The organism is Bradyrhizobium sp. UFLA05-112 (genome assembly GCF_053572325.1).
Window position 1 is genome coordinate 56,462 of the sequence record NZ_JBANBK010000002.1, and the last position, 112,072, is coordinate 168,533.

The window sequence follows — 112,072 nt, forward strand, 5'->3', positions numbered from 1 at the left end:
ACGGCCCATCGATTGAATCTCTGCTGTCTCGGAGTACTGGATCGCCCGATCAAGTCGGGCGATGACAGTTGAGCACGGGGCGCGTCGCCCAAAAACTCATGCGGCCTCCGGCAGGGGAGCTACCGGAGGCCGCGTAGAACATCGCGTTGTGCCTAGGTTCACAACGAGATGTGGGAGCTCTTGAAGAAACTCTTAGAAGGGCAGCAGCACGTCCATCACTTGCTGGCCGTAGCGCGGCTGTTGCACGTCCATGATCTGGCCGCGGCCGCCATAGGCGATACGGGCCTGGGCGATCTTGGTGGAATCGATGGTGTTGTCGCTCTGGATGTCTTCGGGGCGGACGATGCCGGCGACCACGAGCTCGCGGATCTCGTAGTTGACGCGGATCTCCTGCTTGCCTTCGACCACGAGGTTGCCGTTCGGCAGCACCTGGGTGACGACGGCGGCGACGTTGGTCTGCAACGCTTCCTGGCGCTGCACCGAGCCCTTGCCATCGCTGGAGGCGGTGGAGTCGGCGGTGAGGATGCGGCCGGGCAGCACCTTCTGCGCCTGCACGCCGAGCGTCTTCGAGCCGATGAAGTCCGTGATGCCGGAGTCCTCGGAGTTGGTGCGGCTGCGCTGGGTCTCGTTGGAGAGGTTGGCCTTGTCGGTGATGTTCACGGTCACCGTCAGGAGGTCGCCGACCTGATGGGCGCGCTGGTCCTTGAAGAAGGCGCGGCTGCCGTTGCGCCACAGCGAGTTCGGATTGTAGGAGGCGACTTCCGGTTTCGGCATCGGCATCTGCACCGGCTTGTAGCCGGGCTGCGTCGTCGGATTGTCGATCGCGGACAGTTTCGGCTGCTCGCCGATCTGCGACAGACGGTCGATCGAGGAGCACCCGCTCGCAAAGGCGAAGGTTGCGAGCAGCGCGCCGGAGAGGGCGATACGACGAAGACGGGCCGCGGAACTGAACTTGGACATGACTTACTCTGACTTGGCTTGTGCTTGCGCGATCTGGGTTGGCGAAACCGGGGCCTGGATCAGGCTTTGGGCGAGGGCGGCCGCTGAGGGCGTCTCCTCGCGCTTGAGCGATGAGGTCTGCTCGACCGCGGGCGCGGCAGGCGCGGACTGGCTCGCGCCCTGCACCGTGACCTGGCCGCGGCCGGTGACGATGCCCTGGAGCGTGCGCTTGGACTGCATATTGAGGACGGATACGGTATCGCCCTCAGAGCCGCTGTCGACCGCCTTGCCGCGGGTGGTGAGGTAGAGGCCCGGCACCTGGTAGATGATGGTGACGTTCTGGTCGCGCTGCACGAGGTCGGGCTTTGCGATGTCGGCGACGCGGATCGGGGTGCCCGCCCGCATCGGATGACGGAGCTGCATGCCGACCGCGCGCTCGCGCGAGGCGGCTTCCCCCTGGACGTCCGCCCGCGGGCGGCGCTCCAGCACGACGTCGGACGACTTCAGCATCTCGGTGCGGTCGATGTCGCGGCTCAGCACCGCAACCTCCACGGTCTCGATCGCGGTGCCGGTGAGGCGCAGCTTGGTCGGCGCGAGGCTGTTCTCGTTGTTGATCTCGAAGGTCAGGTCGAAGCGGCCGCTGCGCGCGTCGTAGCGTGTGGCGGTCGCCTGGAGCGCGCCGGTGTTGGAGGCGTCCAGCCGCACGTCGGAGATGCCGCGATCGAATGTGACCGTGATGTTGGCGGCGTCGCCAAGGCCGAAGCGGCGCTCGAGCGCGGAGGCGACCGCGAGCTCGAGGTCCTTGTTGGCAAGCGTGCGCGCGAGCCGTGTGACCGTGACCTCCTTGAGGTCGCCGGTCATCACGCCGATCACCTGCTTGGCACGCAACACGCTCAGGACGTTGGCGACCGGCAGCGCGCCGGTGGTGCCGAGATCAGGCGAACGATAGACCGGGATCTGTGCGGCGGAGCCCGCATTGTCGATGAGATCGCCGACCCGCACCACGTCGGAGGTGACGGTGATGCTGGCGCGCAGCGTCGGCGGCGCGATGCCGTCGTCGGCGGCCCATGCCGGCGCTGACAGCGCGAGCAGGGCGGCGAGGGTGGTGATGGTCTTGCGCATCATCGTCATTCCCTAGCGGAACAGCGCCGTGGTGGATTGCATCATCTGGTCGGCGGCGCTGATCACCTTGGCGTTCATCTCGTAGGCGCGCTGGGCGGCGATCAGGTCGCTCATCTCCGAGACGACGTCGACATTGGCCTGTTCGAGGCTGCCCTGCGTGATCGTGCCGTAGCCTTCCGAGCTCGCGGTGCCGTCCTGCGGCGCACCGGAGGAAGGCGTCTCGGTGAACTGGTTGTTGCCGACCGGCTGGAGGCCCGCCTTGTTGATGAAGCGCGTCAGCGCGAGCTGGCCGATGATGGACGAGGTCGACGAGCCCGGCAGCGTCACCGAGACCTGGCCCTGCACGTTGACGGTGAGGCCCGAAGCGTTGTTCGGGATCGTGATGGTCGGCTGCACCGGATTGCCCTGCGCGGTGACGATGCGGCCCTGGTTGTCCATCTGGAAGGTGCCGTCGCGGGTGTACTGGTAGGTCCCGTCAGGCATCAGAATCTTGAAGAAGCCTTCGCCCGAGACCGCCAGATCGAGGTCGTTGCCGGTCTGCGACAGCGTGCCTTGCGTCATGCTGCGCGGCGTGCCGACCGTCTTGACGCCGCCGCCGATATCGACGCCGACCGGCAGGATGGTGCCCTGGTCGGACGACTGCGCGCCGACGCGGCGGATGTGCTCGTAGATCAGATCCTGGAACGCCGCGGTCTGCTTCTTGAAGCCGGTGGTGCGCAGGTTCGCGATGTTGTTGGAGATGACCTGCACGTTGAGTTCCTGTGCCGCCATTCCGGTCGCAGCGGTGTGAAGCGCTTGCATGTCAATCGTCTCCTGATGGCGTTACGCTGGAACGTCGGCGAGCTTCTCGATCGCCGATTTGTGCATGTCACTTTGCTGCTGCAGCAGGTTGGCGACCTGGGTGTACATCCGCATCACCTCGACCATCCGGCTCATCTCGCCGACCGCGTTCACGTTCGACTTCTCGATGTAGCCCTGGCGCACGGTGGACTTGGTGTCGGCCTGCTGGTTCGCGGAACCCTGGGCGTAGAGATTGGCGCCCTGTTTGGCGAGCCTCTGCGGATCGTCGAAGGCGACCATGCGGATCTTGCCGCGGATGGAGTCGACGCGGGCGGTGCCCTCGAGCACCGTCACCGTGCCGTCGGGCGCGACGTTGATGTCGTGGTCGGTCGGCTGGAAGGTGATCGGGCCGGCATTGCCGAGCACGAGATTGCCGTCCGAGGTGACGAGCTGGCCCTGGTTGTTGAGCGAGAACTTGCCGTCGCGGGTGTAGCGCTCGCCGCCGGCGGTCTGCACCGCGAAATAGGAATTGCCGTCGACCGCGAGGTCGAGCGGGTTCTTGGTTTCCTCCATCGGGCCCTGGCCGACATCGCGGAAGGTGCCGCGGTCCTGCACATAGGAGACCCGGCGGTCGGAGCCGACGAAATTGTCCTCACGCGCGCCGGAGTTGAGGAATTCCTCAAACAGCGTGCGATCGGCCTTGAAGCCGTTGGTGTTGGCATTGGCGACGTTGTTGGCGATGACATCCATCTGCCGCTCCAACGTCATCTGCCGCGATAAACCGACCAGAAGCGCGTTCTGCATCGGATGGTTCTCCCCTGTGGAGGTCCTGCTTCGCCGCTCTCCCAAGCGTCTTGGCCGACCCGTCGATGAGACCTTCGGGCTCTCCCAAACCGTCCGGTCTCGGCCTTTCCTCAGCGAAAGCCGTGCCAACGCAGAAAATCACGCATTCGCAGGCGCTTAGGTGTTCTGGAGGGGCGAGCGAGGGGCGGCAGAAAGGTTCTGTTGACCATGTTTGCCCGGCAGATTTTTCCTAGCGCAGGGGCAATCGAAAGGTTCTGTTAACCATGATTACCGTACCGTTTGCAGCTATGAGGAGCGCGTTGCGCGCTGGGGCAGTTGTATCGCGTCACTGGCCGACCAGAAGGCTTCGCTTTCTCAGATCCTTGATAGTGAGCGAGCGCGGCGACCATGGCAGAGAACGAAGCGGAAGGCGGCGCAGCCACTGACGGCACCGAGGCGGCCCCGCCGAAGAACAAGCTCAAGTTCATCATCATCGCGGTCGCAGCGCTCGCCATTCTCGGCGGCGGCGCGGCAACCTGGTTCTTCCTCTTCCGTCATGGCGACGACGAGCACCATGCCGAGGCCGCGCCGCCACCGAAACCGCCGGCCTTCGTCGACGTGCCCGACATGATGGTCAACCTCGCCGGCGCGCCAGGAGAGCGCGTGCAATATCTGCGGCTGAAGATCGTGCTCGAATTGAAGGAAGAGAAGCAGATCGAGGCGATCAAGCCGACGATGCCGCGCGTCACCGACATCTTCCAGACCTATGTCCGGGAGCTGCGCCCCTCCGACCTCAATGGCTCCGCCGGCATCTTCCGCCTCAAGGAGGAGCTGACCAAGCGCGTCAACGCGGCGGTCGCGCCGATCCAGGTCAGCGCGGTGCTGTTCAAGGAAGTCGTGGTCCAGTGACGGTGCAGGGAAGGTAACGGGCTAGCGTCATGGCCGGCAACGAGCAAATGGACCAGGATGCGATTGCCGCCCAATGGGAGGCCTCGCTCGATTCCGAGGATCCCGCGGAGGCCGCGAAGGCTGCTGCCGAGAATGAACTATCCGAGACCATGGCCCTGCAATGGGCGGCCATGGTCGAGGACGGCAGCCGCGATCTCGGCAACGGCAAGAATTCAGGCGAGAGGGTGCTTTCGCAGGAGGAGATCGACAATCTCCTCGGCTTCACCGTCGGCGACGTCACGCTCGACGACCATTCCGGCATTCGCGCGATCATCGATTCAGCGATGGTCTCCTACGAGCGTCTGCCGATGCTCGAAATCGTCTTCGACCGCCTGGTGCGATTGCTGACGACTTCCTTGCGCAATTTCACCTCCGACAACGTCGAAGTCTCGCTCGACCGCATCACCTCGGTGCGTTTCGGCGACTACATGAACTCGATCCCGCTGCCGGCCGTCCTCTCGGTGTTCAAGGCCGAGGAGTGGGAAAACTTCGGCATGGCGGTGGTCGACTCCAGCCTGATCTATTCGATGATCGATGTGCTGCTCGGCGGTCGGCGCGGCGCGAGCCAGCTCCGCATCGAAGGCCGGCCCTACACCACGATCGAGACCGAGCTGGTCAAGCGGCTGGTCGAGGTGGTGCTGGCCGACGCCGAACAGGCATTCCGGCCGCTGTCGCCGGTGACCTTCACGATCGACCGGCTCGAGACCAATCCGCGTTTCGCCGCGATCAGCCGTCCTGCAAACGCCGCGATCCTGGTGCGACTGCGCATCGACATGGAAGATCGTGGCGGCAACATCGAACTACTGCTGCCTTACGCGACCATCGAGCCGATCCGGGGCGTCCTGCTCCAGATGTTCATGGGCGAAAAGTTCGGCCGCGACACGATCTGGGAAGGTCATTTCGCCACCGAGATCGTCCAGGCCGAGATCGCGGTCGATGCCGTGCTCTATGAGGCCGACATTCCGCTCAAGCAGCTCATGCGGCTCAAGGTCGGCGACACGCTGCCGCTGGACATGCGCGCGGATGCCAACGTGACCGTGCGCTGCGGCAGCGTCACACTGACCGAAGGACGGATGGGACGCGTCGGCGATCGCGTCGCGATCCGCGTGACGAAACCTCTGCGCAAGCCAGGTACGACACTTGCGATGTTCGAGAAGGTCGACGAGCAGAACAAGATGATGGAGGCACCATGAACCACTCCTTAGGCATGGCGATCGAGATGCTGGTCGCGATCCTCCTGATGCTGACGATCGGCTACTGCATCCTGCTCAACAAGCGGCTGACGCGGCTGAAGGCGGACGAGCATTCGCTGAAAGCCGTCATCGCCGAGCTGATCACCGCGACCGAGATCGCCGAGCGCGCGATCGGGGGGCTGAAGCTCGCTGTCCGCGACGTCAACGAAAATCTCGGCAGCCAGCTCGCCGCCGCAACGCAGATGTCCGACCAGCTCTATCGCCAGCTCGGCGAGGCCGACAACGTGGTGCGGCGCCTCTCCAAGATCGCCATCGCCGCGCGCCCCGTGACGAATCCGGAAGCTGCCGCAGCCCCCGTCGTCAAGCCCTCGGCGGCGAAGGCGGTGGCGGCGGCTGCCGAAGCATTCTCCGAGCGCAGAAGGTCCAACGGGATTGCCGCATAAAGTCGATGCATGAAATCCTTTCGTAACATCCGCGTCATTCCCGTCGTTCTGGTCGCAGTCGCCGCCCTCGCCATGCTGAAGGTCGCGGGCCTCGTGATCAACGGCGGCTACGTGTTCGACTACCAGCCGAACACGACCAGAAAATCCTGGGCGCAGGAAAACCTCAACTTCCCGACCGGCCGCGAAGACCCCGACATCACCGGCTCGACGCACGGCGCGCCGAAGGAGGCTTCCAAGGAAGATGCGCCGAAACCGGCCGCGCCCGAGACCAAGCCCGAAGGCCAGGTGATCAAGCCGGAAGAATCCCGCGAGCAGACTTCGCCCGCCGAGCGCGCGATTCTGGAGCGCTTGCAGAACCGTCGCCAGGAGCTCGAAGCACGCCAGCGCGAGATCGACATTCGCGAGAGCCTGCTCAAGGCGGCCGAGAAGCGCATCGAGTCCAAGGTCGAGGAGATGAAGGCGGTGGAAGCCCGCATCTCCACCACCGCAGCCGAGCAGAAGGCGGCGGAAGCTCAGCGTCTCAAGGGCCTCGTCACCATGTACGAGGGCATGAAGCCCAAGGACGCCGCGCGGGTGTTCGATCGCCTGGAGATGGGCGTGCTGATCGAGATCGCGACGCAGATCGCGCCGCGCAAGATGTCGGACATCATGGGATTGATGCAGCCCGAGGCCGCCGAGCGGCTGACGGTCGAGATGGCCCGCCGCGCCGGTGGCGGCGGAGACCGCTCTGCCGATGCCGCCGATCTGCCCAAGATTGAGGGCCGCCCGACGCAAAAGCCGAATTGAAACGGAGGATTTCCCGCTCCACCGCGATGGGGCTGGGGGCTGAAGTATCGCGGTGGAGCGGAGCCGGCAAACCTCAATACGCAAGCGAAGCCCCGGCGAGGACAATCTGCGTGTGTGATTCGGGCGTGTTGGCGGCCAATTCGAGGCGTTGTTGGTGCGCGCACAACACTTCGCTCGGCGCACCACTCCCCTCCGTGATGCGTTTTCCGCAATGCAGCATCGGTTACTGCGAGAACGGATTGCGAGAATGGATTAAGACGCCATTAGCTTATGCGGATCATGCTTCTCAGCATGAGAGTTGCAATGGCCGCACTTGTTGCTCTCCTCGCGCTTCATTACGTGGACGAGCAACTATTCGGCGCCCGGTACACCCGAGGCGTAACGGCGATGCTGTCTCAGATCATGAGGTCGTTCGGCTAGGGCGCGTTCAGACTGTTTGTCTAGTTCGCGACGCGCTGGTCTACCCTGCGATCTCCGATCCCGGCAGTCGTCGCGTCGAACCACTTCCCGGCGGGAAGCGGCGTGCCGCATCGTTGCCTGATCAGATCGGCCTTCGTGACACGCGTCACCAGATTCAGAGTGCTATGGCAACAGGAGCACTCGTAAACCTTCAGAGCATATCCTTTGGCGACTGGAACGAGAGCTATGAGTGCTCTTGCCCTGCTGCATATGATGCAATTGGCTTCCCCGCGCATCGATCGAGCCCCCGCCTGATCAATCGAAATCGGATCGTCACGACGCTATCTCGTTCTGATTCGCTCATCGGTTGCAACATCTCAATGGTTGAGCGGGTGCGCCCGGCAAACCTCACCGCGCAGACCGTCCTCACGCATGAAGCGAGTGACGAAGAGCCTGCCTCGCGTTGCAGATGCAGTCAGACGGCGCTTCTCGTTCTGAACGTGCGATGAGTTGACGCGCGCAAAATGTGAGCTGGACGACAGTCGCGCAGCGCACACTGGAACTAGGGTGGGGCCATTCGCTAATCAGTGGCGTGGAGGGAGCGATGAACTACTGCTCATCCATAGCAGACCGCGCAATCGAGGCCATCAATCGTCTGCTGATCGTGGCGATGACGTCCGCCTGGACATCGACCTTGAGTCATCAGCATGCATTGCCGCCCGCTGAGGAAGATGACAGTGACGATGACGCTTGTTCGCGGCAGCACAGCGCCTCGCCGTCGGATTGGAACGGCAGGCAACACTGAAAGAGCCTTGCGGCACAGCCGCAGTTCGCGATCAACACGCGACGTTGTGAGGCGTTGATGACTCCGATGTGGTGGCGTGTTTGGTCGGGTCAGCGATTTCCGATCCGAGCGCGCCAACGTGCTTCAAAAGTGTCGTAGTCCACGGCCCATGCTTGCGAGTCCAGCGGATTGCTCGGGCTTGCCGCGACCGAGCCCGTCACGTTCGCGGCCAAAGCTGGTTGTGCCGAATTCCGCTTTGGCCACTCCAGCTCCGATTTAGAAAGCATAGGCTTGCCCTCGTACCAGCATTTCCGTTCATCGATGATGCGATAGGACCACCAGCGACCCTGCGTCGACGAGGGTATCGAGCTGCTGCATTGTTGCTTCGCCATTGCATCGGGTGTCCCGGCTGGCAAAAGCCAGGTCGCGAAGGCGGCAAGGGCGACCGGTCGGAGCCGGTTCGTCATTGGTCTGCAAAGGAACCGCTTCGCTGCTGTAAACGGCTTACAGCAACGACGAGCTCGGGACGTTCCAGAACTTCGATCAGTCTATCGAGAACACGCTCGGTGCTCTGAGGTCGCGGTTGAAGGTATTCTTCGAGGATCGATTGCGCTTCGCTGATCGCATGAAGTGCCAATTGTTGATCGGTCATCACTTCTTACCCATCCACAGATCCGCCGGTAACAGAGGCAGAAAAGATCAAGTCACTTTTGGGGAATATTCACGTTTTCCTCAGGTCTTTGATCAACTTTTGTTTCAATCGGAACCTCAAGCCATAGAAGCCCACAGGTCGAAAATCTTCATACCATCAACTCGTGGTGATAGGCGGGCTGAGCGCTCGCTTCATGAACAGAGACCGAATTCAAAGGGGCGGCGGCGTCGTGCGCAGGCGCAAGCGATTCAACTGCTTGGGCTCCCAGAAGTCCCGGGCGTGCTATGTTTGTATCGACCAACGACGGGGTAGGGGGCAGTTCCGCGAACGCAAGAGCGCCCGAGCCTTTGGCCTCGGTAAGCTCGTTCCTGAAATGAAATACGTCTTCAGCGCCGAGCGCTGTGAGAGGATGTGAGCCGAGGAGCGCGGGTGTGGCAGCGGACCATTCAGAATGATCGGCGGCGGACTGAATGGGCGCGATGCCTTGCTCGCTCCTTGCGCTGAAGGCCAGATTGGCAGCGAACGAAAAAACAAAATGGTCGCTGCTGGCGAGATGGTTGGCACCGAACCCGCTGATGCCTTCAGGCTTCGCTTCAGCCTGGCTGATGTCGTCCCCGCTCTTGCCGGTCGTCGTCGGGCTGCTGGAACTGCCGGCGGCCACGTCGATTTGGCCGGTATCGTTCGTTGAGTCCGGACTGGCTGCCGGTGGCTGGCTGGCGTCGCTTCCGCCCCCTGTGCCGTCTTGTTTCGATGTCCCATCGCTTGGTGGCGGATCCGTTTGCGTTGCGGCAGCCGGGCTGTCGAGGTCCCGGAAGCCTGCGCCGTGGATGGTAATCGTCACAACCTGCGGCGTGCCGTCGATCGTGGTTATCGTGAAGGTATCGGTCAGCGTGTCGCAGGCCCTGAGAGCCCGGACCGCGCAGTTGTCTTCGTCGAGTGCGTAGGTCCAAACGCCCGCAGCCGTCATCGTGAAGGTGCCATAGCCGTGCGTGCTGCACTTGGGCGCGCAAACCGCCGTGAACAGGTTGGGCGGATTGTCGACATCAGTGTCGGTGAGCGTGCCGGTGGCCGTCGGTGCCTCCGGCGTCTTGCAGATCGGCTCGGTCACCGAGCCCGTCGTGGTGCCGTGGATGATGGCAGGGTCGTTGGCGCCCTGGATGGTGATCGTCACCACCTGCGGCGTGCCGTCGATCGTGGTCACCGTGAAGGTGTCGGTGAGCTTGTCGCAGACATTGAGCGCCTGCACCGCACTGTTGCTGTTGTCGAGCGTGTAGGTCCAGACGCCCGCTGCCGTCATTGTGAAGGTGCCGTAGCCGCCAGCGCTGACCTTGGGTGAGCACACCGCGGTGAACGTGTTGGGCGGATTGTCGACATCGGTGTCGGTCAGCGTGCCGGTCGCCGTCGGCATACCCGGCTTGCAGCCAGCCGCCTCGATCACGCACCCGGCTGTCTTGCCGGAGATGATGGCGGGATCGTTGGCGCCATGGATGGTGATCGTCACCACTTGTGGTGTGCCGTCGATCGTGGTCACGGTGAATTTGTCGGTCAATGTGTCGCCGACATTGAGCGCCTGAACTTTGCAGTTGCTGTTGTCGAGCGTGTAGGTCCAGACGCCGGCCGCCGTCATAGTGAAGGTGCCGTAGCTGCCCGCTTCGGGACAACCGACCGGCACGAAAGTGTTGGGCGTATTGTCGACGTCGGTGTCGGTCAGCGTACCGGTCGCGGTCGGAATTCCCGGCTTGCAGCCGGCCGCCTCGGTCACTGAGCCGGTCGCGTCGCCCGAGACGATCGCGGCATCGTTGGCGCCGTGGATGGTGATCGTCACGACCTGCGGCGTACCATCGATCGTGTTCACGATGAACGTGTCGGTCAAGGTGTCGCCGACATTGAGCGCCTGCACCTTGCTGTTGGTATTGTCGACTGTGTAGGTCCAGACGCCCGACGCGGTCACGCTGAACGTGCCGTAGCCCGCCGTGCTGGTCTTGGAATTCACGACCGTGAAGGTGTTTGGGGTATTGTCGACGTCTTTATCGGTCAGTGTGCCGGTCGCGGATGCGCCGGGCGCCGCGTTGGCAACGCCGCCCGCTTCGGTTGACGAGCCGGTGGTGACACCGGAAATGATGGCGGCGTCATTGACGCCATCGATGCTGATTGTGAAGTTCTGAGCAGTGGTAAGGTTGCCGTCCGACACCGTAATGACGAAATCGTCAGTCGTCGGCGTCGTCAGCGCGTTGATCGCGTCACTGTTCGGTACGAAGGTATAAGCGCCGCTGGCGCTGTTCACATAAAGCGTGCCATAGGTGCTGGCTTTCGATACATCATACGTCACTCCGCCCACGACCGTGTCGCCGGCGGTGCCGCCGCTGATACCGAAAATCAGTGGCGCGCCGCTGGTGCTGCTGGCGCTGAACGTGCCGCTGGTCGCAGTGAAGGTGTCAAACACCACCGTATCGAGTTCGACCAGTCCTGACTGAATATTGAACGTCGGCGGCGAATGAACAACGATGGGATTATCGGGAACGACGACGGTGCTAGGCAGCACGATCGGAAGCGAATGTAGCTGCGCAGGAGCGTCGGACTCTATGAAATTGATCGGCTCCAGCGGCAGCGTCTCCGGGAAGGGAGTCGTGCCGGATCCCTTTGGCCCGACCTCCTTCGAGAGATTGGCCCACACGTCATGCTCCGCCGCCTGGAGTTCCTCCATGCGAGCCGGGGTATTGACGACCTGGTTGACGCTGACCGAAGACCCGACCTTGTTGAGCACGACCGTCTCGCCGGGATCCTCGACGATGATGTGTCGCGGAACCGCCTCCTTGGTCACGAGCTCGAACGCGCCGTGCTCGACGTCCTTGTACGTGATGCTGTCATTGTCCAGGAACGTGATATTCGCGTCTGCGGCCTCGGCACCCTTCAACATCGAGAACATCAATGTTCCGAGCGCCAGCATTCCGAACCCGCCCGTATGGATCCGGCCGCGAATGCTCCCAACGGGAGTATCGAGCGTCAGGGCACCGCTCTTTGCCGACCGCCCGGCAACGAAAGCAAAGGTGCCTTTGGATATCGTGAACACGGCCGAGCACGAGTTGCGGTCGAGATCGCAGACGAATTCGCTCAGCTCCATGCGCGCGCCGCTGGAGAGGTTGAAAAAGGTGTCGTCAATGAAGCGGATGCCGATCTGCCCGTCGGCGGCCGTCTCGATCACATCACCGGGGCGGAGTGGATCGCCAACCATGACTTGGGTGGCGATGCCGCTCGCACGCCTCAAGATGCCGCAACCGATCGCCGTGTGAACGGTGCCGATTATCTTCGGAGACGCGACCACGGAGGTCACGTCTCCGGCCTCTACGCCGGACGCAACTAACATAGCCTTCGACCTCGTCAGCCGAGAACTCAGGCTCAGCGCGCCTTTTTTCTTTCGTTCTGGTCTGCCCTCGCCACGAGATCAACCAATCATGGCGCCGGCAGCCCAGGGCTTGCCCGCCGAAATCCTGATCGAGATCACCCAAGTCGATTCAAGAAAGAGACGCGTTCAGCGCGTGGTCGAACCCGGCCCCTTCCATCGAAGCGATTTGCTTTTCCAAATGAGAGTTAGTGTAATTTTTCTGCGGTATTCCGGATCTGTGGAACAAAATTAAGCCGGCGGGATGGATTTAACAACCATTAAATTATATTATATACCGCTCGACTAGGTTTGTTCGGAAAAACCGCATGGGCTGGGGCGGAGATCTTCTCAATGAAGGGGGAGGTCATGCGTGTATATTCGATACTCGGATTGGTGACCGCTTTCATTCTGACGCTCGCCGGCCTTTTGCCAGATGCTGCGCGCGCGCAAGTCGATTCCGCCAAGCCCGTTCTTCAGAACTTTTCCTCGAAGCCAATTGGCAAGATCGTAACCGCCACGGGCTCCGTCACGATCGAACACGCGAATGCGGTCGTTGTTCAGGCCAACGTGCCCCCCCAACCCAATCAGACGAAAGTCGGCGATCTCGTCTATCTGGGGGACGTGCTGCGGACAGGGGATGACGGTCGAGTTGGCATCAACTTTACCGATGGCAGCTCGTTCAATCTGTCGAGCAACGCGCACATGACCTTGGACGAATACGTCTACGACCCAAACGGAAAGTCCAATTCGACTTTCTTCAGCCTCGCAAAAGGCACGTTCACCTTCGTTGCCGGCAAGGTCGCGAAAACTGGTGACATGAAGATCGACACCCCGGTCGCCACAATGGGCATCAGAGGCACCACGCCCCATGTCGAGATCTCCGACAACGGGTCGGTGAAATTCTCTACCCTCATCGAAGAGGGCAAGAGCAAGATGACAAAGAAATCCGCCGGTTCCACTGGGCCATCTGAACAGAAAGCCGACCGCAAGCTCAACTTGAACATCTGCCGACGGTGCTAGAAGCCTTTCACCAGGGACAGAAATTTCCCTAATTCGTGATCGGGGATACTGATATGAAGCCGAGTGCGACCGGAGCCATCACCGGCGTCGTGGCGTCTGGTCTCATCTTGCTATTGCTGGAGCTGCCGGCGGTGGCGCAGGCGCCGAAGCAGGAGGGGAGCTATCTCAAGACGATTGAGCTGTGCAACAGCGTCGCGCGCGCATCGCTCGAAGCACGAATTGATGGTTGCACCGCGTTCATCGATGCGCACCGAAACGCGACGAAGGCCTTGGCCATCGCCTATAACAATCGTGGCAACGCTTATGCCGAAACGGGACGCTATGATCGCGCCATCCACGATTTCGATCAATCGATCGAGCTCAACCCGGGCTACACCAAGGCCTTCAACAACCGCGGTGTGGCCCATCTGATGAAAGGCGAATACGACCTCGCGATCGAGTCTCTGGATGAGGCCATCAAGCTCAATCCTGGCTACGGCGAGGCCTTCGCGAACCGTGCAGAGGCTAACCTTCGAAAGAACGCGTACGATCGCGCGGCGCGAGACTACGACGAGGCCATCCGTTTGCGGCCAGATCTGGCGGGCGCGTGGAGCGGACGCTGTTGGGCCCGGACCATGCTGGGCACTCTGCAGGCTGCGCTCGAAGACTGTAACAAGGCGCTTCAATCGGGATCGGGCAATGCGGCCACATACGATTCGCGTGCTCTGGTCTTCCTGAAGATGGGCCAGCTCGCTGCAGCCATGGATGACTATAACTCAGCGCTGCGGCTCGAGCCGAAGCTGGCGAGCGCGCTTTATGGGCGCGGCCTCGCCCGGCTCAGGCAAAGCGACAAGGCAGGCGGTGATGCCGATATCGTGGCGGCAGAGACAATTCAGCCCGGGATCGCCGACGACTTCGCGCGCTACGGCGTGCAGTAGAAGCGGCATTCGCAAACTGGACTGCGACCGTCGAGGTATCAAAATCCGGTATTCAAGTGGGTTCGATGGTGCTTAGATTTCACCTGCGTCATGACGTGACGGGCGCTGGCTTACGGACTCCGCTCGTTGCTTTGGAATAGGTTTGCCCTTAAGGCCCGCCTCCAACTCTTGAAGCCTTCCGTTCTTCCCCATACTCGGGGGCGGGTCTTTGTTTTTCAGAAGACTGTGGGCCGCACCGCTGGCCAAGAAGTCCGTTGCCATGCCACGCTGCGCAGTCGAATACGACGGCAACGTAGCGGTACTCTCCTCGTGATGTTCTGTCTCGCACACGCCGCGCTGTGGGCGCGTGAAGCAAGTGCCCAGTGTTCAGCGCGCGACGTCCTGCAAAGTCAAAATCATCGGCCAGGACGGCAAGGCGGACGCGCAAATATCCGTGCGATCCCGCTTGCTGTTCGTGCGACCGACAGGAGCCGAGAACGCAGCATTCCTTCCGCCCTAAGAATAAGAATATCGTCTGCTGAGACCAGGGCTCCCCTGGCGGCCGAGGAATGACGGGCGTCACTGGGCCAGACCCCTCACGGACCGCCGGGTTGCCGGCGGATCTCTTCCAGCAGGCGGCGCATCGCCTCGACCTCCTTGCCGAAGCCTGCCCAATCACCGGTTTTCAACCGCTCCATTGCCTGATCGTAGTGGGTGAGCGCCTCCTGCGCGCGTGCCGCCACGGCTCCTTCGCTGGGCAACTCCGCGGTCCCACCCGGTGCCGTCGTTGTGGGCCCGCTGTTCGCGAAGAGCGCCCACAAGGCTTCCTCGAGCGTTTCCTTCATGACGACGTGCTCGCCATAGGCGGCAATCACCCGTTTCAGTTCCGGCAAATGACCCTGCTCGGCTCGCAGATATAGCGGCGACACGTAAAGGATCGAGTTCTCGATGGGGATCACGAGCAGGTTTCCCCGGATCACTCGCGAGCCCATCTGGTTCCACAGCGAGATCTGCTGGGAGATCTCCGTGTTCTGATGAATGCGTGCCTCGATCTGAAACGGTCCGTAGACCAGCTTCTCCTTGGGAAATTCGTACACGATCAGCTTGCCATAGCCGGGCTCGTCGCAGCGTGCGGCGAGCCATGCGATCATGTTGTCGCGGCGGCTCGGTACCATCGGGATCATCAGAAAGAACTCGGCTTGCGCTTCGCCAGGCAGTCGCATGATGATGTAGTAGGGCGCCATCGCGGTCGTGCCGTCCAGTGAAGAGACGCCATCGCCGGCCGGCTGGCGCGGGAATTGCCAGAGGTCCTCGCGGTTGTAGAAAACATCGGCAGATTCCATGTGATAGGTTTGGAAAAGCCGGGCCTGGATCAGGAAGAGGTCCTCGGGATAGCGAATGTGCCTTTGCAGATCGGGCGGCATCGCCGTGAACGGCTTGAAGAGAGCCGGGAAGATTCGACGATAGGTCGCGGCTATCGCGTCTGCCTGGTCCATCAGATAGAAGTCGACGGTACCGTTATAGGCATCGATGATCACCTTCACCGAATTTCTGATGTAGTTGAGATTGTTGGAGCCGGACGCGCGCTGCGCATAGGGAAAATATTCGCTGGTCGTGTAGGCGTCCTGAATCCAGAACATCCGGCCCTCGCTGACGACAAGGTAGGGATCGCGATCCAGAATCAGGAACGGCGCAATCGTGCTCACCCGCTCCTGGATGTTGCGCCGGATCATGATCCGGCTGCCGTCGCCGACGTAGTCTGAAAGAAACAGGTTCACGTCGTTGAAATAGTGGGCGAAGATCAGTCGCCGCACCATGCTCGACAACGGGACGCCGCCGGCACCGTCATAGGATGCGTAGACGTTGTCCTTTCCCTTGGGATAGTCGAACTCCGGCACGGTTGCCTTGACGATGACGTAGTCCTCGGTCTGCTGCCCGTAGTAGATGCGCGGCTCGCGAATCTCGGGTCCTCCCTGCGCAACTGGAGGAACATCGTGCAGGTAGAGGAGCGGAAGCCCTTCGCTGCTCTTCTGCGTGACCGGACTGAGCACCGCACCATTGCCGTGGGTGAACAGGATGTGGCGGTTGACCCAGGTCTGCGCGTTGGGCGGCAGCAGCTCGGAATTCAGCTCGCGCGCCGAGAGGATCACGCTCTGGTAGGTGCCGCCGAGCCAGTAGCGGTCGACATCGAGATTGCGCAGCTTGTAGTAGGTGCGGATCTCCTGAAGTTGCGCGTAAGTGTCGGCCAAGGGTTGCCAATCCCACAGCCTTATATTCTCGATCGTGGCCTTGTTGGCTTCGAGCGTGCCGAAGGTCAGGGTCTGCTCCGCAGGGAATGGCTTGGGCGAGATCCGATTGAGATTGTAGGCCTCCCGGGTCAGCGCGATGTTGCGAGCGATGTAGGGACGCTCCCAGTCCAGCTCGTTGGGCCTGACGTAGAAGCGCTGAAAAACTGCGGGGATGATCCCGGAGAGCAGGAAAGCGGCGCCGAACAGCAGCGCAATTGTGGCGGTGGGGAGGCGGTAGGTGCGGACCCACAGGTTCGCCCATGCGGCCAAGGCAGCGACGATCGACAGCGCGATCAGGATCCACAGGACCGGCAATTCGACGTTGACGTCGGTATAGCCTGCGCCGACCACCACGCCGTTGTCGCCGAACAGCAGGTGGTAGCGGTCGAGGCCGTAGGACCACGCCTTCATGCCGAAGAAAAGCCCAAGCAGTGCCGAACCGTGGGAGATCGCCGCCGGCGACATTCGTTGGGCCCGGTCCTCGATGTCGCCATGCACCCAATAGACGAATCCGGCGAACAGTGCGCTCATGATGAGCGTCAGCATTGCCCAGTTCTTGATGGCTACGAACGCGGGCAGGGAGAACAGGTAGAAACCGATATCCTTGCCGTACAGGGGATCGTTGCTACCGTAGGGCACCTGATAGATGAAGCGGAGCAGCGTGCCCCAGTTGCCGACCTCGCCCCAGGCGACAAGCAAGGCAAAGAGGCCGCTGCTGGCGGCGATCACGCCGCGCCACGGCAGCCGCTCGCGCAGGAATTCAAGCGGATCAGGCTGAGCCGCGGCGGCCGCAAGTGTTGGAACAAAGGCCGCAGGCAATCGGGTTCGCCGCCCGCCAAGACCAAGCGCAATCCGCGCGTTCAGCCACAAGATGGTGGCAGTCGCGGCGAAAACGACAATGAAGCCAGCGGTTTTGGCGCCGATCGTGATCCAGAATATCTGCGTGTAGCCGACCGAGGCGAACCACATCCAGTCGACCAGGACGTCGCTCACGAGAGCGAGCAGGATCAGACCCATGACGATGGCGATGGCCGCGATAGTGAACCCTGCCGCAGCACTGCGCCGCGGCGCCTTCTGGCCGGGTCCGGCGATCCCGATCGTCATGTTCGCACTATAGCAGAATGGCGGCCGGGGCGGCGCTCTCCGGACGTGAGACCGATGGCGCGAATTACCCCTACGCTGGAAGGCCCGGGCTGGCTGCTTCGGGAACGGTGGTGCGGCGCAGCGAGCGCAAGTCAAATCAATCCGACAGCATTAACAAGTCCTTAATTGGCGAAACCTTAAAGTCGGGGGCACAGGCCGGCCCCCATCGCCGGCGTGAATCGTCGGACTGGATGAAATGCCGCCAATGGCGCGACAGGCTGCCGCTGGATTTTGGTCGCGAGCCCGGGCCTTGGTGTTGACCTCGGCGCCGGCTGCGCGCCGTCGTGTCCGCGCGCTGTCCGCACTGGCCGCCTGCTTGTTGGTGGGCCTGGCTTCGCCCGCGCGCGCCCAGCCGGTGCGGGGTGAGGCGACCTTCTCCGCCGGCGGGGGCTTTGCGCGCCTTGTCATCAAGCTCGGCGAGGATGTTTCCTCCGAGGTGACGACCGCGGGCTCGATCCTCATCATCCGCTTCGAGCGACCGGTCGATATACCGGTCGATCGCATTCCGGAAGGCGCTCCCGACTACGTCAACTCCGCGCGGCGCGATCCCGACGGCGCAGCGATCCGGCTGTCGCTGGCGCGCCGCGTCACCGTCAACACCATGAACGCCGGCGAGCGGACCTTCGTCGACCTTCTGCCCGAGGGCTGGAAGGGCGCGCCGCCGAGCCTGCCGATGGACGTGGTGAAGGAACTTTCCGATCGTGCGCGCGCCGCCGAGCGCGCGCTGCGTGCCCAGCGTGTGGCCGCCGAGACCAAGAAGCGCCCGCCGATCCGCGTCCGCGCCTCGGTTCAGCCGACCTTCGTGCGCTTCGTCTTCGAGATGCCCGACGGCGTCGCCGTCTCCTCGGTGCTCAACGAGCAGAAGCTGACGCTCGCCTTCAACGCCAATCTCAACTTCGATCTTGCAGACGCGGTCGTGGCGGCCCCCCCGAACGTGGCCTCGATCAAGCAGAAGGCCGACATCGACCAGACCAATATCGAGATCGCGCTGATCGGCGAGGCCGACGTGCACTCTTTCCGCGACGACAAGAACTATGTCGCCGACGTCGCCTTCCAGCCGGACAAGAACAAGTCCGCGACGACGGCCGAGCAGGTTCTGGCGCCGGCAAAGCCGGCCGCGCCCCCTGGATCGCACGCGGCGGCCGAGAAGGAGATGCCGCGCGAGATCAAGCCTCCGACCTCCGAGACCATCGCGCGCGAGGCCAAGATCGACGTGAAGCCGGAGACCGCGGGCGCGCCGCCGGCTGCCGAGGTGCCGAAGCTTGCACCGGCCGCGTCCGAGCCCGTCGCAGCTGAAATTGCGCATCCGGCCGAGGCACCGAAACCTGCGCCTCCGGCCGCCGAAGCCGCAGCGCCGGCTGCTGCGCCAAAACCCGTGGCCCCGGTGGCCGCCGAAGCGCCGAAGGAGCCGGTCAAGGAGGCGCCGAAGGACGTGGCGAAAGCCGCACCGGTCGGGGCGCCGGCTCCGGCCGTCTCGCAAGAGACCGCGCCAAGCGTCGATGCCCGCCGCGACAGCGACGGCCTGCGCGTGACGTTCCCGCTCTCCGTCGCAACGCCCGCCGCCGCCTTCCGCCGCGGCGACACCGTCTGGCTGGTATTCGATACGCAGAAAGCCATCGACGTCGAGCCGATCCGGGCCAAGGGTGGTGCGATGATCGGCGAGGTCAGCCGCACGCCGCTCGACAAGGGCCAGGCGATCCGCATCCGCCTCAACCGGCCGCTGGTCTATTCGCTGTCGAGCGAGGAGAACGGCAAGGAGACCAACTGGCTCCTGACGCTCGCCGACAAGATCCAGGCGACCCCGCTGCCGTTGATGATGATGCGCAACATCACGGACCCCGCGCTCGCCAATATCGCGATCCCCTTCGCCAATCCGGGCATGCTGCACAAGCTGACCGATCCCGACGCCGGCGACACGCTCTACGTCGTCACCACGCCGCGGCCGGTTCGCGGCTTCATCAAGCGGCAGGACCTGGTCGACCTCTCGCTGCTCGAATCCGCGCACGGCATCGCCATTCGTCCGAACTCCGACGAGGTCGGCGTCGAGGTCGGCTCCGACAAGGTGATCCTCGGCAAGAAGGGCGGGCTGACGCTCTCGCCGGTCGACGTCTCCGCCGAGCGCGCGCCGACCGCGGTGCGGCCGGTCTTCAACATCGAGGAATGGCGCAAGGGCCAGTCCGAGCTGTTCATGAACAGGCAGAGCGCGCTGGTCAACGCGATCGCGGCGGCCGAGCCGGCGCAACGCTCGATCCCACGGCTTGATCTTGCGCATTTCTACATGTCGCGCGGCATGTATCACGAGGCCAAGGCGATGACCGACGTCATGCTGGCCGATCCCCTCAACAAGGAGGAATCCTCGGCGCTGATCATGCACGCGATCGCGAGCATCCTGATCGGCCGTCCCGGGCAGGGGCTGAAGGATCTCGCCAATCCCGTGATCGGCAATAGCCACGATTCGCAGCTCTGGAAGGCGCTCGCCTATGCACGCCAGGGCAAGTGGGCCGATGCACGCGAGAAGTTCAAGAACGTCGAGTTCGCCATAGCCTCGCTGCCGCTCGACGTTCAGCGCATCGTGACGATGGATGCGATGCGGGCTTCGCTCGAGGTGAAGGACTATGCCGGCGCCTCCAAGCGGCGCAGCGAGCTCGAGGTCGTCGGCGTGCCGCCGGAGATGGCGCCGTCCTTCGCGGTGCTGCGCGGCCGGCTCGCCGAAGCGCTCGGTCACGACAAGGACGCGCTCGACGACTACAAGTTCGCGGTCGACTCGGACGACCGGCCGGCCGCCGCCGAGGCCAAGCAGCTCGAGGTCGCGCTGCGGCAGAAGCGCGACGAGATCACCAAGGACGACGCGCTGCGTGAGCTCGAGACGCTGGCGATGACCTGGCGCGGCGATGCCATCGAGGTGAGGACGCTCCAGTTGCTGGCCCGGATGTATGCCGACATGGGCCGCTACCGGGATGCGCTCGCCGCGGCGCGCACCGCGACCAAGCTGCAGCCGAATGCGGAAGCTTCGCGGCAGGCCCAAGATCTCGCGCAGGAGCTGTTCGCGCAGATATTCCTGAGCTCGAAAGGCGACGATCTTCCACCGATCGAGGCGCTCGGGATGTTCTACGAGTTCCGCGAGTTGACGCCGATCGGCCGGCGCGGGGACGAGCTGATCCGCAAGTTGGCCGATCGCCTGGCGTCCATCGACCTGCTCGACCAGGCCGCCGAACTCCTGCAATACCAGGTCGACCATCGCCTCGAAGGCGCTGCGCGCGCGCAGGTTGCGGCCCGCCTTGCCATGGTCTATCTCGCCAACCGCAAGCCCGACATGGCGATCTCGGCGCTGCGCGCGAGCCGCATCAGTGACCTCTCCGGCGAATTGCGCCAGCAGCGTCTCTTGCTCGAGGCGCGCGCGCAGAGCGACGTCGGCCGCCACGACCTCGCGCTCGACATCGTCTCCAACGTCGCCGGTCGCGAGGCCATCCGCCTGCGCTCCGACATCTTCTGGGCGGCGCGGCGCTGGCGCGAATCCGCCGAGCAGATCGAGCTCTACTACGGCGAGCGTTTTCGCGACTTCAAGCCGCTCAACGCGGTCGAGAAGAGTGACGTGATCCGCGCGGCCGTCGGTTACGCGCTCGCCGACGATGCGATCGGGCTGTCGCGCTTCCGCGAGAAATACGCGCCCTTGATGAGCGAGAGCTCGGACCGACTTGCCTTCGATATCGCGAGCAAGCCGGCGGCTGCCTCCAGCGCCGAATTCGCTGAGATCGCAAAGCTCGCTGCCAGCGTCGACACGCTCGACGGCTTCCTGCGCGAGATGAAGCAGCGCTTCCCCGACGCCACCGCTCGCGCGCCCATGCCGCCGCAGGCCAAGGACGAGACCGATCACACCGGCTCGCTGCCCTCGATCCCGCCCGTGAGGCAGATCAAGATGGCCCGCTAGACCGTTTGCCAAGGCCTCTCGACAGCCGTCCGCCAACGCGGCAATTTGCCGTCGTGCGCCGATGCCGGGAGAAGCGTGGACATGAGCAAGCCCGTCAAGACCGAAGCCGAATTGATCGCCATGGCGAAAGCCGAATTGAAGGTCCATGCCGATTGTTCGGAGGGCATGAAGATCATCGTTCTCCGCGATGGCAACAGCTGGGAGTTCCGCGACGAATCCGACCAGTCCACCATCGACAAGCCCGGCTACCCCGAATGCGTCGCCATGCTGGTGCAGATCGGCGATCACCTCAGCAAGCAGTATGACGTCAAGGGGTAGGCGACCTCGGTGTGAGGCGTCACCCCCCGTAACTCTGCACCAGGCTTCCTGCGACCAGCGACCAGCCGTCCACCAGCACGAAGAAGATCAGCTTGAACGGCAGTGACACCACCGCTGGCGGCAGCATCATCATGCCCATCGACATCAGGACGGAGGCGACGACGAGGTCGATGATCAGGAAGGGCAGGAACAGGAGGAAGCCGATCTCGAAGGCGCGCTTCAGTTCCGAGATCATGAACGAGGGAATGAGGATGCGGAGTGCGAGCTCGTCCGGGGTTGCCGGCGGCGGCTCGCCGGAGAGGTCCATGAAGAGTTTGAGGTCCTTCTCGCGCACGTTCTTCTGCATGAAGCCGCGCAGGGGAACTGAGGCGCGCTGGAGCGCGTCCTCGACGCCGATCTGGTTGGCGACCAGCGGCTTGATGCCGTCGTCGTAGGATTTCTGCAGGACCGGTCCCATCACGAAGAAGGTGAGGAACATCGCGAGCGCGATGATCACCGAGTTCGGCGGCGCCGTCGCGGTGCCCATGGCGGTGCGAAGCAGCGACAGCACGACCACGATGCGCGTGAACGACGTCATCATGATCAGGATCGACGGTGCGATCGACAATACCGTGAGCAGCGCGATGAGCTGAATTGCGCGCTCGGTGACGCCCCCGCCGCCCTGGCCGCCGAGATTGATGCTGATGTCCTGCGCATGCGCAGGCGCCGCCAGGAGAGCGGCGCCGATCAGGACAGGAAGGAAAAAAACTCTACGCGGGAAAGCCGAACGTCTCACGAAGGCGGCTTCGGACGGCCGAGCAGGGAGGCCATCTCGTCTTCGAGATTTTCAAAGCTCGTCTTCGCGGGCGCCGCCGGGGCAGGTGTCTCGTTGCGCGACGGGCGCGCCGCGGGTGCGGGCGGCTCGGGCGCAACGGGAGGCGCGACCGTCTCGCCGGTGGGCCGGCGCAGTGCTGCCTCGAGCCGCTGCGCCATCTCGGCGAGATTCTGCTCGGCGCTCGAGGGGGCGGCCGGCGGCGAGGGGGCCGGCGGGGCGGGAGGCGCCGGGGGAGGCGGTGGCGGCGCAGAGGCGCGCTCGGCACGCACCGGCGGGACCTTCGCCGGTTCGCTCTGGCGCGGCGGACGCGGCATCATCGGCTCGCTGCGCGGGACGCGCGGCGGCATCGGCTCGGGCCTGACCTGCGGCTCGCGCTCGGGGCGCGGCGCGAGCGGCTCGGCGGTGAAGCCAGCGAGTGAATCGCTACGGCGCTCGGCGAGCGCAGGCGCGGGCCGGCGCACTTCGTCGGCGAAGGAGGGGCGTGCGGGCCGCGGCGGCGGCTCGGGCATTTGCGGCTCGGGCTGGTCGAGCAATTCGGGGCGCGGCGAGGGCTCATCCCAAGCGGCAGGTTCGGGCATCGGGGCGAGGCGCGGCGGCTCGGCACCCCCAGACCGTTGCGGCAGCTGATCGCGGCTCGAGGCGGCACGCACGATGTTGGGCTCGACGACGATGTCGGTCGGGCCGCCGATCATCAGGAGATGTTCGACATTGTCGCGCCGGACCAGCACCAGGCGGCGGCGCCCGTCGACGGCGGCGGCATCGATCACGGCAAGCCGGGGCATCCGGCCGCGCTGGGTGTTGGCGCCCAGCCGGTTCGTCGCGAATCGACGAACCAGCCACGCGGCCAAGCCGATGAGCGCCAGCACGACGATGAACGCTAAGATAAAGGTCAAAGGGCCTTGCATGCTTGTCCCCGGCAAATGGCGCTTGTCTCATGCGGCCAATGGTCGAAATCCATCCCGACCGCAAGCCCGCGACGCCCCAGAAGTTCGATCCCTTAACACCTTACGGCAGGTTCTGCCGTCCCCAGTTCTTAATAACCCATGAATCGCCCGATCCAAAACGACTTCTTGGGAATTGTTCCGGAGCCAAGCGGTTGGGTTAACGAGTGTTTTGGAGCGTAGAATCACGGGGGCGAAACCTTGGCGTCTCAACGAGGGACATCTGCCGCTAACGTCTTAACCGGCCGTTAACCATACACGCGGCAAATTCTGCCTAGCCCCGGGGGCCTGATCCCGGGGCAAGGAGCCGCAAGCCATGTCCATCAACGACCTCCCGGTGCTCTCGGCGCTTCGCACCAAGATGCAGTGGCACCAGGAACGCCAGCGCGTCCTGTCCGAGAACGTCTCCAATTCCGACACGCCCAACTTCCGGCCGCGCGACCTGGTCGAGCCCAAATTCGACAAGACCGGCGCGGTCGCCGGCTCGATGGGGCCGCTCGCGATGGCCCGCACCACCGCCTCGCACATGACTCCGTCCGGCGCGCCGTCGAGCTTCGACCAGAACAAGAATGCGGGCTTCGAGACACGCCCTGCGGGCAATGCCGTCAATCTCGAGGAGGAGATGATGAAGTCCGCCTCGAACCAGATGGATTACGCGGCCGCGACCTCGCTCTACTCCAAGAGCCTGCACCTGCTGAAGACCGCGATCGGCAAGGGCTAGAGCATGATCCGGAAAAGTGTGCAGCGGTTTTCCCTCGCGACAAACGCGGAACGCGTTTGCGCGGAGATCATGCTCAAACAAAGAGCCTAGCGGAGGCGCATCATGGCGAATGACAGCAGCGACTTCGCCCGTTCGATGGCGATTGCGACCTCCGGCCTGCGCGCACAGGCCGGACGCATGCGGGTGATCTCGGAGAACATCGCCAACGCGGACTCCACCGCCCAGAGCGCCGGTGGCGATCCCTACCGGCGCAAGGTGCCGACCTTCTCCTCCGCGCTCGACCGCTCGCTGGACGCGCAGGTCGTCACCCTCGGCAAGATCAAGCCCGACCAGTCCAACTTCCGCGTCAAATACGAGCCGAACAATCCGGCCGCCGACGCGAGCGGCAACGTCAAATATCCGAACGTGAACTCGGTGGTCGAAATGACCGACATGCGCGACGCGCAGCGGTCCTACGAGGCCAATCTCAACATCATCAGTGCAACGCGCCGAATGATCCAGCGCACGCTCGACATCCTCAAGGCCTGAACAGGAGGCTCACCGCCATGGCTTCACCGACGATTGCCGCCAATGCCTATGCTAATCTCGCGCGCGTGCTCGAAAACAGCGCCGCCGGCAAGGGATCGGAGGCGAGCGGCCCGTCCTTCGCCGCGCTGCTCAAGGACTCCATCGGCAGCGTCATGGAATCCGGCCGCAAATCCGATGCGCAGACGGTGGCCATGGCGAGCGGCAAGGCCAACGTGATGGACGTGGTGACCGCGGTCGCCGAAACCGACGTCGCCGTATCGACGCTGGTATCGGTGCGCGACCGGGTGATCCAGTCCTACGAAGACATCATGAAGATGGCGATCTGATTGCTCGCAATGACGGGGACAGGACGCCACTTTCCTCGCGATAGCGGCGGGGATGCGGCTTTGAATAGAGGGCGTGTGCAATGACCGGACCTGAAACGCTCGACGTGGCGCGGGATGCGATCTGGACGATCGTGATCGTGTCGTCGCCGCTGATGGTGGTGGGGCTCGTGGTTGGCGTGGTGGTGTCGCTGTTCCAGGCGCTGACGCAGATTCAGGAGCAGACTCTGATCTACGTGCCGAAAATCCTCGCGATCTTCGCGACCATGCTGCTGGCATTACCCTTCATGGCCGACGCGCTCCATTCCCACATGCTGCGGATCTCGTCGCGAATCATCGGCGGCTGAGGCAGTATGCGTGAACCATGCGCATCGACGTCTCGCTGCTGCCGGCGCTTGCCGCGGCCTTCATGCTCGCCTTCGCCCGGGTCGGTGCGATGGTGATGCTGCTGCCGGGGCTGGGCGAGACCAACATTCCGACGCGTATCAAACTGTCGATCGCGCTGCTGCTCACGCTGATCATCCTGCCGCTGCACCGCAACGCCTACCATGTCGACATGGGCTCGATCGCCTCGCTCCTGGTGCTGATGCTGCATGAGATCGCGATCGGCATCGTGCTGGGGGCGACCGCGCGCGTGACGCTCGCCGCCCTCCAGGTCGCCGGCGCCGTGATCGCGCAGCAGATGGGGCTCGGTTTCGTTACCTCGGTCGATCCGACACAGGGCCAGCAGGGCGTGCTGGTCGGCAATTTCCTGACCATGCTGGGCGTGACGCTGCTGTTCGCGACAGACAGCCATCACCTCGTCATCGCCGCGCTCAACGACAGCTATGCGATCTTCGCGCCGGGCGAGACGATGGCGAGCGGCGACGTTGCCTCGCTCGCGACGCGCGCTTTCGCCGCCGCCTTCCGCCTGGGCTTGCAGCTTTCCGGGCCGTTCCTGGTGTTCGGCCTCGTCTTCAATATCGGGCTTGGCGTGCTGGCGCGGCTGATGCCGCAGATGCAGGTCTATTTCGTCGGCGTGCCGCTCTCGATCTTCGCCGGGTTCCTCGTGCTCGCCGTGGTGCTCACGGCGCTGATGGGGACCTTCCTCGACTATTTCATCGGTGTCATGCACCAGATGATGCCGCTCAAGTAAGAGGGATCAATGGCGGACGACAACGATCCCGAGAGTCAAACAGAAGACCCGACGCAAAAGCGCCTCGAGGAGGCGCTCGAACGCGGCGACGTCGCCAAGAGCCAGGAGATCAACACCTGGTTCATGATCGCGGGCGGCACGCTCGTGGTCTCGACCTTCTCGGGCTCGGTCGGCAGCGGGCTGGTGACGCCGATGCGCAACCTGCTGGCCAATTCCTGGATGATCAAAACCGACGGCGGGAACCTGCTCGCGCTGATGCAGCAGATCGAAGTCGCGGTGGTCGCCGCGATCGGCGTGCCATTGCTGATGCTGGTGCTGGCGGCGATCGCCGGCAACATGCTCCAGCACCGCCTGGTGTGGTCGGCCGAATCCCTGAAACCCAAATTCAGCAAGCTTTCGCCAGCAGCCGGCCTCAAGCGCATTTTCGGCAAGCAGGCGGCGGCGAACTTCCTCAAAGGCATCGGCAAGCTGGTCGCGCTGGGCGCGGTCATGACCATGGTCCTGTGGCCGGAGCGGCATCGGGTGGAATCGATGGTCAAGCTCGACCCGTCCGCCATGCTGGGCGCCACCACCAGCATGACCATCCATCTGCTCGGCGCAGTGGTCGCGGCGCTCGCGATCATCGCCATCGCCGACTATTTCTTCCAATATCGCAGCTGGTTCCAGCGCCAGAAGATGTCGCTCCAGGAGATCAAGGAGGAGTTCAAGCAGTCCGAAGGCGACCCGCACGTCAAGGGCAAGATCAGGCAGCTCCGGCAGCAGCGCGCCAAGAAGCGCATGATGGCGGCGGTTCCAAAGGCCTCCGTGATCATCACCAACCCGACCCACTATTCGGTGGCGCTATCCTACGAGCGCGGCATGCAGGCGCCGATCGTCGTCGCCAAGGGCGTCGATAATCTCGCCTTCAAGATCAGGGAGGTCGCCCGCCAGCACGACATTCCGATCGTCGAGAACGTGCCGCTGGCGCGCGCGCTCTATGCCACCGTTGAGATCGACCAGGAAATCCCGGTCGAGCACTACCATGCTGTTGCCGAGGTCATCGGCTACGTCATGCGGCTGAAGCGCGGATTCGGCGCCGGACGGAAATAGAGCACCCGAAAAGTACCGGAAATGGCTGTAAACTGGGAATCAGCGTACGTTTCGCCCCTGCCGCCCTTGCGCCTGCGGGTCCGATTCAGGCAGGGAGGGTCCGTTGCGCGCGGTTCGCGCGTTCTTTTCCTGTCGACAGGCTGCGATGACCTGGGATGACCGCTGAGACCGACCACAACCTGCCACGCGAGTCTGTTGCGGTGCATGAGCCGCCGCAACGCTCGGGCAGCATCGCGCTGGTGTTCCTCGTAGCGGCGACGCTCGTGGCGGTCGCCGTCGGGCTCATGACACTCGGCCGGACGCAGGCGCAGCCCTATATCCTCGGTATCCTCGCCGTGCTGGCGATGGTCGGTCTGTTCAACCTGTTCGCCTTTGCCGCCGGCATCGTTCGTTTCGCCGACCGCAATCTCGACGATCCCATCATTGCCCGCATCTCCGATCATGCCTTTGACGGGCTCGCGGTGACCGATCCGCGCGGCCATGTCGTCTATTCCAATGCGGCCTACCTGACCATGACCGGCGCCTCCGGCCCGCAGGACGTGCGGCCCGTCGAGCGCGTATTCATCGGCAATCCAGATGTGTCGGAGGCCGTGTTTCGCCTGCTGAAGGCCGCGCGCGAAGGCAAGCGGCAGCAGGAGGAGGTGCGCATCTCCGGCCATGACGGCAGCCAGGGGCGCTGGCTGCGGATGCGGGTGCGCCCGCTCGGCACGGGCAAGCGCGAGGCCAGATATGCGGTGTGGTCGATCGCCGACATCACCCGCGACCGCGAGCGCCAGGAGGACGTGTTCCAGGAGCTCCAGCACGCGATCGAATATCTCGATCATGCGCCGTGCGGCTTCTTCTCGGTCAATCCGGCCGGTGAGCTCGCTTACGTCAACGCGACGCTCGCCAACTGGCTCGACTATGATCTCGCCGAGATCGGCTCGGGCGGCCTCAAACTCACCGACATCGTCTCCGGCGATGGCGCCTCACTGCTGACCTCCATCGTGGCGGTGCCGGGCGAAGTGAAGACGGAAGTCTTCGACATCGACCTGCGCATGCGCACCGGCAGGACCATGCCGGTGCGGCTCTATCACAAGCTGGCCTTCGGAGCCGACGGCACGCCGGGCCCGTCGCGCACCCTCGTGATCAGCCGTGCCCGCGACGAGCGCAGCGATCCCGACCGCGCCGCCGAGGTGCGCTTCATGCGCTTCTTCGACCACACGCCGATGGCGATCGCCACCGTTGATCGCGGCGGCAATGTGGTGCGGGCGAATGCGCGTTACGCCAAGCTGGCGCAGGGCCTCGGCCTCGACAGCGCCAGCAGATCGATCTTCCGCGCGATCAATTCGCGCGACCGGAACCTGCTGATCGCGGCAATCAACCAAGCCGCCGAAGGGAAGGGCGACATCGCGCCGGTCGAGGTGGCGCTGGAGGGAACGAAGGAGCGCTGGGGGCAGTTCTTCGTTACTCCGGTCGACGAGGGCGAGAACGACGCCGAGGCCGCGATCGTGCACATGCTCGAGACCACCGAGCGGCGTGCGCTGGAGAACCAGATCAACCAGTCGCAGAAGATGGAGACGGTCGGCCAGCTCGCCGGCGGCATCGCCCACGACTTCAACAACGTGCTGTCCGCCATCATGATGGCGAACGACTTCCTGTTGAACGCGCACAAGCCGACCGATCCGTCGTTCCAGGACATCATGCAGATCAAGCAGAACGCCACGCGGGCTGCGACCCTGGTGCGGCAGCTGCTCGCGTTCTCCCGCCGGCAGACGCTGCGGCCGCAGGTGCTCGATCTCGGCGATGCGCTCTCCGATCTCACCATGCTGCTCCGCAGATTGATCGGCGAGAAGGTGAAGCTCGATCTCGTCCACGGCCGCGACCTCTGGCCGGTCAAGGTCGACGTCTCCCAATTCGAACAGGTCATCGTCAATCTCGCCGTGAACGCGCGCGATGCGATGCCCGACGGCGGCAAGCTGATCATCCGCACTGCCAACGTCGCCACGGACGAAGCGGGCAAGCTCGCCTATAAGGGCATGCCGGCGGCGGACTATGTGCGGATTGAGGTCGCCGACACCGGCACCGGCATCCCCGCCGACATCCGTGACAAGATCTTTGAGCCGTTCTTCTCGACCAAGGAAGTCGGCAAGGGCACTGGCCTCGGGCTGTCCACGGTCTACGGCATCGTCAAGCAGACCGGCGGCTTCATCTACGTGGATTCCGAGCCGGGCAAGGGCACTTCGTTCCACATTTTCCTGCCGCGGCATCATGTCGAACCCGAAGTGCAGGTCGAGACGCCGGTGACCGGAACGGCCGCCGTCGCCCAGACGAACGGCGCGGCCAAGGAAGCGCCCGCGGCCGAAGCAAAGCCGCGCACCGATCTCACGGGGCAGGGCACCATCCTGCTCGTCGAGGACGAGGAGGGCCTGCGCGCACTCAACGCGCGCGGCCTGCGCTCGCGCGGCTACACGGTGGTCGAGGCCGAGAACGGCGTCGAGGCCATGGAGGTGCTGGACGAGCAGAGCGGCGCGATCGATCTCGTCGTCTCCGACGTCGTGATGCCGGAGATGGATGGTCCGACGCTGCTGAAGGCGATGCGGGAGAAGAACCCCGACATCAAGTTCATCTTCGTCTCCGGCTATGCCGAGGATGCCTTCGAGAAGAGCCTGCCCGAAGGCCAGCAGTTCGACTTCCTGCCAAAACCGTTCACGCTGAGCCAGCTCGTCGCCGCCGTGAAGGAGACGATGAAGGCTGTGTGAGGGCGTCCCGTCAGGTTGGGACAGACGGACCGCAATCCCCCCCGTCGTCCTGGCGAACGCCAGGACCCATACCGCGTGATCTATCGATAGAACTCCGGGGCGAGTACCGTCCGCCTGACCAAACCCTGGGGTAATGGGTCCTGGCTTTCGCCAGGACGACCTCAGGGAGGCGAGGTGCTTCCAAAAGCCGTCATTTGCGAAATTAGGATTGGCATCGGTGCCTGCTCGCAAATGATAGGTAATTCCGCACCGGCCCGCGACTGAGGGCCGCAGCCGAAGGTTTCGAAACCGGCTTCACTTTTCGGTTCCACTGACCATCTTAATGGCACTTCCCCATGCCGGGGATTTGGGAAACGCACATGAATTTCTCGTTACGTAGCCGGCGTCTCGTGAAGACGATGGCCGTCGTGCTGGCGCTGGCGCTGCCGACCGCGCTCGCGATCACCTCCGCCGATGCCCGCGTCGGTGGCGGCTTCTCGTCGGGCTCGCGCGGTTCGCGGACCTTCTCCGCGCCGCCGTCGACCTCGACCGCCCCGGGCACGGCCACACCCTTCAACCGCACCTATAGTCAGCCGGGCGCGAACTCGACCGCGCCGATGGGCGGCGGCATGTTCAACCGCCCGGGCGGCAGCATGCTGCGCGGGCTCGCCGCCGGCTTCATCGGCGCCGGCCTGTTCGGCCTGTTGTTCGGCGGCGGCCTGTTCGGTGGGCTGGGCGGCCTGTCGTCGATCCTCGGCCTGATCATCCAGATCGTGCTGGTGGTGTTCCTGGTGCGGATGGCGATGTCCTGGTGGCAGCGTCGTCACGCGTCGCAGGCGGCCTATGCCGGCGCCGGCGCGGGCAGCGGACCGCAGCCGAGCTATCGCAGTGGACTTGGTTTCGGGCTCGGCGCCAATAACGCGCCGCTCGAGATCCAGCCGGCCGACTATGAGGCCTTCGAGCGCCTGCTCGGGGATATCCAGACCGCATGGTCGAACGAGGATGTCGCCAAACTGCATACGCTCGCGACGCCGGAGATGGTCGCCTATTTCGAGAAGGATCTGGCTGAGAACCGCGCCCGCAACGTCGTCAACAAGGTCTCCAACGTGAGACTGCTGCAGGGCGACCTGTCGGAAGCATGGCGCGAGGACGTGACCGACTATGCCACCGTCGCAATGCGCTTCGCGCTGACTGACAAGACGGTCGATCGCAACACCGGCGCGATCGTCGCCGGCAGCGAGCAGCCGAGCGAAGTCACTGAGGTCTGGACCTTCGCGCGCCGGCCCGGCAGCAACTGGGAACTGTCGGCAATCCAGCAGACCAACTGATCGCCAGCCAATGAGGAACAAGGGCGTCGTGCCGCGGCACGGCGCCTTTTTTGTTTGGGTGCTTCACGTCGGGGCGGCGGAATAATGCGGCACGCCTCGGGTTCAAGTCAGGCGGCGGCCAAAATACAATCATAACTGGAGGAAGCGATGACCCGTTTCGTGAGACCGACGACATTCCCCAGCCTCGCGTTTGCCGTGGCTGCGGCAACCTTGCTTGCGGCGCCGTCTGCGCTGGCGCAATCGGCCGACATAACCTTCTTCGTCACCTCCAGCGGTCCCGGCAAGGGCGCTGATCTCGGCGGCCTCGATGGCGCCGACGCGCAATGCCAGAAGCTCGCGCAGGCCGCCGGCGCCAGCACCAAGACCTGGCACGCGTATCTCTCGACACAGGCTGCCGACGGCAAGCCGGCGGTCAACGCGCGTGACCGCATCGGCAAGGGGCCGTGGCAGAATGCGAAGGGCGTCGTGATCGCCAAGGACGTTGCTGATCTGCACAGCCCCGCCAATAATCTCACCAAGCAGACCGCGCTGAGCGAGAAAGGCGAGGGGATCAATGGTGTTGGTGACCAGCCGAACCGGCATGATGTCCTCACGGGATCGCAACCCGACGGCACCGCGTTCGCCGGTGCAGACGATCGCACCTGCAAGAACTGGACGTCGAGCACGCAAGGTGCCGCGATGGTTGGCCATCTCGACCGCCGTGGCCTGCGCGACGACGAGCCCTCGAAATCCTGGAACAGCTCGCATCCCTCGCGAGGACCGGAAGGCGGCTGTTCGCAGGCCGACCTGAAGAGCACCGGCGGCGACGGGCTGCTCTACTGCTTCGCGGTGAACTGACCGAAGGTCATTCCGGAGCGATGCGAAGCATCGAACCCGAATGCGCAATTGCGCATTGTGGGATCTCGAGATTCCGGGTTCGGTCCTTTCGAACCGACCCGGAATGACGGAGTTTGGGTCGCGTGCTACGTTCGCATCGGAATTGTCACGGGACCTCCTCATGAAATACGAGCTCTATTACTGGCCCGAGATCCAGGGCCGCGGCGAATATGTGCGGCTGGCGCTGGAGGAGGCGAAAGCGGCCTATGTCGACGTCGCGCGGGGCCCTCGCGGCACTGCTGCGATGATGAAGATGATGAAGGCGCATAGCGGCATGCCGCCCTTTGCGCCGCCGTTCCTCAAAGCCGGCAAGCTCGTCATCGGCCAGACCGCCAACATCCTGCTTTATTTGGGCGGCCGCCATGGCCTCGCGCCAAAGACCGAGGCCGGCAAATTGTGGGTTCATCAGCTCCAGCTCACGATCGCCGACTTCGTGCTGGAGATTCACGACACCCATCATCCGCTCGGGCCGTCGCTCTACTACGAGGACGCGCGGCCGGCTGCGAAGAAGCGTACGGCCGGGTTCTGGAAGGAGCGCGTGCCGAAATATCTCGGCTATTTCGAGGAGCTGCTCGATGCCAATGGCGGCGTCTACGTCACCGGCCGCAGACTGACCTATGTCGATCTCTCGCTGTTCCAGATCGTCGACGGCCTGCGCTACGCGTTTCCAAAGCGCATGCGCGCCTTCGAGGAGGAGATCCCCGGCCTCGTCGCTCTGCGCGAGCGCGTCGCGGTGCGGCCGAACATCAAGGCCTATCTCGCCAGCGAGCGCCGGATAGCCTTCAACGAGCAGGGCATCTTCCGCCGCTACAGGGAGCTCGACGCGTAAGCTACCAGACGCCCGGCAGCAGCCGAGGGCGCACGCGCAGCGCATAGTCGGCATAGCCCGGCAGGCCCTCGGTCAAGGTGCGCTCCTCGATGCGGATGCGGATCGCAAACAAGACGAGGAACAGCGGCGCCATCGCGACGCCCCACCATGAGCCGACCAGCAGCGGCACGCCAAGGAAGAACAGCACCATGCCGCTGTACATGGGATGTCGCACATAGGCGTAGGGTCCGGTCGAAACCACGTGCTGCGCGCGCTTCGTTTGCAGCTTCACCACGGGTGCGGCGAACGAGTTCTCGCGAAACACCCATAGCGTGAAGGCGGTTGAGGCGAGGTACAGCGCGAAGCCGAGCACCTGCAAGGCAAGCGGCATTTCGGAGACGCGATAGCGCCGTTCCAGCCCCATCGCGACCAGCCAGATCAACATGACCACGATGAATACGGCCATGAAGGCCTTGTCGGCGGCCGGCTGATCCTTCTGGATGACGGGTCCAAGACGTTCGGCGAGCAGCGCCGGGTCGAGCCGGTATAGCCACCAGCCGCAGAGCGGGCCGAGCAGGGCGGAGGTGATCAGCATCACCCATGCACCCGGCCAATCGAGCGTGCCGGCGCCGGCAAACAGCAGCGCGCCCATCGCGATGACGACGATCGAGTTCTGCAAGAGCAGTCTTGCGATCATGCGCGTTTCCCTGCAATTCGCACATGATGCTATCGCCGCTATCTGGCAAAGATGCGGCCTGAAGGGATCGAGAGCCGGGGTCAGGCGTACTGATCGATCCGCGTGCCCTGGCCCGGCGGCAGCGGCGGAGCCGGCGGCGGCTGATAACTGGAATCGGAATCGTTGGTCTTGGTCTGGTCGTCCTGTTGCTTGGTCGTGTCGTAGTTCGGCACCACGATCGCGATCGACGGCGGCGCAACGCTGGAAACACTCATCACGCAAATCCTCACAGATTGAAACACGCGAACATGACCCGCGGGAGCCGAAGCTTCCGTGAAGCAGATCGTTAAAATGCGAGGGATTTTTGGGAGCGGAAGGCTGAGGACGGTGGCTTTTGTCACCGCAATTGAGAGTGCCTCAGCAAGAGCACCGCTCTCTCCACGTCATTGCGAGCCGACGTTCGCGCGTAGCGCGGCGCGATGACAGGAAGCAATCCAGATCTTTCCGCCGGAGATAGTCTGGATTGATTCGCTGCGCTCGGCAATGGCGGAGTATGTGACAGGCGGCTTCGCGACAGGTATTCATCGCGCCCGCGGTCACCAGCGCGAAGCGCCCCGTCTATTCGTCCTTCGGCCGCGTGATCGCGATCGCGGCTTCGCTTTTGGTGCGCGTGCACTCCATGTTCAGCCGCTTGTAGCGCATCGATACCTTGTCGCCGCGCAAGATGCCCATGCGCTTCAGGCAGCGCGACGCACCGGTCGCGGTGTCGTCCTTCGGCAGCGTGAAGATGATCGCCGCCGCCGAGGCGATCAGATCATAGAACTGCGGCGTCGGCCGACGATCGCCCTTGGCATAGAGCTCGTTGGAATAGGTCTGCCCCTGCGCGCGACAGCCGAGCGACAATTCCTTCGCCGCCGGGTGGGTGAGATAGATGATGTTGGCCGCCTTGAAGTTGACCTTCAGCCCGTCAATGCCACTGCCGAGCTGTTTCGCAATATCGTCGCACTGGTCCGCACGCGCAGGCGAGGCGAGAGCGACAAGGCCGGTGATTGCGGCGGCGGCCAGAATCGCGCCGCGAACGTCGAATTTGAAAATCATGATGAAAAGCCCCTTCGGCGCTATAAAAGCGTCGCAGCGCGCGAAGCGCAAGGGTCGCGTTGGCGGTTGTGCGGGCCCAAGGCTCCGGTTCTTCAGAACCCGTAGATCGCCACGCCCACCGCAAAGGCAACCAACATCAACATGTTGAACAGCGTCGGTGCGCTGACGAGCAGCGTGGCGAGAGCAAGGCGCTGATTGCGGAGCGCGCAGGCGATGGCGCAGGCGGCCATCAGCGGGAAGGCGATGAACTGGGCCGGGGTCTGGAAGGCGCTGATGCCGGCGAAATCGAAGCCGTGCAGCACCACCGAAGGCATGTCGTGCAGCCAGGTCGTCACGATGATGGCGGCAAGCGCGAGAATTGCGCCACGCAGCCGTCCCATGGCCGCGCAGGCGAGCGCCATTAGCGCCAGCACGGGATGCGTGGCGATGTGCGCCTTGATCAGGAAACCGCCGAGACCCGGGCCCGGGATCTCCGACATGTCGCCAAACAGCGTCGAGACGTTGGATAGCCCGTCAAAAGCCTCCAGCACCGCGACGGCGAGAAGGACCAGCAAAAGACCGAACGGGCGGCGTGTCGGCAGGGTCGGGACCGGCACGGTGTCAGGTGTGATCGCAGGGGCAGGCATTCGTCATTTCGATTGCTGGAGGGCGTCCGAGAACCTTCCCTTTGTAGGAAAAGGGCTTAGAAGGGTTCAAACCTTGGCGCCTTCGTCGTGCCCAGCCGATCTAACCCGAGACCAGACCATGAACGCTCCCACTGCCTTTCCCGACCAGTCCCAGCCCGTTCCGCCCTACAAGCACACCCCGCTGTTTCCGCTGGGCAAGGACGAGACGCCCTACAAGAAGGTTTCGAGTGAAGGCGTGCGGGTCGAGAAGGTCCTGGGCAAGGACATGCTGGTGGTGTCGCGCGAGGCGCTGCGGGCTCTGTCGGAGGCGGCTTTCGGCGAGATCAACCACTATCTGCGGCCGGGGCATTTGAAGCAGCTCCGCGCGATCCTGGAAGACGGCGAGGCCAGCCCGAACGATAAGTTCGTCGCGCTCGACTTCCTGAAGAACGCAAATATCGCGGCCGGCGGCGTGCTGCCGATGTGCCAGGACACCGGCACCGCGATCATCATGGGCAAGAAGGGCTGCAACGTCATCACCGACGGCGAGGACGAGGCGGCGCTGTCGGAAGGCGCGCGCGACGCGTACCTCCGCCGCAACCTTCGCTACTCGCAGGTCGCGCCGCTGTCGATGTACGAGGAGAAGAACACCGCCAACAACATGCCGGCGCAGTGCGAGATCTACGCCGAGGGCGACGACGCCTACAAATTCATGTTCATGGCGAAGGGCGGCGGCAGCGCCAACAAGAGTTTCCTGTTCCAGGCAACGCCCTCGGTCCTCACCAAGGACCGGCTGCTCGCCTTCCTCAAGGAGAAGGTGCTGACGCTGGGCACGGCCGCGTGCCCGCCCTACCACCTCGCGATCGTGATCGGCGGCACCTCCGCCGAGCTCTGCATGAAGACGGTGAAGCTCGCCTCCGCGCGCTATCTCGATGCGCTGCCGACCCACGGCTCGCCTGATGGCAACGCCTTCCGCGACGTCGAGATGGAGCAGGAAATCCACAAGATGACGCAGTCGCTCGGCGTCGGCGCGCAGTTCGGCGGCAAGTATTTCTGTCACGACGTGCGCGTGATCCGCATGCCGCGCCACGGCGCCTCGCTCCCGATCGGGCTTGGCGTGTCGTGCTCGGCCGACCGCCAGGTGCTAGGCAAGATCACCAAGGACGGCGTCTATCTCGAGGAGCTCGAGCACAATCCCGCGCAGTATCTGCCGCAGGTCGAACAGACGCTCGGCGGCGAGGTCGTGAAGATCGACCTCAACCAGCCCATGAAGGATATCCTGGCGACGTTCGCGAAATATCCGATCAAGACGCGGGTCTCGATGACCGGCACCATGATCGTCGCGCGCGACTCCGCGCACGCCAAGTTGCGCGAGCGGCTGGAAAAGGGCGAGCCGTTGCCGGATTACTTCAAGAACCATCCGGTCTATTACGCCGGCCCCGCGAAAACGCCCGAGGGCTACGCCTCTGGCGCGTTCGGTCCGACCACGGCGGGCCGGATGGATTCCTTCGTCGACCAGTTCCAGGCTGCCGGTGGCTCGATGGTGATGGTCGCCAAAGGCAACCGCGCGCCGGCCGTGCGCGAGGCCTGCAAGAAGTATGGCGGCTTCTATCTCGGCTCGATCGGCGGTGCGGCGGCGAACCTTGCCGAGCACTGCATCAAGAAGGTCGAGGTGCTCGAATATCCCGAACTCGGCATGGAGGCGATCTGGCGCATCGAAGTGGTCGATTTCCCGGCGTTCATCATCATCGACGACAAGGGCAACGACTTCTTCAAGGAGTTGAACCTCGGCTAGTGCGCATCCGCGTAAGAGTTCACAAGGAATCCTGATCAAGTCGCCACGCGTGCGGCCGCGCCGTCGGCCGGACGCGCGGCTTCGATTCGTTCGGCCAGACCATTTCTGCCCGAACCAACCAAGGCTATTCATCTCGTGTCATTCCCGACCACAAGTCCGCCGCTCGCTCGCGCTCTCGCCGAGCGCAACTACGACCGGCCGACCCCTGTTCAGATCGCCGTGCTTGCGGACGAAGCTGTTGACCGCGACCTGCTCGTTTCGGCGCAGACCGGCTCGGGCAAGACCATCGCTTACGGGCTCGCCATCGCAAGCAATCTGCTCGGCAGCCTGGAGCGCTTCGAGCGGGCTGCCGCACCGCTTGCCTTGATCGTCGCGCCTACGCGTGAGCTCGCCTTGCAGGTTCAGCGTGAGCTCGCATGGCTCTATGAACATGCGGATGGGCGCGTCGTCTCCTGCGTTGGCGGTATGGATCCGCGCCGCGAACAGCGCGAGCTTGCCGCCGGCGCTCACATAGTGGTCGGGACGCCCGGCCGATTGAGTGATCATTTGCGGCGCGGCCATCTCGACATCTCGGAATTGAAGACCGTCGTTCTCGACGAGGCCGACGAGATGCTCAATCTCGGTTTTCGCGAGGATATGGAATTCATCCTGGAGACGACGCCGGATACGCGCCGCACGTTGTTGTTCTCGGCGACCTTTCCACGCGGCATCGTTGCGCTGGCAAAGCAGTATCAGCAACGGGCGTTTCGGATCGAGGTCGCCGGCGACCAAGGCGGTCACGCCGATATCGAGTACCGCGCCATCCGCATCGCTCCTGGTGATGTCGAGCACGCGGTCGTCAACGTCTTGCGTTTCTGGGAGTCGCCGAGCGCACTTGTGTTTTGCAACACCAGAGACGCCGTCAGGCATTTGCAGGCGGCGCTGCTCGAGCGCGGTTTTTCCGTGGTCGCGCTCTCCGGCGAGTTGACGCAGAACGAGCGAACCCAGGCTCTGCAGGCGTTGCGGGATGGACGTTCCCGCGTCTGCGTGGCGACCGACGTGGCGGCGCGCGGCATCGACCTGCCGAGCCTCGACCTCGTCATTCACGCGGATCTGCCGAACGATGCGGAGGTCCTGCAGCATCGCTCGGGCCGCACCGGCCGTGCGGGCCGGAAGGGTGTCAGCGTCCTGCTGGTGCCGCCCGCACGAAGACGGCGTGCGGAACTGCTGCTGAATCTGTCGGGCACGGACGCCGTCTGGGGCACGGCGCCGCAGGCGGATGATATCCGCAAGCTTGATCACGAACGCATGCTGAAGGATGCCGTGTTCACCGAGGAGGCGACTTCCGACGACCTGATGCTGGCGCGGGTCTTGCTTGCCGAGCGGTCGCCTGAGGATATCGCTGCGGCGCTTGCGCGTCTTTACCGCGCGCGGCTTCCTGCGCCCGAAGACATTCTCGATCCCGGTGAGGCTAGCGGCCGGCCGCGCGACGGGCGCGGTCGAGAAAACGCGAGAATCTCGCGCGGCGATGACCGTCCTGCCGCGTCCCGGTCGAAGACGGGAAAATCATCGTCGCGGCACGGCATGGCGGAGGCCAGCGTATGGTTTCGCGCCGCCATCGGACGAAGAAAGAATGCGGAGGCGCGCTGGCTCTTGCCGATGATCTGCCGTCGCGGCGGCATCGACAAGCGCGACATCGGCGCCATCCGGATCATGGACACTACCACCGAGTTCGAGATTTCCCAGCGGGTCGCGGAATCCTTCGCCGTCAAGATCCGGCGTCCCGACAAGGAAGACAGCATACGCATCGAGCCGATGGCAGATGCTCCTCAAGGCCAGGTGTCCTCGGACAAGCGCACGCACGCGCCCCGGCGCGAGACCGACGACATCGAACACAGCGCTCGTCGCCGCGACGATTCCCGTGACCCGGCAACGCGCAAGCCACGCGCCGAGGGCGGATCGAAATTCGGCAGCGAGGCTGAATTCGGCAAGAAGAAACGCCGGAGCAAGCCCGGCCACGCCGGCCAACCGCACCAGGCAAGTGCATGGCCTGCGAAGGGTGCTCGTGGAAAGAAGACAAGGAAGGACCGTCGCGGCTGAGGCGTTGCCGAACAGAGGGCGAGCGCGCTTGCGCGCTACGCCGGTTGTTTGTCATCTGCACTGCTCCCCGTTGCTGTTGTTGCGACGGACAGAGCCGTCGCAACAAAGAGGCCGGAGAGCACGCAGGGGTGAGGGGGACGGCTAGGCCCGCGTGCCGGTGAAGGGAAAGCTGCCCATCGGGCCGATGCTGGCTTCGCCTGAGATGCTGTCGCCGGAAACCGTGCCGGAAAAAGCGAGCGTCAGTGGCATCGGATTGGTGATCGAGATCTTCCAGGCGACATCGTCGCCGTTGACGCTTCCGTCGAAGATTTCGCCGGACTCGCCTTCGGCGCCCTGCGTGCCCGTCAGCGCGCTGCCTGCGCTCTTCAGCGTGAGGGTCGTGTTGCGGTCGCCCATCGGGGTGCTCAAGACGATATTCCAGTTTCCGTCGACGGCCATTCCTGTCTCCCTAACCTCTCCCGGCGAACCGCGATGATCCGCGGTCTGTCCAGCGCCGAGCGTATAGCCCAACTCAAAGCGGCTGCCTAACGCTCTCTTCGCCGCAGTCAGGCGCGGGCAGCGGCGCGCAAGCGGCCGGTGATGACGATGCGGAAGATGACGTATTGGATGGCGAATGCCGCGATCTTGGCGCCCATGGCGACGACCGAGACGTAGAAGCCCCACAATTTGAGGTCGCCGGTCGCGGCGACTGCGATGGTGCCGGCGCCGAGCGCAAACATCAGCGCGGCCCAGGCATAGCCTGCCGCGGTGACATATTCCGGAATGACGTCGGTCACGCGTGCCGGCATATAGCGCAGCATCCAGCCGCGCTTGAGCATGATCGCGCCGATCGCAAAATGCGCGATCGAGGGTTTTGCCAGCACGAAGCGCGGATCCTGGGTGAGGATGGTGACAGTGCCGAGCACGATGACGAGCGCGAGCGATGCGTAGGTCATGTAGCCGAGCGAGTTGCCCTTGAAGCGGGCGTAGATCACCTGCGCGATCGCCCCTGCAACCGCCACAGACGTCGCGAGGATGATGTTGTCGGTGACGAGATAGATGACGAGGAAGACGATGGTCGAGAGGAAATCGGAAGCGAGGCGGGCGAATACGTCCTTCATCGTCGGTCCTGTCGGTTAGGAAAAGGGCAGTGCGCTGGCGGGTGTACCGTATTTGATCTTACGATACTCGGGATACCATTTCGTGAAATACATCGCGCTGTTACGGGCGGCAAACGCCACTGCGAGGCCCGACCAGATCGGCAGGCCCGGCACGTAGAGCAGCACGACGTTGGAGGCCATCATCAACAGCGCCGCCGCGGTCCATGCGGCGGTAATGATGTAGTTGGCGCGCAGGAAGCCTGGCATCGCCGCCGTCTCGGCGGGGACCTCTTCGAGGGCGTATTGCAGCGTGAACGGATGGCGAGCCAGCATCGAGCCGAGCGAGATCACGAAGATGCCGGCATCGACCGACAACTTCACCGCGAGCGTGCTCAGCCAGGGATTGAGCAGCGCGAGATAGATACCGATGCCGGCGAACAGGATCGCCGATCCGGCGGCGAGGATCTTCACCGAGCGGCGGCACGCAACGTCGATTGCGATGGTGGCAAGGCAGATCGCGGAGGCGGTGAACACGCTGACCTTTGCCGATGTCAGGAACATCAGAAAGCCAAAGGCGCCGTAGGGAGCGAGGATCAGGAAGATTGTCATGAGCCGCCTCGATCAGGGCTTATCTTTACACTGTAAAGATGAATACGTCAGGCCGGGAGCGAGGTCAAGCAAAATCTTTACAGTGTCAAAATGACGTGAATGACCTGTAAAAAATGAATTGTTGCAATGGCTTGTGCCGACGCTTCGTCGGCAAGGTCGCTCCAGGGTAGCCGAGACAGGACCGTCAAGGCACACGTGATCAACAGGCTGATGGTGATGACGATCCCGCCGACGCGGCCGATCTGAAACCGCAGCGAGTTCGGCGTGGCGGACATGCCGATCGGGTGCAGCAGCCGCGACACCAAGAGTGCGCCCATCAGGAGGTGAATGCGCAGTGCGGATGCGCCGGACATTTCAATCATGGCGACCATCAGTGTGATGATCGGCACATATTCCATGAAGTTGCCGTGGGCGCGGATCGCGCTGCGCAAGCTCGTGTTGCCGCCATCGCTGAAGGCGGCCTTGTTGCTCCGCCGCAGCCAGATCACCTGAAGCGCGAGGACGGCGTAGAGCAGGGCGAGGACCGCGAGATAGAACGCAGTGATGGCTGGCATGTGCATGTGAGGCTCCCTGCTGAAGCACAAACGATCGTCATTCCGGGGCGCGCCATCTGACGCGAGCGCGGAATCCATCGTGCCGCGTCACGCGCGCCCGGGCACGTCGCGGAGCCTGTCATCGGGCCGCGCGTCGCGCGGACCCGTGGCTCTGCCCCGAAGTGACAGCGGATGGGCTCTACGCCGCTCCCACCCAGTTGCCATGAAAACCGTCGGGCACCCGGTGGCCGAGCTGCACGAGCGCGATGGGGCCTGCCTCGACATCGGCGGCGCTGAACACGGCGAGATCGCTGCGGTTCTCGCGGGCGCGCCAGACCACGGCGAGCAGCCAGCCATCGCCTTCAGCGGCATCTCTGGCACGCTCGACGAACACCGGTTCGGAGATGCTGTCGCCGGCCGGCAGCAAGTAATGGCCGAGGCGTTTTCCGGCGCCGTCGACATGCACGATGCCGGACAGCGCGGTGAACATCGGCAGTCTTGGATTGGCGCAGGCGTACCAGCCGTGGTTGGTTTTCAATCCTGCGCGACGATCATCGATGCGCGGGAATTCGCCGGTGAGATCGTCGAGATAGGTCTGCTGGAAGCGGTCGGTATTGCCGTTGAGCTCGAAGGTCCAGCGGCAATGGCGCGCGAATGATTTGTCGGGATTGGTTGGCCTGCCGTCGGGATGCGGAAACAGCGGCGCCTCCTCGAACTGCATAACGTCGGCGACGATGCGGTTGCCGTCCTCCCAGGCGTTCATGACGTGGAAGACGTAGCAGGCTTCAGTGCGGAACCAGACGATGTCCTCAGGTTTGCCGCTGCGCTTCATCACGCCGACATAGGCGCCTTTCTCCGGCTCCCAGGCGTAGGGCGGCCGGCCCTTCATCGCGCGCTCCATGCTGCCGGTGATGGGCAGGATCGGAAACAGCACGTGGTTCTCGGTGACGATGAAGTCGTGCACCATGCTGGCATAAGGCGCCTCGAAACGCGTAAAGCGCGTCGCCTTGCCGCCTGCGTCGATCGCGCCGTAGGAGAGGGTGGGCGTGAGCGGGCCGCTCGCATTGTAGCCGAAGAACACCATTTCTCCGGTTGAGGGATCGATCTTCGGATGCGCAGTGAAGGGGCCGGCGACGCGGCCCTGGTAGTTGCAGTAGCCGCGCGTGGCGAGCGTGCCGGGCTCGATCTCGGTCGGCAGATGACCTTCTTCGAGCGCGAGCAGCTTGCCGGCGTGGAAGATGACGTTGGTGTTGGCGACGCCGCCGTCGGTCAGGTGCGCAGGCGCGTCCGGCAGCTTGCGGCCGAAGCCGCCGAACAGTGCCCGGCCGGCATCGTGTTCGGCCTGCCATTTCGGGGTGCGGACCCAGCGGTTGCGGTAGCTCGCGCGGCCGTTTTCGAGATGGAAGGCGTGCAGCATGCCGTCGCCGACGAACCAGTGCGCGCCGGGTGCGTCGAACTGGGGATTAGGGCCGTTGCGATAAAGCGTCCCGTTCAATTCGCGCGGTAACTCGCCGACAATTTTTGGGAATGGCGCGTCGGCTTCGAACGGGATTGGCGCGCGATTGGCCGGCACCTGGCTGAACACATCCTGCTGCAAGGCGTATCCTCCGTATCTTTACATCGTAAAGATACGCTAGTGCCACTTCGAGCTTCGGTCAAGCGAAATCTTTACACTGTCAAAATGACGTCATATAACGCCAGTCATGGCCAAGACCGAAACCATCCGCCGCGCTCGCCCCAGAAAATCGCCGTCATCCGCCGCGAAGGAGCGGCCGCGCCGGGTCGCGAGCGCGAAGGCCGAGACGCCCTATCATCATGGTGCGCTGCGCGAGGCGTTGCTGAAGGCTGCGGAAAGAGTGCTGGAACGCGACGGGCTCGCCGGGCTGACGCTGCGCGCGGTGGCGCGCGAGTCGGGCGTGTCGCATGCCGCGCCGACCCATCATTTCGGGGATCTCACCGGTCTCGTCAGCGAGCTCGCCGCGGTCGGCTTCCGCCAATTCAATGCGGCGATGGCTTTGGCCTGCGATGCCGCCAGGACGCCGCTGGAGCAGGCACTGGCGCGGCCCAAGGCCTATGTCGCCTATGCGCAGGCCCATCCCGGCATGTACGGCATCATGTTTCGCACCGAACGGCTCGATTATTCCAGGCCCTCGCTGCATGAGGCCGCACATGCCTCGTTCGCGGGGCTCGCCAACGCCATCGGCGCGATGCGGCAAGAGCGGATCAGCGGCGATACGCTGACACTCGACCAGGCCGCAGCCATCGCGCGTGCCTGGTCGATGGTGCACGGCTTCACCATGCTGCTGCTCGACGGCCGCCTCGAGGACATTCTGGGACGGTTGCCGAAGGGTACGACGGCCGAGCAGCTTCTGGAGGCGATCCTGAAGTCGGCGGCGCAGGGGAAGCTGCCGCCGTCCTGATCGGAGGGGACCGCAACCCTTGCCATCGTCGTGCGTTGACGCGCCATGACGAGAACATCGCGGGCTCCCTGGAAACGCGCCAACCCGCGCAAACGCGCGGGCAAGGCGGCGAAGCACCTTACGCCCACGCAAGAATCGGCGGCGAAGGCCCGTGCCCGGCGCGCCGGCCGCCGTTATCCCAACCTCGTAGACAACATGCGCATGGCAGCAAAGAAGACCTCCAAGAAGAAGTCTCCCAGGTCCTCGAAGACATCGGCCAAAAAGACGCGTAAGCACACGACGCGCAAGCGCGCTTCAGCCGAACGCGAGAAGGATCCGCGCGGCGGTTTGACGGCCGCGGGCCGCAAGGCCTTCGCAGGCAAGGAAGGCGCGCATTTGCGGCCCGGCGTCAACAAGCCGGAAGCGGAGATGACGCCGCAGGACATGCGGCGCAAGGGAAGCTGGGCCGTACGCTTCTACGGCCGCAAGAAGCTGCCGCCGCTTGTGGATGCCAAGGGCCATCCGACCCGGCACGCGCTCTCGGCCCATGCCTGGGGCGAGCCAGTGCCAGAAACCGTCGCGGCAGCACGGCGCATCGCGGCCAAGGGCGAGCGCCTGCTGGCTCGCTATCGCCGCGCGAAGAAGGCTTAGCGCCGCGCGAGTTCGATCGCGCGGCCGCTGGTGCCGATCACCTTCACCTCGTCCTTGCCGCAGGTGAAGTCGCGCGCATATTGGTCGGCCGCCTGGCGCGCCAGCTCGTTGGCGTTCGCATTGGCCTTCACGTCGACACAGGCGACATGGCAGACCGGCCCCGGCGGCAGCCGCGTCACCGCGAGCATCGCCTTGGTGTTCGGCCGTCCTTCCTTGTTGAGATCGGTGCCGTCGGCGATGCGCCAGCGCTGGATGATGGCGAATGGTTTTGTGCCCTCGGCGCGCCATTCTACCGTGTGTTCGGTGGAGTTGAACGGCTGGAACCACACCTGCGCCGCCGGCTCTTTGGCGGCAAGTGCGCGGTTGAGGCATGTGTATAAGAGACAGGTGTAGGTACTGCCGAAGGATTGGGCGCCGGCCTGATCAAGCGCGACGCTGGCGAGCAGCGCAATCAGGCAGCCAAGTGTGACATGCTTCATGACGAAGCCCTCATGCCGCGGAACTCACCTCATTCAGACGTGTTCATTGTGGGGAAGGTTCAAACCGGGCCTCGAGACACCTGACATGGCCGCGGAATCGTTCTAGAAGAGCGCCTTCGCCTCGTCCCGCGTTGTCACTTATTTCGATCATGCCAGCCATCTTGTCGAACAAACCCTATCGCGTCGGCCGCTCCAAGACCGGACTTGGCCTCTTCGCCACCAAACCGATCAAGAAGGGTACCCGGATCATCCGTTATTTCGGACCGATCCTGGACTCGCGGATTCCTGAGCATGACGACATCGAGAACAAATACCTGTTCGAGCTCAACAACCGCTGGACCATCGATGGCTCGGTGCGCAAGAACGTCGCCCGGTACATCAACCATTCGTGCCGGCCGAACGCAGAATCCGACGTGCGCCCGCGCAAGCGCAAGGTCTTCATCCGCGCCATCAAGAACATCGAGGCTGGCGACGAGATCAACTACGACTACGGCACCGACTATTTCAAAGCCTATCTCAAGCCGATCGGCTGCAAGTGCGCCTCCTGCGAGAAGAAGCGCAAGAAGCTCCGCGCCGAGGCGCGGGCCGAACGGGCCAAGGTGAAGGCGCGCGCCGAGCGCAAGGCACAGAAGGCGGGCGCGAAAAAGAAGAAGCTCAACGGCAAGCACGCCAACGGCAAGGCCAACGGGCGCGCGCGGGCCTAAGGCGCCTTCGCGAGCGCAATCGTACTCCAACGGACGCCTGCGCTCCGGTTCGCCGCTTGGACCGAATCCGATCGCACGTTGAGCACCGAGCGCAGACCGTAAGGTCCTGCGAGCTCGATCGTCTCCTCAGGAGATACCTCAAACATTCGCCGCCCCGGCGGTATCGGGCCGTGGCGCAGCTTCATGATGACGAGGCCGCCGGTCGCAGTCAGGGACGCAACGTTCGGCATGGCGCGCCCGCGCTGGTTTTCGTCGAGATGCATCCAGACCGCGGTGAGCATGACCAGGTCGAAGGTCTCGTTGCGACTCCGCAAGTCCGAGAGATCGGGCAGGCTGTCGTTCACCCATTCGATGGCAGGCCGGGAGTGCCGCGCAATGGCACCTACCCGCAATGCATCAGTCGGTTCGACAGCGACGACGCGATGGCCCATTTCGGCAAACCAGGCCGCATCGCGTCCGCTGCCGGAGCCGATATCGGCCACCCGAGACGGGGTCTTGGGTAGGAGATGCAGCACCGCGCGATGCACATCGGCAGGCGGGATGGTCTCATATCGCGCGAAGAGTTCAGATGTCTCCTGCGCATAGCCTTCCGTGCCGCTGACTGGCTCTGACATTTATACGCCATCCCTCGAATCCAAGCGATTGTTGGCATCGCGGGCGAAGCGAAGCAATGCGGATCACGACATTCCGGGTCTGGCGCTGACGCGCTAGCCCGGAATGACTAGCTTGAGCGAGGTCAGGCCACGACCGCGCTGCCACTCTTGCGCAGTCCAACATACTGCAACTCCGCGAACACGCCGGTCGCGATCGCCTGGGCCACGACCATGAGTTCGCCGGCGAGGTTCGGTGACACCGCGCCGGAGAACAGCAGCGCGATGCTCGCAGCCGTCCAGGCGGCGTTGCCGACCACGACGAGGGTGACGAGGGCTTTCGGCACTGAGCTGCGCGAAGCGAGCCATCCGACAAACGCGGCATAGACGATCAGGAACAGGCCGGTTTCCCGCAGCAGTGCCTCGGGCAGATTGAAGAGCGAGGCGACGGCGCTCGCGTCGAAGGTCAGGCCGACTGCTGAGATGCCGCTGAAGATTGCGTCAGCGAAGAGGGCACGGCGCAGGAAGCTGGATGCATGGATCATGGTCGTTCTCCTTCTATGGGCTTCGGGGTGAAGATCAGCGCAGGCCGCGCCAGAAGGCGCGAATGATGCGTGCGAGGCGGAACGGGCAGAGGCTTTTTCCGACGCTGTGCTCGAAGGCCAGCACCTGTGCGATGACGAAGTCGCCGGTCGAGTGCACCAGCGGTTCTGGCATGTTGAGGCTGCGCGCGAGCAGGCGGGTGGCAAACTTCACCGCCCAGGGCAGCAGGGTGTCGGCAACGGTCCGGTAGAGAAGCAGCGCGATCATGGTCATCTCCTGCTGCTGGAGAAGATGAGCCATGGCCCTGCCCAATTCGATTACCTCGGGGGTAAGAAGGACGCCTGTTCTGGACAGTTCTCTATGTGCGACATTGTCGCGCAGGACGTGGTTCGTCGCCTCAGGCTAATTGGGATGCGTTCGCGCTTAAGATTACTAGCTTGAGGGCATGGCGATGAGGGTGAGGGCGCCTATCGTCGTTTGCCATGCCGCCGGCGACTTACGCGTCCGGAGGCGCGATGCCTACGCCTGCGTCCTCGCCGGCTACGGCGTCTGTTCTTGCGCGATTCCCGCGATTCTACGGATATCGGCGATCTATTTATCTTATTGCGGCATAATCTAATTGAATTGCTCGTGACATAAATTTAAGGCGATGCTTGCTGCGGAGCCAAAAAAGAACTTGGCGGATGCTGACTCAGAATCCGACCGGCTCAAACAATCATGATAATGGCGCGGAAATTGCTGATGTCTCGTGCGGGCGAGTGGTCGCGAACATGAGACAGAGGGCGTTGAGAGAGCGGTCGAACGAACACCGCGGGGAAGCATGGACGGCGATTGGCGGCTGCAGGCATCCTTGAGCGACACGAGCGATGACCTCGTATGCGTACGAAATCGTGCCGCTGCGTTTCTCGAGGAATTTTCGACTTCCGATTCCAAGGAGAAGGAGCATTGGCTTCTACATTGGATGACGGTTGGTGATCAGTATCGCGCATCGGCCGAACTCGCAGTCAAGGACAACCTGCCGGATACGGCCAGTGAATTCTGGCTTTGCGCCCTGACTGCGTTTGAAGTGGCGAGACAACTGGCTTGTCCGGAGAATTCATCGGGTGTCGTACTTGCGGACAGGATCGAGGGGAGTTTCAGAAGCCTCGAATCTTGTGCGCCTGATCGGGTGCAACGAGTAGAGATCGAGTTTTTCGAGCGAGTGCTTCTTGCGGGGTATTTTCTGCCGGCGGCGCGCCGCGAACGACCCGCACCTGCGGTCATTTTCATTAGCGACGAGGAGTCTTCGGCCGAATCGATTGCGAGCCGGCTATTGCCTGCAGTCAACGATCGCAATATGTCGGTTCTCGTTGTGAGCGGAGACGATGCTTCAAAACATCGTCTGTTTAAGCCCGAAGCCTTCTTGGCGAGTTGGCTGAATCATTTGGAATGCCGAGCGGATGTTGATGCCGGCCGAATTGCTGTCAGCGGCGAGAGAATGGCCGCCGGCTATGCGGCGCGCATCGCCGTATGCGACCGCAGGATAGTGGCCGCCGTGTGCGACGGCGGCCTTTGGGCCTCGCTCCGACATCGAGCGAGCGTGGGCTGGATGACGGGAATTTGGGATCCGGCCTGCGATCGCACGCGAGCGTCAAGTCTCGAGTTGGTCCGCCGAATGCGGTGCCCGGTCTTGATCGTTGCCGGCGGCCGAGCGCTGTTCGACCAGCAGAACGCTCTTGAACTGCAGGCCGACTGCAAGCTCGCTGGATTGGACTGTTCCGTTGCAATATCTCAAGCCTCCACCGAGGTTGAAAATTTCGTTGCAAAGGACGACGTCGTTCTCGACTGGCTCGGGGAGAAGCTCCGGTCACGCGGTAGCTTGAGTCAATAAACTAACCTGCAGCAGCCGCTCATCGAAAGGCTGCCTGCTCTGCAGCTCCAAAGCTGGCCCTCCAAAGCTGGTCAATGCGTTGATCCCATGATCACGAGATATCTATGGCCAGCAATCGCGACGCCAACCGCGCATTCTTCGCAATCCTCGTCAGCGCGGCGTTCAGGTCCGCCAAGGATTTCTCGTCGAACTCGTTGAACATTGTCGAGTTTAGAGCCAGCTTCCTCTTGGCGAGCTTTGCAATTTCAGCTTTTGCCTTGGCGGTAAGAGACATCAACACATAACGTGCGTCGTCCGCACGAGGTGCCCGCGACAGGAGTCCGTCCTTCTCGAGACTCTTCGTCTGGTTGGTGACGAATGCCGGATGAATCCGCAACTTGTTCGCGACCTCGATTCCTGCGACGCCCTGTCCCTCATCCAACTCTTCGATGGCCATCAAAATCAGCCATTGCGGTTCCGTGATGCCGAGGAGTTCGGCCCAGCTCTTATGGATTTCCTCCAATTGAGAGTGGATCTCGACCACATTCCAAATGAAATCGTTGATTGCTCGGTCGAGGTTTTTCTCGATCATTTTTGAGTTCCGGCGAGGTTGAAGGCACCAGGGGCCTTTCGGCTACTCTACGGTTATCTCTAATGATTTTGTTCTCAGATATTCGTTATCCACGGAGGCAATCTGCTCAATTTTTGCCACCACATGACAGCAAGCATCGGCTCAAAAACAGGCTTGCAAATATCAATTGATTAAAATAATCATCTTGAGTGTTTAGGAGCAGTTCGAACTCTTTCAACGAAGGGTTCTGATACACCACTCGCTAAACCTCCAAGGAAACCCTCGGGATGCCCCCCGAGGGTTTTTTGTTGCCTTTTCCCGCTGAAATTGCCCAAGAACCCGACAGATTCGGTGGTGTTGCGCTCATACAACAGGTCGCGGCGAACGATCGCTTGATGAAAACAATCAATTGAGATGATTGTTTTGTTAAACTATATCGAATTTAGCGACGGAGGGGGGCACCTCAAAGTCGTTTCCGCAGCCGGAACCTGGATGCGGACTTGGGGAATTGAGGGGCCGGAGGTCGCGTCTTTGGATCGCGTCCAAGTCGCCCAACACCAACTTGGAGGTAAGCAAATGAAATTGACGAAGAGCCTTATGCTCGGCTCGGCGGCGGCTCTGATCGCCGTTGGCGGAGCACAGGCAGCCGATCTTCCCGTGAAGGCCAAGGCGGTCGAATACGTGAAGATCTGCTCGCTGTACGGCGCAGGCTTCTACTACATGCCGGGCACCGACACCTGCATCAAGTTCGGCGGCTATGTTCGTGCCGACACGTCGGTTGGCGCGGGCGACTATTCCTTCCAGCAGGGCGCGAACCAGGGTTCGAACAACCGTCTGACCAACTACTGGTTCAGCCGCGCTCGTATGGACCTCACCGTCGATACCCGCACGGCGACCGAGTACGGCGTTGTGCGCACCTACGCGGACATGGTCTTCACCTGGACGAGCAATGCCGTGACCGGCAGCAACCCGTCGGCGCAAGGGACCTTTGACGGTTCCGCTTCGCTCGGCCTCTACCATGCGTTCATCCAGTTCGCCGGCTTCACCTTCGGCCGCACGGTCTCGATCTTCGACACTCCGTGGCAGAGCTATCCGGCTGGCGGTCCCGATACCATTCCGGGCGGCAGCAACAACGTCACCGGCGTGAACCAGGTTGCCTATACGGCTGACTTCGGTCAGGGCATCACCGGCTCGGTGGCCTTGCAGGATATGACGACGGCGGCAGGTGGCCAGTCGAACCTCTGGAACGTCTCGTCGGGTACCGCCGCTCAGTTCGTGACGGGCGTCTACGGTGCCAACGATTGGGGTGGCACGCGTTCTCCCGACATCGTCGGTGCGATCCGTGTCGACCAGGCCTGGGGTCTGGCCCAGATCTCGGTTGCCGCGCATGACATCCATTCCGCTTACTACGGCACCACGGAAGTCTCCGGTCACCCGGCTGACAAGTGGGGCTGGGCGGTTCAGGGTGCCTTGTCGATCAAGAACATCCCGACCGGACCCGGCGACAGCATCAACCTGCAGGCCGTCTACACGGATGGTGCGAGCCGCTACAACTTCCAGAGCCTGTTCCCGCAGAGCTTCTTCATGTTCAGCGGCACCGGCCTGGCCGGCGCCTACCAGAGCACTGGTTTCGCTGGCATTGCTGATGGCGTCTTCGGCACCGGCACCGGCATCGATACCGTCAAGACCTGGGGCTTCCGCGGTGGCTACACCCACAACTGGAGCCCGACCTGGGCGAGCGGCATCTACGGTGGCTATGGCCAGCTGAGGTACGGCGATACGGGCAAGGCCCTGATCTGCACCAACTTCGCTGCGATCGCCGTGGCCGGTTCGACCTGTAATCCGGACTTCAACTTCGCGGTTATCGGTGTCAACACCGTGTGGACCCCGGTCAAGAACCTGGCGTTCACCGCGGACGTGAACTGGACGCATCTGGACCAGAAGTATACCGGCGCGATCAACAGCCCGGGCATCACTTCCGCTGCCAAGCCGGCAGCCGTGTATGAGCTGAAGGACCAGAACTCGGTCAGCATGCTCCTCCGCGCCCAGCGCAACTTCTAAGATCGATCTCTCGACCGATCAGAGAACCCCGGCGGGCAACCGCCGGGGTTTTTCTTTTGGACAAAGCGCCAGGTGAGCCCTTGCAAATCAGGTAGCGGTCCGAACGGCGGTCTGACCCAGGGATGTGCTCGCGAAATTCGATTACCCCGGAGGTAATGGAAGGGCCGAAATCCGCATGCTACGTTTTTGACCATGAACGCACATGCAGCAGCGGCGCGAGCCGAGAGCGCCCAGCCCGTCCATATTGGCGATCACTTGCGCGAATGGCGGCAGCGCCGCCGCATGAGCCAGCTCGATCTCGCGGGCGAAGCGGAGATCTCGGCGCGCCATTTGAGCTTCGTCGAGACCGGCCGCGCCACGCCCTCGCGCGAGATGGTGTTGAAGCTTGCCGAGCGGCTCGATGTTCCCTTGCGCGAACGCAACGTGCTCCTGGTTTCGGCCGGGTACGCGCCGGCCTTTCCGCAGCGTGCGCTGGAGGATCCGGCCTTGAAGTCAGCCCGCCAGGCGATCGACCTCGTTCTCAAAGCGCATGAGCCCAACCCGGCACTCGCCTATGACCGGCACTGGAATCTGGTCTCCGCGAATCGCATGGTGGCACCGCTGCTCGATGGCATCCCGCAGCGGCTGCTCGGCCAGCCCTTCAACGTGCTGCGACTCGCCTTCCATCCCGAGGCGCTGGCGCCGCGCACCGTTAATCTCGCCGAATGGTGCGGGCATCTGCTCGAGCGGCTGCACCGGCAATGCGAGGCGACCGCCGATCCTGAATTGATCAAGCTCTACAATGATCTGAAGAGCTATCCGATTCCCGCGCGCTCGGCGCCGCTCTCGCACGACAATGTCGCGATTCCCTTCAAGCTGCGGCATGAGGGCGAGATACTAAGTTTCTTTTCTACCACCATGGTGTTCGGCACGCCCGTCGACATCACGCTGTCGGAATTGGCGCTGGAGACGTTCTTTCCGGCGGATGAGCGCACGGCGGAGCGGCTGAAGCAGATGGCGGCAAAGATGGGCTAGCGCCCTTGCCTGGGGGCTCGTTCGGCTTATCTTCCGGCGGAACCAAAGGTCCGCCCGAAGGAGATTGCCATGAGCTCACCCAATACGAGCACGCTCAAGCCGCTTCAGATCGACATCGTCTCCGACGTGGTGTGCCCCTGGTGCTATATCGGCAAGCGCCGAATCGAGAATGCGCTCGCGCTGGTGCCGGACGTGCCGGTCGAGCTCAACTTCCGGCCGTTCTTCCTCAATCCCTGGGTGCCGCGCGAGGGCATCAGCCGCGAGGCCTATCTGACCAAGAAGTTCGGCTCGGTCGAGGCCTATAAGGGAATCGCCGGTCGGGTCGTCGCGGCCGCGGGCGAGGAGGGGCTGACCTATCGGCCTGATCTCGTGCAGCGCCAGCCCAACACCATCGACTGCCACCGCCTGATCCACTGGGCGGAAGCTTCCGGCAAGGCACCCGAGATGAAGCAGCGGTTGATGGAGCTCTATTTCCGTGACGGCGGCGATCTCACCGATGTGAACGTGCTCGTGCAGGCGGCGGCCGATGTCGGGCTCAATGGTGACGACGTGCGACGGCGGCTTGCCACCGACGAGGACGTCGCCCTGATCTCGGCCCAGGCGCAGGACGCCGCCGAGAAGGGCATCTCTGGCGTGCCGACCTATGTCTTCGCGCAGAAATACGCCGTCTCTGGCGCGCAGGACCCGAACCTGCTCGCCCGCGCCATCCGCCAGGTGTCGGAGGAGATCAACGCGCAGGCGGCGGAGTAGGTACTCTACTTGCGGAGCAGCCGAAGCGTTTGCCGCGCGGTGTCCAGCGCGGCATTGCGCGCGACGAGCGTCGCGTGGATCAGCGCCACCACCGGATCGTTCCTCCACAACGGAATCAGCATATCGCCAATGGCAAAGCGGCTGCGCCAGATCGGATTGATCATGGGGTGATCGGCGCTGGCGGTGGAATCGGCGCTCGCGACCGCAGGATCGGCGCAGAGGTGGCGGGTCAGCTCGAGCGTGAGCTGTACACCCGGCGAATATTTCGCAAAGCGCTCATCGATGCCGAGCTTGAAGAAGAAGGCGCGATCCTGATGGCGCAGCACGATGCCGGCGGCAACCGGCGCTCTTCCAGCGCGCAGGCTGATGACCTCGCATTGACCGGTTTCGGCGAGCGCGAGCGCGGCGCGTCGAATGAACGTGGCATCGCCTGGGTGCTGGATCAGCGCGGTGCCGCGCCTGGCTTTCCAGCCGCTCGCCTCGAGCTGCAAGAACGTTTCGAGCGCTGCTTTCACAGCGTCAGGCGTGCGCGAGACGTCGAACATGACCGGACCATGCTCTTCCAGCCGGTGCTGCTGGCGCCGAAGCTCCTTGAGCTTCTTGGCCCCAAGCGCTTCGCGCAGCAGCGTATCGCCATCCTGGGTCGCATCGAGACTGGCGCGCATATACGAGCTCAGCACGCGCGGCTTCAAACCGTCGCGGGTCAAGATTGCAGTTAGTGATCTCATCGCCGCGCCATCGAGCGCGACGTCGCGCAGGATCAACGCGTGGGCGCCGGCATCGCGTGCCTGATCGAGCAGGCGCGCTGCGGCTTCGCTCGCGGTGTCACGATCAAGCAGCGGGCTGCAGAGCGTGCCGTAGGGATGCGCGCTCACCAGCGCGGGCAGGGGGATTTTCCAGGCGCGCCATAGCGAGACGACCGGCATCAGCCCGATCAGGTGTGCCGATGCGTTGAGCGCGCACAGCGCCATTGCGCCGGTGCGGCCGCGGGCCGTCGCGCTGACGGCGAGCGTCCAGGGCGGCAGGTAATAGCCGTTCGGTTCGATCGCCTGCGCGCTGAGCGCCTGCCATTGAGCCAAATCAACTGACGCAACGGGGACGAGCGGTACGGTGTCGGAGAGGTTGCGGGCACGCGGAGCCGTGGCATCGCTTGCCGATGCGCCCTTGATCGCAGCTCGATGCGCGATATCGACCACGTCTAGTCGTTCCCCGTTCACGCCGGCCGGGCCGAAACCCGAACCGCGTCAGCTCATGCTTAGCGCAAAGATTGGAAGATACCGTTGGCGCAAGCCGTCAATTCGAGCGGTAGCGTTAACGTCCCGTTGACCATCCGGAGGCAAGACCGCCGGATGGTCACTGGTCGGCCGGCACAAAATGGTCGCGTGCGCTTGCGCTTTCGCCGCTGGCCTTGTCCGTGATCGTGATCTCGATCTCCACCTCCGCCCGCGGCAGGTGGGCGGGATCGACCTGCACCGACATCCTGACTTCGCGGGTCTGGTCCTGTCCGACCTCGACGACGGGCTTGCCATCCAACTTCGCGTCAATGCCGATGATCCGGATCGCCGCCCCCGGCAGGCCGGAGACGTCAACCGTAAATGATCGCGCCGGGCCCTTGTTGAGCAGGCGGACCGTATAGTCGTTGCGAATCCCGCCGTCCGAGAGCTGCACGAACAGGGGATTGCGCTCGTGCAGCACGTTGACGTCCATCGTGCCGCGCGTTGCGAGCGTATAGAGCATGATGCCGCCGACGATGGCGATCGCCGCCGCATAGGTCAGCGTGCGCGGCCGGACGATGCGATAGATCGGTGCCTTGCCTTCGTGCCGGCGCTCCATGTTGATGTCGGTATCATAGCCGATCAGCCCGGTGGGACGGCCGATCTCCTTCATGATGTTGTCGCAGGCGTCGATGCACAGGCCGCACTGGATGCAGCCGAGCTGGATGCCGTTGCGGATGTCGACGCCGGTCGGACACACATTGATGCATTGGTGGCAATCGACGCAGTCGCCGGCGACATCGCCGAGAGCGCGCGCGGCTTCAGCCTTCTTCACCGACATGCGCGGCTCGCCGCGGTCGCGGCGATAGGTGACGTTGAGCGCCCATTCGTCGGTCAGCGCCGCCTGGATCCGCGGCCACGGGCACATGTAGATGCAGGTCTGCTCGCGGGCGTGGCCGGCGAACACGTACGTGGTGGCGGTGAGAATGCCGATCCAGAGATAGGCGATGAAGGGCGCCTGGAAGGTGGCGAGATCTTTCACCAGCGTCGGCGCATCGGCGAAATAAAGCACCCAGGCGCCGCCGGTCCACCAGGCGATCATGATCCAGAGGAAGTGCTTGAGCGCCACTTTGCGGATGTGATCGAACGTCCAGTAGCGCTTGTCGCCCTGCATGCGCTCGCGCCGGTCGCCCTCGACCCAGCGCTCGATGGCGTAGAACAGGTCGGTCCACACGGTCTGCGGGCACAGATAGCCGCACCAGAGGCGTCCCGCCACCGCGTTCATCAGGAACAGCGCCATGGCTGCGATGATCAACAGGCCCGTGAAGTAGTAAACCTCCTGCGGCCACAGCTCGATGAAGAAGAAGTAGAAGCGGCGATGAGGCAGGTCGACGAGCACCGCCTGGCTGGGCAGGCCGGGGCCGCGGTGCCAGCGCACGAACGGGAGCAGGTAGTAGATGCCGAGCGTGACGCAGAGAATTATCCATTTGATGCGGCGGAACCTGCCGTGAACCGACTGCGGATAGACCTTTCTGCGCCTCTCGTAGAGCGGCCCTTCGATGAGGGTGTCGTCGGTCATGATGCGCTCCTCGTCGTCGCGCGGGCAGCGATCCCCATGCTGGAGCGCAGAACGGGCGGTACAGCGCCTCCAGCACGGACCGGACCTCAGGGCTCGCGAGGCTGTAATATATCGTCCGGTCGTCGCGCCGGGTCTTGACCAAAGTCAATGCGCGCATCCTGCCGAGGTGCTGGGAGCGGGTGGCGCAGGGCAAGGCCTGACCGGCGCCATCATCAACCAATGACGCAAAAACGAAAAAGGACCGGACGACGGCGTCGTCCGGTCCTTTCCGATTTCATGTATTGGAACTAGTAGCGATCCTCGCCGACACCTACGCTGACGCCGGGCGCGCGAATATCGACGCCCGCACGCGGTCTGTCGTAGTCGCGATAGGTGCGACGCTCGTAATAGCGATCGCGCGGCATATAGTTGTAGGAATCGCGATCGCGGATGATCACCCGCGCGCCGCCGTGGGTGCGATAGCAGCGACCGGTATCGTCACAGACGAGGCGCACCTGCTGCACGAGATCGGGATTGGTGTATTCGCTGGTCGTGTAGATGTCGGCAGCCTTCGCGGCTCCCGTCGCGGCCAGGGCGCCGACGCCTGCCAGCAGCGCAATCATCGTTGTCCTCATCAGTCCTCTCCGTGGCAACTGCCCTCGGGGTGACAAGAATGGGCGCGCGCATTCGTTCCGGTTGCTTTTGCGCGTTTTTCCCGGAACACGACTGATTTCCAGGGAACATGATCTCTTCGCGCGGAAGACGAACCGTTCCCTAGATCGGCTCGTAGGTTTCGGACCCGCAGATGTCGTCAACCTCGGCGCGCCGGCGGTCGACGACCCTGCCGCCGCTGATGGTCACGACATAGGTCTGGCTACCTAGCCCGGTGCCGGTCGCCGACGTGAGCTGCGCGCGGACGCAGGACGTCCAGCCTAGCCCGCGAACCTCGTGATGGGGTGGGGCGACCTGCACCTCGCGCGGATATGACGCCGCCATGAAGACGACGTCGAGCTGCTCGCGAACGATTTTCCTGACGTCGGGTGGCGGTTCGGGAGGCGGCTGCTCGGCATCCCTCATGCGCATGAACTCGGGCACCGGCGCGCGGCTGTCGGCAAAGCCGCACGCGCCGAGCGCAAGCGCGCCGGCGAGCAATGCCGCATGAGCAACAAACCGTAACATCCGAGAAGATCCCCTGCGCCCCGAAAGATGGGTATGAAGACGGCCGATCGAAGTCCCCCTCGATCAACAATTGCTGAGCGGGCCGAAGAACTGACTGGGATTTGCCAATAAGGCAATGCAGGCTACGCTGAGACGCCAGATGGGAGGGATTGACGCATGAGGATTCTTGTCGTCGCGGTGACCGCGCTCGCATTCGTTGCCGCGCCTGCGCAGGCCCAGATGGGCGGCCGGCGCCACGGCAATGACGGTCCCAAGACCGAGAAGAAGGCTCCCGAGGTCGACGAGAAGGCCTACAAGGCTGCGCTGGAGCGCATTCCCGATCCCAAGGAGAAATACGACCCGTGGGGTGGGGCGCGTCCGACCGAGCCCGCCAAGAAGCCGAAATAGCGCCGGGCAAACCGCATGATCCGCCTGCGTCATCTGGCCGGCCCGTTCACGGTCCTGATGCTTGGGCTGGGTCCGGCCTCCGGCTGGGAGTTTTGGGGCGGCGACGCCGGCGGTCAAAAATATTCAGCGCTGAAAGAGATCACGCCTGACAATGTCGGCAATCTCGTTCGCGCCTTCGAATATCACACCGGCGATCTCGTGACACGTCCGAGCGAGGTGATGAAGCGGACGAAGTTCGAGGCGACGCCGCTGTTCGTCGAGGACAGCCTGATCTTCTGCTCGCCCTTCAACGAGGTGATCGCGCTCGATCCCGGCACGGGCGCCGAGAAGTGGCGCTACGATCCGAAGATCAGCACCGATTATCGCCCCGCAAACCGCTTCGTCTGCCGCGGCGTCACCTATTGGGTGGACGAGCAGGCGCCGGCGAACGCCGCCTGCCGCGCCCGCATCTTCATGGGCACCAACGATGTGCGACTGATCGCACTCGATGCGAGGACCGGAATTCCCTGTGCCGGTTTCGGCGACAAGGGCGAGGTCAGGATCGACGTCGGCATGAAGCTGGAATGGCCTGGCGAATTCCAGATCACCTCGCCGCCAGCGGTCGGCCACGGCGTCGTCGTGGTTGGCTCTGCGATCGGCGACAACCGGCGCGTCAATGCGCCGGCGGGCACGGTGCGCGCGTTCGACGCACGCAGCGGCCAGCCGCGTTGGAGCTTTGAGCCTCTGAAGCATGACGGCATCGAGGCCGGTCACGCCAATGTCTGGGCGCCGATGTCGGTGGACGATGCGCGCGGACTGGTGGTGCTGCCGACCTCCTCGCCGTCACCGGATTTCTGGGGCGGCAAGCGCCCCGGCAACAATGAGCATGCCAATTCGGTGGTCGCCCTGCGCGTCGAGACCGGCGAGCTCGCATGGTCGTTCCAGACCGTGCATCACGATCTCTGGGATTACGATCTGCCGGCGCAGCCAACGCTCGCGCGCATCGACACCGGCGCGGGTCAGCGCGACGTCGTGATCCAGCCGACCAAGCACGGCTTCGTCTTCGTGCTCGACCGCGATAGCGGCAAGCCGGTATGGCCGGTCGAGGAGCGCAGCGTTCCGCAAAGCGCGGCCGAAGGCGAAAAACTCTCGCCGACGCAGCCGTTTCCGACCCATGTCCCGGCGCTGACGCAGCAGACCATTTCGGCCGACGATACCTTCTCTCTGATCCCCGGCATGGGCTCTGCCTGCAAAGGGCAGTTCGCGGCGGCGCGCAACGAAGGCCTGTTCACGCCGCCCTCGACACAGGGCACGCTGGAGTTTCCCTTCACCGGCGGCGGCGTGAACTGGGGCAGCGCGGCATTCGATCCCGTCAACCAGATCCTCTATGCCAACACCAGCCGGGTTGCGCATCTCATCAAGCTGATCCCGCGCGCGGACGCGACCGGCTTCAATCCGCCGCCTGGCCATGATTTCGGTCAGCAGCAGGGCGCGCCGTTTGCGATGTCGCGGTCGGTTGTGATGTCGCCAATGGGGCTGATCTGCGTCAAGCCGCCATGGGGCGAGATGGTCGCCGTCGACCTCAAGGCCGGCAAGATCCTCTGGCGCACCACCGTCGGCACCACCGAGGATCTCGCGCCACTCGGCCTGCCGTTTGCGTGGGGCACGCCGCTCGTCAACGGCGTTGCGATCACTGCGGGCGGTCTCGTCTTCACCGGCGCGATGGACGCATACTTGCGCGCCTTCGATGCAAGGAGCGGACGCGAGCTGTGGCAGGGCCGGCTGCCCGTGCCCGGCGTTGCCAATCCCATGACCTATCTCTGGAAGGGCGAGCAATATGTCGCGATCGGCGCCGGCGGCCATTCGGAAGGCGGCACGTCGATCGGCGACAGCGTGGTCGCGTTCCGCCTGGCGCGGCAAGGGGAGTCGCCCTCGCTGGTGTCGCGCACGCTCGATCGTCCCGGGGGCCGGTTCTGGGCCGCGGTCGTCGTGCTGGTGCTCGTGATGATCGCGCTCGTCATCGCCGGCTTTCGCTGGCGCATGAGTCGCCGCAGGACGGTCTAGTCCCAGGCGCGAAAGACGGGTTTTGCGAACCGCGGTTCACAGCCTCGCGCGTTACTGTTCGAAGGTGAGACCGAGGCGTTTGTCGTTGCGCCACACGGTGCGGCACTTGCGCACGAACTGATCGCTGGAGATCGACAGGGTAAACGACGGCGGCAGCAAAATGCGGCCGTCGAGGTCGATTGCAGCGCCTCCGCTCGACAAATTCCGCACCGTGCACGCAACGCCGCGGCATTCAAAGGTGATCGTCGCACCCTTGAAAACCCGATGCCGCTGCGCTGCACGCTTCTCAATCATATCCGTTAATCCAAACTGAGAGAGCGTAAATTACGGCATAGAAATTACATCGAACTAAATTCAATGTACGTCGTACTTGCCGGGCGCTTCATACTTCGTTTACGACAATGCGCGGCGGGCGCGTGTGTTGTGCACGCGCTGCCCACAGCCTCGCAAGGAGGCTGATCAATTGTGGCGACACTCGCCAATGGAGATATTGATGAAGACCACGATTTCGATTTTGTTCGCTGCCGCCGTCGCGCTGTCATCGGCACCCGCCCATGCCACCAAGCTCGATCTGTCGACCATGAGCTGCAAGCAATTCCTCGAGAGCGGCGACGACACCATCAAGCTCGTCCTGACCTGGATGGACGGCTGGTATAAGGGCGACGAGGACAACGCGATCATCGACACAGACGTGTTCGTCGACAATGCCAAGAAGTTCGGCACCTATTGCGGCAACAACCCGACGGTCAGCATCGTCACCGCGGCCGACGAAGTGCTGGGCAAGTAATTAAAGCACGATCCGGAGCCGAAGAGCCGCGTTAGCGCAAAGTGCGAAGCGGTTTTCCCTCGCGACAAAACGCGGAACGCGTTTGCGCGGAGATTATGCTCAAACAATAACCTGAAGCGCGGTGAGGATTCATCCCAATCCCATCGCGCTTAGCCCGGCAGCATCGCGAACGCGCTCGAGACCATCGCCACCGGCTTGTTGTCGGTGGCGGACAAGAGCGTGACGCGACCGAAGCTCATGGTGCGTCCGAGCCGCACCACCTTCGCATCCGCCAGGACGTCCGACGATGAGACCGCGCGCATGAAGTGCGTGGTCTGGTCGACGGTCGTCATCGGACGGTAGCCGCGATTGGCGGCGAGGATGGCGATCACCATGGAGGTGTCGGCGAGCGCCATCAGGGCCTGGCCGCAGACCACGCCGCCGCTGCGGCAAAGCCGCTCCGAGAAGGCCATGCGCAGCACCGCGCCTGGCTGCCAATCCGAATCGTTCGGTGGCGGCTCATGGTCGATGCGCTCGACCGACAGGCCGAGATCCTGGACCCATGGCGCGAACACGTCGCCCAGCACGCGCCTGGCCTCCTCGATGCCGAATTCGGTCGTTGGCTGCGCTGGCATGATTCCGTTCCCCTTGTTGCCCGATGTTTCGGCCATTGTGCCCGCTATGGCACGGCAAAGTCACCTCGTTCGGGGGCTTCTGCCTTGGCTTGAAAATGCCCGACTTCGCCCCCTATGATGCCGCGCTTGGGAACAGGGTGGACGATGTTGCGGCGGTTTGTCTTGGTATTTTGCTTGGGCCTGGTCGGCCTGGCGCTAGGCGGGTGCACCAAGTGCGGCCCGATCTGGGACGATTGGCTGCAATCGCCAAAATCCTGCAAATCGGACCGTTTCTAGCGGTTCGCGCGGCATGCTGCGTTACGGCCGACGACGCGCCGGTTCGACCATCGATGATCAATGGAGTGACGTGATGAAGGTTTTCCGTATGGCGGCGCTGCTAGCGGTGCTCGCCGGGCCGGCCTACGCGCAGAATGCGATGCCCCACATCAATATGATGCAGGATACGCCGAGCAAGACCGACGAAGAGAAGGCGGTCGATGCCGAGCGCGACCAGCGTTACAAGGAGACGCTGAGGAAGATTCCGGACGCCAAGGCCGCCAACGATCCCTGGGGTGGGATGCGCGCCGATGCCCCCAAGGCCGCCGCGCCAAAGACCTCTGCTGCGGCCAAGAAGACCAAGACCGCTCCGACCGCCAACTGACCGCCCCGGTCGGCCGGACTCCTCTTCGTTCCCCGATCTCCTATATTCGAGGGGGGCGTAGGGCTGAAGGAGTAGCGGCATGGTGTTTCGTCCGCGGGATCTTGCCGACCGGATGGCGCGCCGGCGCAAGGCGGGCGACGGCTATTTGCGAGAGACCTTCACATTGCCGCGCGAGGCGGCGAGGGCGAAGGCGCAGGCCTTCTTCGCCCGCTATCCCAAGGCCGGGTATATGAGTGAGGTCGAAAGCTGGCGCGAACTGCCTGGCGGCGACATCGAGTTCACGATGCGCCGCCTGCCCAGCGCCGACTAAAGCGAGTGGCCCGGCTTGCCGCAAGTTTTAGTCTTTTTCGGAAACCCCGTTCAAAGCTTTGCCATTTAGGATCTCCCACTTCCAGGGGAGAGCGATGGCCCGGCACCGCAAAGATCTCGGCGCCCGCAGACATGTGCGGGTTGATCTCTACAGGCCCGGATTTCTGATTCCGGCACCCGATGCGCCATGGATTGAATGCACGATCGTCGAGGTCTCCGACGACGGCGTATCGATCGATGTCGGTGCGCTGCCGGTGCCGAAAGTGTTCGGCCTGTCGTTCACGACCGGCGGCGAGGTGATCCGAATCTGCATCCTGACGTGGCGCAATGGCGAGCGCGTCGGGGCGCGCTTCGTTCGTGCCAGGGATCTGCGGCGGAAGCGCCAGCGTGAGGCGGCCAGGGGAACGGCCGGGAAACCGGAGGGCCGGCCGGACACGGCTAGAGCATGATCCGGAAAAGTGTGGAGCGGTTTTCCGAAAAGATCATGCTCAAACAACAGCCTAAAGCGCGATGACGATCCATCCTAATCTCATCGCGCTTTGGTGTAGTCTAATCAAAGGATTCCGCGACGATACGAATCCGGAAAACCGGTTGCTTGGTCTCGTCCAGGAGCTCCATGTGCCATTCGGAGTTCTCCTGCAGTTTGCGGGCGATGCCGGCGGCCATGTCGGCGCAGACATGGGTCATTTCCTTCCAAGCTGCATCGCGATCGGGAAATTCGCTGGCCTGCTCCGATGAGCCCGAATAGCGCCCGTTCCGGATCCGGAAAAAATAGAGCGGCATGGCTGGCACCGATCGCGTAATGGCCGAGCCCCGAGGCCACGAGGCGCGCAGTGCAATCCCAAACCGCAGGCAGATCAACTCCGGAACTTTACGGGATTCATGAGCAGCAAAGCCGTGCGGGCAATGTGCAGGCGGCGCCCCCCACAGGGGTGCGGCCCAGTCTTGCTGACAGTTTCGCGACTGGCTCAGGCGGTCTTGCGATCGATGGCCTTCAGTTCCCGGTCGATACGCAGTTGCACGCGACGAATGGCAAGGAGATCGATCTTGGTCTCGGTCTTGCCGCTCTTGACCGTCTCACCGATGCGGAATTGCCACTGCCAGACGCCTTGTATCGCCGTCTTGGCCACGGTGAACTCGATGCCCCTGTGATTCATGGCCGACCTCCACGATTCACCCATGGTTAACGTAACAGGTTGGACGTCATAATATTCCGCCGTCCGTCAAATTTGCCGCTAAGTCGTGGATAATGCAACGAAATCCTTGACCTCTGTGGTGCGAAACAAACGAAGACGCGTGAAGGCCGCTTTCCACATATGGTGCAGCGCAAATTTCACCGGTGCTGAAAGGAACCAGTCGGCTGACCGCGCATTGGCTCGGCAAGGAAATTCATCCAGAGCCATTCGGCTCAAACCCGGCACCTTCGGATTCCATGAAGCTGATCGTCGAGCTCCTCAGGCGGGTCTGGCAGCGCGGCCGGCCCGAGACAAGCGGGTACAACCTGCACGCAAGCGAGGGCGACGACCGTTCGAGCATGGCCGATTTCGTCCGCATCCTTCAGATGCACGACCGGGAGGGCGGCCGGAGCAACTATCCGAGTTGATGGGGTGCTCCCGGGCAGGAACTTTGTTCATGGCCGGAGAACCACGGGTTCCGTGCCCGACATGTCCGCGAACGACGTGTTGGGCGAATGCGCAACGCGTTGCGGCTGCCTTGCGACAGGCCGCGCGGTCCGGGGAAAACCGACACGAGTGAGGACAGATCCCGATACGACCTTGCAATGTTTGTTCGCACATGGCAACGCCAGGTTTCATTATATGGTAGTTGCTAACTTGACCTTCTAAGAAACTGGACCTCGTAAAAGAGGATAGCGTGGGCTGGCTTCGTAATCTCGTGTTGCGCTGGGGTGCGCGAAATTTTTCTCTGGTCTGTCCGCATTGCAGGCAGCCGGCATCGCCTACGGTCTTCAGGCGCGGGCGCTATAGCCTCGGCGAGGAGACGCTCACTTGCGAGCGGTGCGGCGAGACGAGCGTGATCACCTTCTGGCGCTTTGAGGGACTATCAAACCAGCCGCCTGGCTGCGGCGGCGAATCATCCGCCGCCGGACCGCCGCTGGCACCTGGGTCGCGTCGCGCGGTGAGATGAAGCCGCGGCACGTGCCTTGCTTCGCCTCGTTGCGGGTCGAAAGGCAAAGGCGCCTCATTGGCTCGCCTCCTGGCTGATCTCCTGCGCCGCGATCCTGCCGGTCGTCCTCCCCGCCGCCCCTGCGATCGATTCCTTTTCGCTGCGGCTACGCGCAAATCCCGGGAATTGCGGGATAGAAAAAAAGCCCCGCCAGGGAGAGCCGGGCGGGGCAGAAGGTTATTGGAGGCTGAGGTGCTGGGCTGCAACACCGTAGCCAAGCAAGGTTACCCCGCGCAGCTTACAGGGAGCTTACAGGCGGGAGCGGGCGATTGGCGGTTCAAGGCCAGATTGCGGATAGGTCGTGTCGCCATCTCGAGGACGAATCCCGTCCCAATTCCGACACCCACTCGCAGAAATTACGACACAGCAATTGAGGAGACTCAGCGTTGCTCGGCGATGCCATGGGGGAACGTGGCCCGCCGATCAGGGGTGGCATATGGATAACGTAGAGCGATCATTCGCCGCTGCGACGGCGACGGGGTTTGTTGTGCTGGTTGTGGGGCTCATTCTGTTGGCCGTGCTGTAGGCCGGTACGCGCGGGGAGAGGAAGCGGCGTTGCTCGCCTCATGGGCCAAAACCGCGGACGGCGACGATGAGGAAGGCCGCGGGTGACCGTTGGCGATATTGCGGCGGCCGTGCCCTTTGCCAGCCGCTTCAGTCCCGGCCTTGGGAGCATGAGTCAGGCAATAGCGGCAATCTTGAAGATGACCTAAGGCGCGTCCCCTGATCACAAGCGGTTCCGGACGTTGTCAAAATCAACCTCGACGACAACCGGAATCAGAAGGGGCTGGCTACTTTGCATGGGGTTGTTTTCATGGATTCTGGTGAGACCCCGAAACCGCCGCGTCGCCCGTGCCAGCGGACTGGCGGCCTCAATCCGATGGACTGCAACCAATTGCTCCCTATACGAATTGGCCTACCCCATTCAGACTAGGCGTTTCGAGGCATGAACGCCTTGAGGCAGTCTGCGAACAAATTCTGACATTCACAAATTCAACTTGGGACACCGGGGGTTAAGTACGGACAGCACCTGAAGCTCAAAAAGAACATATTGCGAACATGGAACAAACAGTGTACGGTAATTTTATCGCCGGCCCGCTTCGCCAACCGTTTGTCCCTCTCGCGAATCCCCGCCATAAGGAGCACGACCAGATGTCCGCCACTGCCCTGCGTATCGTCGAAGGATCTTCCATGGACAAGAGTAAAGCCCTGGCTGCCGCGCTCTCTCAGATCGAGCGCCAGTTCGGCAAGGGTTCGGTGATGAAGCTCGGCAAGAGCGACCGTTCGATGGACATCGAGGCGGTGTCTTCCGGCTCGCTCGGGCTCGATATCGCGCTCGGCATCGGCGGCCTGCCCAAGGGGCGCATCGTCGAGATCTACGGGCCGGAATCCTCGGGCAAGACCACGCTGGCGCTGCACACGGTGGCGGAAGCGCAGAAGAAGGGCGGCATCTGCGCCTTCATCGACGCCGAGCACGCGCTCGATCCGGTCTATGCGCGCAAGCTTGGGGTCAACATCGACGATCTCCTGATCTCGCAGCCGGACACCGGCGAGCAGGCGCTGGAAATCTGCGACACGCTGGTGCGTTCGGGCGCGGTGGACGTGATGGTGATCGACTCGGTCGCTGCGCTCGTGCCGAAGGCCGAGCTCGAAGGCGAGATGGGGGAATCGCTGCCCGGTCTCCAGGCGCGGTTGATGAGCCAGGCGCTGCGCAAGCTGACGGCCTCCATCAACAAGTCCAACACCATGGTGATCTTCATCAACCAGATCCGCATGAAGATCGGTGTGATGTACGGCTCGCCGGAAACCACGACCGGCGGCAACGCGCTGAAGTTCTACGCCTCGGTCCGTCTCGACATCCGCCGCATCGGCGCGATCAAGGAGCGTGACGAGGTCGTCGGCAACACCACGCGCGTGAAGGTGGTGAAGAACAAGCTGGCGCCGCCCTTCAAGCAGGTCGAGTTCGACATCATGTACGGCGAGGGCGTGTCGAAGATGGGCGAGATCCTCGATCTCGGCGTCAAGGCCGGCATCGTCGAGAAATCTGGTGCCTGGTTCTCCTATGACAGCCAGCGCCTCGGCCAGGGCCGCGAGAACTCCAAGGCGTTCTTGAAGGCCAACCCCGATGTCACCGCCAAGATCGAAACCGCGATCCGCCAGAACTCCGGCCTGATCGCCGAGCAGATTTTGGCCGGCAATCCCGAGCGCGACGCCGACGGCGAGGAGCCGACGGAGGAGTAGGACTTAGCCGAATAGAGTTTCGCGAGGAGCGGGCGCTGAGGACGTTGAGTTGCCGACGTCATCAGTGCCCGTTTCGTTTTTGCGTGATAGAAGGGATACCGGATCAGTTGTCGAGACCGGGATCGCCGTGAGTTGGAATCAGTCCGAGGTCATTGCTGCTCGCCAAATCATCATTGAGACGGCGAAAGGTATACTTTCCGGAAGCGTGTTCCCGGTGGAAGGAGCCAGGACGATTGCGAGGCGTCGCTTCAAGGCTCGCCTCGAAGACGATCCTGATATTTTACCCTTTGTCGGAATTGCTTCCGAGACCGAATCTTTGCCGCTCGGACGCGAAAGGGCGCACTGGCAGGTACGCGCGCTCGCTGATCTGCAGGGCAGAATCGATGAATCCCAGGCTTGGGCGCTCACAATTGCGACCGCTCATTGTCAGAGCCTTCTGGCGCGATCGGCAAGTCTGATGCGTTGGCCCGACGGCTAGGATGGGTTGGACAAAGCCCATCCTACGAATCCCTCACTCCGCCGCTTGCGCGTAATCGCTCACCGGCGGGCACGAGCACACGAGGTTGCGATCGCCATAGACATTGTCGACGCGGCCCACCGGGCACCAGTATTTGTCGGTGCGCGAGGTGCCGGCCGGGAAACAGCCCTCGGCGCGGGTGTAGGCGCGGGTCCAGTTGTCATCCGCGATGTCGTGCACGGTATGCGGGGCGTGGCGCAGCGGTGATGCCTCGATCTTGAAGCGGCCGGCCTCGACCTCAGCAATTTCTTTCCGGATCGCGATCATCGCGTCGCAGAAGCGATCGAGCTCGGCTTTCGATTCCGACTCGGTCGGCTCGATCATCAGCGTGCCCGGGACCGGGAAGCTCATGGTCGGGGCGTGGAAACCGTGGTCGATCAGCCGCTTTGCAATGTCGTCGACGGTGACGCCGCTGGTCGTCTTCAGCGGTCGCGGATCGATGATGCATTCGTGCGCGACGCGGCCCTTCGCGTTCTTGTAGAGCACCGGGAAATGCGCATCCAAACGCGCCGCAACATAATTGGCGTTGAGGATCGCGATCTCGGTCGCACGCTTCAAGCCTTCGCCGCCCATCATCAGGATGTAGATGTAGGAGATAGTCAGGATCGACGCCGAACCGAAAGGTGCAGCAGAAACCGGGCCGACCGTCGCATTCGGATTGGTTGAGGGATGGCCGGGCAGGAACGGCGCGAGATGCGCCTTCACGCCGATCGGACCCATGCCCGGGCCGCCGCCGCCATGCGGAATACAGAAGGTCTTGTGCAAATTGAGATGGCTGACGTCGGCGCCGTAGTCGCCGGGCCGCGACAGGCCGACCTGGGCGTTCAGGTTCGCGCCATCGAGATAGACCTGGCCGCCATGGCCATGCACGATGTCGCAGATCTCGCGGATGTGCTCCTCGAACACGCCATGGGTCGAGGGATAGGTGATCATCATGGCGGCCAGGTCGTCCGAATGCTTCTCGGCCTTGGCGCGGAGATCGTTGACGTCGACGTCGCCGTTCTTCTCGCAGGCGACGACCACCACCTCCATGCCGACCATCGCGGCCGAGGCCGGATTGGTGCCGTGGGCGGAGGAGGGGATCAGGCACACTTTACGATGGGCGTCGCCGCGCGCGGCATGATACCCACGGATGGCCAAAAGCCCGGCATATTCGCCCTGCGCGCCCGAATTCGGCTGCAGCGAGATCGCGTCATAGCCGGTGATGTCGCACAGCCATTTTTCCAGCCGGGCGAACAGTGCGTGATAGCCCTTTGCCTGCTCGCTTGGCGCGAACGGATGCAGGCTGCCGAACTCCGGCCAGGTCAGCGGTGTCATCTCGGTGGTCGCGTTCAGCTTCATCGTGCACGAGCCCAGCGGAATCATCGCGCGGTCGAGCGCGAGGTCGCGGTCACTGAGCTTGCGCATGTAGCGCAGCATCTCGGTTTCCGAGCGGTGCGCATGGAACACCGGATGGGTGAGGAAGGGCGTCGTCCGCCTCAATGCGTCAGGCAGCACCTCGCGCGTGGTCGCGTCGATCTCGGCATAAGAAAGCTTGCCGCCGAACGCACGCCAGACCGCCTCAACGGTCGCCGGCGTCGTGGTCTCGTCGAGCGCGATGCGCAAGGCACCATCACCGAGGCCGAGATTGATATTCTCGGCCGTCGCGCGCGCGACGATCTCGTCGCGCTTCGCGCCGGCGTCTACGCTGACCGTATCGAAGAAGTTTTCGGAGCGTGGCGCAAAGCCGAGCTTGCGCAGGCCCGCGGCCAGCACGGCGGCGCGGCGATGGACAGTGCGAGCGATCTGCGAGAGGCCTTCGGGGCCGTGGTAAACGGCGTACATCGAGGCGATCACGGCGAGCAGCACCTGCGCGGTGCAGATGTTGGAGGTCGCCTTCTCACGGCGGATATGCTGCTCGCGGGTCTGGAGCGCAAGGCGATAGGCGGGCGCGCCGCGCGAGTCCACGGAGAGGCCGACGATGCGGCCGGGCAGCGAGCGCTTCAGCGCATCGCGCACCGCCATGTAGGCTGCGTGCGGTCCGCCATACCCCATCGGCACGCCAAAGCGCTGCGCCGAGCCGATCGCAATGTCGGCGCCGAGTTCGCCGGGCGAAGCGAGCAGCGTCAACGCCAGCAGATCGGCGGCAACGATCGCAAGCGCGCCCTTGGCGCGCAGCGCCGCAATGGCCGGCCGCAGGTCGCGCACCGCGCCCGAGCTGCCCGGATATTGCAGCAGCGCACCGAGCACGTTCGCCTTGTCAAGATCCGTGAGGGGATCGCCGACGATCAGGTTCCAGCCCAGGGGTTCGGCGCGGGTGCGCATCACCGCGAGCGTCTGCGGATGCACGTCCTTGTCGACGAAGAAGGCTTGCGCCTTCACCTGCGAGTGCCGCTCCGCGAGCGCCATGGCCTCGGCCGCAGCCGTCGCCTCATCGAGCAGCGAGGCGTTGGCAACATCGAGCCCGGTGAGGTCGCAGATCATGGTCTGGAAGTTGAACAGCGCTTCCAGCCGGCCCTGGCTGATCTCGGGCTGATAGGGCGTGTAGGCCGTGTACCAGGCGGGGTTTTCGAGGATGTTTCGCTGGATCACCGCCGGCAAAATGGTGCCGGAATAGCCGTGGCCGATCAGCGAGGTGAAGACCTGGTTCTGGGCTGCGAGCTCGCCCATATGCGCGATCGCTTCCGTCTCGCTCAAGGGCTTGCCGAGATCGAGGGGAGCTGCCTGTCGGATCGAGGCCGGCAGCGTCTCCGCCATCAGGGCGTCCACGCTTTTCGCGCCGACGGTGTCCAGCATCGCCGCGACATCGCGCGCGGAGGGGCCGATATGGCGGCGAACGAAAGAGGCGGTGGTGTCGCCGTCGGATTTGCGGTGCGCGGTCATCATGGGTCCTCGCTAGGAGTTGCTGTCATGCCCCGCGAAGGCGGGGCATCCAGTAAACGCAACCGTTCGAGCTAGAGCTGATAGGCCGCGGCGTACTGGATCGTCCGCCCCAGTGCGCAGTGCGCACAAGGCGGACGATGACACGAAGTATGGGGTGACTACTCGCTTCATCTCACGCCGTGTGCGCCTTGTAGGCGGCCTCGTCCATGAGGCCGCCGAGCTCGCTCTTGTCGGCAATCTTGATCTTGAAGAACCAGGCCTTGCCTGCAGCGTCCGAATTGACCAGCGCCGGCTCATCGACGATCGCCTGGTTGACCTCGAGCACTTCGCCCGAGATCGGCGCATAGACGTCGGACGCGGCCTTCACGGACTCGACCACGGCCGCAGCTTCCGTCTTCTTCAGCGCGCGGCCGACCTTGGGCAGCTCGACGAACACGACGTCGCCGAGCTGCTGCTGGGCGTAATCGGTGATGCCGACGGTTGCGACATCGCCATCGATATCAAGCCATTCATGGTCGGAGGTGTACAGCGTCGTGGTCATTCTCGGTCCTCAGCGTTTGTAGGTGTTTTTCATGAATGGCATGGCGGAGACGGTGAGCGGCAGGCGCTGGCCGCGCACTTCGGCAAAGAGCTTTGCGCCGAGCGCGCTCTTCGCGGTGGGCACATAGCCCATCGCCACCGGTGCATTCAGGCTCGGGCCAAAACCGCCGGAGGTGACCGTGCCGATCGCTTCGGCCGACGTCGCGTCCGCAAACAACAGCGCGCCCTCGCGCACCGGTGCGCGGCCTTCAGCGCGCAACCCGACGCGGCGCCGCGGCGCGCCCTGATCGAAATGGGCGAGGATCTTCTCTGCGCCCGGAAAACCGCCGGCGCGGGCGCCGCCCGCGCGGCGACTCTTCTGCACCGACCATTCCAGCGCGGCCTCGACCGGCGTGGTCGTGGTGTCGATGTCGTGGCCGTAAAGGCAAAGCCCGGCCTCGAGCCGCAGGCTGTCACGGGCGCCGAGGCCAATCGGCAGTACGTCGGAATTTGCGAGCAGCGCCTTTGCCAGGCGTTCGGCATCGCCTGCTGGAACCGAGATTTCGAACCCGTCCTCGCCGGTATAGCCCGAACGCGACACGAAACACCCGATGCCATCGACCTTGCGCGGGCCCGCGTCCATGAATTTCATGGAAGGCGCCTCCGCACAAAGTTTCGCCAGCACGGCTTCGGCCTTCGGGCCCTGGAGCGCGATCAGCGCGCGGTCGTTCAGCGACTCGATGATGCAGTCGTCGGAGAGGTGCGCGCGAAGATGCGCCTCGTCGTCGGCCTTGCAGGCGGCATTGACGACCAGGAACAGGTGATCGCCGAAATTGGCGACCATCAGATCATCGAGGATGCCGCCGTCCGGATTGGTGAACTGGGCATAGCGCTGTCGCCCCGGCGCAAGCGCCATGATGTCCTGGAGCACCAGCCGTTCCAGCGCACGGGCAGCATCCTCGACCTTGCCGGACTTCGGCCGGAGCGCGATCTGGCCCATATGGGACACGTCGAACAGGCCGGCGGAGCCGCGGGTATGCAGGTGCTCTTTCAGCACGCCAGCGGGGTACTGCACGGGCATTTCATAGCCCGCGAATGGCACCATCTTGCCGTCAAGGGACACATGCAAGGCGTAAAGGGGGGTACGTCTGAGGGAGTTTTGGTCGTCGCGTGCAAGCATCACAGGGGCCCTCGCGGTTCCCGGGGAGGATTCCCCGCGGAAACCAGTCGAAGCCCCATCTGTCGCTGTGCCTGAGAGTATTATCCCGTCGGCGGGTGCCACCCGGGCTTCAATGCCCGTCGGCGCCTCTTTCCAGATGCTGTCAAAGCCACGCGGTCCTTTTGCCTGAGAGTTTCCGGGGCGGTTGCTCCTTCGGCGCCGGCACCAAAGCCGGTCTCTCCCGACGTGGCCGTACGATACAGGTAGGTACAGAACACGGGCCAGCCAAGCCTGTCAACGCGCCTGCAACAGCTATCAACGAGGATTGCGCGCCTGCGGCAACCCTCTGATCTCTCTGCACAGTTTCTGGACAGGGCAGCTCACCTTGTCTAAAAGCGCTATCGCCCGCAGATATCAGCCTTAATTTCAGGTTTGGGCGGGACCACACCCGATTGGATGAACATGAGCGGCGTCAACGAGATCAGGTCGACCTTTCTGAACTTCTTTGCCAAGAACGGCCACGAGATCGTGCCGTCCTCGCCATTGGTGCCGCGCAACGACCCGACGCTGATGTTCACCAATGCCGGCATGGTGCAGTTCAAGAACGTCTTCACCGGCGTCGAGAAGCGCCCCTACCAGCGCGCCACCACCTCGCAGAAATGCGTGCGCGCCGGCGGCAAGCACAACGACCTCGACAATGTCGGCTACACCGCGCGCCATCTCACCTTCTTCGAGATGCTCGGCAACTTCTCCTTCGGCGACTACTTCAAGGAGCGTGCGATCGAGCTCGCCTGGAATCTGATCACCAAGGATTTCGGCCTGAAGAAGGACAAGCTGCTCGTCACCGTCTATCACACCGACGACGAGGCGGCCGGTCTCTGGAAGAAGATCGCGGGCTTCTCCGACGATCGCATCATCCGCATCCCGACCTCGGACAATTTCTGGGCGATGGGCGATACCGGCCCGTGCGGCCCGTGCTCGGAGATCTTCATCGATCGCGGCGAGCACATCTGGGGCGGACCTCCGGGCAGCCCGGAGGAGGATGGCGATCGCTTCCTCGAATTCTGGAATCTCGTGTTCATGCAGTTCGAGCAGGTGACGAAGGAGGAGCGCCAGCCATTGCCGCGCCCCTCGATCGACACCGGCATGGGGCTGGAGCGCATGGCGTGCATCCTGCAGGGCGTCGACAGCGTTTTTGAGACCGATCTCTTCCGTCAGCTGATCGATGCGACCGCGTCCGCGCTCGGCAGCGGACCGAATGAGCAGACCGTTGCCTCGTTCCGGGTGATCGCCGATCATTTGCGCTCCTCGGCCTTCCTCGTCTCCGACGGCGTGCTGCCCTCGAACGAGGGCCGCGGCTACGTGCTGCGCCGGATCATGCGCCGCGCGATGCGCCATGCGCAGCTCCTGGGCGCGAAGGAGCCACTGATGCATCGCCTCGTCTGGGCGCTGGTCCGTGAGATGGGCCAGGCCTATCCGGAGCTGGTGCGCGCCGAAAAGCTGATCGAGGAAACGCTGCGGCTGGAAGAGACCCGCTTCCGCAAGACGCTGGTCCGCGGCCTTGCCATTCTCGATGAGAAGAGCGCGTCCTTGAAGAAGGGCGACATGTTCGACGGCGACGTCGCCTTCACGCTCTACGACACTTACGGCTTCCCGCTGGATCTTACGCAGGACGCGCTCAAGTCGCGCGGCATCGGCGTCGATCAGGCTGCGTTCACCGACGCGATGGAGCGGCAGAAGGCCAAGGCGCGCGAGTCCTGGAAGGGCTCGGGCGAGGCGGCTTCCGAAGCGATCTGGTTCCCGCTGCGCGAAAAGCTCGGGGCCACCGAATTCCTCGGCTACGAGACCGAGAGCGCCGAAGGCGTTGTTTCTGCATTGGTGAAGGACGGCCAGGAAGTTGCCAGCCTCAAGGCTGGTGAGACCGGCGCGCTGGTGCTGAACCAGACGCCGTTCTATGCGGAGTCCGGCGGCCAGGTCGGCGACACCGGCGTACTGAGCGGTGAGGGCGGCCTCAAGTTCCGTGTTACCGACACGCAGAAGAAGCTCGGCGATTTCTTCGTGCACGTCGGCGCGGTGGAGAGCGGCGAGCTGAAGGTCGGCACTGCGCTCCAGCTCGAGGTGGATCACGGGCGCCGTTCTTCGATCCGCGCCCATCACTCCGCGACGCATCTGATCCACGAAGCACTGCGCCAGGTGCTCGGCGATCACATCGCCCAGCGCGGCTCGCTGGTCGCGCCCGATCGTCTGCGCTTCGACTTCGTGCATCCGAAGCCGATCACGCCGGAGGAGCTCGCTCGCGTCGAGGACATCGCCAACGACGTGGTGCTGGAGAATGACGAGGTCACCACCCGCGTCATGGGCGTGGACGAGGCCCGCGAAGCCGGTGCGCGTGCGCTGTTCGGCGAGAAATATGGCGACGAGGTCCGCGTCGTCTCGATGGGCAAGACCGCGCGCGAGCATGGCGCCAACGCACTCGGCTGGTCGGTCGAGCTTTGCGGCGGCACCCATGTCAAGCGCACCGGCGATATCGGCCTGATCACGCTGACGAGCGAAAGCGCCGTCGCCTCCGGCGTCCGCCGCATCGAGGCGCTGACCGGACGCCATGCGCGCAAGCATGCCAACGACACCATGGCGCTGGCGAAGACCGCGGCCGCCGAGCTGCGCACCTCGCTCGAGGACGTGCCGGCGCGCATCACCGCGCTGATGGACGAGCGCAAGAAGCTCGAGCGCGAATTGTCCGACGCCCGCAAGAAGCTTGCGATGGGCGGCGGTGCATCGTCCGGCAACGGCGCTGCCGCGGGCGTACGCGAGGTCGGCGACGTCAAGTTGATGGCGCGTGCGGTCGAAGGCATCGAGATGAAGGATCTCAAGAGCCTTGCCGACGACGGCAAGAAACAGATCGGCTCCGGCGTGGTCGCGATCGTCGGCGTCACCGAGGACGGCAAGGCCGGCGTCGTGGTTGGCGTCACCGCCGACCTGACTTCGCGTTTCAACGCCGTCAATCTGGTGCGCGTCGCCTCCGAAGCGCTCGGCGGCAAGGGGGGCGGCGGCCGGCCTGACATGGCGCAGGCTGGCGGGCCCGACGGCGCCAATGCGGCGGCGGCGCTCTCGGCGATCGAAAAAGCCATGGTCGGCGCGTAAACACCGTGCGCCTCGTTCCGCGAGGACGTGGGCTTCGCGATCCCAATTTGAGGGATCGCCTCTACGAACTCCTGGAGCACGATCCGCTGGCCTATTCCGCCGGGTCGCGTTTCATCCAGGTGATCATTGCCGTCATCGTGCTCGACGTCGTGGCAATGACGCTTGCCTCGGTGCCGGAACTGGACGCGCAATTCGACCCGCTGTTCTCGGCGATCACCATCCTTTCCGTGATCGTGTTCGCGCTGGAATATGCGGCGCGGTTATGGACGGTCGCCGGCCATACGCAGCGCAAGGGGTCGGCGCTTGCCGATCGGTTCTCCTACGTCTTCTCCGCGCTCGGCATCATCGATCTCATGGCGTTCCTTCCCGCAGCGATCGTGCTGGCCACCGGCCGGCACGCGACGCTGGCTGCGCTCGGCGTGCTGCCGTTCTTCAAGTTGATCCGCTATTCGCCGGCGATGCGCTCGCTGTTTGCCGCCGTCCATGCCGAACGGCGCGCGCTGATTGGATGCATCGTCATCCTGATCGGCGTGGTGCTCACCTTCGCCTCACTGCTCTACGCCATCGAGCGCGAGGTGCAGCCCGAAAAGCTCGGCACCATCCCTCAGGCGATGTGGTGGGCGATCGTGACGCTCGGCACGGTCGGCTATGGCGACGTCGTGCCCGTGACGGCGCTCGGCAAATTCGTCTCCGTGTTCGCCATCATCAGCGGCTTTGCCATGATCGCGCTGCCGGTCGCGATCATATCGAGCGCGTTTGCGGAGGAGGTGAAACGGCGCGACTTCGTCGTCACCTGGGGCATGCTCGCGCGCGTGCCGCTGTTCTCGCCCCTGACGGCATCGGAGATCGCCGACATCATGCGGCTGCTTCGCGCCCGCACGATCGAGCAGGGCGAGATTCTGGTCCGGCGCGGCGACGCCGCCTCGTCGATGTATTTCATCACCGCCGGTGAGGTCGAGATCGAGCTTCCCAACCAGCATGTGCGGCTCGCCGACGGCACGTTCTTCGGCGAGATCGCGCTGCTGCACAAGACCAAGCGCAGCGGCACGGTGACCGCGACACGCAAGACGCGGCTTCTCGTGCTCGACGCCCAGCATTTCCACGCCCTGATCGAGCGCATGCCGACGCTCGCGGCGCATGTGCACAAGACGGCTAAGGCGCGGCTCGAAGAGGCCGGCGACCTCGCGGCGACCGAGCTCGCGCAGGCGGAGCGCGAGGGCACCGACCGCTGAGCGATCAGCCCTTGCGCAGGAAGACGTAGTCGGCGGAGTAGGGCGCGCTTCTGAACTCGCCGGCCTTCTCGCATGCCCCCTCGAGCTTGCCGCCATGGGTGTTGATGCGCTGGACGGTGGTGACGGGCGTCAGAACCCCGCTGCCGCGGCGCGAGGCGACCTCGAGCTTCAGCCAGGGGATATCGCCTGCGGTTGCGCCCGGTGCGTTGCCGATGGCCTTGCCGACCACGGCGCTGCCGTCGGCGTGCTCCCAATTGGGACCTGCATAGTGCCGGCCGATCGTCTTGCCCTCGGACAGCAGCGTCGCGATCGGCTCGCGGAACGCCCAGGCCAGCTTGCCGTCGGTCCCTGTCTTGCACTCATAGACCTGCGCGCCCTCGGCGTGGACGCTGAGCACGACGCTCTCGCCGGAGGCAGCGATCGTGTCGGGGAGCGCATCGGCGGCGAACGCAGACGTGCTGGCCAGCGCGAAGACAGAAAAGGCAAGACTCTTGAATGTCGGCATGATGCTTCCTCGAACAAAGGTCTCGTCATTGCGAGGAGCTCTTGCGACGAAGCAATCCAGCGTCTCTCCGCGGAGACAGTCTGGATTGCTTCCGCCTTCGCTCGCAACGACGGTTGAGGTGAGACGCGGGCTTACGCCGCCAGCGCCTTCGCGAGGTTCTCGGCGACCTTGTCGAGGAAGCCGGTGGTGGAGAGCCAGCGCTGGTCGGCACCGACGAGAAGGGCGAGGTCCTTGGTCATGTAGCCGTCTTCGACGGTGTCGACGCAGACCTTCTCGAGCGTGGTCGCGAACTTCGCCAGCTCCGGATTGTTGTCGAGCTTGGCGCGGTGGGCGAGGCCACGGGTCCAGGCGAAGATCGACGCGATCGAGTTGGTCGAGGTCTCCTTGCCCTTCTGGTGCTCGCGGTAGTGGCGGGTCACCGTGCCGTGGGCGGCTTCGGCTTCGACCGTCTTGCCGTCGGGCGTGAGCAGGACCGAGGTCATCAGGCCGAGCGAGCCATAGCCCTGCGCGACCGTGTCGGACTGCACGTCGCCGTCGTAGTTCTTACAGGCCCAGACATAGCCGCCGGACCACTTCAGCGCCGAGGCCACCATGTCGTCGATCAGGCGATGCTCGTAGGTCAGGCCCTTGGCGTCGAATTCCTTCTTGAACTCGCGGTCGAAGACCTCCTGGAAGATGTCCTTGAAGCGGCCGTCATAGACCTTCAGAATCGTGTTCTTGGTCGACAGATAGACCGGGTAGTTGCGCATCAGGCCGTAGTTGAACGAGGCGCGGGCGAAGTCGATGATGGAGTCGTCGAGATTGTACATCTCCATGGCGACGCCGGCGCCGGGGGCCTTGAAGACCTCCTTCTCGATCACGGTGCCGTCCTCGCCGACGAACTTCAGCGACAGCGTGCCCTTGCCCGGGAACTTGATGTCAGTGGCGCGGTACTGGTCGCCATAGGCATGGCGGCCGATGATGATCGGCTTGGTCCAGCCGGGAACGAGGCGCGGCACGTTCTTGCAGATGATCGGCTCGCGGAAGATCACGCCGCCGAGGATGTTACGGATGGTGCCGTTCGGCGACTTCCACATCTGCTTGAGGTTGAACTCCTTCACCCGGGCTTCGTCCGGGGTGATGGTGGCGCACTTGACGCCGACGCCGACCTTCTTGATCGCCTCGGCAGCGTCGATCGTCACCTGATCGCTGGTCTGGTCGCGGTACTCCATCCCCAGGTCAAAGTAGAGGAGCTGCATATCGAGGAACGGGTTGATCAGCTTGTCCTTGATGTACTGCCAGATGATCCGGGTCATCTCGTCGCCATCGAGTTCGACGACGGGGTTGGACACCTTGATTTTTGCCATGATCGGGGAAGCCTCTTGGGAACGGCGCTTTGGCGCGCCAACGGGAATATCCGCCGCCTCTTAGCACCGGGAAGTGGCGGGCGAAAGCCAAGGGATTATGCACTTTTAGCTCATCCAGCTTCCGCAGATGGGGAGCCGCAGCGGCGCCGCGGCCGGGGGCGGAGCTGAAGTTTCGGACAAGATTCAAAAGCCGATTCTAACCCCGTTATTTCCCTTGAGAATTTTGTCAGGACAGGCAAACGACGGGGTAACGGAGCCGGCCCGATAGGCCTGCTTGAATCAATTCTTTGGAGCGCCTGCGTAAGGCCTTGAGGACCAGCGTGAAAGCAAAACGAGATGTCGGGGACTGACAAGAGCAAGACGGGCCTCGCCCTCGATGGTCCCATCGTGATCCTGGTCGAGCCGCAGCTCGGCGAGAACATCGGGATGGCAGCCCGTGCTATGGGCAACTTCGCCCTGAGCCGCTTACGCATCGTCAACCCGCGTGATGGCTGGCCCAACATCGCCGCCCAGCGCGCCGCGGCCGGTGCCGACCACATCCTGGAGCGGGTCGAGCTGTTCGATACCGTCGAGCAGGCGGTCGCCGATCTCGACCTGTTGTTCGCCACCTCCGCCCGGGCCCATGACCAGGCCAAGCCGGTGGTCGGCCCGGAAGCGGCGACGACCGAGATCGCCGGCCATATCGCCACCGGCGGAAGGGCCGGCATCCTCTTTGGCCGCGAGCGCTGGGGGCTGACCAACGAGGAGGTCGCGCTCGCCAACCGGGTGGTCACCTTCCCGGTCAACCCGGGCTTTGCCTCGCTGAACCTTGCGCAGGCGGTGCTGCTGGTCGGCTACGAATGGTTCAAACGAGCCACGGAGGGCGCGCTGCCGCACGGCATGCCGGAGCGCTCGGAGCGCGCCTCGCAACACCAGATCCAGGCCTTCTTCGACAACCTCGTGCGCGAGCTCGACCGCGTCGAATTCCTGCGCCCGGCCGAGAAGCGCGACACCATGCTGGTCAATTTGCGCAACATCTTCACCCGCATGGAGCCGACCAAGCAGGACATGCACACCCTGCACGGCGTGGTGATGGCGATCGCGGAAGGGCGCAAGGGGCCAGCCAAGGGCGGCGTGCTCGACGGCGAGCAGGCAACGCGGCTGCGCGCGCTGCTGGCCGAACACGGCCAGGGTGGGGCGCCCGACAGCGGCAGCACAGTGCGCGGCCTCGCGCGCCTGCTCCGCCGCAACCCGACCGATGCCGAGCGACTGCTCTGGCAGGCCCTGACCCGAGACCGCCGCTTCGCCGGCCAGTTCAAGCGCCAAACGCCGGTCGGCCGGCAGATCCCGGATTTCGTCTCGTTTCAGCACCGCATTGCGATCGAGCTGGTCAATCCGAAAGAGACTGAGACTATCGTTGCCGATCGCGCGGCGCGGCGGGCGTGGCTGGAGGAGCGCGACTATCGGGTGATCGAGATCAGGGCTGCGGATGTGGAGCGCGACCTGGAGGCCGACTTGGTGCGTTTGGCGGCGCTGCTGCGCGACAAATCGGAAAATCCGTAGGGTTTGGCAAAGCCTCGGCCATCGCTCGAAGAGCGAGGGCAGAGGCGTGCCCACCCAACAGCGTCGGTGCCCAATCCATTGGCACGCTTCGTGCAACCCAGCGCGATACGAAATGACGTTGCGTCTCCGCTTCCCGGAAGGGAGCAGAATGACGCGACCCAATCATTGGCCAAGGGAGACCCCGACATGAAGCGTTCCGACCTCACCGAAAAACTGCTCGACATCAAGCGCGAGAAGGGCTGGAGCTGGAAATACATCTGCGAGAAGATCGGCGGCTATTCCGAGGTGTTGATCGTCGGCGCGATCATGGGCCAGATGAAGCTCACCAAGCCGCAGGCGGCGAACGCCGGCGAGCTGTTCGGGCTGTCGAAGGCGGAGACTGCGATGCTCAACGAGGTGCCCATGCGCGGCACCGGCACGCCGATGCCGCCGACCGATCCCTTGATCTACCGCTTCTACGAGATGGTGATGGTCAACGGCCCGGCGTGGAAGGCGCTGATCGAGGAGGAGTTCGGCGATGGCATCATGTCGGCGATCGACTTCGACATGGCGATCGAGCGCGTCGCCAACCCCAAGGGCGACCGCGTCAAGATCACCATGAGCGGCAAATTCCTGCCTTACAAATATTACGGCGCGAGCGGCAACGTGCCGGAGTATGGCTTCAAGGAGGGGTGATACGGCGGTTAATGCCGGGTGAAGCGGCAAGTCGATGTTTGCCACCTCAGGTTCGCTTTATCGCAACCGGGGGTAGTTAAGAACGAACTCGTCACTTCAACTGCAGGAATTCGCCATGACGTTGCGTACGCCCCTTGTTTCGGCAGGCCTTGGTCTGCTTGTTATGATCGTTCCCGCTTCTGCCCAGTCACCGGGCCAGCGGGTCATCATCGAACAGTCCGGTGGCTCCCAACGTCAGGAAGGCTCGGTGCGCGTGCAGAGCACGATCAACTTCTTCGTCGCCGGGCCGAGCGGCGATACCGATGACGCGCAGAAGCTGCGCGACCGCGCGCGCCGCACAGTCTATGAAATGGCGGCGCGCGAGTGCGATCTCCTCCGCGAGGTTCTCGCCAAGGACTGCCGACTGGAGACGGTGAACAGCAACATCAACCGACAGTTCGGGCAGCAGCAGCAAGAAGGCTTCAGCGTGAGTGGTTCGATGAGCCTTCAAATCACGCTGAAATAGTTGCCGGAGGCGGGGACCTATTTCCCCGCCTTCACCTCAATCGCGGCCACCGCTGCGAGCTCATTCATCTTGGTGCGAATCGCCTGCTCGGTGAGGGCGACGCCTTTGGCTGAGAAATCGCCCAATACCTTGCGCAGGACGTCACCGTCGCCGGCTTCCTCGAAATCGGCTGCAACCACCTCCTTGGCATAGGCCGTGGCTGCATCGCCCGTGATCCCGAGCTTCTCGGCCGCCCACAGGCCGAGCATCCGGTTGCGGCGGGCCTCGGCCTTGAATCTCTGCTCCTCGTCGAGGGCGAATTTCTTCTCAAATCCTTCCTCGCGCTTGTCGAAAGTGGTCATGCTTTTCCGTTCCAATTCCCTTACCTGAATCCGGCCGTGACGCCGCGTTGCGGTGACACCAGCCGATGCCTAGATAAGGGGCACGAATCGGCAGACCAATGAGCCGTTAAGCCGCAGGCAAGACGGTATAAGTTGATGCCGGGAGAGCCGGATCGATTGTGCTGGGACCGCCAATCGGATAGGTTGCCTAAGGTTTGGTTCCTGTTCTGTTTCTATGGGTTCCGGACCGTTCACGGCAGCTCCGCTGTGGGTCGTAATCCTTGTCAACCGGAGCACACCAAATTCATGGATTTTAACAAAACACGGTACATCCCAATGAGCCGTCGGCGTCGTATTTATGAAGGCAAGGCAAAGGTTCTTTACGAAGGCCCCGAGCCCGGGACCCTGATCCAGCACTTCAAGGACGACGCCACCGCGTTCAATGCGAAGAAGCATCAGGTGATCGAGGGCAAGGGCGTCCTCAACAACCGGATCTCGGAGTACCTGTTTCAGCACCTCAACGACATCGGGGTGCCGACCCATTTCATCCGCCGTCTCAACATGCGCGAGCAGTTGATCCGCGAGGTCGAGATCGTGCCACTCGAGGTGGTGGTGCGGAACGTTGCCGCGGGCTCGCTCTCGCAGCGGCTCGGCATCGAGGAGGGCACGCAGCTGCCACGCTCGATCATCGAATTCTACTACAAGAACGACCAGCTCAACGACCCCATGGTGTCGGAAGAGCACATCACCGCCTTCGGCTGGGCGACGCCGCAGGAGATCGACGACATCATGGCGCTCGCCATCCGCGTCAACGACTTCCTCACCGGCCTCTTCCTCGGTATCGGAATCCGCCTCGTCGACTTCAAGATGGAATGCGGCCGCCTGTTCGAGAACGAGATGATGCGGATCATCGTCGCCGACGAGATCTCACCGGACTCCTGCCGTCTGTGGGACATCAAGTCGAACGAGAAGCTCGACAAGGACCGCTTCCGGCGCGACCTCGGTGGCCTGCTCGAGGCTTATACCGAAGTTGCGAAGCGCCTCGGCATCCTCATGGAGAACGAGCGTCCGGCGGGTTCGGGCCCGGTGCTGGTGAAGAGCTAAAGAGGGATTATCGACGTGAAGGCACGTGTCACCGTTACCCTGAAGACGGGCATTCTGGATCCGCAGGGCAAAGCCATCGAAGGCGCGCTGAAATCGCTCGGCGTCGATGGCGTGGCCAGCGTCCGTCAGGGCAAGGTGTTCGACATCGAGCTCGCCAGCGCGGACAAGGCCAAGGCCGAAGCCGCGCTGAAGGAGGCCGCTGACAAGCTTTTGGCGAACACGGTGATCGAGAATTATCGCGTCGAGATTGTGTAGCGTTCACAGCCATCCGACGCGGCGGAAGCGCCAATAGAGCGCGATGCACGAAATCAGCATCAGGCCGAGTACGGCAAAATAACCGTACTCCCACTCCAACTCCGGCATGTGCTTGAAGTTCATGCCGTAGATTCCTGCGACCGCCGTTGGGATGGCGATGATCGCGAGCCATGAAGCAAGCCTCTTGGAGACCACGGTCTCCTGAGCCTGGCCGACCAGCAGACTCGCTTCGAAGGCGAAGGCCAGCACCTCGCGCATGGAATCGATGCGCTCCTGGATATTCCGGACGTGGTCGGTGACGTCCCGGAACAGAGGCTGCATGGTCTGACGCACCATCGACAGCTCGTCATGCTCGAGCCGACGGCAGACTTCGACCAGCGGGCCGATCGCATTGCGCAGCCGCAACAGATCGCGGCGCAGCATGTAGAGCCGCTCGATCTGCGCCTTGGTGATCACGTTGGAGAGCACGTGGTCCTCGATCTCCTCGACCTCCTCATGGATGCTTTCGAGCACGGGGGAGTAGTTGTCGACGATGAAATCGAGGATGGCATAGAGGATGTAGTCCTCGCCCCGGGCCAGCGCCCGCGGACAGCTTTCGCAGCGCGCGCGCACCGCGGTGTAGGACGTCGAGGCGCCGTGGCGTACCGTCACGAGATAGCCGTCGCCGACGAAGATGTGCGTCTCGCCGAAGGCTATCCGGCCGTCGATCAGTTGCGCTGTACGCGCGACGATGAACAGGGCTTCGCCATATTGCTCGATCTTCGGCCGCTGATGGGCGTTGTTGGCATCTTCGATTGCGAGCTCGTGCAGATCGAATTGCTTCTGCACCGCGGCGAGCAGCGCCATGTCGGGCTCGTGCAACCCGATCCAGACGACGTGCCCGGGCTTTGCCCGCCAGCTCGAGGCTTCGCTGATCGCGATGTTGGCCACGCGCCGGCCGTCGACATAGGCGCCGGCAGCAACGACGCCCTCGGTGGAGACCGGTTCGGCTGGGGATGTAGGCGACGACGGGACGTTCATGGCTTCAATCCCCGGCAAAATCGTTGGCCAAAGGGCGGGTTATGGCCTGTGCACAAAGCCGTCAGGTGAGGCTAGCACTGGTAAAATCCGCGTCAAATGGTTATGTCTCCTCACGATTTGGCCGCCGGCCAGCCCGATTCCATTCCTCGCTTCGGAACTCAAAGCCATGAAAGCCGCCATCCTCGTCTTTCCCGGAATCAACCGCGAGCGCGACATGGCGCGTGCGCTGAAGCTGATCTCGGGACACGAGCCGGCGATGGTCTGGCACGCTGAGATGTCGCTCCCCGTTGGGACCGATCTCGTCGTGGTGCCCGGTGGCTTCTCCTATGGCGATTACCTGCGCTGTGGCGCCATCGCCGCGCGCGCGCCGGTGATGGACGCGGTGCGCGACTATGCGGCGAAGGGCGGGCTCGTGCTCGGCGTCTGCAACGGTTTCCAGATCCTCTGCGAGTCCGGCCTGTTGCCGGGCGTGCTGATGCGCAATGCGCGGCTGAAGTTCATCTGTCACGACGTGCATCTGCGCGTCGAACGCTCCGACACGCCGTTCACCCGCGGCTACAATGCCGGCCAGGTGATCCGCGTGCCGGTCGCCCATGGCGAGGGCAATTACGAGGCGGATGAAGAGACCATCAAGCGGCTCGAAGGCGAGGGGCGGGTGCTCTACCGCTACTGCTCGGCCGAAGGCGTGGTCGACGAGGCCCACAACATCAACGGCGCAGCGCATTCCATTGCCGGCATCGTCAACGACAAGGGCAACGTGCTCGGCATGATGCCGCATCCGGAAAACCACGTCGAAGACATCATGGGCTGCACCGACGGCCGTGGCCTGTTCGCCGGCCTCGCGGCGCATCTCGACCTCGCGGCATGAACCTCGTCACGCGACATCGCGGCTGACCGAGGGTTGTTCGATGACGTGGCGCTGCTTTCGAGCTACGCGCCCGATGGAGGCGTCGCCTTCCGCTTCACCCGCTTGATCGTGCCGGAAAAGGTGAACAGCCGACGCTCGCCGGCCATCATCTCGCCGCGCAGGAAGATCAGCGAGCCGCCGGCGCGGGTGACCTCGCCGGTGCATTCGATCAGCTCGCCCTCGTGGCCGGCATCGAGGAATTCGCAGCCAAAATTGACGGTCACGCCCCGGCCGTCCAACGCATGGCGGCCGATCGCGAACAGGCAATAATCGGCGAACGCCATGAAGCATCCGCCGTGGACGTTTTGGGACCCGTTGAGGTGCTTTTTCTCCACCCGGAAGGCGCAGCGGACGCGGCCGTCCTCCTCGAAGCGGTGCCAGAAGGGGCCGATATGGTTCTCAAAACTGTCGCGAATCCAGGTCTGCCAGCCCTTGAATTCCCCCTCGGTCGCGACGTGCAGGTCGGGGCGGGGGGAAGAAGTCGTCTTGGTCAGCTCGTGCAAGGAATGGGGCCTTCAAATGAGAGGTTTTTGCCCTTAAATCCGATCCGTCCGTGCTGTGCAATTCCTGTTCCCGCGGGCCCCTTCTGCAAAACTATGGACAGTGGGAAAATGCGCCTTAAAGGGCTTTTCGCGAGGCCCGGATGTTCCTAAGAACGGCCAGACCCCGCCGAAAGCGCCGAATCCATGCTCAAGAACGAACCGAAGATCACCCCCGAACTCGTAGCCGCCCACGGGCTCAAGCCCGATGAGTATGAGCGCATCCTGAAGCTGATCGGGCGGGAGCCGACCTTCACCGAGCTCGGCATCTTCTCGGCGATGTGGAACGAGCACTGCTCGTACAAATCCTCGCGCATCCATCTCCGCGGCCTGCCGACGAAAGCACCGTGGGTGATCCAGGGCCCCGGCGAGAACGCCGGCGTGATCGACATCGGCGACGGGCAGGCGGTTGTCTTCAAGATGGAGAGCCACAACCACCCGAGCTACATCGAGCCCTATCAGGGAGCAACCACCGGCGTCGGCGGCATCTTGCGCGACGTCTTCACCATGGGCGCGCGCCCCATTGCCTGCCTGAACGCGCTGAGCTTTGGCGCACCCGAGCATCCCAGGACGCGGCATCTCGTCTCCGGCGTGGTCGCCGGTGTCGGCGGCTACGGCAATTCCTTCGGCGTGCCGACGGTCGGTGGGCAGGTGCGCTTCCACACCCGCTATGACGGCAACATCCTCGTCAACGCCATGGCGGTCGGCCTCGCCGACGCCGACAAGATCTTCTATGCGGCCGCCTCCGGCGTGAACATGCCGATCGTCTATCTCGGCTCCAAGACGGGCCGCGACGGCATTCACGGCGCCTCGATGGCGTCGGCCGAGTTCGATGACAAGTCCGAGGAGAAGCGCCCCACCGTTCAGGTCGGCGATCCCTTCGCCGAGAAGCTGCTGCTCGAGGCCTGCCTCGAGATCATGGAGAAGGGCTGTGTCATCGCGATCCAGGACATGGGTGCGGCGGGGCTCACATGCTCGGCAGTCGAGATGGGCGCCAAGGGCGACCTCGGCGTCGATCTCGATCTCGACGCGGTGCCGACGCGCGAGACCGGCATGAGCGCCTACGAAATGATGCTCTCGGAGAGCCAGGAGCGCATGCTCATGGTGCTCAAGCCCGAGAAGGAGAAAGAGGCCGAGGCGATCTTCAAGAAGTGGGGGCTGGATTTCGCCGTGGTCGGCTACACCACGCCCAGCAAGCGCTTTGTGGTCAAGCATGGCGGCGATGTCATGGCCGACCTGCCGATCAAGGAGCTCGGCGACGAGGCGCCGGTCTATGACCGCCCGCATGTCGCCTCAAGCGCGCTGCCGGTCGTGCATGCCCGCGAGGTCGCGGCGCCGATGGGCATTGGTGCTGCGGTCGAAAAGCTGATCGGCACGCCCGAGCTGTGCAGCAAGCGCTGGGTCTGGGAGCAGTACGACCACGTCATTCTGGGCAATACGGTGCAGCGCCCCGGCGGCGATGCTGCCGTCGTGCGCGTGGAGGACGGGCCGAAGGGCCTCGCGATGACGGTGGACGTCACGCCGCGCTATTGCGAGGCTGATCCATTCGAAGGTGGCAAGCAGGCGGTGGCCGAAGCCTGGCGCAACATTACCGCGGTCGGCGGCAAGCCGCTCGCGATCACCGACAATCTCAACTTCGGCAATCCGGAGCGACCCGAGATCATGGGCCAGTTCGTCGGCTGCCTGAAGGGCATTTCGGAAGCCTGCCGCGCGCTGGATTTCCCGGTCGTGTCCGGCAACGTCTCGCTCTACAACGAGACCAACGGCCGCGCGATCCTGCCGACGCCCTCGATCGGCGGCGTTGGCGTGCTCGATGATTTCACCAAATCCGCTTCGCTCGCCTTCAAGGCCGAGGGCGAGGCGATCCTCCTGATCGGCGAGACCCATGGCTGGCTCGGCCAGTCGGTTTATCTGCGCGACATCTGCGGTCGCGAGGAGGGCGCGCCGCCGCCGGTCGATCTCGCTGCCGAGAAGCGCAATGGCGACGTCGTACGCGGCATGATCCATGCGGGCACTGCGACGGCGGCACATGACCTCTCCGACGGCGGCCTCTTGATCGCGCTGGCCGAGATGGCGATGGCCAGCGGCATCGGCGCGCGTCTTTTGGCTGCGCCGGCCGCACTCGTGCCGCACGCCTATTGGTTCGGCGAGGACCAGGCGCGCTACATCGTGACCGTGCCTGAGACGCAGGCCGGCCTCGTGCTTGCAAAGATGCGCGGCTGCGAGGTGCCCTGCGTGCGCATCGGCACCACCGGCGGCGACGCGATCGCAATTGTCGGCGAGGCGCCAGTCAAGATCGACACTCTGCGCACCGCATTCGAGCGCTGGTTGCCGGAGTATATGGGCGCGAAGGTGGTGTAAGTCCCACAGTCTCTCGTCATTGCGAGGAGCGAAGCGACGAAGCAATCCAGGCTCGCGCCGCGGAGACAGTCTGGATTGCTTCGCTGCGCGCTCGCAATGACGAAATGAGAGAGCTGGGCTCACAACACCCGCGTCGCGCCGGGAATCTTTCGTAGCGCTGCGGTGGCCGCCCAGCTCAGGATCGCCGTGAGCACGAACGCAATCGTCGCCTTGACGATCGCCGGCACGCTGACGTCGAACAGGTAATACTGGATCCACAGCACGATCGGATAGTGCACCAGGAAAATGCCGTAGGCTTCGCCCTGCATGCGATCGAGCAACGTCGGTCCCGGTGCTTTCGAGTGCAGGAAGAAGGCGAGGATCGTCAGCAGGATTGCGGCCGAGAACAGCACGAAGAACGAGCCGTAGATTGCATGATACCACCACGGCAGATGAGGCGGATTGCCCAGGATCTCGCGCTTGACGAAAATCATGCACCACATGCCCGCGTAGGGGAGCAGTGTAACGAACAGCCAGCTCCATCGGCTTTTCGGTAACTGGCCCTCCGGGCCCAGCACGCCGGTGGCCATGCCGGCACAGCCGACGCCCGCGCCGATGAAGAAATAGGAGGCATAGAGCAGCACACGGCTCGCCTGCACCGAGAACGGCCCGAACTCGAACCAGTGATTGACGCCGTAATAGATCAGCATCGGGATGTAGGCGATCTCGGTGACGATCCAGAGCAGCAGCCAGAACCGCCACGGCTCCTTGAAGCCTTGCTGCGAAATCCGGTTGATCGGAAACACCAGCGTGGACGAGACCCGGTAGAGCAGGCACGCCGTGACATCGAAGGCGAGCAGCACCCAGACGAACCAGATTGGACCGCTTGGCCATGGCCCGACGGTCACCGTCTTCCACCAGAACGCCGAGAAGGTGAGATCAGAGCCGCCCTGCAATGCCAGCGCGTAATAGGCGAGCGGGATCAGCGTCAGCGCGCAGACGGCGAAGGGAAGGCCGAGCCGCAGCAGGCGGTCGCGGATGAAGGCCAGCGGTGCCTTGTGGCCGAGGCCGGGCCATACGAACAGGCCTGACAGGAAAAAGAACATCGCCATGAAGAACGAGTCATTGGCGAGCACGATCAGATCGAACCCGATCCACTCGGTCGGATCGGTGTGACCGAAATAGGTATAGGGGATGACGGCATGATGCAGCAGCACCACCAGAGTCAGGAACGTACGCGCCCGATCGAGCGACAGGTTTCGTGCTTTGCTCTTGGGAGCTGCGCTGACCTCAGCGCCAGCCGTCGCCGTAGGTGAGATCGTTGTCATGTTCGCCCCGGTTGCATCCTTCCCTGGGTGCGGATGTTGCCGCTGGGACGGGAATTCAGCAAGTTCTGTTTAGCCTGACTCTGCTTCGTCTCGCCGCCGTACCAGTGGCGGAGGAACCGGTCCCATCCCCTGCACGTTAGAGTTCACGAAATCTTTAATTACCCGTCCGCTTTGGCGGCGCGGACCTCGCGGAGCAGGCGATGACCATCCTGAAATGGGCGCTGATCTTCCTGTTGATCTCGATCGTGGCGGGCGTGCTCGGCTTCACCGGCGTTTCGGCCGCCTCCGCCGATATCGCGCGCTTCCTGTTCTACGTCTTCGTCGTGATCTTCCTGGTGCTCCTGGTGTTGGGGCTCACGATCTTCAGGGCGTAGCTACCTAAGTCATTCCGGGGCGATGCGAAGCATCGAACTGTGGTGCGCAATTGCGCACCTGAGAATCTCGAGATTCCGGGCTCGGTCCTGCGGACCGCCCCGGAATGACAGCATCCAAAAATTACCCCACTTCCTCGATCTTCACCTTGTCAGGATAGAAGGCGAGATGGCCGGAGATCTCCGTCATGGCGGGGAACGGCGTCTCGTAGGTCCAGATCGCATTGTCCAGCGTCGTGCCGTCAGCCTTGACGCTGAAATAGCTTGCGTCGCCCTTGTAGGGACAATGAGTGACGCGGTCGGTCCGTTCGAGCACGGCCATGTTGGCGTCCTCCCGCGGTACGTATTGGACGGCCGGATACCGGGCCTCCTTCAGCGTCAGCGCCTTCGTGGTGTCGGCGATAACGACGTCGCCCGCCGTCACGCGGACGCGCCTGGGGTTGTGAGTGATGGTGATGGGGTGGTCGGGGCCCGGAAGCTTCATGATATCACGCCTTTTTGGTCGATTGGCCACGCGCGGCACTTTGTCGTGCCTTTATCCCGCTCGAAGGCGGAATATAGTCGTTGAAAGCGTGACCTAGAAGGCCGTTCACGCTAAGTTTGGGCCTGCCGGTCCCGGGGACCCCGGCAAGTGAGTCGAAGGCCTGAATTCGAAGGCGGTAGAAGGAGCGAGAGCAGAATGCCAATGGACGCCCACGATATCGAGGCGATGATCAAGGCAGCGATCCCCGATGCCGAGGTGACGATCCGGGACCTCGCCGGTGACGGCGACCATTATGCCGCGACCGTGATCTCGGAATCCTTCCGTGGAAAGTCCCGCGTTCAGCAGCACCAGATTGTCTATCAGTCGCTGCGCGGCCAGATGGGAGGTGTGCTTCACGCGCTGGCCCTGCAGACCGGCGTGCCCGGAAGCTGATGGCGAATTGATCTTTTGGCGGCGGGGTAGGCCATGGCTGCGGACAATTCACGCGGCGCGATGTTTCGTGTCATCGTGCCGGACCAGCCGGGCCGCGTGACCTATGTCGAACTGTTCTTCGATCTCGTCTTCGTCTACGCCGTCACGCAGATTTCGCACACGCTGCTCGGCCGTTTCACGCCGCTCGGCGCCGTCCAGGTCACGCTGCTGTTCCTCGCGGTGTGGTGGGTCTGGGTCTACACTGCCTGGGTCACCAACTGGCTGAACCCCGAACTGACGCCGGTCCGCGTCCTGCTCTTCCTGATGATGCTGGGCGGCCTCGTGCTCTCGACCTCGATCCCGACGGCGTTCGAGGGGCGGGGGCTGTGGTTTGCGATTGCCTATGCGGCCATGCAGGTTGGGCGGACGGCCTTCTGGCTGTTCGTGACGCCGCCGCACCGGATCCTGGTGCGGCACAATGCGATCCGCATCCTGCTCTGGCTCTCGGTCTCTGCCGTGCTGTGGATCGCCGGTGGGTTTGCGGAGGGCGAGACTCGGCTATGGTTCTGGCTCGCGGCCGTGGTCTTCGAATACATCTCGCCAGCCGCACGCTTCTGGGTGCCGAAGCTGGGATTTTCGTCGGTCGAGGCCTGGGCGGTCGAGGGCGGCCATATGGCCGAACGCTGCGCCGGCTTCATCATCATCGCGCTGGGTGAAGCGGTCGTCGTCAACGGCGCGACCTTTGCCGAACTGAGCTGGACCGGGGAGAACATCTTCGCCTTCCTGGCGGCGCTCCTCGGCAGCATCGCGATGTGGTGGATCTATTTCCACAAGGGCGCGGAAGCGGGCTCCGAGCTGATCTCGAAATCCGCCGAGTCCGGTCGGCTGGCGCGGCTCGCCTACACCTACCTGCACATGCCAATCATTGCCGGCATCATCCTGACCGCCGTGTCTGATGAGCTCGTGCTGAAGCATCCGACCGGACATTCCGATCTCAGGACGGTATTGAGCACGGTCGGTGGTCCCCTGGTGTTCTTGGTCGGCACCATCCTGTTCAAGCACGCCATCCGCGGCTTCCTTCAACTTTCGCACGGCGTCGGCATTCTCATGCTTCTGGCGTTGGGCTGGTTCGGCGGCGAATTGTCTCCACTCTGGCTCTCGATCGCGACGACGGCGATCCTGATCGTGGTGGCGGTGTGGGAGTCGGTGTCGTTGGGGTCGAAGTCCGAAGGGGCTGATTGAACCGCCGGTGCCGATCGGACTATCGGTCGGGACCGCCGGCTGTCGTGACCTACGGCTTCGTTCACGAGGACCGGCGCTGGCGTATCGACAATATCCGCACCACCAAGTTGGTCGGTGTGGGACATGTTGACGCGGTCGTTGAGGGACTCCTGAGCCAGCGCTCTCATTGGAGAAGCCTACTCCACGGCCTCCATTGCATGCACCGAGAACATCTTGGCGGCGTCCGTCCACGTCTCCCGCACCCGCCAGCCGGCGCCGCGCGCGAGCGCTGCAAACCGTTCGATGCTGTATTTGTAGCTGTTCTCGGTGTGGATGCTCTCGCCCGGTCGGAACGAGAAGCTGGTGCCCAGCATGCGCACGGTCTGGCTCTTCCTGCTGATCAGGTGCATCTCGATGCGGTGCTGCTCGCGATTGTAGATCGCGCGATGCGTAAAGGCGGAGAGATCGAAATTGCCGCCAAGCTCGCGGTTGATGCGCACGAGCACATTAAGGTTGAAGCGGGCGGTGACACCGGCGGCGTCGTTGTAGGCGTCGTGGAGCACCCGCTCGTCCTTTTCGAGGTCCGCACCGATGATCATCAGCGCGCCCTGGCCCAGGATCCGGCGCGCGCTCTTCAAGAACGCCTGGGCTTCGTGCGGCTCGAAGTTGCCGATGGTCGAGCCGGGAAAGAAGCCGACCTTCGGCAGGTTGGCAACCGCGGGCGGCAGCTCAAACGGCGTGGTGAAGTCTGCGGCGACCGGATGGATGCCGAGCGAGGGGAAATCCCGCCGCAAGCCGTTCGCCTGCCCCTGAAGGAAGTCGCCGGAGATATCGACGGGCACGTAGGCGGCGAACCTGCAATGCTTCAGGAGCAGGCGGACCTTGGTGGTCGCGCCGGCGCCGAACTCGACCAGCGCCGCATGCTCCGGCATGATTTTCGCGATCTCGCTGCCACGCTCGCGCAGGATCGAGAGCTCGGTGCGCGTCGGGTAATATTCCGGCAGGCGCGTGATCGCCTCGAACAGCTCCGAACCGGTCGCGTCGTAGAAATATTTCGGAGACAGCTTTTTCGGCTGCTGCGACAGATCTCCGATGGCGTCGCGGGCAAAGGCGGTGGTCTGTTCGTCAGGAAGATGGGCTTCGGCCAAAGCGCTGGCGTGCACATTCATGATACTCTCCTGAACGCGCTGTCCGGCGCGCGGTTGTCGTCGGATGAGAACTAAAGCCCGATGAGATCGCGCTTTAGGTCGTTGTTTGAGCATGATCTCTTCGGAAAACCGCTTCACACTTTTCCGGATCATGCTCTAGTCGTAGTCGGCGAGGCGTAATCCCGTGAATTGCCAACGGTGGTGCGGGTAGAAGAAGTTGCGATAGGTGATACGGCTGTGCCCGCCCGGAGTTGCAAGCGAGGAGCCGCGCAGCACCAGCTGATTGACCATGAACTTGCCGTTGTACTCGCCGAGCGCGCCTTCCACGGCGCGGTAACCGGGATAGGGCGAATATGAGCTGCGGGTCCATTGCCAGACGATGCCGAAGGCATCGTTGAGCTGGCCGGCGCGGGCCGCGACCTCCCATTCCATCTCGGTCGGCAGGTGCTTTCCGGCCCAGCGCGCGAACGCATCCGCCTCGTAATAGCTGACATGACAGACTGGGGCATCGGGATCGACCGGCTTAAGGCCGGCGAGCGTCATCATGTGCCAGCGACCGTCGATCTCGCGCCAGTGGCCCGGCGCCTGCCAGCCCTCGCTGCTGACCGCGGCAAAGCCGTCCATCAGCCAGAGCGGCGCGGTTCGGTAACCGCCGTCGCGTATGAAGGCGAGCCATTCGGCATTGGTGACGAGATTGCGCGCGATCCTGACGGGACCCACCAGCGCGCGATGCGCCGGCTTCTCATTATCGAAATGAAAGCTGTCGTCGGCATGTCCGATGCTGTGAATGCCTTCGTTCAGGGATAGCCATTCCGCACCCGTCTTGTTCGGGGCCGGGAAGCGCCAATCACGATCGTAAGCGGGGAGAACTGGATTCTGCGCAAAGGCGTGCAGGATATCCGTGAACATCAACTCCTGGTGTTGCTGCTCATGATTGAGGCCGACTTCGACCAGCGGGCTGATGGCGCGAAGCTTGGCCTCGTCCGCCTCGCGGAAGAATCTTACGACGGCGGCATCGACGTAGGTTCGATAGGCGGTGACCTGATCGGCGCTTGGCCGCGTGATGTCGCCGCGGCGATGCCGAGCGTGGCGTGGACCGGCGCTGACGTAATAGGAATTGAACAGGAATGCGAAGTCGGGATGGAAGGGCTTATAACCCGGACAGTGCTCGCCAAGCAGAAACTGCTCGAAGAACCAGGTCGTATGCGCGCGGTGCCATTTCGCGGGGCTCGCATCCGGCATGGACTGGATCTGCTGGTCTTCCGCGCTGAGCGGGGCGGCGCGGCGCTCAGTCTCGTTACGGACCGCCACAAAGGCATCCACCAGCGCTTCGTCCAAGCTGCCGGATTCGGAGAAAGGTGACGCTGGGAGCGGGCTGGCCGTCGCGGAGGCTTGTTTCGTCACGATTTTCTCCGGGTGGACAAGAGAACGTTGCAGACGTAGCTCGGTTCCAAGAGACAGGTTCGTCCTAGATAGGGCCTCCGTTACGGGATAAAAGTCCTCCTCGGTGATGATATTAGAGCCATCAGGCTATGGCCCCGCCGGCCCCGAATATGGGCGGACCGGCCGCATGGCAGGGCTTCGTCGCCGCCATTTTACTTTGGATGTCCAATAGTTTGCGCTACATATACAGGCAGGTATCGGGTTAGATGGCTGAGCCGCCCGAAGCGATGAGGGCTCCGCCCCGGAAGGACATGGATATGAGCATCGAGGAATTCATCGACAGCGAAGTGAAGTCGAACGACGTGGTTCTGTTCATGAAGGGCACGCCGCAATTTCCGCAGTGCGGTTTCTCCGGCCAGGTCGTGCAGATCCTCGACCATCTCGGCGTCGGCTATAAGGGCCTGAACGTTCTCGAATCCGCCGAGTTGCGCAACGGCATCAAGGTCTATTCGAACTGGCCGACCATCCCCCAGCTCTATGTGAAGGGCGAGTTTGTCGGCGGCTGTGACATCGTACGCGAGATGTTCCAGGCTGGCGAATTGCAGCAGCTCTTCTCCGACAAGGGCGTTGCCGTCAACGCAGCGGCCTGATCCTTGGCGATGCTGACGCGCCGGATCGGTGGCGCGCAGCTCGAGATCATTGTCGCCGACATCACCACGCTCGGCGTTGACGCCATCGTCAACGCTGCCAACACATCGCTCCTCGGCGGAGGCGGCGTCGATGGTGCGATCCACCGGGCCGCCGGCCCGGACCTTGTCGCCGAGTGCCGCATGCTCCATGGCTGCAAGACGGGTGATGCCAAGATCACGCGGGGCTACCGGCTGAAGGCCGCGCATGTGATCCACACCGTCGGTCCGGTATGGAATGGCGGCACTCTCGGTGAAGACGATCTGCTCGCCTCCTGCTATCGCCGTTCGATGGAGCTCTGCCGCAAGCACGAGCTTGCTTCCGTGGCATTCCCGGCGATTTCGACCGGCATCTACCGTTTCCCGGCGGACCGTGCCGCGCAGATTGCAGTTGCGACCACGGTCGAAGCTCTGGCCACGACTCCTTCGGTCACTCAGGTCATCTTCTGCTGTTTCTCCGAGCCCAGTGCTGTCTTGCATCGTGAGGCGCTGCTCGCGCACGGCGCCGGCGACTGACGATGAGGCTGGGCCGTCGTTCCGCCGAAGCACGTCTGGCCCTCGTGCGTTGGCTGTTTGTCTGCGCTGGCCTGTTGGCATTCGCCGCGGTTGCAGCGGCGGAAGACCTGCTCGCCGGACGTGAGCTCGATCCGCAGAAGCTTGCGCGCATCAGCGACTATCTTCGCAATGAGGTTACGGCCGGCAAGATTCCCGGCGCGATCCTGCTGATCCAGCAGCACGGCAGGCCCGTGCTCTACGAGAGATCTGGTCTGCGCAACGTCAAGACGGCAGCGCCGATGACGGACGATACCATCTTCCGCCTCTATTCGATGTCGAAGCCGGTGACCTCGGTCGCGGCGATGATGCTGCTCGACGACGGCAGGCTTGGCCTCGACGATGCTCTCGCGAGATACATTCCGGCCTTCGCCGACGTGAAGATTGGCGTCGCGCGGCCGGACGGTCGCTTGCGGCTCGAGTCGCCGGCGCGACCGATCACCATCCGCGACCTCCTGCGTCACACCTCCGGCATCACCTACGGCTTCTACGGCGATAATCCCGTGCGCAGGCTCTATGCGCAGGCCGGCCTGTTTGACGGCGATCCCGACAATGCGGAATTCGTCGCGCGGCTGGCGCGATTGCCGCTGGCCGAGCAGCCGGCGACGCTGTGGGACTACGGCCATTCGACTGACGTGCTCGGTCGAGTGATCGAGATCGTCTCGGGACAGTCGCTCTATCAGTTCGAGAAGGAGCGGCTGCTCGATCCGCTGGGGATGAGCGATACCGCTTTTTTCGTCGCCGACGATGCGAAGCGACAATTGATCGCAGAGCCGTTGCCAAGCGACTGGTTCGACCGTCCCGTCGCCGGCATTAGGGAGGCGACCGCACCGCATCGCTGGGAATCCGGCGGTGCGGGCGTGGTGGGCACCATCGGCGACTATGCGCGCTTTGCGCAGATGCTGCTCAATGGCGGCGAGCTCGACGGAAGGCGCTATCTCAGGCACGAGACGGTCGCGCTGATGACCTCGGACCAGATCGGCGACGGGACCGGCATCGAGAAGGATCCCGAATTCTATTTTCCGGGCCCTGACAGCGGTTTTGGCCTGGGATTTGCTGTTCGCACGGAAGCGAACGCGCCGCTGCCGGCCGGCGAATATCGCTGGGACGGTGTCGGCGGCACCTTCTTCTTCATCGATCCCGCGGACGACATGTTTGTGATCTGCATGATGCAGTCGCCGGCGCAGCGCGGGACGATCCAGACCGAATTGAAGCGGCTGGTCTACGAGGCGATGGAGCGCTGATCACGCCCCGCGCACGATCTCGCGCACATGGCCGATCGTCTCCTCGATCATCGCAGCCGTCACGTCGAGATGCGTGCAGGCGCGGATACGGCCATCCATCATCGCAAGCGTCACGCCGCGCGAGCGCAAGGCACCGACCATCCTGTCGCCGGGGACGCCGGTGCCGTCGGGCTTGAAGAACACGAGATTGGTCTCGGGCTCCTGCACCTCGATGCCTGCGATCTGCGACAGCCCACGCGCCAGCGAGCGTGCATTGGCGTGGTCATCCGCAAGGCGATCGACGTGGTGGTCTAGCGCATAGATGCAGGCGGCCGCGCAGACGCCGGACTGCCGCATCGAGCCGCCGAGGCGCTGCTTCCACTGCCAGACCGCGTCGATGAAGTCGCGCGAGCCGGCCAGCACGCCGCCGATCGGTGCGCCGAGGCCCTTCGAGAAATCGATCCAGGCCGAATCCCAGCCTGCCGCCATGTCACGCGCTGAGATTCCGGCGGCGACGGTAGCGTTGAGCAGGCGCGCCCCGTCCATGTGGGTGGCAAGACCATTCTGCTTCGCGATCGCGACGATCTCGTCGAGCGCCGCTTTCTTCCAGATCGTGCCGCCGCCGATATTGGCCGTCTGCTCGACGCTGACCACCCTCTGCGTCGGCTGGTAGCGCGTGCGCGGATGCAGCGCCTTGCGGAGGGTGTCTGGGGTGAACTGTCCGTCGGGACCCTGGAGCTGCGTGATCTGGAAGCCGCCGAGCGCGGCATGTGCGCCGCCTTCGCGCGCGATGATATGTGCGGTTTCATGCGCGAGGATCTCATCGCCAGGACGGCAGTGCACCAGCGTCGCGGTGACGTTGCACATCGTGCCCGAGGGCATGAATACTGCAGCTTCCTTGCCGAGCAGGTCTGCGACGCGCTCGCAGAGCGCATTGGTGGTCGGGTCGTCGCCGACCTGCTCGTCGCCGACCTCCGCGCGCGCCATCGCCTCGCGCATCGCGGGCGTCGGCCGCGTCTGCGTGTCCGAGAGCAGGTTGATGCGCACCGGCGGCGCCTTGGGATCGACGGGGGGAGGAGTATAGAGCATGCGACGCCTCTTGGATTGGGACGGCCCTTGCCGGGTCTCTTAAGCAAAAAGGCCCCGGTTTTGCCGGGGCCTTTCGAACTTCGTTATCAGCGCGAATAGAATTCGACGACCAGATGCGGCTCCATCTGCACCGGGAACGGCACGTCGGAGAGGCCGGGGATGCGCGCGTATTTCGCGGTCATCTTGCCGTGGTCGACTTCGAGATAGTCGGGAACGTCACGCTCCGGGAGCTGGCTCGCTTCGAGAACGTGGGCCAGCTGCTTGGAAGCTTCCTTGACCTCGATCACGTCGCCGACCTTGAGCTGGTAGCTCGAGATGTTGACCTTGCGGCCGTTCACCTTGATGTGCCCGTGGTTGATGAACTGACGTGCTGCGAAGATCGTGGAGACGAACTTGGCGCGGTACACGACCGCGTCGAGACGGCGCTCCAGGAGGCCGATCAGGTTCTCACCGGTGTCGCCCTTCAGACGGCTCGCCTCGACATAGATGCCGTGGAACTGGCGCTCAGAGATGTTGGCGTAATAACCCTTGAGCTTCTGCTTGGCGCGGAGCTGCACGCCGAAGTCGGAGAGCTTGCCCTTGCGGCGCTGGCCGTGCTGGCCGGGGCCGTATTCCCTGCGGTTCACGGGGCTCTTCGGGCGGCCCCAGATGTTCTGGCCCATACGGCGATCGATCTTGTACTTCGCCTCACTGCGCTTAGTCATCGCGTCCTCTTGATAGAGTTAGGTTGGTTTGAGGAAACGCGCCCTCCTGTGTGACCGGGAAACCCGGCACCGACAGGCCCCATCCCCAAAGCTTCAAGGGACAAGGCCACGGGTCGCGAAACGCTTCGCGGGCCGAAACCGGCCCGCGAGCAGGCGGCTTTTAGGAGAAATCGGGCCGTCCTGTCAATCTTTTACGTTGCCACAGCGCGGATCGGCTTGGGTTCGGCGGCCTGGCGGCTGCCACGCAATTCGGCAGCGATTTCAGTGTTCAGGACCTGTTCCAGCCGGGTCAGGACCCGCGCGATCGGGGCGGCATCGGTAATCCGGTGATCCCAGCGAAGGACGACATTGATGGTCTGGTCCGGCTCGGCCACCCCATAGCTCAGGATGAACGGCCCTGGCGTGATGGCGTGGAGCTCGCCCCCGCCATAGGCCGCGACCGAGGTGACCGAATAGCTGCCAAAAAAGCTGGCGCGCTGGCGGCCGAAATTGAGCCCGATCAGCCAGGCCAGCCGGCGCAGCGGCAGCGGCAGGCGCATCGCCAGCATCATCTTGCGAACCATCGGCACGTCCTGGAGCGGGGCTTCCTTGGCATGCCGGATCAGGACGTCGATCTCGGCCAGCGGCAGATCGTCCGGGCCGGCAATCCGCTGCGCCACCACGCATTCCTCGCCGTCCACGAGGCGAGCGACCGCCACCATCGCCACGCTTTTGGGCAGCTCATAGAAGGTCGGCCACGGCCATTTGGCATAGAGCGTGCGCAGGATCGGTTCATCCCTGGCGACGAGCGCAAAGGCCTTGACGAAGATCGCGGCCCAGCCGGCCGGCACCTTTGCGCTCGCGCGCGCGTCGAGCACGGGGCGGATCTGGAGCGGCCGCGACAGCGAGACGAAGGGCACGCCCATCGAGGCGTGCATGAGGTCGAAGACCATGCGCCGCAGCAGCGAGATTTTCCTGGGTGTACCGCGCATCGTCCTCGGGTTTCCGCGGGCTCAAATCGGTGTGGCGAGTCGATGGTCCGCCCGCTGCCCTGATCTAGCATGAACCAGCCGGGGCGGAGCCAGCGGCTTCATGCACCATGCTCTTCTCAGCCTCAGAAGAAGACCCGCGAATTTCGGTAAAATCATGTCATTTCAATGCTTTAAATAGCTAATTTGATGTGACCTGCTACCGACCTTGAGAATCGCGCGAAGGACGACCTACCGCTTGATACCCTCGAACGCCGCCATGATGCCGCGCTGGAACAGCGACCAGTCGAAGCCGAGCGCAATGGCGCGGTAGCCGCGGTCGATCAGGCGGTTGGCCTGCTCGGCGGTGCGCGCCGCCCCGCCGATCGGCACGCCGCTTTTGAGAATACCGGCCTCGGCCCGGGCGATCAGCTCCAGCAGTTCCGGGTCCTCCATCTGGCCACGCTTGTTGATGGAGGTGGCGAGATCGCCAGGACCGATCACCGCAATGTCGATCCCGGGGGTCGCCATAATCTCGTCGATGCGATTAACCGCCTCGACATGCTCGATGGTGATCATGCAGAGCATCTCGTCGTCGGCTGAAGCCATGTAGTCGGGCATCGATTGGCCCCAGCGGAACGGAGCATGGAAGGGGCCCCAGAGACGATCGCCGCGCGGCGGATAGCGAACGCTGCGCACCGCTTTCTCAGCTTCCGCGCGACTCGTGATCATCGGGAAATTGATGCCGAAGGCGCCGATGTCCATAGGGGCCTTGGCAAGCCAGGGCTCGTTGGCGGCGATGCGCACCAGCGGCGTGCATGGCGTGCCGGTCGTGGCGGCGATCATCGCATGCGCTTCGGTCAACCCGATTGGCCCGTGCTCGAGATCGACGATGATCCAGTCGAGCGAGCGCGCCATGATCTGTACGGTCTGCACGCTCGGAATGGTCGCGATCGCTCCGAAGGCGGGTCGCCCTTCGCGCCAGAGCTGGCGGAGGTGGTTGAGCGGCGTTGATGTGGCTGACATGGCCAGAACCTGCGGGATAGAGCGGCGCAACCTAGCAGCGTGCCAGCGACGCGAAAAGTCAGGCCGGGACGCGCCCGCCGAAGAACGGCGTGAGCGAAGGGCCGAGGCCGTGCGGTCGGCGGGACGTGAAGATCATTTCCGCACCGGTCTGCACGATCTCCGCGGCGCGCGGACCGAGCAGGTCCGAGACGCGGCGCGCGATTGCGGGGGCCGGGTCGATCCAGTCGACCGGCCAGGGCGCAAGTTTCGTCAGCCGGTCGAGCAGCAGCGGATAATGCGTGCAGGCGAGCACAATCGTGTCGGTGCGTGAGGTCGCATCGTCGGGATCGCCGACAAAGCAGGGTTTCAGTTCAGCGAGGATATCGCCGTCGCTGATTGCATGGCCTCCGAGCGCAGCTTCCGCGAGCGAGGCGAGCTCGGGCGAACCGACCAGCGTCACCTCGCAGCCTTGCGCGAAATCACGGATCAAGGCGCGGGTGTATTCCCGTTTCACGGTGCCCTTGGTGCCGAGCACGGAGACGCGCCGGGTTTTCGATTGCGCGCAGGCCGGCTTGATCGCCGGCACCGTGCCGACGAAGGGTACGGAATAGGCCTCGCGCAAATGCGACAGCACGAGCGTGGAAGCGGTGTTGCAGGCGATCACGACGAGCTCGGGATCGTGCGTGCCGATCAGCTCGCCCATCAGCGGCACCACGCGAGCGATGATCTCATCTTCGCTGTGATGGCCGTACGGAAAGAAGGCGTCGTCGGCGACATAGACGTAATGCGCATCGGGGCGCGCCGCGACGACCTCGCGCAACACGGTGAGCCCGCCGAGGCCGGAATCGAACACCAATATGGTTGGGAAGTCTGCCACGCGGTTACCCTAGCCTTGCCATGGTTACCATTCGGTTTTTGGGGCGCTTTTGCGGCGGACGCGGGTGCGACCCAATTTTGAACGATTCAAATCGCCTCGATTGGGCTCGCCCGCTATCAGATCGCAGCCATGCTGCACCGCAGTTGGGGACATCCGCATTTATTCCGGGGAGCCGACATGATCAGAAACACCAATGCCGGCTGGGGCAGTATCTCCCGCTGGTTTCACTGGATCCTCGCGGTCGCGATCATCGGCATGATCGGCTTCGGCTGGTGGGTCAACCATGTCCCGGCGAGGCCCGACCGCTTCTTCTACCGCTCGATCCACGCCGACATCGGCTATGTGGTCCTGCTGCTCACCGTCATTCGCCTGGCCTGGCGCATAGGCAACCCGACACCGGCGCTGCCGGATGACAGCCGCCCCTGGCAGAAGTTCGCCGCGCGCATCAGTCACGCCGCGCTCTATCTCGTCGTCATCCTGGTCGCGATGCTCGGCTGGGCGCATTCCGGCGCGCATGCGCCCGTCTACTCCAGCTTCTTCGGCCTGTTTCACGTGCCGCAGTTCACCTCTCCCGACCGCGAGGCAGCGCGCGCCTATGAAGACCGCCACATCCTCTTTGCCTATGTGCTGCTGGCTCTGATCGTGGTTCACGTCGCCGCCTCCGCCTGGCACCACTACATCCGCCGCGACCGCGTCGCGGTGCGGATGCTGACGGAGGAAGCGAAGGCGGGGTAGGGGGCGCAAAGTCGCCCGGTCGGCCTTGTTCGTGCGCCTGCGCATCACCGGGACCTACGCCTCGTTCTCGTGGCGTATTTCGCCCGAGCTTTGCTCTTGGGGGCAGAGACGGCATGCTCATGCGCGACTCATGCAGGAATTCAAGATTTCGGTAAAACATAATATCTTTGCCTTTGGGGCTTGAGAGCGTTTCGTCCTGATCGGTGGTCTGACAGGTTCGCGCTTGCCTCAACCAACGGTCGAGTGCATGCTCAGGTCTCCGGAATGCTGAGGATCAGGGTCCCTCGAGGTGGGCTATGATATTTCCGCAAGATCCAGATATTGTGATCGAAAAGGACGTTCACGGCGTCATCAGGGAGCTTCGCCACTTGCAGGCACCCGCGAAGGGTGAGCCCGGTGAACCCGCCAAGCAGGCTGCGCTCGACTATCTGACGTGGGCATCTCAGCGTGAACGACCGTTGTTGCCGCTCAGTCGGGAAGATTTGGCCTATCTCAGCCATACGATCGGCGCTGACGAGACTTCACGATCCAGCGAGTCGCGATTCGCCTGGGCAGAACCGCGTGAGTTGCGCCGGAATGACCACCTCGAGACGACAATCGTCTGGGTCCGGCAAACAACTCCCGTGAAGAATTCTGACCTTGTCGTCGATATTCAAGGCAGCAGCATTCGTCTCGTCGTCAATGATGGCCCCGACGATCAACCACAAATCACGAGCGCGCGCCTGACGACACTCGGAAATGCCGAATTGTCGATCGACGTGGAGAGTGTCGAGAAGCTGATTGGCAAGTTGAAGCCGACATGGGCCGATGCGTTGGATCCGGATGTGGCTCTCAAGCTGTTCGGTTCCGCGCTGGGCCTCGATGGCTCGGCCGGCGCGGTCATCGATGCACGGCTCGTCGCTTATGAGCGGCATGGACGGAAAACCGCCGGGGGCGACGTCAGCTTGGGTCTTGCTGCCAGTGCCACGGTTTTCCTGCCCGTGGGCAGTGGTGACTCCATTGCGCATCGCGTGCTGGTCGACGTCGTGAGCGGCCAGGCCGTTCGCAAAGCGCCGATCGCCTCGGCGTGCCTCGGATCTGTTTTCTCGATCGATCCGGACAGCAAGGAGGGCAACTTCAAGGCCCGCCATGACAGCGGCGACAATCTGCTCGATCCGGAACGCGACTCCGTCACATTGCTGGATCTCAACTACGCGAGCGGCGGACGTCGCGCCCTCACCGGGCCGCGCGTTTCGGTGCTCGATCCATCTGCGCTCGGCAAGTACTACGACCCTCCGACTCAGAGACCTCCCTTCGAGTTTTCGGCCCGAACCAACAATTTTGCTGCAGTCAGCGCCTACTATCATTGCGACTCGATGATGCGGCTGGTCGAGGGGTTCGGCTTCAGTCTTCAAGACCATTTTGGGAAGGTGGCATTGCCTTTGACGGTCGAACATCGTGCCAAGATGCTGTCGGGCCCCGGAGCTCGTGACGGCCGCGGCATCAACGCCTATGTGACACCTTTCCGCGCTGACGCGCTGTTGCCGCAGTTGGACGTCAGGATGTTGTTTGGGCTTGCAGATTTTGCGGACACCTGGAAGAACCCACTGGGACTTGCCGCCGACGCGCGTTTCGTCTGGCACGAGTTCTGCCATGTTCTGATCCTGGCCGCGACCGACTCGACCGAATTCGACTTCGCACACAGTGCCGGCGATGCGCTCGGCGCGATCATGTCTGATCCGGCATCGAAGCTTGGAGCCCCCTGGCGCGGGGTGACGTTTCCCTTCGTCCAGTTGCCGCTGCGACGTCACGATCGCAAGGTTACCGACGGATGGGGGTGGAGCGGCACGCTCTATGAGAAACCCGATCCCACCTATCCGCCGCGGGACCCGGCCGGCTACAATTCCGAGCAGATCCTGTCCAGCACCTTGTTCGGCCTGTACCTTGCCGTCGGCGGTGACGCGGTGCGCCCCAACGCGGCTGATGAGCTGGAGCCGGATGTGGGCGCGCGCAAAGCGGCCGCGAACTACATCGCCTATCTCATCATACGTGCGATCGCTTCACTTGCTCCCGTCAGCACACAGCCGACCCGCGAGGCGAGTCAATTCGCCACCGCCTTGATGGATGCCGACGTCGGTACGTCCTACATCGATTACAACGGATCGCGTCGACTGGGCGGCATGCTGCACAAGGTCGTGCGATGGGCTTTCGAACAGCAAGGTCTGTACCAGGCGTCATTGACGGGGCGACACGACGGTCCGGGCAGTGCGCCGTCGATTGACATCTACATCGATAGCCCCCGCGGGGGAGGATATGAGTACCATTACGAGTGGCAGGCCGCCAAAGACGCTGTCTGGATCCGCTACGCGGCGGATGACGGGACGGACGATCAGGATCCGCCGCGCGCAGGGCAAACAAATTATGTTTACGTCAAGCTTCACAATCGCGGCGACCAGCCGGCGGCCGGGACTTCGGTGGTGGTTTTCACGGCGCTCGACGACGACGTCGCGACATGGGAGACCGCGGGCCAGTGGCAGCAGCTTGGAAACGAAATCACGGGAAGCGTGCCCGCTGGTGGCGAGGCGACGTTCGGGCCTTTCCCATGGACACCGCAGTCGGGCTCCCGAAATGGTCTGCTCGTCCGTTCGACGGCGGCAGGTGACCGCAGCAATATCGATCCCGGGTCCAATCTTGCATGCGCTGCCGGTCCGGTGAACTTGGCCGATCTTGTTCGGGCCGACAACAATCTCGGCTACCGCGAGTGGATAATCCAGTAGAAACTTCGGCCAGGCTCGCCGTTCTCGCCGCGATACGCGATCATGGTCCCGGAGCAGGAGGGAAACCAGGCAGCGTGTCGCTCGTTCCCGACGCGATCGAAGCGTTCCATTCGTCACGGGCTTTCCCGATCAGATCCTGGATGTCATCGCAATAATTGTCGATCAGGTCGATGCACGCGGAGGCAATATATTTGCCTGCAGCGCTGTCGCTCGCATAGTGCACGCCCGCTCGCTCGCGGTTGAGTGCAACCCGCGCGGCCAGCCAGTCGAGCTGATACTGATAATCGGGCGCTATCTTTGCAAGGAGCCCCGACAACAGCCAACTTTGCAGCGAATGGCCGCTTGGAAACGAGGCGTGCGCAGGCGGACCAAACGACGGCAAGAGGCCCGGGCAGACGTATGATGGCCTCGGGCGCAGGTATCGCTTCTTGTAATAGGCCGCCACGATCTGCCCGATCCGTACCGCGAGATTCATGACCACCAGGGTCAGGAGATGCTGATGTCCGTTGACGGCCATCAGGCTCACCCAGTAACCGGGCGCGTTATCATGCTGCGCCACGATCTCGCCCATGTAGCGTTCGCGGTCGGTCTGCATGAGCAGCTGAAGCTGGGTAATTTCCGCCTTGACGAAGGCTTCGAAAGTCGTCGCGTTCGACGGCTGCCAACCGAGGAGGTCCGCGGGCAGGGCGATAGACTTCCAGTTGGTCGCATCGACGAACTCGGTCAGGTAGAGCAACGACAGGACATCCGGGTCCCACGGTCCAACTCTGTTCTGCCAGGCTTCTTTGGGCAGCAAATCTTCCGGAAAGCTCGGATCGACGTTAGGCCCAAGGTCGAATTGCAGGGTCAGGGGTCGGAAGCCGAGTTCGGGCGGCGTGGCGCCGAACGCCATGCCCATCCCCATACCCATGCCCATGCCCATACCCATTCCCATACCCATGCCCATTCCCATTCCCATACCCATTCCCATGTCGTCCTCCTCCAGGGTTGTTCTGCCGAATACGTTGACCGTCGCTGGGAAGCGATCAAGCACCAGGACGCGCTTCGTCAGGCGCGCTAGCGGGGCAATCCGGCCTTGATGAATCGCTCGGCCATCAGTGCGCGCCGCTCCGGCTGCTTGATCGGGTACCAACTAATAAACTTCTCCACCGAAAACGCTGGGTCGATGTTGAGGAGCCTGGCGCCGACCTCACGTGCCTGATCGAGCGACCCCGCTGCGACAAGACTCGCCACAAGAAGTCGCAAATTTGCGACAAATTGCGGGGCTGCCGCCATGACCTTCGTGCCCCAGTGCACGGCCTCGTCAAAAGTCTCATTGGTGTAATGCGCGTTGGTGAGCGCCGATTGATAGAAATAGGCATACGGGTCCAGCGGCGACAGCGATATTCCGTAGGAAGCGCGTGCGACCGCACGCGGTCCATCGCCAAGATAGCAATATGTCGAGGCGCTCAGCGACCAGGCGATCGCCGAATTGGGCGTTCCGCCGATGGCGCGATCGAAGGCATCGAGAGCGCGATCGTAGGAGCCGAACAGAAAGGAATGGACGTGCCCGAATATCGCGAGTGCCAATGGGTCCGACGGTTCGAACTCGAGCGCGCGTGACGCGAGGCGCAAGGCCTCGCGGGAATCGGCTTTGAAATCCGTGGTATGCCCTTCGCCAATGTGCAGGATGTACCACTTGGCCATCAGGGCGTAGGCGGTCGCATATTCCGGATCATGCTCCAGGGCCTTCTCGAACAGCATTCGTGCCGCAAGCATTTCGTCGTGACCGAGACGATACAAACGATACATGCCCTGGAGAACAAGGTCGTAGGCGTTCATACTCTGCGGTGCCTTGCGCTCGGCACGCTTAAGCTCCGAGATATGAATGTGCGGAAGCAGAGCGTAGGCGATGCCCGTCGCAATCGTCTCCTGCACGTCGAACAACTGGGTGATCGACGACTCATATTGGTTTGTCCACAGTACGGAGCGCGTGTCGACATCGATGAGCTGGGCTCGCATTCGCAGCAACTCGCCGTGCCTTCTGAGCGTGCCCGTGACGAGATACCTCACGCCCAGTCGGCTGCAGATGGCGGCCGGATCGGCGGTCGGATCCGTAAAGCCGAGCGTGGACGTGCTCGAGACGACGAACAGCTCGCGAATTCCCGCCAGCGAGGCAACGATGTCATGGGTGATGCCCTGTGCGAGATAAGCATCCTCTGCATCAAGACCGAGCATGTGCAACGGCAGGACCGCTACTGACGGCTTGTGCCCATGGGAAATCGAGACTGTCGGAGCCCGCAATTCTCGATGCGCGATCTTGAACGCGCGGATGCGCCGCTCGATGTTCTTGAGAGTCAGGAATCCGAGATCCGCGGCCTGGTATTCCAGCTGCTCCTTGACCTGATCATGGATGGTCCCCGAAATGACAACGCCGCCGGGGGCGGCGAATTCTTGGAGGCGGGCCGCGATGTTGACCCCGTCGCCGTAAATGTCATCGCTTTCGGCGATGATATCCCCGAAATTTGCGGACATGCGCAACTGCAGATCTTCGGTGGGGTCAAGTGACGTTGCGGCCAGATCGCGTTGCGTGTCGAGCGCAAAGCCGACCGCGTTGACCGGACTTCCAAATTCAAGAAGCAAGCCGTCACCGGTGCTCTTGATGACCTCCCCACCATGCTCTGCAACGCGAGGCTCGATGACGTCGGCTCGCATCGACATCCATCGTCGATGGGTACCGGCCTCGTCCCTTCCCATGAGGCGGGAATAGCCGACAACGTCGATGAAGACCGTGGCAGCGATACGTCTCTTTGGCCGGCCCTTGTCCGAGCCGTCTTCATTGAACGTGTTGTCGACTCTGATCATCACAGGCGCAACAACTTTCATACAGGCCCCGATCGCGTAGCGAGGCTCAAGGACTGTAGCAAAAAGCGGTTGGAAGGGAAATGCTGTGGGCATGCACGGCTCGGTTGACCTGTGCCGGCCGTGCCGCTCGTTCAATCGCTTGCCCGCGGAGGGAGCGCAGGAGGCATCATGACACTACCCATGTCATTGGCATCTTGATCGGCGCCGGCAGCGTCGTGCCACAATCGTATATTCGGGCCAGACAATAGACGAACCGGTTCAAATCGGGACCGGTGCCGTCAGGTGCGAATCGTAGGGTGCGGCGGCCTTGCCGCCGCTCACCTGAGTCACGCGATCCGGTTCGTGGTCGTCGCTCGCTCCGCCTTGAGCTGTTCCTGCAAGCGCGAGATGTTTTCGAGCAGGCGCTGGCTGGCGAGGACCAGGAAGTAATAGCCGAATTGCGGGTCCTGGAAGTAGATCTCGAGCAGTCGTTCATAAGTGATGGTCAGCACCTGGCCGTCCTCGATGCACTCCACCGTTCCGGTGCGCTGGTTGTTCGGCGTCAGGAAGCCGAGCTCACCCATGAGGCGGCCAGGCGGGATCTCGATGTTGATCTCCTTGACCAGAAACTTTCCAGTCACTGTCAGGAACATCTCGTTGGCGGGGTCGTGGATCTTGAAGAGGGTGTCGCCATGGCGGTATTTGCGCTCGGTCATGAAAGGCTTCAGCCATTCCATCGACATGTCGCCCTGCGTCGCGTGGCGCGCCTTCTTCACGAGCTTGAGCATCTGGCGGAGGCGAACGCCGTTGATCGGGACCAAGAGAAGATACAGCAGAAAGGTCGAGGTATTGCCCGACAGCAAGCCGTAGATAGCGAACAACGCGCAGCCGATCATGTTGGCGACCCGCAGCGGCACCATGGTCTGCATCAGAAGCGTCGCGACGAAGAAGACCGCGCCGACGACGGCGAACAGATTGGCCAACGTGATGTTGGCCAGGAAGATTTCCAGCAGGCGGTTGAACAGGGCGTCGTAGGTGATGTTATTGGGATCGAGGCCCATTTGCATCAGGATCTTCGCGACCCTGAGATTGTCCGCGGCCGTATCGAGAATGCGGTTCAAAATCGACGAGATATCTGCGCTGGACGCCATCATATTTCCTCACGCCTCAAGCCGACGGTGCTTTTAGGATACGGACAATCGAAATCGATCGTTTGAGTAAGGTGACCGGCGGATTCGATGCAAGCGGCCAATTCTAGCCCGCGCGCCGGTTTCGGCAATCGTCCCCTCGTCGGACCCGAAAAGTCGGTCTGACGGGGAGGGGAGGAACGGACCCCATTCGAGGCCGTTAGCACCGAAAGCAATGTCCGGTGAGCCGTCATGTCCGATTCTTGCGACTATTTTCGTGAGCACGCGATTGCGGCCACCCGCAAGGCGCGTGCCTTGCCGGCGGGACCGGCAAAGCGCAAGCAGCGAACCGTCGCGCGCGTCTATCATCTCCTGTCCAGGGAGGCGGCGTTCGCGCCCAATATCCATCATCTGGATGAGTTTCGCGCGGGGCGGCGCCTGGAGCGGCAGATCACGGGGACCGGTTGACCGCCGGGAAGCTCGTGATGCCCGACCGACGCGCAGATTCGCGCACGTGACCACCATCTCTGGGAAGAAGCCGGGCGGCCGGAGGGCCGCGCCGGCCAGTTCTGGCATCGCACTGAGCGCGCGAGGCCGACGATGGTCCGGAGGAAATGACCGGACCGAGGCCTGCCAACTTGCCTGCGCGGCCGTCTTACAACTGGAGTAGTCGTCAGCGCCGTGTGCTGCAATTCTGTGCAGCGGTTGGATGACGGCCTGGCGAATGCGACAGCAAATTTTGCAGTCTGGAAATCCCCGTCCCGACCATTATGCTCGTTGCGCGGCTGGCTGCTGCATCGCCGCACCGCGAGGGGGATGGCATGCGCACAACATCGGTCGGCGTCGTTCGCATTGCCACCAAAGGGCCGGGCGACGTTGCAGGCCTTTTGGAAATGATCGGGCAGGGCGAGATCGATCCGAAGGCGATCCTCGCGATCCTGGGCAAGACCGAGGGCAATGGCGGCGTCAACGACTTTACGCGCGAATATGCCGTGGCGGCGCTCTGCACAGCGCTGGCGCCGCATGTTGGGCTGGAGTCTCATCAGGTCGAGCAGCGCATCGCCTTCGTGATGTCCGGCGGCACCGAAGGCGTGCTGAGCCCGCACATCACCGTCTTCACGCGCCAAAGCATCGCGCCGAGGCCGGCTGCTCTTGCCGGAAAGCGGCTCAGCATCGGCATGGCACAGACCCGTGATTTCCTCCCCGAGGAGCTCGGCCGCAACCCGCAGATCGGGGAAACGGCCAAAGCGGTGGTGTCAGCCATGGCGGATGCGGGTATCACGGAGCCGAGAGACGTGCATTTCGTCCAGATCAAATGCCCGCTGCTGACCAGCGAGCGCGTCGAGGCGGCCTCCGCGCGCGGCAGCACAACCGTGACGACAAGTGCCTACAGCTCGATGGCTTATTCGCGCGGCGCCTCCGCGCTTGGCGTCGCGGTGGCGCTGGGCGAGATCGAGGACGGGATCCGCGACGAGGACGTGCTACGGCGGTTCGAGCTGTTTTCGTCGGTGGCCTCGACCTCGGCGGGGATCGAATTGATGCACAACGTCGTCATCGTGCTCGGCAACTCCGCGTCTTCGGCAAGCCCGTTCGAGATCGGCCATGCCGTCATGCGTGACGCCATCGATGCCGCTGCCGTGATCGAGGCGCTCGTAAGCGTGGGGCTAAAGGCGGGATCGACGACGGATACGGGCCGCGAGCTCGTCAATATCTTCGCCAAGGCGGAGGCCTCGCCGAACGGCAGCGTCCGCGGCTTTCGCCACACGATGCTGGAAGATACCGACATCAGCGCGACACGGCATGCCCGCGCCGCAGTTGGCGGCCTGATCGGCGGTCTTGCAGGAAGCGGCGCCGTCTACGTCTCCGGCGGGGCCGAGCATCAGGGGCCTCCGGGCGGCGGCCCTGTTGCCGCCATCGTGCGGGTCGCTGACGATTCCGATTGAGCGGGGCGGAGCGAGTATCCCCGTGCTGGTCGGTGTTCGGCCGGACGGCGGCCAAGGTAGCTCGTTCACTTCGCGGCGCTGTTCACGCTGCGAAGGTGGATCGACACGGCAGCCGAATTGAGCGTCGGACCGGAGCCACTCACGAGGTCGCTGCGCAGTGATGGCGAAGCCGCGTGAAGCGCGAAGATGATGGCAATCTGGGTCCGGTTCTGAAGGCGGTATTTGCGCATGATGTTGCCGATATGCGCGCGAACCGTATTTTCGGAGATCTTGAGCTCGTAGGCGATGTTCTTGTTCTGCATGCCGCGAGCAATCAGCATCATGAGCTCGCGCTCACGCGGTGTAGGTGTGATCGGTACGCTTGTATTCATGACCAATTCCTCCCTGGCATGAAGGTTGATGTGACCATCCCGGCATTTTTCTCACTCCACCTTGAGCGCTTCGATCGGACTGAGCTTGGAAGCCATGTGGGCGGGATAGAACCCGAAGATCACACCGGTCACGGCTGAAAATCCAACGGCGAGGCCGATCGACTGCATGTCGATCGCAGTGACCCAGCCGGCTATTCGCGCCACCGTCATCGACAGCGTGACGCCGCCGACGACGCCGATGGCGCCGCCAAGAAGACAAAGAACGAGGGCTTCACAAAGAAATTGCAAACGAATATCGCGCATCCGGCCGCCGAGCGCGCGGCGAATTCCGATCTCGCGGGTGCGTTCGGTGACGGAAACGATCATGACGTTCATGATACTGATGCCGCCGACGAGGAGCGAGACCGAGGCGATCGCGAACAGCAGCAGCGCCACGGTGCGGATGGCACCTTGTTGCGCCTCCATTGCGGCCGCGGGATCCTGCACCTTGAAATCGTCGGCCTGGCCTGCGGGAATCCTGTGCCGTTGCCGCAGCAGGCCTTCGATCTCGCTGGTCGCGCCCGCCATCTGGGTATCGGAGGCGACCTTGACGAGGATATAGGCGATGGCGTCCCGGTTGATACCGCTCGCACTGCCGAGAAAGCGCAGCTTGGCGGTGGTCAATGGCACGAAGGCGACATCGTCCTGCGACGGCCCCTTGGGATCGAGCACGCCGATGACTTCGAGCGGGACCTGCATGATTCGGACTTGAGCGCCGATCGGATCGTCGCCCGGCGCGAACAGCTCTTTGGCGGCGGCACTGCCGAGAATGACGACCTTCGCGGCGTTCGCTTCCTCGGCCGCGGAGAAGTATCGACCGGATGACAATTGCCAGTCGCGCACCATGAAGTGCGAAGTGGTGGTGCCGTTGATCGTGGTGTTCCAGTTCTTGGCTTCCCGGATGACCTGCGCGGTGCCTGCAACCGAACCGGCCGCGGTCTGGATCTCCGGAATCTGATCGAGGATCGCCTGCACGTCGCCTTCGGTCATCGTCAGCTTGGTGCCGGCCTTCATGCGAACGGCGCCCTGTTGAATAGCGCCCGGCATGATCATCAGCACGTTGGAGCCGATCGAACGGATCTGCTCCTCGACGCGAAGCTGCGCGCCCTTGCCGATGGCGAAGACGGTGACGATCGAGGCCACGCCGATCACGATACCAAGAATGGTAAGGATGCTGCGCAGCGGGTTCAGGCGCAGCGCGTGAAGGGCGGTCTGAAGGGCCTGATATGCTGTCATGATGCCCAGACCTTGCTCGGCACTGGATCACGCACCTCATCCGCGACAACCTCGCCGTCATGCAGGCGAATGGTTCGTTCGCAGCGCGCGGCCACGCTGGAGTCGTGGGTGATCATCACGATGGTCTGGCCGCCGTCGTGGAGTGCGTCGAACAGCGCCAGAATCTCGGCGCCGGTCCGGCTGTCCAGCGCGCCGGTCGGTTCGTCCGCGAGTACGATCGCCGGTGAGGCGACGAGCGCCCGCGCGATCGCTACGCGCTGCTGCTCACCGCCGGACAGTTGCCGCGGAAAATGCCGCGCTCGGTGCAGCATGCCGACCGCCTCGAGGCACTCTTCGGCGCGCAGCATCCGCTGCTTGTGGCGGATGCCGCCATAGACGAGCGGCAGCGCTACGTTCTCAACCGCGTTGTGTCGCGCGAGCAGATTGTAGGATTGGAACACGAAGCCGATGGAGTGCGCGCGCAGCTCGGACCTGCGGTCATCAGGCAGATCGGCGACGTCGCCGCCCTCCAGGAGGATCGCGCCCTCGCTCGGACGATCGAGCAATCCGATCATGTTCATCAGGGTCGATTTGCCGGACCCCGACGGGCCCATGATGGCAAGACTTTCGCCGCGCCTTATGTCGAAGCTGACGTCGCGCACCGCGGTCACCGCGATGCCGTCGGTGCGGTAGGTGCGGCAGACCGATCTGAGGCTTACGAGTGCGGGGTGAGCGGTCATGATCCGAACCTTATTCCAAGCAGTTCCATCCCCGCGGGCCGGATCGCCTGACCGACCGCGACCTGGCTGCCTTCCGTC

At 63.4% G+C, this 112,072-nt stretch carries 112 protein-coding genes and 1 riboswitch (1 of these 113 only partly in view); of the genes, 57 read left to right on the forward strand and 55 right to left on the reverse strand.

The features are described 5' to 3' along the window. Positions 1-192: 192 nt before the first annotated feature. The 4 genes from flgH to flgF are packed head-to-tail and all read right to left on the reverse strand — an operon-like array spanning position 193 to position 3,645. Positions 193-960, reverse strand: coding sequence for a flagellar basal body L-ring protein FlgH (flgH, locus tag SO180_RS01485; protein ID WP_449377071.1), 768 nt, complete (start codon positions 958-960; stop codon positions 193-195). A 3-nt stretch (positions 961-963) separates the two neighbouring features. Beyond that, a complete protein-coding gene (flgA, locus tag SO180_RS01490) occupies positions 964-2,064 on the reverse strand; it encodes a flagellar basal body P-ring formation chaperone FlgA (RefSeq protein WP_449377072.1) in 1,101 nt (366 codons plus the stop codon). 9 nt (positions 2,065-2,073) lie between these two features. Then, positions 2,074-2,862 carry a flagellar basal-body rod protein FlgG gene (flgG, locus tag SO180_RS01495; protein ID WP_449377073.1) on the reverse strand — a complete coding sequence of 263 codons (789 nt, stop codon included), beginning with the start codon at positions 2,860-2,862 and terminating at the stop codon, positions 2,074-2,076. Positions 2,863-2,883: 21 nt separating this feature from the next. Then, positions 2,884-3,645, reverse strand: coding sequence for a flagellar basal-body rod protein FlgF (flgF, locus tag SO180_RS01500; RefSeq protein ID WP_449377074.1), 762 nt, complete (start codon positions 3,643-3,645; stop codon positions 2,884-2,886). A 387-nt stretch (positions 3,646-4,032) separates the two neighbouring features. Between flgF and fliL the strand changes: the two genes are divergently transcribed. From fliL to SO180_RS01525, 5 genes are all read left to right on the forward strand, one after another. Then, positions 4,033-4,533 (forward strand): flagellar basal body-associated protein FliL, encoded by a 501-nt coding sequence (fliL, locus tag SO180_RS01505; protein WP_449377075.1) that lies wholly within the window; start codon positions 4,033-4,035, stop codon positions 4,531-4,533. Positions 4,534-4,562: 29 nt separating this feature from the next. Next, positions 4,563-5,765 (forward strand): flagellar motor switch protein FliM, encoded by a 1,203-nt coding sequence (fliM, locus tag SO180_RS01510; protein ID WP_449377076.1) that lies wholly within the window; start codon positions 4,563-4,565, stop codon positions 5,763-5,765. After that, positions 5,762-6,208: a DUF6468 domain-containing protein gene (locus SO180_RS01515; RefSeq protein WP_449377077.1), complete on the forward strand. Its 447-nt coding sequence runs from the start codon at positions 5,762-5,764 to the stop codon at positions 6,206-6,208. Before fliM ends, SO180_RS01515 begins: the two co-directional genes overlap by 4 nt. A 9-nt stretch (positions 6,209-6,217) precedes the next feature. Then, a complete protein-coding gene (locus SO180_RS01520; protein ID WP_449377078.1) occupies positions 6,218-6,994 on the forward strand; it encodes a MotE family protein in 777 nt (258 codons plus the stop codon). Between the two features lie 1,003 nt (positions 6,995-7,997). Beyond that, positions 7,998-8,198: a hypothetical protein gene (locus SO180_RS01525; RefSeq protein ID WP_449377079.1), complete on the forward strand. Its 201-nt coding sequence runs from the start codon at positions 7,998-8,000 to the stop codon at positions 8,196-8,198. Between the two features lie 442 nt (positions 8,199-8,640). Here SO180_RS01525 and SO180_RS01530 read toward each other — a convergent pair whose 3' ends face one another. Together SO180_RS01530 and SO180_RS01535 are read right to left on the reverse strand one after the other, a co-directional pair. Beyond that, a complete protein-coding gene (locus tag SO180_RS01530) occupies positions 8,641-8,829 on the reverse strand; it encodes a hypothetical protein (protein ID WP_449377080.1) in 189 nt (62 codons plus the stop codon). Between the two features lie 148 nt (positions 8,830-8,977). Then, complete coding sequence (locus SO180_RS01535; RefSeq protein WP_449377081.1) at positions 8,978-12,031, reverse strand: VCBS domain-containing protein; 3,054 nt, start codon at positions 12,029-12,031, stop codon at positions 8,978-8,980. A gap of 531 nt (positions 12,032-12,562) precedes the next feature. Here SO180_RS01535 and SO180_RS01540 point away from each other — a divergent pair. Then, a complete protein-coding gene (locus SO180_RS01540; RefSeq protein ID WP_449377082.1) occupies positions 12,563-13,231 on the forward strand; it encodes a FecR family protein in 669 nt (222 codons plus the stop codon). Positions 13,232-13,284: 53 nt separating this feature from the next. Next, positions 13,285-14,148, forward strand: coding sequence for a tetratricopeptide repeat protein (locus SO180_RS01545; protein WP_449377083.1), 864 nt, complete (start codon positions 13,285-13,287; stop codon positions 14,146-14,148). Positions 14,149-14,723: 575 nt separating this feature from the next. Here SO180_RS01545 and SO180_RS01550 read toward each other — a convergent pair. Continuing rightward, complete coding sequence (locus SO180_RS01550; RefSeq protein ID WP_449377084.1) at positions 14,724-17,519, reverse strand: UPF0182 family membrane protein; 2,796 nt, start codon at positions 17,517-17,519, stop codon at positions 14,724-14,726. 244 nt (positions 17,520-17,763) lie between these two features. On the opposite strand from SO180_RS01550, the gene SO180_RS01555 reads away from it, so the two are divergent. Together SO180_RS01555 and SO180_RS01560 are read left to right on the forward strand one after the other, a co-directional pair. Then, entirely contained in the window at positions 17,764-21,486 is a 3,723-nt protein-coding gene (locus tag SO180_RS01555; protein ID WP_449377085.1) for a tetratricopeptide repeat protein, read from the forward strand. Between the two features lie 81 nt (positions 21,487-21,567). Continuing rightward, positions 21,568-21,804, forward strand: a complete 237-nt coding sequence (locus SO180_RS01560; RefSeq protein ID WP_449377086.1) for a hypothetical protein — start codon at positions 21,568-21,570, stop codon at positions 21,802-21,804. Between the two features lie 19 nt (positions 21,805-21,823). On the opposite strand, the gene fliP is transcribed toward SO180_RS01560, so the two are convergent. After that, positions 21,824-22,579 (reverse strand): flagellar type III secretion system pore protein FliP, encoded by a 756-nt coding sequence (fliP, locus tag SO180_RS01565; RefSeq protein WP_449377087.1) that lies wholly within the window; start codon positions 22,577-22,579, stop codon positions 21,824-21,826. Continuing rightward, positions 22,576-23,523: a flagellar biosynthetic protein FliO gene (locus tag SO180_RS01570; protein WP_449377088.1), complete on the reverse strand. Its 948-nt coding sequence runs from the start codon at positions 23,521-23,523 to the stop codon at positions 22,576-22,578. The genes fliP and SO180_RS01570 overlap by 4 nt, the downstream gene beginning before the upstream one ends. A gap of 352 nt (positions 23,524-23,875) precedes the next feature. Between SO180_RS01570 and flgB the strand changes: the two genes are divergently transcribed. The 10 genes from flgB (at position 23,876) to SO180_RS01620 (ending at position 33,108) form a co-directional block, all read left to right on the forward strand. After that, positions 23,876-24,280, forward strand: coding sequence for a flagellar basal body rod protein FlgB (flgB, locus tag SO180_RS01575; protein ID WP_449377089.1), 405 nt, complete (start codon positions 23,876-23,878; stop codon positions 24,278-24,280). A gap of 102 nt (positions 24,281-24,382) precedes the next feature. After that, complete coding sequence (flgC, locus tag SO180_RS01580; RefSeq protein ID WP_449377090.1) at positions 24,383-24,808, forward strand: flagellar basal body rod protein FlgC; 426 nt, start codon at positions 24,383-24,385, stop codon at positions 24,806-24,808. 17 nt (positions 24,809-24,825) lie between these two features. Then, positions 24,826-25,134 (forward strand): flagellar hook-basal body complex protein FliE, encoded by a 309-nt coding sequence (gene fliE / locus SO180_RS01585; protein WP_449377091.1) that lies wholly within the window; start codon positions 24,826-24,828, stop codon positions 25,132-25,134. Between the two features lie 80 nt (positions 25,135-25,214). After that, the gene (gene fliQ, locus SO180_RS01590) at positions 25,215-25,478 is read left to right on the forward strand and encodes a flagellar biosynthesis protein FliQ (protein WP_007612284.1); all 264 of its coding nucleotides are present in this window, start codon (positions 25,215-25,217) and stop codon (positions 25,476-25,478) included. Positions 25,479-25,495: 17 nt separating this feature from the next. Next, positions 25,496-26,266: a flagellar biosynthetic protein FliR gene (gene fliR / locus SO180_RS01595; RefSeq protein ID WP_449377092.1), complete on the forward strand. Its 771-nt coding sequence runs from the start codon at positions 25,496-25,498 to the stop codon at positions 26,264-26,266. 9 nt (positions 26,267-26,275) lie between these two features. Then, the gene (gene flhB / locus SO180_RS01600) at positions 26,276-27,355 is read left to right on the forward strand and encodes a flagellar biosynthesis protein FlhB (protein ID WP_449377093.1); all 1,080 of its coding nucleotides are present in this window, start codon (positions 26,276-26,278) and stop codon (positions 27,353-27,355) included. Positions 27,356-27,510: 155 nt separating this feature from the next. Continuing rightward, positions 27,511-30,096 (forward strand): cell cycle histidine kinase CckA, encoded by a 2,586-nt coding sequence (gene cckA, locus SO180_RS01605; protein WP_449377094.1) that lies wholly within the window; start codon positions 27,511-27,513, stop codon positions 30,094-30,096. Positions 30,097-30,431: 335 nt separating this feature from the next. Continuing rightward, positions 30,432-31,403: a Tim44 domain-containing protein gene (locus SO180_RS01610; RefSeq protein WP_449377095.1), complete on the forward strand. Its 972-nt coding sequence runs from the start codon at positions 30,432-30,434 to the stop codon at positions 31,401-31,403. A 147-nt stretch (positions 31,404-31,550) separates the two neighbouring features. Beyond that, positions 31,551-32,240, forward strand: coding sequence for a lectin (locus SO180_RS01615; protein WP_449377096.1), 690 nt, complete (start codon positions 31,551-31,553; stop codon positions 32,238-32,240). 160 nt (positions 32,241-32,400) lie between these two features. Next, positions 32,401-33,108 carry a glutathione S-transferase gene (locus tag SO180_RS01620; protein WP_449377097.1) on the forward strand — a complete coding sequence of 236 codons (708 nt, stop codon included), beginning with the start codon at positions 32,401-32,403 and terminating at the stop codon, positions 33,106-33,108. Position 33,109: 1 nt separating this feature from the next. Here SO180_RS01620 and SO180_RS01625 read toward each other — a convergent pair whose 3' ends face one another. The 4 genes from SO180_RS01625 to SO180_RS01640 form a co-directional block, all read right to left on the reverse strand. Continuing rightward, on the reverse strand, positions 33,110-33,784 hold the full coding sequence (locus tag SO180_RS01625) for a methyltransferase family protein (RefSeq protein WP_449377098.1): 675 nt from the start codon (positions 33,782-33,784) through the stop codon (positions 33,110-33,112). An 80-nt stretch (positions 33,785-33,864) separates the two neighbouring features. Beyond that, entirely contained in the window at positions 33,865-34,038 is a 174-nt protein-coding gene (locus SO180_RS01630) for a hypothetical protein (RefSeq protein WP_449377099.1), read from the reverse strand. A 343-nt stretch (positions 34,039-34,381) separates the two neighbouring features. Next, entirely contained in the window at positions 34,382-34,861 is a 480-nt protein-coding gene (locus tag SO180_RS01635; RefSeq protein ID WP_449377100.1) for a hypothetical protein, read from the reverse strand. A 92-nt stretch (positions 34,862-34,953) separates the two neighbouring features. Continuing rightward, on the reverse strand, positions 34,954-35,487 hold the full coding sequence (locus tag SO180_RS01640) for a hypothetical protein (RefSeq protein ID WP_449377101.1): 534 nt from the start codon (positions 35,485-35,487) through the stop codon (positions 34,954-34,956). A 118-nt stretch (positions 35,488-35,605) separates the two neighbouring features. Here SO180_RS01640 and SO180_RS01645 point away from each other — a divergent pair, with 118 nt between their 5' ends. Together SO180_RS01645 and SO180_RS01650 are read left to right on the forward strand one after the other, a co-directional pair. Beyond that, complete coding sequence (locus tag SO180_RS01645) at positions 35,606-37,261, forward strand: fumarate hydratase (RefSeq protein ID WP_449377102.1); 1,656 nt, start codon at positions 35,606-35,608, stop codon at positions 37,259-37,261. 135 nt (positions 37,262-37,396) lie between these two features. Then, positions 37,397-39,340, forward strand: a complete 1,944-nt coding sequence (locus SO180_RS01650) for a DEAD/DEAH box helicase (RefSeq protein ID WP_449377103.1) — start codon at positions 37,397-37,399, stop codon at positions 39,338-39,340. Positions 39,341-39,481: 141 nt separating this feature from the next. Here SO180_RS01650 and SO180_RS01655 read toward each other — a convergent pair whose 3' ends face one another. From SO180_RS01655 to SO180_RS01675, 5 genes are all read right to left on the reverse strand, one after another. Next, positions 39,482-39,778 carry a hypothetical protein gene (locus tag SO180_RS01655; protein ID WP_449377104.1) on the reverse strand — a complete coding sequence of 99 codons (297 nt, stop codon included), beginning with the start codon at positions 39,776-39,778 and terminating at the stop codon, positions 39,482-39,484. 107 nt (positions 39,779-39,885) lie between these two features. Then, positions 39,886-40,440 carry an inner membrane-spanning protein YciB gene (locus SO180_RS01660; RefSeq protein ID WP_449377105.1) on the reverse strand — a complete coding sequence of 185 codons (555 nt, stop codon included), beginning with the start codon at positions 40,438-40,440 and terminating at the stop codon, positions 39,886-39,888. Positions 40,441-40,455: 15 nt separating this feature from the next. Further along, the gene (locus SO180_RS01665) at positions 40,456-41,028 is read right to left on the reverse strand and encodes a hypothetical protein (RefSeq protein ID WP_449377106.1); all 573 of its coding nucleotides are present in this window, start codon (positions 41,026-41,028) and stop codon (positions 40,456-40,458) included. A gap of 77 nt (positions 41,029-41,105) precedes the next feature. After that, on the reverse strand, positions 41,106-41,588 hold the full coding sequence (locus SO180_RS01670; RefSeq protein ID WP_449377107.1) for an MAPEG family protein: 483 nt from the start codon (positions 41,586-41,588) through the stop codon (positions 41,106-41,108). A gap of 172 nt (positions 41,589-41,760) precedes the next feature. Next, a complete protein-coding gene (locus tag SO180_RS01675; protein WP_449377108.1) occupies positions 41,761-43,158 on the reverse strand; it encodes a carotenoid oxygenase family protein in 1,398 nt (465 codons plus the stop codon). Positions 43,159-43,264: 106 nt separating this feature from the next. Between SO180_RS01675 and SO180_RS01680 the strand changes: the two genes are divergently transcribed. Together SO180_RS01680 and SO180_RS01685 are read left to right on the forward strand one after the other, a co-directional pair. Beyond that, complete coding sequence (locus SO180_RS01680; RefSeq protein WP_449377109.1) at positions 43,265-43,981, forward strand: TetR/AcrR family transcriptional regulator; 717 nt, start codon at positions 43,265-43,267, stop codon at positions 43,979-43,981. A gap of 45 nt (positions 43,982-44,026) precedes the next feature. Next, positions 44,027-44,611, forward strand: coding sequence for a DUF6321 domain-containing protein (locus SO180_RS01685; protein WP_449377110.1), 585 nt, complete (start codon positions 44,027-44,029; stop codon positions 44,609-44,611). Here the strand turns inward: SO180_RS01685 and SO180_RS01690 are convergent. Next, positions 44,608-45,090 carry a hypothetical protein gene (locus SO180_RS01690; protein ID WP_449377111.1) on the reverse strand — a complete coding sequence of 161 codons (483 nt, stop codon included), beginning with the start codon at positions 45,088-45,090 and terminating at the stop codon, positions 44,608-44,610. The two genes, SO180_RS01685 and SO180_RS01690, sit on opposite strands and share 4 nt — an antisense overlap. 149 nt (positions 45,091-45,239) lie before the next feature. On the opposite strand from SO180_RS01690, the gene SO180_RS01695 reads away from it, so the two are divergent. Beyond that, on the forward strand, positions 45,240-45,794 hold the full coding sequence (locus SO180_RS01695) for an SET domain-containing protein (RefSeq protein WP_449377112.1): 555 nt from the start codon (positions 45,240-45,242) through the stop codon (positions 45,792-45,794). Here SO180_RS01695 and SO180_RS01700 read toward each other — a convergent pair. The 3 genes from SO180_RS01700 to SO180_RS01710 form a co-directional block, all read right to left on the reverse strand. After that, positions 45,791-46,408 (reverse strand): class I SAM-dependent methyltransferase, encoded by a 618-nt coding sequence (locus SO180_RS01700; RefSeq protein WP_449377113.1) that lies wholly within the window; start codon positions 46,406-46,408, stop codon positions 45,791-45,793. The two genes, SO180_RS01695 and SO180_RS01700, sit on opposite strands and share 4 nt — an antisense overlap. A gap of 122 nt (positions 46,409-46,530) precedes the next feature. Further along, entirely contained in the window at positions 46,531-46,929 is a 399-nt protein-coding gene (locus tag SO180_RS01705; RefSeq protein WP_449377114.1) for a hypothetical protein, read from the reverse strand. A gap of 34 nt (positions 46,930-46,963) precedes the next feature. Continuing rightward, positions 46,964-47,194: a hypothetical protein gene (locus SO180_RS01710; RefSeq protein WP_449377115.1), complete on the reverse strand. Its 231-nt coding sequence runs from the start codon at positions 47,192-47,194 to the stop codon at positions 46,964-46,966. 553 nt (positions 47,195-47,747) lie between these two features. On the opposite strand from SO180_RS01710, the gene SO180_RS01715 reads away from it, so the two are divergent. After that, positions 47,748-48,797: an alpha/beta hydrolase family protein gene (locus SO180_RS01715; RefSeq protein WP_449377116.1), complete on the forward strand. Its 1,050-nt coding sequence runs from the start codon at positions 47,748-47,750 to the stop codon at positions 48,795-48,797. Positions 48,798-48,888: 91 nt separating this feature from the next. On the opposite strand, the gene SO180_RS01720 is transcribed toward SO180_RS01715, so the two are convergent. Further along, on the reverse strand, positions 48,889-49,368 hold the full coding sequence (locus SO180_RS01720; protein ID WP_449377117.1) for a MarR family winged helix-turn-helix transcriptional regulator: 480 nt from the start codon (positions 49,366-49,368) through the stop codon (positions 48,889-48,891). Between the two features lie 555 nt (positions 49,369-49,923). Here SO180_RS01720 and SO180_RS01725 point away from each other — a divergent pair. The 3 genes from SO180_RS01725 to SO180_RS01735 all read left to right on the forward strand — a co-directional run bounded on the left by SO180_RS01725 (position 49,924) and on the right by SO180_RS01735 (position 53,172). Next, positions 49,924-51,408 (forward strand): porin, encoded by a 1,485-nt coding sequence (locus tag SO180_RS01725; RefSeq protein WP_449377118.1) that lies wholly within the window; start codon positions 49,924-49,926, stop codon positions 51,406-51,408. Between the two features lie 192 nt (positions 51,409-51,600). Then, entirely contained in the window at positions 51,601-52,422 is an 822-nt protein-coding gene (locus SO180_RS01730; RefSeq protein WP_449377119.1) for a helix-turn-helix domain-containing protein, read from the forward strand. 69 nt (positions 52,423-52,491) lie between these two features. After that, a complete protein-coding gene (locus SO180_RS01735; protein ID WP_449377120.1) occupies positions 52,492-53,172 on the forward strand; it encodes a DsbA family oxidoreductase in 681 nt (226 codons plus the stop codon). A 5-nt stretch (positions 53,173-53,177) separates the two neighbouring features. Here the strand turns inward: SO180_RS01735 and SO180_RS01740 are convergent, their stop codons facing one another. The 4 genes from SO180_RS01740 to SO180_RS01755 all read right to left on the reverse strand — a co-directional run bounded on the left by SO180_RS01740 (position 53,178) and on the right by SO180_RS01755 (position 57,123). Further along, the gene (locus tag SO180_RS01740) at positions 53,178-54,368 is read right to left on the reverse strand and encodes a GNAT family N-acetyltransferase (protein WP_449377121.1); all 1,191 of its coding nucleotides are present in this window, start codon (positions 54,366-54,368) and stop codon (positions 53,178-53,180) included. 157 nt (positions 54,369-54,525) lie between these two features. Continuing rightward, positions 54,526-55,965, reverse strand: coding sequence for a cytochrome c oxidase accessory protein CcoG (gene ccoG, locus SO180_RS01745; RefSeq protein WP_449377122.1), 1,440 nt, complete (start codon positions 55,963-55,965; stop codon positions 54,526-54,528). A 287-nt stretch (positions 55,966-56,252) separates the two neighbouring features. Continuing rightward, positions 56,253-56,579, reverse strand: coding sequence for a hypothetical protein (locus SO180_RS01750; RefSeq protein WP_449377123.1), 327 nt, complete (start codon positions 56,577-56,579; stop codon positions 56,253-56,255). A gap of 139 nt (positions 56,580-56,718) precedes the next feature. Continuing rightward, positions 56,719-57,123: a hypothetical protein gene (locus SO180_RS01755; protein WP_449377124.1), complete on the reverse strand. Its 405-nt coding sequence runs from the start codon at positions 57,121-57,123 to the stop codon at positions 56,719-56,721. Between the two features lie 156 nt (positions 57,124-57,279). On the opposite strand from SO180_RS01755, the gene SO180_RS01760 reads away from it, so the two are divergent. Continuing rightward, entirely contained in the window at positions 57,280-57,510 is a 231-nt protein-coding gene (locus SO180_RS01760) for a hypothetical protein (RefSeq protein WP_449377125.1), read from the forward strand. A 57-nt stretch (positions 57,511-57,567) separates the two neighbouring features. After that, on the forward strand, positions 57,568-59,553 hold the full coding sequence (locus tag SO180_RS01765) for a pyrroloquinoline quinone-dependent dehydrogenase (RefSeq protein WP_449377246.1): 1,986 nt from the start codon (positions 57,568-57,570) through the stop codon (positions 59,551-59,553). Between the two features lie 51 nt (positions 59,554-59,604). Here the strand turns inward: SO180_RS01765 and SO180_RS01770 are convergent, their stop codons facing one another. After that, complete coding sequence (locus SO180_RS01770; RefSeq protein WP_449377126.1) at positions 59,605-59,847, reverse strand: PilZ domain-containing protein; 243 nt, start codon at positions 59,845-59,847, stop codon at positions 59,605-59,607. A 199-nt stretch (positions 59,848-60,046) separates the two neighbouring features. Here SO180_RS01770 and SO180_RS01775 point away from each other — a divergent pair, with 199 nt between their 5' ends. Further along, positions 60,047-60,340, forward strand: coding sequence for an HdeA/HdeB family chaperone (locus SO180_RS01775; RefSeq protein ID WP_449377127.1), 294 nt, complete (start codon positions 60,047-60,049; stop codon positions 60,338-60,340). Between the two features lie 149 nt (positions 60,341-60,489). Here the strand turns inward: SO180_RS01775 and SO180_RS01780 are convergent, their stop codons facing one another. Next, positions 60,490-60,954 (reverse strand): PaaI family thioesterase, encoded by a 465-nt coding sequence (locus SO180_RS01780; RefSeq protein ID WP_449377128.1) that lies wholly within the window; start codon positions 60,952-60,954, stop codon positions 60,490-60,492. 349 nt (positions 60,955-61,303) lie between these two features. Here SO180_RS01780 and SO180_RS01785 point away from each other — a divergent pair, with 349 nt between their 5' ends. The 3 genes from SO180_RS01785 to SO180_RS01795 all read left to right on the forward strand — a co-directional run bounded on the left by SO180_RS01785 (position 61,304) and on the right by SO180_RS01795 (position 62,352). Beyond that, positions 61,304-61,594 (forward strand): lysozyme inhibitor LprI family protein, encoded by a 291-nt coding sequence (locus SO180_RS01785; protein ID WP_449377129.1) that lies wholly within the window; start codon positions 61,304-61,306, stop codon positions 61,592-61,594. A 79-nt stretch (positions 61,595-61,673) separates the two neighbouring features. After that, entirely contained in the window at positions 61,674-61,904 is a 231-nt protein-coding gene (locus SO180_RS01790) for a hypothetical protein (protein WP_027526271.1), read from the forward strand. 94 nt (positions 61,905-61,998) lie between these two features. After that, the gene (locus SO180_RS01795; RefSeq protein ID WP_449377130.1) at positions 61,999-62,352 is read left to right on the forward strand and encodes a hypothetical protein; all 354 of its coding nucleotides are present in this window, start codon (positions 61,999-62,001) and stop codon (positions 62,350-62,352) included. A gap of 100 nt (positions 62,353-62,452) precedes the next feature. On the opposite strand, the gene SO180_RS01800 is transcribed toward SO180_RS01795, so the two are convergent. Together SO180_RS01800 and SO180_RS01805 are read right to left on the reverse strand one after the other, a co-directional pair. Continuing rightward, positions 62,453-62,686, reverse strand: coding sequence for a DUF6894 family protein (locus SO180_RS01800; protein WP_449377131.1), 234 nt, complete (start codon positions 62,684-62,686; stop codon positions 62,453-62,455). A gap of 185 nt (positions 62,687-62,871) precedes the next feature. Next, the gene (locus SO180_RS01805) at positions 62,872-63,060 is read right to left on the reverse strand and encodes a hypothetical protein (RefSeq protein ID WP_449377132.1); all 189 of its coding nucleotides are present in this window, start codon (positions 63,058-63,060) and stop codon (positions 62,872-62,874) included. 275 nt (positions 63,061-63,335) lie between these two features. Here SO180_RS01805 and SO180_RS01810 point away from each other — a divergent pair, with 275 nt between their 5' ends. The 3 genes from SO180_RS01810 to SO180_RS01820 all read left to right on the forward strand — a co-directional run bounded on the left by SO180_RS01810 (position 63,336) and on the right by SO180_RS01820 (position 66,806). After that, positions 63,336-63,506, forward strand: coding sequence for a hypothetical protein (locus SO180_RS01810; RefSeq protein WP_449377133.1), 171 nt, complete (start codon positions 63,336-63,338; stop codon positions 63,504-63,506). 1,733 nt (positions 63,507-65,239) lie between these two features. Beyond that, positions 65,240-66,328 (forward strand): recombinase RecA, encoded by a 1,089-nt coding sequence (recA, locus tag SO180_RS01815; protein WP_027527840.1) that lies wholly within the window; start codon positions 65,240-65,242, stop codon positions 66,326-66,328. Between the two features lie 49 nt (positions 66,329-66,377). Then, positions 66,378-66,806 (forward strand): hypothetical protein, encoded by a 429-nt coding sequence (locus SO180_RS01820; RefSeq protein WP_449377134.1) that lies wholly within the window; start codon positions 66,378-66,380, stop codon positions 66,804-66,806. A 33-nt stretch (positions 66,807-66,839) separates the two neighbouring features. Here SO180_RS01820 and gcvP read toward each other — a convergent pair whose 3' ends face one another. The 3 genes from gcvP to gcvT all read right to left on the reverse strand — a co-directional run bounded on the left by gcvP (position 66,840) and on the right by gcvT (position 71,406). Further along, positions 66,840-69,707, reverse strand: coding sequence for an aminomethyl-transferring glycine dehydrogenase (gcvP, locus tag SO180_RS01825; RefSeq protein WP_449377247.1), 2,868 nt, complete (start codon positions 69,705-69,707; stop codon positions 66,840-66,842). A 172-nt stretch (positions 69,708-69,879) separates the two neighbouring features. After that, on the reverse strand, positions 69,880-70,248 hold the full coding sequence (gene gcvH, locus SO180_RS01830) for a glycine cleavage system protein GcvH (RefSeq protein ID WP_449377135.1): 369 nt from the start codon (positions 70,246-70,248) through the stop codon (positions 69,880-69,882). 9 nt (positions 70,249-70,257) lie between these two features. Further along, a complete protein-coding gene (gene gcvT / locus SO180_RS01835) occupies positions 70,258-71,406 on the reverse strand; it encodes a glycine cleavage system aminomethyltransferase GcvT (protein WP_449377136.1) in 1,149 nt (382 codons plus the stop codon). A 144-nt stretch (positions 71,407-71,550) separates the two neighbouring features. Next, a riboswitch (glycine riboswitch) is annotated at positions 71,551-71,639 on the reverse strand. 208 nt (positions 71,640-71,847) lie between these two features. Here gcvT and alaS point away from each other — a divergent pair. After that, positions 71,848-74,526, forward strand: a complete 2,679-nt coding sequence (alaS, locus tag SO180_RS01840) for an alanine--tRNA ligase (protein ID WP_449377137.1) — start codon at positions 71,848-71,850, stop codon at positions 74,524-74,526. 5 nt (positions 74,527-74,531) lie between these two features. Beyond that, on the forward strand, positions 74,532-75,758 hold the full coding sequence (locus tag SO180_RS01845) for a cyclic nucleotide-gated ion channel (RefSeq protein ID WP_449377138.1): 1,227 nt from the start codon (positions 74,532-74,534) through the stop codon (positions 75,756-75,758). Positions 75,759-75,762: 4 nt separating this feature from the next. Here SO180_RS01845 and SO180_RS01850 read toward each other — a convergent pair whose 3' ends face one another. Both SO180_RS01850 and SO180_RS01855 read right to left on the reverse strand, forming a co-directional pair. Further along, entirely contained in the window at positions 75,763-76,263 is a 501-nt protein-coding gene (locus SO180_RS01850) for a DUF3455 domain-containing protein (protein ID WP_449377139.1), read from the reverse strand. 131 nt (positions 76,264-76,394) lie between these two features. Continuing rightward, complete coding sequence (locus SO180_RS01855; protein WP_449377140.1) at positions 76,395-77,609, reverse strand: NADP-dependent isocitrate dehydrogenase; 1,215 nt, start codon at positions 77,607-77,609, stop codon at positions 76,395-76,397. Positions 77,610-77,945: 336 nt separating this feature from the next. Between SO180_RS01855 and SO180_RS01860 the strand changes: the two genes are divergently transcribed. The 3 genes from SO180_RS01860 (at position 77,946) to SO180_RS01870 (ending at position 80,331) form a co-directional block, all read left to right on the forward strand. After that, entirely contained in the window at positions 77,946-79,151 is a 1,206-nt protein-coding gene (locus SO180_RS01860; protein ID WP_449377141.1) for a TrmJ/YjtD family RNA methyltransferase, read from the forward strand. 186 nt (positions 79,152-79,337) lie between these two features. Continuing rightward, positions 79,338-79,826, forward strand: a complete 489-nt coding sequence (gene cynS / locus SO180_RS01865) for a cyanase (RefSeq protein ID WP_449377142.1) — start codon at positions 79,338-79,340, stop codon at positions 79,824-79,826. A 115-nt stretch (positions 79,827-79,941) separates the two neighbouring features. Beyond that, positions 79,942-80,331 (forward strand): hypothetical protein, encoded by a 390-nt coding sequence (locus SO180_RS01870; protein ID WP_449377143.1) that lies wholly within the window; start codon positions 79,942-79,944, stop codon positions 80,329-80,331. 17 nt (positions 80,332-80,348) lie between these two features. Here SO180_RS01870 and SO180_RS01875 read toward each other — a convergent pair whose 3' ends face one another. Further along, on the reverse strand, positions 80,349-80,672 hold the full coding sequence (locus SO180_RS01875; RefSeq protein ID WP_449377144.1) for a DUF1476 domain-containing protein: 324 nt from the start codon (positions 80,670-80,672) through the stop codon (positions 80,349-80,351). A 315-nt stretch (positions 80,673-80,987) separates the two neighbouring features. Between SO180_RS01875 and purC the strand changes: the two genes are divergently transcribed. Both purC and purS read left to right on the forward strand, forming a co-directional pair. Further along, positions 80,988-81,755: a phosphoribosylaminoimidazolesuccinocarboxamide synthase gene (gene purC, locus SO180_RS01880; RefSeq protein ID WP_008974302.1), complete on the forward strand. Its 768-nt coding sequence runs from the start codon at positions 80,988-80,990 to the stop codon at positions 81,753-81,755. 15 nt (positions 81,756-81,770) lie between these two features. Continuing rightward, positions 81,771-82,010, forward strand: a complete 240-nt coding sequence (gene purS / locus SO180_RS01885) for a phosphoribosylformylglycinamidine synthase subunit PurS (RefSeq protein WP_449377145.1) — start codon at positions 81,771-81,773, stop codon at positions 82,008-82,010. A 3-nt stretch (positions 82,011-82,013) separates the two neighbouring features. Here purS and corA read toward each other — a convergent pair whose 3' ends face one another. Continuing rightward, on the reverse strand, positions 82,014-83,030 hold the full coding sequence (gene corA, locus SO180_RS01890; RefSeq protein ID WP_449377146.1) for a magnesium/cobalt transporter CorA: 1,017 nt from the start codon (positions 83,028-83,030) through the stop codon (positions 82,014-82,016). 166 nt (positions 83,031-83,196) lie between these two features. On the opposite strand from corA, the gene purQ reads away from it, so the two are divergent. Continuing rightward, positions 83,197-83,898: a phosphoribosylformylglycinamidine synthase subunit PurQ gene (purQ, locus tag SO180_RS01895; protein WP_449377147.1), complete on the forward strand. Its 702-nt coding sequence runs from the start codon at positions 83,197-83,199 to the stop codon at positions 83,896-83,898. 62 nt (positions 83,899-83,960) lie between these two features. Here the strand turns inward: purQ and SO180_RS01900 are convergent, their stop codons facing one another. Then, positions 83,961-84,440 (reverse strand): PaaI family thioesterase, encoded by a 480-nt coding sequence (locus SO180_RS01900; RefSeq protein WP_449377148.1) that lies wholly within the window; start codon positions 84,438-84,440, stop codon positions 83,961-83,963. A gap of 183 nt (positions 84,441-84,623) precedes the next feature. On the opposite strand from SO180_RS01900, the gene purL reads away from it, so the two are divergent. Further along, a complete protein-coding gene (gene purL / locus SO180_RS01905) occupies positions 84,624-86,837 on the forward strand; it encodes a phosphoribosylformylglycinamidine synthase subunit PurL (RefSeq protein ID WP_449377149.1) in 2,214 nt (737 codons plus the stop codon). A gap of 119 nt (positions 86,838-86,956) precedes the next feature. Here the strand turns inward: purL and SO180_RS01910 are convergent, their stop codons facing one another. Further along, positions 86,957-88,144 carry an acyltransferase family protein gene (locus SO180_RS01910; protein ID WP_449377150.1) on the reverse strand — a complete coding sequence of 396 codons (1,188 nt, stop codon included), beginning with the start codon at positions 88,142-88,144 and terminating at the stop codon, positions 86,957-86,959. Between the two features lie 200 nt (positions 88,145-88,344). Between SO180_RS01910 and SO180_RS01915 the strand changes: the two genes are divergently transcribed. Then, complete coding sequence (locus tag SO180_RS01915; RefSeq protein ID WP_449377151.1) at positions 88,345-88,518, forward strand: DUF1328 domain-containing protein; 174 nt, start codon at positions 88,345-88,347, stop codon at positions 88,516-88,518. A gap of 121 nt (positions 88,519-88,639) precedes the next feature. Here SO180_RS01915 and SO180_RS01920 read toward each other — a convergent pair whose 3' ends face one another. Continuing rightward, positions 88,640-88,999: a DUF427 domain-containing protein gene (locus SO180_RS01920; protein ID WP_449377152.1), complete on the reverse strand. Its 360-nt coding sequence runs from the start codon at positions 88,997-88,999 to the stop codon at positions 88,640-88,642. Positions 89,000-89,194: 195 nt separating this feature from the next. Between SO180_RS01920 and SO180_RS01925 the strand changes: the two genes are divergently transcribed. Together SO180_RS01925 and SO180_RS01930 are read left to right on the forward strand one after the other, a co-directional pair. Beyond that, positions 89,195-89,431 carry a BolA family protein gene (locus tag SO180_RS01925; protein WP_027525381.1) on the forward strand — a complete coding sequence of 79 codons (237 nt, stop codon included), beginning with the start codon at positions 89,195-89,197 and terminating at the stop codon, positions 89,429-89,431. Between the two features lie 33 nt (positions 89,432-89,464). Then, positions 89,465-90,652, forward strand: coding sequence for a low temperature requirement protein A (locus SO180_RS01930; RefSeq protein ID WP_449377153.1), 1,188 nt, complete (start codon positions 89,465-89,467; stop codon positions 90,650-90,652). A gap of 176 nt (positions 90,653-90,828) precedes the next feature. Here the strand turns inward: SO180_RS01930 and egtD are convergent, their stop codons facing one another. Next, a complete protein-coding gene (egtD, locus tag SO180_RS01935) occupies positions 90,829-91,800 on the reverse strand; it encodes an L-histidine N(alpha)-methyltransferase (RefSeq protein ID WP_449377154.1) in 972 nt (323 codons plus the stop codon). A gap of 135 nt (positions 91,801-91,935) precedes the next feature. Beyond that, positions 91,936-93,183, reverse strand: a complete 1,248-nt coding sequence (gene egtB / locus SO180_RS01940) for an ergothioneine biosynthesis protein EgtB (RefSeq protein ID WP_449377155.1) — start codon at positions 93,181-93,183, stop codon at positions 91,936-91,938. 296 nt (positions 93,184-93,479) lie between these two features. Here egtB and grxD point away from each other — a divergent pair, with 296 nt between their 5' ends. Genes grxD through SO180_RS01955 form a run of 3 tightly spaced genes read left to right on the forward strand, consistent with a single transcriptional unit; the run spans position 93,480 to position 95,644 of the window. Then, positions 93,480-93,812, forward strand: a complete 333-nt coding sequence (grxD, locus tag SO180_RS01945; RefSeq protein WP_254105106.1) for a Grx4 family monothiol glutaredoxin — start codon at positions 93,480-93,482, stop codon at positions 93,810-93,812. A 3-nt stretch (positions 93,813-93,815) separates the two neighbouring features. After that, positions 93,816-94,364 carry an O-acetyl-ADP-ribose deacetylase gene (locus SO180_RS01950; RefSeq protein WP_449377156.1) on the forward strand — a complete coding sequence of 183 codons (549 nt, stop codon included), beginning with the start codon at positions 93,816-93,818 and terminating at the stop codon, positions 94,362-94,364. 2 nt (positions 94,365-94,366) lie between these two features. Next, a complete protein-coding gene (locus tag SO180_RS01955; protein ID WP_449377157.1) occupies positions 94,367-95,644 on the forward strand; it encodes a serine hydrolase domain-containing protein in 1,278 nt (425 codons plus the stop codon). On the opposite strand, the gene SO180_RS01960 is transcribed toward SO180_RS01955, so the two are convergent. From SO180_RS01960 to murI, 5 genes are all read right to left on the reverse strand, one after another. Then, entirely contained in the window at positions 95,645-96,712 is a 1,068-nt protein-coding gene (locus tag SO180_RS01960; protein WP_449377158.1) for a threonine aldolase family protein, read from the reverse strand. A gap of 86 nt (positions 96,713-96,798) precedes the next feature. Next, complete coding sequence (rpsD, locus tag SO180_RS01965) at positions 96,799-97,416, reverse strand: 30S ribosomal protein S4 (RefSeq protein ID WP_018647416.1); 618 nt, start codon at positions 97,414-97,416, stop codon at positions 96,799-96,801. 191 nt (positions 97,417-97,607) lie between these two features. After that, positions 97,608-98,387: an acyltransferase gene (locus tag SO180_RS01970; protein ID WP_449377159.1), complete on the reverse strand. Its 780-nt coding sequence runs from the start codon at positions 98,385-98,387 to the stop codon at positions 97,608-97,610. Positions 98,388-98,615: 228 nt separating this feature from the next. Further along, positions 98,616-99,389: an HpcH/HpaI aldolase family protein gene (locus SO180_RS01975; protein ID WP_449377160.1), complete on the reverse strand. Its 774-nt coding sequence runs from the start codon at positions 99,387-99,389 to the stop codon at positions 98,616-98,618. Positions 99,390-99,447: 58 nt separating this feature from the next. Continuing rightward, positions 99,448-100,245, reverse strand: a complete 798-nt coding sequence (gene murI, locus SO180_RS01980; RefSeq protein ID WP_449377161.1) for a glutamate racemase — start codon at positions 100,243-100,245, stop codon at positions 99,448-99,450. 177 nt (positions 100,246-100,422) lie between these two features. Here murI and SO180_RS01985 point away from each other — a divergent pair, with 177 nt between their 5' ends. Both SO180_RS01985 and SO180_RS01990 read left to right on the forward strand, forming a co-directional pair. Continuing rightward, the gene (locus SO180_RS01985) at positions 100,423-100,980 is read left to right on the forward strand and encodes a cytochrome b (protein WP_449377162.1); all 558 of its coding nucleotides are present in this window, start codon (positions 100,423-100,425) and stop codon (positions 100,978-100,980) included. A gap of 296 nt (positions 100,981-101,276) precedes the next feature. Further along, on the forward strand, positions 101,277-103,736 hold the full coding sequence (locus SO180_RS01990) for a hypothetical protein (protein WP_449377163.1): 2,460 nt from the start codon (positions 101,277-101,279) through the stop codon (positions 103,734-103,736). A gap of 40 nt (positions 103,737-103,776) precedes the next feature. On the opposite strand, the gene SO180_RS01995 is transcribed toward SO180_RS01990, so the two are convergent. The 3 genes from SO180_RS01995 to SO180_RS02005 all read right to left on the reverse strand — a co-directional run bounded on the left by SO180_RS01995 (position 103,777) and on the right by SO180_RS02005 (position 107,713). After that, complete coding sequence (locus tag SO180_RS01995) at positions 103,777-104,769, reverse strand: phosphatase PAP2 family protein (protein ID WP_449377164.1); 993 nt, start codon at positions 104,767-104,769, stop codon at positions 103,777-103,779. Between the two features lie 23 nt (positions 104,770-104,792). Then, entirely contained in the window at positions 104,793-106,715 is a 1,923-nt protein-coding gene (locus tag SO180_RS02000) for an adenylate/guanylate cyclase domain-containing protein (protein WP_449377165.1), read from the reverse strand. A gap of 191 nt (positions 106,716-106,906) precedes the next feature. Then, a complete protein-coding gene (locus SO180_RS02005) occupies positions 106,907-107,713 on the reverse strand; it encodes a Crp/Fnr family transcriptional regulator (RefSeq protein ID WP_449377166.1) in 807 nt (268 codons plus the stop codon). A 225-nt stretch (positions 107,714-107,938) separates the two neighbouring features. Between SO180_RS02005 and SO180_RS02010 the strand changes: the two genes are divergently transcribed. The 3 genes from SO180_RS02010 (at position 107,939) to atzD (ending at position 109,629) form a co-directional block, all read left to right on the forward strand. Next, positions 107,939-108,154 (forward strand): hypothetical protein, encoded by a 216-nt coding sequence (locus tag SO180_RS02010; protein WP_449377167.1) that lies wholly within the window; start codon positions 107,939-107,941, stop codon positions 108,152-108,154. A 36-nt stretch (positions 108,155-108,190) separates the two neighbouring features. Continuing rightward, on the forward strand, positions 108,191-108,304 hold the full coding sequence (locus tag SO180_RS02015) for a DUF2934 domain-containing protein (protein ID WP_449377248.1): 114 nt from the start codon (positions 108,191-108,193) through the stop codon (positions 108,302-108,304). Between the two features lie 203 nt (positions 108,305-108,507). Continuing rightward, complete coding sequence (atzD, locus tag SO180_RS02020; protein WP_449377168.1) at positions 108,508-109,629, forward strand: cyanuric acid amidohydrolase; 1,122 nt, start codon at positions 108,508-108,510, stop codon at positions 109,627-109,629. A 65-nt stretch (positions 109,630-109,694) separates the two neighbouring features. Here the strand turns inward: atzD and SO180_RS02025 are convergent, their stop codons facing one another. The 4 genes in view from SO180_RS02025 to SO180_RS02040 are tightly spaced (at most 51 nt apart) and all read right to left on the reverse strand, a layout consistent with a single transcriptional unit that may run on beyond the window. Then, entirely contained in the window at positions 109,695-110,000 is a 306-nt protein-coding gene (locus tag SO180_RS02025) for a response regulator transcription factor (protein WP_449377169.1), read from the reverse strand. A 51-nt stretch (positions 110,001-110,051) separates the two neighbouring features. After that, positions 110,052-111,275: an ABC transporter permease gene (locus tag SO180_RS02030; RefSeq protein WP_449377170.1), complete on the reverse strand. Its 1,224-nt coding sequence runs from the start codon at positions 111,273-111,275 to the stop codon at positions 110,052-110,054. Then, positions 111,272-111,994: an ABC transporter ATP-binding protein gene (locus SO180_RS02035; RefSeq protein WP_449377171.1), complete on the reverse strand. Its 723-nt coding sequence runs from the start codon at positions 111,992-111,994 to the stop codon at positions 111,272-111,274. Before SO180_RS02035 ends, SO180_RS02030 begins: the two co-directional genes overlap by 4 nt. Further along, positions 111,991-112,072, reverse strand: partial view of an efflux RND transporter periplasmic adaptor subunit gene (locus SO180_RS02040; protein WP_449377172.1) — the 3' end only. It continues 1,349 nt past the right edge of the window; 82 of the gene's 1,431 nt are visible here — the last part of the coding sequence; its start codon lies off the right edge, out of view — the gene reads right to left on this strand; its stop codon occupies positions 111,991-111,993. Before SO180_RS02040 ends, SO180_RS02035 begins: the two co-directional genes overlap by 4 nt.

Bases quoted from the DNA above. Each gene is read 5' to 3' on its own strand.
- flgH (WP_449377071.1), bottom strand. From the start codon at position 960: ATGTCCAAGTTCAGTTCCGCGGCCCGTCTTCGTCGTATCGCCCTCTCC.
- flgA (WP_449377072.1), bottom strand. From the start codon at position 2,064: ATGATGCGCAAGACCATCACCACCCTCGCCGCCCTGCTCGCGCTGTCA.
- flgG (WP_449377073.1), bottom strand. From the start codon at position 2,862: ATGCAAGCGCTTCACACCGCTGCGACCGGAATGGCGGCACAGGAACTC.
- flgF (WP_449377074.1), bottom strand. From the start codon at position 3,645: ATGCAGAACGCGCTTCTGGTCGGTTTATCGCGGCAGATGACGTTGGAG.
- fliL (WP_449377075.1), top strand. From the start codon at position 4,033: ATGGCAGAGAACGAAGCGGAAGGCGGCGCAGCCACTGACGGCACCGAG.
- fliM (WP_449377076.1), top strand. From the start codon at position 4,563: ATGGCCGGCAACGAGCAAATGGACCAGGATGCGATTGCCGCCCAATGG.
- SO180_RS01515 (WP_449377077.1), top strand. From the start codon at position 5,762: ATGAACCACTCCTTAGGCATGGCGATCGAGATGCTGGTCGCGATCCTC.
- SO180_RS01520 (WP_449377078.1), top strand. From the start codon at position 6,218: ATGAAATCCTTTCGTAACATCCGCGTCATTCCCGTCGTTCTGGTCGCA.
- SO180_RS01525 (WP_449377079.1), top strand. From the start codon at position 7,998: ATGAACTACTGCTCATCCATAGCAGACCGCGCAATCGAGGCCATCAAT.
- SO180_RS01530 (WP_449377080.1), bottom strand. From the start codon at position 8,829: ATGACCGATCAACAATTGGCACTTCATGCGATCAGCGAAGCGCAATCG.
- SO180_RS01540 (WP_449377082.1), top strand. From the start codon at position 12,563: ATGAAGGGGGAGGTCATGCGTGTATATTCGATACTCGGATTGGTGACC.
- SO180_RS01545 (WP_449377083.1), top strand. From the start codon at position 13,285: ATGAAGCCGAGTGCGACCGGAGCCATCACCGGCGTCGTGGCGTCTGGT.
- SO180_RS01550 (WP_449377084.1), bottom strand. From the start codon at position 17,519: ATGACGATCGGGATCGCCGGACCCGGCCAGAAGGCGCCGCGGCGCAGT.
- SO180_RS01555 (WP_449377085.1), top strand. From the start codon at position 17,764: ATGGCGCGACAGGCTGCCGCTGGATTTTGGTCGCGAGCCCGGGCCTTG.
- SO180_RS01560 (WP_449377086.1), top strand. From the start codon at position 21,568: ATGAGCAAGCCCGTCAAGACCGAAGCCGAATTGATCGCCATGGCGAAA.
- SO180_RS01570 (WP_449377088.1), bottom strand. From the start codon at position 23,523: ATGCAAGGCCCTTTGACCTTTATCTTAGCGTTCATCGTCGTGCTGGCG.
- flgB (WP_449377089.1), top strand. From the start codon at position 23,876: ATGTCCATCAACGACCTCCCGGTGCTCTCGGCGCTTCGCACCAAGATG.
- flgC (WP_449377090.1), top strand. From the start codon at position 24,383: ATGGCGAATGACAGCAGCGACTTCGCCCGTTCGATGGCGATTGCGACC.
- fliE (WP_449377091.1), top strand. From the start codon at position 24,826: ATGGCTTCACCGACGATTGCCGCCAATGCCTATGCTAATCTCGCGCGC.
- fliQ (WP_007612284.1), top strand. From the start codon at position 25,215: ATGACCGGACCTGAAACGCTCGACGTGGCGCGGGATGCGATCTGGACG.
- fliR (WP_449377092.1), top strand. From the start codon at position 25,496: ATGCGCATCGACGTCTCGCTGCTGCCGGCGCTTGCCGCGGCCTTCATG.
- flhB (WP_449377093.1), top strand. From the start codon at position 26,276: ATGGCGGACGACAACGATCCCGAGAGTCAAACAGAAGACCCGACGCAA.
- cckA (WP_449377094.1), top strand. From the start codon at position 27,511: ATGACCGCTGAGACCGACCACAACCTGCCACGCGAGTCTGTTGCGGTG.
- SO180_RS01610 (WP_449377095.1), top strand. From the start codon at position 30,432: ATGCCGGGGATTTGGGAAACGCACATGAATTTCTCGTTACGTAGCCGG.
- SO180_RS01615 (WP_449377096.1), top strand. From the start codon at position 31,551: ATGACCCGTTTCGTGAGACCGACGACATTCCCCAGCCTCGCGTTTGCC.
- SO180_RS01620 (WP_449377097.1), top strand. From the start codon at position 32,401: ATGAAATACGAGCTCTATTACTGGCCCGAGATCCAGGGCCGCGGCGAA.
- SO180_RS01625 (WP_449377098.1), bottom strand. From the start codon at position 33,784: ATGATCGCAAGACTGCTCTTGCAGAACTCGATCGTCGTCATCGCGATG.
- SO180_RS01630 (WP_449377099.1), bottom strand. From the start codon at position 34,038: ATGAGTGTTTCCAGCGTTGCGCCGCCGTCGATCGCGATCGTGGTGCCG.
- SO180_RS01635 (WP_449377100.1), bottom strand. From the start codon at position 34,861: ATGATTTTCAAATTCGACGTTCGCGGCGCGATTCTGGCCGCCGCCGCA.
- SO180_RS01640 (WP_449377101.1), bottom strand. From the start codon at position 35,487: ATGCCTGCCCCTGCGATCACACCTGACACCGTGCCGGTCCCGACCCTG.
- SO180_RS01645 (WP_449377102.1), top strand. From the start codon at position 35,606: ATGAACGCTCCCACTGCCTTTCCCGACCAGTCCCAGCCCGTTCCGCCC.
- SO180_RS01655 (WP_449377104.1), bottom strand. From the start codon at position 39,778: ATGGCCGTCGACGGAAACTGGAATATCGTCTTGAGCACCCCGATGGGC.
- SO180_RS01660 (WP_449377105.1), bottom strand. From the start codon at position 40,440: ATGAAGGACGTATTCGCCCGCCTCGCTTCCGATTTCCTCTCGACCATC.
- SO180_RS01665 (WP_449377106.1), bottom strand. From the start codon at position 41,028: ATGACAATCTTCCTGATCCTCGCTCCCTACGGCGCCTTTGGCTTTCTG.
- SO180_RS01670 (WP_449377107.1), bottom strand. From the start codon at position 41,588: ATGCACATGCCAGCCATCACTGCGTTCTATCTCGCGGTCCTCGCCCTG.
- SO180_RS01680 (WP_449377109.1), top strand. From the start codon at position 43,265: ATGGCCAAGACCGAAACCATCCGCCGCGCTCGCCCCAGAAAATCGCCG.
- SO180_RS01685 (WP_449377110.1), top strand. From the start codon at position 44,027: ATGACGAGAACATCGCGGGCTCCCTGGAAACGCGCCAACCCGCGCAAA.
- SO180_RS01690 (WP_449377111.1), bottom strand. From the start codon at position 45,090: ATGAAGCATGTCACACTTGGCTGCCTGATTGCGCTGCTCGCCAGCGTC.
- SO180_RS01695 (WP_449377112.1), top strand. From the start codon at position 45,240: ATGCCAGCCATCTTGTCGAACAAACCCTATCGCGTCGGCCGCTCCAAG.
- SO180_RS01700 (WP_449377113.1), bottom strand. From the start codon at position 46,408: ATGTCAGAGCCAGTCAGCGGCACGGAAGGCTATGCGCAGGAGACATCT.
- SO180_RS01705 (WP_449377114.1), bottom strand. From the start codon at position 46,929: ATGATCCATGCATCCAGCTTCCTGCGCCGTGCCCTCTTCGCTGACGCA.
- SO180_RS01710 (WP_449377115.1), bottom strand. From the start codon at position 47,194: ATGATCGCGCTGCTTCTCTACCGGACCGTTGCCGACACCCTGCTGCCC.
- SO180_RS01715 (WP_449377116.1), top strand. From the start codon at position 47,748: ATGGACGGCGATTGGCGGCTGCAGGCATCCTTGAGCGACACGAGCGAT.
- SO180_RS01720 (WP_449377117.1), bottom strand. From the start codon at position 49,368: ATGATCGAGAAAAACCTCGACCGAGCAATCAACGATTTCATTTGGAAT.
- SO180_RS01725 (WP_449377118.1), top strand. From the start codon at position 49,924: ATGAAATTGACGAAGAGCCTTATGCTCGGCTCGGCGGCGGCTCTGATC.
- SO180_RS01730 (WP_449377119.1), top strand. From the start codon at position 51,601: ATGAACGCACATGCAGCAGCGGCGCGAGCCGAGAGCGCCCAGCCCGTC.
- SO180_RS01735 (WP_449377120.1), top strand. From the start codon at position 52,492: ATGAGCTCACCCAATACGAGCACGCTCAAGCCGCTTCAGATCGACATC.
- ccoG (WP_449377122.1), bottom strand. From the start codon at position 55,965: ATGACCGACGACACCCTCATCGAAGGGCCGCTCTACGAGAGGCGCAGA.
- SO180_RS01750 (WP_449377123.1), bottom strand. From the start codon at position 56,579: ATGAGGACAACGATGATTGCGCTGCTGGCAGGCGTCGGCGCCCTGGCC.
- SO180_RS01755 (WP_449377124.1), bottom strand. From the start codon at position 57,123: ATGTTACGGTTTGTTGCTCATGCGGCATTGCTCGCCGGCGCGCTTGCG.
- SO180_RS01760 (WP_449377125.1), top strand. From the start codon at position 57,280: ATGAGGATTCTTGTCGTCGCGGTGACCGCGCTCGCATTCGTTGCCGCG.
- SO180_RS01765 (WP_449377246.1), top strand. From the start codon at position 57,568: ATGCTTGGGCTGGGTCCGGCCTCCGGCTGGGAGTTTTGGGGCGGCGAC.
- SO180_RS01770 (WP_449377126.1), bottom strand. From the start codon at position 59,847: ATGATTGAGAAGCGTGCAGCGCAGCGGCATCGGGTTTTCAAGGGTGCG.
- SO180_RS01775 (WP_449377127.1), top strand. From the start codon at position 60,047: ATGAAGACCACGATTTCGATTTTGTTCGCTGCCGCCGTCGCGCTGTCA.
- SO180_RS01780 (WP_449377128.1), bottom strand. From the start codon at position 60,954: ATGCCAGCGCAGCCAACGACCGAATTCGGCATCGAGGAGGCCAGGCGC.
- SO180_RS01785 (WP_449377129.1), top strand. From the start codon at position 61,304: ATGAAGGTTTTCCGTATGGCGGCGCTGCTAGCGGTGCTCGCCGGGCCG.
- SO180_RS01790 (WP_027526271.1), top strand. From the start codon at position 61,674: ATGGTGTTTCGTCCGCGGGATCTTGCCGACCGGATGGCGCGCCGGCGC.
- SO180_RS01795 (WP_449377130.1), top strand. From the start codon at position 61,999: ATGGCCCGGCACCGCAAAGATCTCGGCGCCCGCAGACATGTGCGGGTT.
- SO180_RS01800 (WP_449377131.1), bottom strand. From the start codon at position 62,686: ATGCCGCTCTATTTTTTCCGGATCCGGAACGGGCGCTATTCGGGCTCA.
- SO180_RS01805 (WP_449377132.1), bottom strand. From the start codon at position 63,060: ATGAATCACAGGGGCATCGAGTTCACCGTGGCCAAGACGGCGATACAA.
- SO180_RS01810 (WP_449377133.1), top strand. From the start codon at position 63,336: ATGAAGCTGATCGTCGAGCTCCTCAGGCGGGTCTGGCAGCGCGGCCGG.
- recA (WP_027527840.1), top strand. From the start codon at position 65,240: ATGTCCGCCACTGCCCTGCGTATCGTCGAAGGATCTTCCATGGACAAG.
- gcvP (WP_449377247.1), bottom strand. From the start codon at position 69,707: ATGACCGCGCACCGCAAATCCGACGGCGACACCACCGCCTCTTTCGTT.
- gcvH (WP_449377135.1), bottom strand. From the start codon at position 70,248: ATGACCACGACGCTGTACACCTCCGACCATGAATGGCTTGATATCGAT.
- gcvT (WP_449377136.1), bottom strand. From the start codon at position 71,406: ATGCTTGCACGCGACGACCAAAACTCCCTCAGACGTACCCCCCTTTAC.
- alaS (WP_449377137.1), top strand. From the start codon at position 71,848: ATGAGCGGCGTCAACGAGATCAGGTCGACCTTTCTGAACTTCTTTGCC.
- SO180_RS01850 (WP_449377139.1), bottom strand. From the start codon at position 76,263: ATGCCGACATTCAAGAGTCTTGCCTTTTCTGTCTTCGCGCTGGCCAGC.
- SO180_RS01855 (WP_449377140.1), bottom strand. From the start codon at position 77,609: ATGGCAAAAATCAAGGTGTCCAACCCCGTCGTCGAACTCGATGGCGAC.
- SO180_RS01860 (WP_449377141.1), top strand. From the start codon at position 77,946: ATGTCGGGGACTGACAAGAGCAAGACGGGCCTCGCCCTCGATGGTCCC.
- cynS (WP_449377142.1), top strand. From the start codon at position 79,338: ATGAAGCGTTCCGACCTCACCGAAAAACTGCTCGACATCAAGCGCGAG.
- SO180_RS01870 (WP_449377143.1), top strand. From the start codon at position 79,942: ATGACGTTGCGTACGCCCCTTGTTTCGGCAGGCCTTGGTCTGCTTGTT.
- SO180_RS01875 (WP_449377144.1), bottom strand. From the start codon at position 80,672: ATGACCACTTTCGACAAGCGCGAGGAAGGATTTGAGAAGAAATTCGCC.
- purC (WP_008974302.1), top strand. From the start codon at position 80,988: ATGAGCCGTCGGCGTCGTATTTATGAAGGCAAGGCAAAGGTTCTTTAC.
- corA (WP_449377146.1), bottom strand. From the start codon at position 83,030: ATGAACGTCCCGTCGTCGCCTACATCCCCAGCCGAACCGGTCTCCACC.
- purQ (WP_449377147.1), top strand. From the start codon at position 83,197: ATGAAAGCCGCCATCCTCGTCTTTCCCGGAATCAACCGCGAGCGCGAC.
- purL (WP_449377149.1), top strand. From the start codon at position 84,624: ATGCTCAAGAACGAACCGAAGATCACCCCCGAACTCGTAGCCGCCCAC.
- SO180_RS01910 (WP_449377150.1), bottom strand. From the start codon at position 88,144: ATGACAACGATCTCACCTACGGCGACGGCTGGCGCTGAGGTCAGCGCA.
- SO180_RS01915 (WP_449377151.1), top strand. From the start codon at position 88,345: ATGACCATCCTGAAATGGGCGCTGATCTTCCTGTTGATCTCGATCGTG.
- SO180_RS01920 (WP_449377152.1), bottom strand. From the start codon at position 88,999: ATGAAGCTTCCGGGCCCCGACCACCCCATCACCATCACTCACAACCCC.
- SO180_RS01925 (WP_027525381.1), top strand. From the start codon at position 89,195: ATGCCAATGGACGCCCACGATATCGAGGCGATGATCAAGGCAGCGATC.
- SO180_RS01930 (WP_449377153.1), top strand. From the start codon at position 89,465: ATGGCTGCGGACAATTCACGCGGCGCGATGTTTCGTGTCATCGTGCCG.
- egtD (WP_449377154.1), bottom strand. From the start codon at position 91,800: ATGAATGTGCACGCCAGCGCTTTGGCCGAAGCCCATCTTCCTGACGAA.
- grxD (WP_254105106.1), top strand. From the start codon at position 93,480: ATGAGCATCGAGGAATTCATCGACAGCGAAGTGAAGTCGAACGACGTG.
- SO180_RS01955 (WP_449377157.1), top strand. From the start codon at position 94,367: ATGAGGCTGGGCCGTCGTTCCGCCGAAGCACGTCTGGCCCTCGTGCGT.
- SO180_RS01960 (WP_449377158.1), bottom strand. From the start codon at position 96,712: ATGCTCTATACTCCTCCCCCCGTCGATCCCAAGGCGCCGCCGGTGCGC.
- rpsD (WP_018647416.1), bottom strand. From the start codon at position 97,416: ATGACTAAGCGCAGTGAGGCGAAGTACAAGATCGATCGCCGTATGGGC.
- SO180_RS01970 (WP_449377159.1), bottom strand. From the start codon at position 98,387: ATGCGCGGTACACCCAGGAAAATCTCGCTGCTGCGGCGCATGGTCTTC.
- SO180_RS01975 (WP_449377160.1), bottom strand. From the start codon at position 99,389: ATGTCAGCCACATCAACGCCGCTCAACCACCTCCGCCAGCTCTGGCGC.
- SO180_RS01985 (WP_449377162.1), top strand. From the start codon at position 100,423: ATGATCAGAAACACCAATGCCGGCTGGGGCAGTATCTCCCGCTGGTTT.
- SO180_RS01990 (WP_449377163.1), top strand. From the start codon at position 101,277: ATGATATTTCCGCAAGATCCAGATATTGTGATCGAAAAGGACGTTCAC.
- SO180_RS02005 (WP_449377166.1), bottom strand. From the start codon at position 107,713: ATGATGGCGTCCAGCGCAGATATCTCGTCGATTTTGAACCGCATTCTC.
- SO180_RS02010 (WP_449377167.1), top strand. From the start codon at position 107,939: ATGTCCGATTCTTGCGACTATTTTCGTGAGCACGCGATTGCGGCCACC.
- atzD (WP_449377168.1), top strand. From the start codon at position 108,508: ATGCGCACAACATCGGTCGGCGTCGTTCGCATTGCCACCAAAGGGCCG.
- SO180_RS02025 (WP_449377169.1), bottom strand. From the start codon at position 110,000: ATGAATACAAGCGTACCGATCACACCTACACCGCGTGAGCGCGAGCTC.
- SO180_RS02030 (WP_449377170.1), bottom strand. From the start codon at position 111,275: ATGACAGCATATCAGGCCCTTCAGACCGCCCTTCACGCGCTGCGCCTG.
- SO180_RS02035 (WP_449377171.1), bottom strand. From the start codon at position 111,994: ATGACCGCTCACCCCGCACTCGTAAGCCTCAGATCGGTCTGCCGCACC.